The sequence below is a fragment of the Nesterenkonia sp. PF2B19 genome (assembly GCF_001758425.2).
In the GTDB taxonomy this organism is placed as follows: Bacteria; Actinomycetota; Actinomycetes; order Actinomycetales; family Micrococcaceae; genus Nesterenkonia; species Nesterenkonia aethiopica.
The window spans coordinates 1-113,305 of sequence record NZ_MDSS02000005.1 but is presented as its reverse complement, the minus strand read 5'-3'; the positions used below and the strand labels follow the sequence as shown (position 1 = coordinate 113,305).

The 113,305-nt window shown below is 69.3% G+C and carries 96 protein-coding genes, 1 tRNA gene, 1 other RNA gene and 7 pseudogenes; 75 read left to right on the top strand and 30 right to left on the bottom strand.

What is annotated here, in order from left to right:
* Positions 1–164 precede the first annotated feature (164 nt).
* From BCY76_RS02780 to BCY76_RS02760, 5 genes are all read right to left on the bottom strand, one after another.
* Positions 165–581 carry a hypothetical protein gene (locus BCY76_RS02780; protein WP_085437134.1) on the bottom strand — a complete coding sequence of 139 codons (417 nt, stop codon included), beginning with the start codon at positions 579–581 and terminating at the stop codon, positions 165–167.
* Positions 582–591: 10 nt separating this feature from the next.
* On the bottom strand, positions 592–1,041 hold the full coding sequence (locus BCY76_RS02775; RefSeq protein WP_070159482.1) for a hypothetical protein: 450 nt from the start codon (positions 1,039–1,041) through the stop codon (positions 592–594).
* Positions 1,042–1,047: 6 nt separating this feature from the next.
* Positions 1,048–1,809: a 4-hydroxy-tetrahydrodipicolinate reductase gene (dapB, locus tag BCY76_RS02770; protein WP_070159491.1), complete on the bottom strand. Its 762-nt coding sequence runs from the start codon at positions 1,807–1,809 to the stop codon at positions 1,048–1,050.
* A gap of 147 nt (positions 1,810–1,956) precedes the next feature.
* On the bottom strand, positions 1,957–2,502 hold the full coding sequence (locus BCY76_RS02765) for a hypothetical protein (protein WP_139827576.1): 546 nt from the start codon (positions 2,500–2,502) through the stop codon (positions 1,957–1,959).
* Positions 2,442–3,194, bottom strand: coding sequence for a heparan-alpha-glucosaminide N-acetyltransferase domain-containing protein (locus tag BCY76_RS02760; protein ID WP_083277425.1), 753 nt, complete (start codon positions 3,192–3,194; stop codon positions 2,442–2,444). The genes BCY76_RS02765 and BCY76_RS02760 overlap by 61 nt, the downstream gene beginning before the upstream one ends.
* A gap of 19 nt (positions 3,195–3,213) precedes the next feature.
* Between BCY76_RS02760 and dapA the strand changes: the two genes are divergently transcribed.
* The 15 genes and pseudogenes from dapA (at position 3,214) to dapF (ending at position 18,296) form a co-directional block, all read left to right on the top strand.
* Complete coding sequence (gene dapA, locus BCY76_RS02755) at positions 3,214–4,176, top strand: 4-hydroxy-tetrahydrodipicolinate synthase (RefSeq protein ID WP_083277424.1); 963 nt, start codon at positions 3,214–3,216, stop codon at positions 4,174–4,176.
* 166 nt (positions 4,177–4,342) lie between these two features.
* Positions 4,343–5,977 (top strand): ribonuclease J, encoded by a 1,635-nt coding sequence (locus BCY76_RS02750; protein WP_070159488.1) that lies wholly within the window; start codon positions 4,343–4,345, stop codon positions 5,975–5,977.
* A 125-nt stretch (positions 5,978–6,102) separates the two neighbouring features.
* Positions 6,103–9,141, top strand: coding sequence for an FtsK/SpoIIIE family DNA translocase (locus BCY76_RS02745; RefSeq protein ID WP_085437133.1), 3,039 nt, complete (start codon positions 6,103–6,105; stop codon positions 9,139–9,141).
* A 5-nt stretch (positions 9,142–9,146) separates the two neighbouring features.
* Positions 9,147–9,275 (top strand): hypothetical protein, encoded by a 129-nt coding sequence (locus BCY76_RS19790; protein ID WP_272896805.1) that lies wholly within the window; start codon positions 9,147–9,149, stop codon positions 9,273–9,275.
* Between the two features lie 54 nt (positions 9,276–9,329).
* A complete protein-coding gene (gene pgsA, locus BCY76_RS02740; protein ID WP_070159480.1) occupies positions 9,330–9,953 on the top strand; it encodes a CDP-diacylglycerol--glycerol-3-phosphate 3-phosphatidyltransferase in 624 nt (207 codons plus the stop codon).
* A 20-nt stretch (positions 9,954–9,973) separates the two neighbouring features.
* Positions 9,974–10,225, top strand: a complete 252-nt coding sequence (locus tag BCY76_RS20200) for a hypothetical protein (protein ID WP_336581782.1) — start codon at positions 9,974–9,976, stop codon at positions 10,223–10,225.
* Between the two features lie 32 nt (positions 10,226–10,257).
* Positions 10,258–10,746, top strand: coding sequence for a CinA family protein (locus BCY76_RS02735; RefSeq protein ID WP_336581781.1), 489 nt, complete (start codon positions 10,258–10,260; stop codon positions 10,744–10,746).
* Between the two features lie 136 nt (positions 10,747–10,882).
* Complete coding sequence (locus BCY76_RS02730; RefSeq protein ID WP_070159479.1) at positions 10,883–11,329, top strand: helix-turn-helix domain-containing protein; 447 nt, start codon at positions 10,883–10,885, stop codon at positions 11,327–11,329.
* A 107-nt stretch (positions 11,330–11,436) separates the two neighbouring features.
* A complete protein-coding gene (locus tag BCY76_RS02725) occupies positions 11,437–11,970 on the top strand; it encodes a MarR family winged helix-turn-helix transcriptional regulator (protein WP_070159477.1) in 534 nt (177 codons plus the stop codon).
* Positions 11,971–12,165: 195 nt separating this feature from the next.
* The gene (locus BCY76_RS02720) at positions 12,166–12,384 is read left to right on the top strand and encodes a DUF3046 domain-containing protein (protein ID WP_070159475.1); all 219 of its coding nucleotides are present in this window, start codon (positions 12,166–12,168) and stop codon (positions 12,382–12,384) included.
* A gap of 267 nt (positions 12,385–12,651) precedes the next feature.
* Positions 12,652–13,701: a recombinase RecA gene (recA, locus tag BCY76_RS02715; RefSeq protein WP_070159473.1), complete on the top strand. Its 1,050-nt coding sequence runs from the start codon at positions 12,652–12,654 to the stop codon at positions 13,699–13,701.
* Positions 13,702–14,091: 390 nt separating this feature from the next.
* A complete protein-coding gene (locus BCY76_RS18840) occupies positions 14,092–14,574 on the top strand; it encodes a regulatory protein RecX (RefSeq protein ID WP_237089923.1) in 483 nt (160 codons plus the stop codon).
* A 152-nt stretch (positions 14,575–14,726) separates the two neighbouring features.
* A pseudogene (miaB, locus tag BCY76_RS02705) lies at positions 14,727–16,306 on the top strand (tRNA (N6-isopentenyl adenosine(37)-C2)-methylthiotransferase MiaB).
* A gap of 28 nt (positions 16,307–16,334) precedes the next feature.
* Positions 16,335–17,261, top strand: a complete 927-nt coding sequence (gene miaA / locus BCY76_RS02700; protein ID WP_442935342.1) for a tRNA (adenosine(37)-N6)-dimethylallyltransferase MiaA — start codon at positions 16,335–16,337, stop codon at positions 17,259–17,261.
* Positions 17,262–17,427: 166 nt separating this feature from the next.
* Positions 17,428–18,296, top strand: a pseudogene (gene dapF, locus BCY76_RS02695) (diaminopimelate epimerase).
* Positions 18,297–18,350: 54 nt separating this feature from the next.
* Here the strand turns inward: dapF and BCY76_RS02690 are convergent.
* On the bottom strand, positions 18,351–18,974 hold the full coding sequence (locus BCY76_RS02690) for a class I SAM-dependent methyltransferase (protein ID WP_070159468.1): 624 nt from the start codon (positions 18,972–18,974) through the stop codon (positions 18,351–18,353).
* 528 nt (positions 18,975–19,502) lie between these two features.
* Here BCY76_RS02690 and hflX point away from each other — a divergent pair.
* A complete protein-coding gene (hflX, locus tag BCY76_RS02685; RefSeq protein ID WP_083277421.1) occupies positions 19,503–21,215 on the top strand; it encodes a GTPase HflX in 1,713 nt (570 codons plus the stop codon).
* Positions 21,212–23,260, top strand: a complete 2,049-nt coding sequence (locus tag BCY76_RS02680; RefSeq protein ID WP_070159466.1) for an ATP-dependent DNA helicase — start codon at positions 21,212–21,214, stop codon at positions 23,258–23,260. The genes hflX and BCY76_RS02680 overlap by 4 nt, the downstream gene beginning before the upstream one ends.
* A gap of 141 nt (positions 23,261–23,401) precedes the next feature.
* Here BCY76_RS02680 and lexA read toward each other — a convergent pair whose 3' ends face one another.
* The gene (lexA, locus tag BCY76_RS02675) at positions 23,402–24,184 is read right to left on the bottom strand and encodes a transcriptional repressor LexA (RefSeq protein WP_070159464.1); all 783 of its coding nucleotides are present in this window, start codon (positions 24,182–24,184) and stop codon (positions 23,402–23,404) included.
* Between the two features lie 265 nt (positions 24,185–24,449).
* On the opposite strand from lexA, the gene BCY76_RS17925 reads away from it, so the two are divergent.
* The 6 genes and pseudogenes from BCY76_RS17925 (at position 24,450) to BCY76_RS02645 (ending at position 29,278) form a co-directional block, all read left to right on the top strand.
* On the top strand, positions 24,450–24,845 hold the full coding sequence (locus tag BCY76_RS17925; protein WP_170922561.1) for a LysM peptidoglycan-binding domain-containing protein: 396 nt from the start codon (positions 24,450–24,452) through the stop codon (positions 24,843–24,845).
* A 189-nt stretch (positions 24,846–25,034) separates the two neighbouring features.
* Positions 25,035–26,180, top strand: a complete 1,146-nt coding sequence (locus BCY76_RS02665; RefSeq protein WP_396954318.1) for a histidinol-phosphate transaminase — start codon at positions 25,035–25,037, stop codon at positions 26,178–26,180.
* Positions 26,181–26,276: 96 nt separating this feature from the next.
* A complete protein-coding gene (hisB, locus tag BCY76_RS02660; RefSeq protein WP_070159463.1) occupies positions 26,277–26,894 on the top strand; it encodes an imidazoleglycerol-phosphate dehydratase HisB in 618 nt (205 codons plus the stop codon).
* Positions 26,894–27,531 (top strand): annotated as a pseudogene (hisH, locus tag BCY76_RS02655) (imidazole glycerol phosphate synthase subunit HisH). Before hisB ends, hisH begins: the two are co-directional and overlap by 1 nt.
* Positions 27,532–27,608: 77 nt before the next feature.
* The gene (priA, locus tag BCY76_RS02650; RefSeq protein WP_070159462.1) at positions 27,609–28,370 is read left to right on the top strand and encodes a bifunctional 1-(5-phosphoribosyl)-5-((5-phosphoribosylamino)methylideneamino)imidazole-4-carboxamide isomerase/phosphoribosylanthranilate isomerase PriA; all 762 of its coding nucleotides are present in this window, start codon (positions 27,609–27,611) and stop codon (positions 28,368–28,370) included.
* Positions 28,367–29,278 (top strand): SseB family protein, encoded by a 912-nt coding sequence (locus tag BCY76_RS02645; RefSeq protein WP_070159461.1) that lies wholly within the window; start codon positions 28,367–28,369, stop codon positions 29,276–29,278. The genes priA and BCY76_RS02645 overlap by 4 nt, the downstream gene beginning before the upstream one ends.
* A 66-nt stretch (positions 29,279–29,344) precedes the next feature.
* Here BCY76_RS02645 and BCY76_RS02640 read toward each other — a convergent pair whose 3' ends face one another.
* The 4 genes from BCY76_RS02640 to BCY76_RS02625 all read right to left on the bottom strand — a co-directional run bounded on the left by BCY76_RS02640 (position 29,345) and on the right by BCY76_RS02625 (position 34,500).
* Positions 29,345–29,863: a MarR family winged helix-turn-helix transcriptional regulator gene (locus BCY76_RS02640; protein ID WP_083277420.1), complete on the bottom strand. Its 519-nt coding sequence runs from the start codon at positions 29,861–29,863 to the stop codon at positions 29,345–29,347.
* Between the two features lie 84 nt (positions 29,864–29,947).
* Complete coding sequence (locus BCY76_RS02635; protein WP_070159459.1) at positions 29,948–30,730, bottom strand: PepSY domain-containing protein; 783 nt, start codon at positions 30,728–30,730, stop codon at positions 29,948–29,950.
* 139 nt (positions 30,731–30,869) lie between these two features.
* Positions 30,870–31,532, bottom strand: a complete 663-nt coding sequence (locus BCY76_RS02630; protein WP_070159457.1) for a PepSY domain-containing protein — start codon at positions 31,530–31,532, stop codon at positions 30,870–30,872.
* Positions 31,533–32,670: 1,138 nt separating this feature from the next.
* Positions 32,671–34,500 carry an FtsK/SpoIIIE domain-containing protein gene (locus BCY76_RS02625; protein WP_139827575.1) on the bottom strand — a complete coding sequence of 610 codons (1,830 nt, stop codon included), beginning with the start codon at positions 34,498–34,500 and terminating at the stop codon, positions 32,671–32,673.
* 1,389 nt (positions 34,501–35,889) lie between these two features.
* Between BCY76_RS02625 and BCY76_RS02610 the strand changes: the two genes are divergently transcribed.
* The 11 genes from BCY76_RS02610 to ssrA all read left to right on the top strand — a co-directional run bounded on the left by BCY76_RS02610 (position 35,890) and on the right by ssrA (position 45,620).
* The gene (locus BCY76_RS02610) at positions 35,890–37,116 is read left to right on the top strand and encodes a CpaF family protein (RefSeq protein WP_070158664.1); all 1,227 of its coding nucleotides are present in this window, start codon (positions 35,890–35,892) and stop codon (positions 37,114–37,116) included.
* Positions 37,082–37,972 (top strand): type II secretion system F family protein, encoded by an 891-nt coding sequence (locus BCY76_RS02605; RefSeq protein WP_336581769.1) that lies wholly within the window; start codon positions 37,082–37,084, stop codon positions 37,970–37,972. Before BCY76_RS02610 ends, BCY76_RS02605 begins: the two co-directional genes overlap by 35 nt.
* A gap of 2 nt (positions 37,973–37,974) precedes the next feature.
* On the top strand, positions 37,975–38,910 hold the full coding sequence (locus BCY76_RS02600; protein WP_237089922.1) for a type II secretion system F family protein: 936 nt from the start codon (positions 37,975–37,977) through the stop codon (positions 38,908–38,910).
* A gap of 135 nt (positions 38,911–39,045) precedes the next feature.
* The gene (locus BCY76_RS02595; protein ID WP_070158666.1) at positions 39,046–39,282 is read left to right on the top strand and encodes a hypothetical protein; all 237 of its coding nucleotides are present in this window, start codon (positions 39,046–39,048) and stop codon (positions 39,280–39,282) included.
* Positions 39,257–39,715 (top strand): TadE/TadG family type IV pilus assembly protein, encoded by a 459-nt coding sequence (locus BCY76_RS02590; protein WP_085437129.1) that lies wholly within the window; start codon positions 39,257–39,259, stop codon positions 39,713–39,715. The genes BCY76_RS02595 and BCY76_RS02590 overlap by 26 nt, the downstream gene beginning before the upstream one ends.
* Positions 39,716–39,788: 73 nt before the next feature.
* Positions 39,789–40,226, top strand: a complete 438-nt coding sequence (locus tag BCY76_RS02585) for a hypothetical protein (protein ID WP_070158668.1) — start codon at positions 39,789–39,791, stop codon at positions 40,224–40,226.
* 7 nt (positions 40,227–40,233) lie between these two features.
* Positions 40,234–40,716, top strand: coding sequence for a hypothetical protein (locus tag BCY76_RS02580; RefSeq protein ID WP_085437128.1), 483 nt, complete (start codon positions 40,234–40,236; stop codon positions 40,714–40,716).
* A gap of 93 nt (positions 40,717–40,809) precedes the next feature.
* On the top strand, positions 40,810–41,922 hold the full coding sequence (gene prfB, locus BCY76_RS02575) for a peptide chain release factor 2 (protein WP_070158670.1): 1,113 nt from the start codon (positions 40,810–40,812) through the stop codon (positions 41,920–41,922).
* A gap of 157 nt (positions 41,923–42,079) precedes the next feature.
* Entirely contained in the window at positions 42,080–44,152 is a 2,073-nt protein-coding gene (ftsE, locus tag BCY76_RS17365; protein ID WP_139827574.1) for a cell division ATP-binding protein FtsE, read from the top strand.
* The gene (gene ftsX / locus BCY76_RS02565) at positions 44,149–45,066 is read left to right on the top strand and encodes a permease-like cell division protein FtsX (protein WP_070161764.1); all 918 of its coding nucleotides are present in this window, start codon (positions 44,149–44,151) and stop codon (positions 45,064–45,066) included. The genes ftsE and ftsX overlap by 4 nt, the downstream gene beginning before the upstream one ends.
* Before the next feature lie 175 nt (positions 45,067–45,241).
* Positions 45,242–45,620, top strand: a transfer-messenger RNA (tmRNA) gene (gene ssrA, locus BCY76_RS02560).
* An 80-nt stretch (positions 45,621–45,700) separates the two neighbouring features.
* On the opposite strand, the gene smpB is transcribed toward ssrA, so the two are convergent.
* On the bottom strand, positions 45,701–46,204 hold the full coding sequence (gene smpB, locus BCY76_RS02555; RefSeq protein ID WP_070161762.1) for an SsrA-binding protein SmpB: 504 nt from the start codon (positions 46,202–46,204) through the stop codon (positions 45,701–45,703).
* A 150-nt stretch (positions 46,205–46,354) separates the two neighbouring features.
* Between smpB and BCY76_RS17360 the strand changes: the two genes are divergently transcribed.
* Both BCY76_RS17360 and BCY76_RS02545 read left to right on the top strand, forming a co-directional pair.
* Complete coding sequence (locus BCY76_RS17360) at positions 46,355–46,822, top strand: hypothetical protein (RefSeq protein WP_070161760.1); 468 nt, start codon at positions 46,355–46,357, stop codon at positions 46,820–46,822.
* On the top strand, positions 46,819–47,145 hold the full coding sequence (locus BCY76_RS02545; protein WP_070161758.1) for a hypothetical protein: 327 nt from the start codon (positions 46,819–46,821) through the stop codon (positions 47,143–47,145). Before BCY76_RS17360 ends, BCY76_RS02545 begins: the two co-directional genes overlap by 4 nt.
* 69 nt (positions 47,146–47,214) lie before the next feature.
* Here the strand turns inward: BCY76_RS02545 and BCY76_RS02540 are convergent, their stop codons facing one another.
* The 10 genes and pseudogenes from BCY76_RS02540 to BCY76_RS02495 form a co-directional block, all read right to left on the bottom strand.
* Positions 47,215–47,616, bottom strand: coding sequence for a fluoride efflux transporter FluC (locus BCY76_RS02540; RefSeq protein WP_070161756.1), 402 nt, complete (start codon positions 47,614–47,616; stop codon positions 47,215–47,217).
* Positions 47,613–48,179 (bottom strand): fluoride efflux transporter FluC, encoded by a 567-nt coding sequence (locus BCY76_RS02535; RefSeq protein ID WP_085437127.1) that lies wholly within the window; start codon positions 48,177–48,179, stop codon positions 47,613–47,615. Before BCY76_RS02535 ends, BCY76_RS02540 begins: the two co-directional genes overlap by 4 nt.
* A gap of 58 nt (positions 48,180–48,237) precedes the next feature.
* On the bottom strand, positions 48,238–48,984 hold the full coding sequence (locus BCY76_RS02530; RefSeq protein ID WP_070161753.1) for a metal-dependent transcriptional regulator: 747 nt from the start codon (positions 48,982–48,984) through the stop codon (positions 48,238–48,240).
* A pseudogene (locus BCY76_RS02525) lies at positions 48,981–49,885 on the bottom strand (metal ABC transporter permease). The gene BCY76_RS02530 and the pseudogene BCY76_RS02525 overlap by 4 nt, the downstream one beginning before the upstream one ends.
* Positions 49,885–50,655: a metal ABC transporter ATP-binding protein gene (locus tag BCY76_RS02520; protein WP_070161752.1), complete on the bottom strand. Its 771-nt coding sequence runs from the start codon at positions 50,653–50,655 to the stop codon at positions 49,885–49,887. The pseudogene BCY76_RS02525 and the gene BCY76_RS02520 overlap by 1 nt, the downstream one beginning before the upstream one ends.
* The gene (locus BCY76_RS02515) at positions 50,652–51,608 is read right to left on the bottom strand and encodes a metal ABC transporter solute-binding protein, Zn/Mn family (RefSeq protein WP_070161751.1); all 957 of its coding nucleotides are present in this window, start codon (positions 51,606–51,608) and stop codon (positions 50,652–50,654) included. Before BCY76_RS02515 ends, BCY76_RS02520 begins: the two co-directional genes overlap by 4 nt.
* Positions 51,609–51,733: 125 nt before the next feature.
* On the bottom strand, positions 51,734–52,621 hold the full coding sequence (gene hisN / locus BCY76_RS02510; RefSeq protein ID WP_085437126.1) for a histidinol-phosphatase: 888 nt from the start codon (positions 52,619–52,621) through the stop codon (positions 51,734–51,736).
* Complete coding sequence (gene rsgA, locus BCY76_RS02505) at positions 52,618–53,790, bottom strand: ribosome small subunit-dependent GTPase A (RefSeq protein WP_085437136.1); 1,173 nt, start codon at positions 53,788–53,790, stop codon at positions 52,618–52,620. Before rsgA ends, hisN begins: the two co-directional genes overlap by 4 nt.
* On the bottom strand, positions 53,787–55,139 hold the full coding sequence (gene aroA / locus BCY76_RS02500) for a 3-phosphoshikimate 1-carboxyvinyltransferase (RefSeq protein ID WP_237089921.1): 1,353 nt from the start codon (positions 55,137–55,139) through the stop codon (positions 53,787–53,789). The genes rsgA and aroA overlap by 4 nt, the downstream gene beginning before the upstream one ends.
* Before the next feature lie 29 nt (positions 55,140–55,168).
* On the bottom strand, positions 55,169–55,810 hold the full coding sequence (locus BCY76_RS02495; RefSeq protein ID WP_070161748.1) for a DoxX family protein: 642 nt from the start codon (positions 55,808–55,810) through the stop codon (positions 55,169–55,171).
* A 240-nt stretch (positions 55,811–56,050) separates the two neighbouring features.
* On the opposite strand from BCY76_RS02495, the gene BCY76_RS02490 reads away from it, so the two are divergent.
* A complete protein-coding gene (locus tag BCY76_RS02490) occupies positions 56,051–56,665 on the top strand; it encodes a sigma-70 family RNA polymerase sigma factor (protein WP_070161779.1) in 615 nt (204 codons plus the stop codon).
* Positions 56,662–56,955: a mycothiol system anti-sigma-R factor gene (rsrA, locus tag BCY76_RS02485; RefSeq protein ID WP_070161746.1), complete on the top strand. Its 294-nt coding sequence runs from the start codon at positions 56,662–56,664 to the stop codon at positions 56,953–56,955. Before BCY76_RS02490 ends, rsrA begins: the two co-directional genes overlap by 4 nt.
* Positions 56,956–57,212: 257 nt before the next feature.
* Here rsrA and BCY76_RS20625 read toward each other — a convergent pair whose 3' ends face one another.
* The 3 genes from BCY76_RS20625 to BCY76_RS02475 all read right to left on the bottom strand — a co-directional run bounded on the left by BCY76_RS20625 (position 57,213) and on the right by BCY76_RS02475 (position 62,076).
* Positions 57,213–57,287 (bottom strand): 50S ribosomal protein bL37, encoded by a 75-nt coding sequence (locus BCY76_RS20625; protein ID WP_014300525.1) that lies wholly within the window; start codon positions 57,285–57,287, stop codon positions 57,213–57,215.
* 99 nt (positions 57,288–57,386) lie between these two features.
* Positions 57,387–57,986, bottom strand: a complete 600-nt coding sequence (locus BCY76_RS02480; protein ID WP_070161743.1) for a GDSL-type esterase/lipase family protein — start codon at positions 57,984–57,986, stop codon at positions 57,387–57,389.
* Positions 57,987–58,197: 211 nt separating this feature from the next.
* Positions 58,198–62,076, bottom strand: coding sequence for a multifunctional oxoglutarate decarboxylase/oxoglutarate dehydrogenase thiamine pyrophosphate-binding subunit/dihydrolipoyllysine-residue succinyltransferase subunit (locus BCY76_RS02475; RefSeq protein WP_070161741.1), 3,879 nt, complete (start codon positions 62,074–62,076; stop codon positions 58,198–58,200).
* A 311-nt stretch (positions 62,077–62,387) separates the two neighbouring features.
* Here BCY76_RS02475 and BCY76_RS02470 point away from each other — a divergent pair, with 311 nt between their 5' ends.
* From BCY76_RS02470 to BCY76_RS02450, 5 genes are all read left to right on the top strand, one after another.
* The gene (locus BCY76_RS02470) at positions 62,388–63,893 is read left to right on the top strand and encodes a GuaB1 family IMP dehydrogenase-related protein (RefSeq protein ID WP_085437125.1); all 1,506 of its coding nucleotides are present in this window, start codon (positions 62,388–62,390) and stop codon (positions 63,891–63,893) included.
* Between the two features lie 250 nt (positions 63,894–64,143).
* Complete coding sequence (locus BCY76_RS02465; RefSeq protein ID WP_070161739.1) at positions 64,144–65,550, top strand: hemolysin family protein; 1,407 nt, start codon at positions 64,144–64,146, stop codon at positions 65,548–65,550.
* Positions 65,547–66,623 (top strand): hemolysin family protein, encoded by a 1,077-nt coding sequence (locus BCY76_RS02460; RefSeq protein WP_085437124.1) that lies wholly within the window; start codon positions 65,547–65,549, stop codon positions 66,621–66,623. The genes BCY76_RS02465 and BCY76_RS02460 overlap by 4 nt, the downstream gene beginning before the upstream one ends.
* 143 nt (positions 66,624–66,766) lie before the next feature.
* Complete coding sequence (locus BCY76_RS20620) at positions 66,767–68,746, top strand: metal ABC transporter solute-binding protein, Zn/Mn family (RefSeq protein ID WP_085437123.1); 1,980 nt, start codon at positions 66,767–66,769, stop codon at positions 68,744–68,746.
* Positions 68,743–69,687, top strand: a complete 945-nt coding sequence (locus BCY76_RS02450) for a metal ABC transporter permease (protein WP_139827572.1) — start codon at positions 68,743–68,745, stop codon at positions 69,685–69,687. The genes BCY76_RS20620 and BCY76_RS02450 overlap by 4 nt, the downstream gene beginning before the upstream one ends.
* A gap of 37 nt (positions 69,688–69,724) precedes the next feature.
* On the opposite strand, the gene BCY76_RS02445 is transcribed toward BCY76_RS02450, so the two are convergent.
* A complete protein-coding gene (locus BCY76_RS02445) occupies positions 69,725–70,168 on the bottom strand; it encodes a Fur family transcriptional regulator (protein WP_070161734.1) in 444 nt (147 codons plus the stop codon).
* A gap of 184 nt (positions 70,169–70,352) precedes the next feature.
* Here BCY76_RS02445 and BCY76_RS02440 point away from each other — a divergent pair, with 184 nt between their 5' ends.
* From BCY76_RS02440 to mmsB, 16 genes and pseudogenes are all read left to right on the top strand, one after another.
* Positions 70,353–71,594, top strand: coding sequence for an extracellular solute-binding protein (locus BCY76_RS02440; protein WP_070161732.1), 1,242 nt, complete (start codon positions 70,353–70,355; stop codon positions 71,592–71,594).
* A gap of 184 nt (positions 71,595–71,778) precedes the next feature.
* Positions 71,779–72,543 (top strand): carbohydrate ABC transporter permease, encoded by a 765-nt coding sequence (locus BCY76_RS20195; RefSeq protein ID WP_336581753.1) that lies wholly within the window; start codon positions 71,779–71,781, stop codon positions 72,541–72,543.
* Entirely contained in the window at positions 72,536–73,507 is a 972-nt protein-coding gene (locus tag BCY76_RS02430; protein ID WP_237089920.1) for a carbohydrate ABC transporter permease, read from the top strand. The genes BCY76_RS20195 and BCY76_RS02430 overlap by 8 nt, the downstream gene beginning before the upstream one ends.
* A 34-nt stretch (positions 73,508–73,541) precedes the next feature.
* Entirely contained in the window at positions 73,542–74,075 is a 534-nt protein-coding gene (locus tag BCY76_RS02425) for a hypothetical protein (protein WP_070161730.1), read from the top strand.
* On the top strand, positions 74,072–75,664 hold the full coding sequence (locus BCY76_RS02420; RefSeq protein WP_085437122.1) for an alpha-N-arabinofuranosidase: 1,593 nt from the start codon (positions 74,072–74,074) through the stop codon (positions 75,662–75,664). Before BCY76_RS02425 ends, BCY76_RS02420 begins: the two co-directional genes overlap by 4 nt.
* Before the next feature lie 255 nt (positions 75,665–75,919).
* Positions 75,920–77,224, top strand: a complete 1,305-nt coding sequence (locus BCY76_RS02415; RefSeq protein ID WP_085437121.1) for an ABC transporter substrate-binding protein — start codon at positions 75,920–75,922, stop codon at positions 77,222–77,224.
* A 109-nt stretch (positions 77,225–77,333) separates the two neighbouring features.
* Positions 77,334–78,434, top strand: coding sequence for a LacI family DNA-binding transcriptional regulator (locus tag BCY76_RS02410; RefSeq protein WP_083277706.1), 1,101 nt, complete (start codon positions 77,334–77,336; stop codon positions 78,432–78,434).
* Positions 78,431–78,859: an HIT family protein gene (locus BCY76_RS02405; RefSeq protein ID WP_070161728.1), complete on the top strand. Its 429-nt coding sequence runs from the start codon at positions 78,431–78,433 to the stop codon at positions 78,857–78,859. The genes BCY76_RS02410 and BCY76_RS02405 overlap by 4 nt, the downstream gene beginning before the upstream one ends.
* A gap of 11 nt (positions 78,860–78,870) precedes the next feature.
* Positions 78,871–79,065 (top strand): LacI family DNA-binding transcriptional regulator, encoded by a 195-nt coding sequence (locus BCY76_RS20615; protein ID WP_442935341.1) that lies wholly within the window; start codon positions 78,871–78,873, stop codon positions 79,063–79,065.
* Positions 79,020–79,961, top strand: a complete 942-nt coding sequence (locus BCY76_RS02400; RefSeq protein WP_237089918.1) for a LacI family DNA-binding transcriptional regulator — start codon at positions 79,020–79,022, stop codon at positions 79,959–79,961. Before BCY76_RS20615 ends, BCY76_RS02400 begins: the two co-directional genes overlap by 46 nt.
* Before the next feature lie 179 nt (positions 79,962–80,140).
* Positions 80,141–81,862 (top strand): annotated as a pseudogene (gene araB, locus BCY76_RS02395) (ribulokinase).
* A complete protein-coding gene (locus BCY76_RS02390; protein ID WP_070161726.1) occupies positions 81,859–82,596 on the top strand; it encodes an L-ribulose-5-phosphate 4-epimerase in 738 nt (245 codons plus the stop codon). The pseudogene araB and the gene BCY76_RS02390 overlap by 4 nt, the downstream one beginning before the upstream one ends.
* Positions 82,597–82,657: 61 nt before the next feature.
* Complete coding sequence (araA, locus tag BCY76_RS02385) at positions 82,658–84,166, top strand: L-arabinose isomerase (protein ID WP_070161724.1); 1,509 nt, start codon at positions 82,658–82,660, stop codon at positions 84,164–84,166.
* A 71-nt stretch (positions 84,167–84,237) separates the two neighbouring features.
* Positions 84,238–85,392 carry a multiple monosaccharide ABC transporter substrate-binding protein gene (chvE, locus tag BCY76_RS02380; protein WP_085437120.1) on the top strand — a complete coding sequence of 385 codons (1,155 nt, stop codon included), beginning with the start codon at positions 84,238–84,240 and terminating at the stop codon, positions 85,390–85,392.
* A gap of 165 nt (positions 85,393–85,557) precedes the next feature.
* Positions 85,558–87,078 (top strand): multiple monosaccharide ABC transporter ATP-binding protein, encoded by a 1,521-nt coding sequence (gene mmsA / locus BCY76_RS02375; RefSeq protein ID WP_272896804.1) that lies wholly within the window; start codon positions 85,558–85,560, stop codon positions 87,076–87,078.
* Positions 87,075–88,255: pseudogene (mmsB, locus tag BCY76_RS02370) on the top strand (multiple monosaccharide ABC transporter permease). The gene mmsA and the pseudogene mmsB overlap by 4 nt, the downstream one beginning before the upstream one ends.
* A gap of 43 nt (positions 88,256–88,298) precedes the next feature.
* On the opposite strand, the gene hrpA reads toward mmsB, so the two are convergent.
* Entirely contained in the window at positions 88,299–92,447 is a 4,149-nt protein-coding gene (gene hrpA / locus BCY76_RS02365) for an ATP-dependent RNA helicase HrpA (protein WP_085437119.1), read from the bottom strand.
* A 280-nt stretch (positions 92,448–92,727) separates the two neighbouring features.
* Here hrpA and BCY76_RS02360 point away from each other — a divergent pair, with 280 nt between their 5' ends.
* The 3 genes from BCY76_RS02360 (at position 92,728) to BCY76_RS02350 (ending at position 95,678) form a co-directional block, all read left to right on the top strand.
* Entirely contained in the window at positions 92,728–93,705 is a 978-nt protein-coding gene (locus BCY76_RS02360) for an ABC transporter substrate-binding protein (RefSeq protein ID WP_237089917.1), read from the top strand.
* Positions 93,706–93,930: 225 nt separating this feature from the next.
* A tRNA-Leu gene (locus BCY76_RS02355) sits at positions 93,931–94,014 on the top strand.
* 350 nt (positions 94,015–94,364) lie between these two features.
* A complete protein-coding gene (locus BCY76_RS02350; protein WP_272896803.1) occupies positions 94,365–95,678 on the top strand; it encodes an endo-1,4-beta-xylanase in 1,314 nt (437 codons plus the stop codon).
* A 158-nt stretch (positions 95,679–95,836) separates the two neighbouring features.
* Here BCY76_RS02350 and BCY76_RS02345 read toward each other — a convergent pair whose 3' ends face one another.
* Positions 95,837–96,526, bottom strand: a complete 690-nt coding sequence (locus BCY76_RS02345; protein WP_070161718.1) for a lysophospholipid acyltransferase family protein — start codon at positions 96,524–96,526, stop codon at positions 95,837–95,839.
* Between the two features lie 122 nt (positions 96,527–96,648).
* Between BCY76_RS02345 and BCY76_RS02340 the strand changes: the two genes are divergently transcribed.
* The 4 genes from BCY76_RS02340 (at position 96,649) to BCY76_RS02325 (ending at position 101,329) form a co-directional block, all read left to right on the top strand.
* Complete coding sequence (locus BCY76_RS02340) at positions 96,649–97,440, top strand: alpha/beta hydrolase (protein ID WP_085437117.1); 792 nt, start codon at positions 96,649–96,651, stop codon at positions 97,438–97,440.
* Positions 97,437–97,802: a hypothetical protein gene (locus BCY76_RS02335; RefSeq protein WP_070161713.1), complete on the top strand. Its 366-nt coding sequence runs from the start codon at positions 97,437–97,439 to the stop codon at positions 97,800–97,802. Before BCY76_RS02340 ends, BCY76_RS02335 begins: the two co-directional genes overlap by 4 nt.
* A 180-nt stretch (positions 97,803–97,982) precedes the next feature.
* Positions 97,983–99,806, top strand: a complete 1,824-nt coding sequence (locus BCY76_RS02330; protein WP_085437115.1) for an AMP-dependent synthetase/ligase — start codon at positions 97,983–97,985, stop codon at positions 99,804–99,806.
* A 152-nt stretch (positions 99,807–99,958) separates the two neighbouring features.
* Entirely contained in the window at positions 99,959–101,329 is a 1,371-nt protein-coding gene (locus tag BCY76_RS02325) for a class II 3-deoxy-7-phosphoheptulonate synthase (protein ID WP_070161711.1), read from the top strand.
* A gap of 57 nt (positions 101,330–101,386) precedes the next feature.
* Here the strand turns inward: BCY76_RS02325 and BCY76_RS18460 are convergent, their stop codons facing one another.
* Together BCY76_RS18460 and BCY76_RS02315 are read right to left on the bottom strand one after the other, a co-directional pair.
* Positions 101,387–103,099, bottom strand: coding sequence for a protein kinase domain-containing protein (locus BCY76_RS18460; protein ID WP_085437114.1), 1,713 nt, complete (start codon positions 103,097–103,099; stop codon positions 101,387–101,389).
* A gap of 31 nt (positions 103,100–103,130) precedes the next feature.
* Positions 103,131–104,234: a polyprenyl synthetase family protein gene (locus tag BCY76_RS02315; protein ID WP_139827571.1), complete on the bottom strand. Its 1,104-nt coding sequence runs from the start codon at positions 104,232–104,234 to the stop codon at positions 103,131–103,133.
* Positions 104,235–104,260: 26 nt separating this feature from the next.
* Here BCY76_RS02315 and BCY76_RS20190 point away from each other — a divergent pair.
* From BCY76_RS20190 to BCY76_RS02280, 9 genes and pseudogenes are all read left to right on the top strand, one after another.
* Positions 104,261–104,880: pseudogene (locus tag BCY76_RS20190) on the top strand (Y-family DNA polymerase); the annotation flags it as partial.
* Between the two features lie 81 nt (positions 104,881–104,961).
* Positions 104,962–105,705 carry a DNA polymerase Y family protein gene (locus tag BCY76_RS20185; protein WP_336581745.1) on the top strand — a complete coding sequence of 248 codons (744 nt, stop codon included), beginning with the start codon at positions 104,962–104,964 and terminating at the stop codon, positions 105,703–105,705.
* A 307-nt stretch (positions 105,706–106,012) separates the two neighbouring features.
* Positions 106,013–106,420 (top strand): DUF3040 domain-containing protein, encoded by a 408-nt coding sequence (locus BCY76_RS02305; RefSeq protein ID WP_085437113.1) that lies wholly within the window; start codon positions 106,013–106,015, stop codon positions 106,418–106,420.
* A gap of 792 nt (positions 106,421–107,212) precedes the next feature.
* On the top strand, positions 107,213–107,644 hold the full coding sequence (gene mraZ / locus BCY76_RS02300) for a division/cell wall cluster transcriptional repressor MraZ (RefSeq protein ID WP_070161768.1): 432 nt from the start codon (positions 107,213–107,215) through the stop codon (positions 107,642–107,644).
* Positions 107,645–107,844: 200 nt separating this feature from the next.
* Positions 107,845–108,849, top strand: a complete 1,005-nt coding sequence (gene rsmH, locus BCY76_RS02295; protein WP_070161707.1) for a 16S rRNA (cytosine(1402)-N(4))-methyltransferase RsmH — start codon at positions 107,845–107,847, stop codon at positions 108,847–108,849.
* Positions 108,846–109,511 carry a hypothetical protein gene (locus BCY76_RS02290; RefSeq protein ID WP_070161698.1) on the top strand — a complete coding sequence of 222 codons (666 nt, stop codon included), beginning with the start codon at positions 108,846–108,848 and terminating at the stop codon, positions 109,509–109,511. Before rsmH ends, BCY76_RS02290 begins: the two co-directional genes overlap by 4 nt.
* 131 nt (positions 109,512–109,642) lie before the next feature.
* Complete coding sequence (locus BCY76_RS02285) at positions 109,643–111,397, top strand: peptidoglycan D,D-transpeptidase FtsI family protein (protein ID WP_070161696.1); 1,755 nt, start codon at positions 109,643–109,645, stop codon at positions 111,395–111,397.
* Positions 111,398–111,585: 188 nt separating this feature from the next.
* Positions 111,586–112,167: a Mur ligase domain-containing protein gene (locus BCY76_RS18825; protein ID WP_070161694.1), complete on the top strand. Its 582-nt coding sequence runs from the start codon at positions 111,586–111,588 to the stop codon at positions 112,165–112,167.
* Positions 112,116–113,297, top strand: coding sequence for a Mur ligase family protein (locus tag BCY76_RS02280; RefSeq protein ID WP_336581790.1), 1,182 nt, complete (start codon positions 112,116–112,118; stop codon positions 113,295–113,297). The genes BCY76_RS18825 and BCY76_RS02280 overlap by 52 nt, the downstream gene beginning before the upstream one ends.
* The last annotated feature ends 8 nt before the right edge of the window (positions 113,298–113,305 follow it).

Here is a 113,305-nt window from a genome sequence, read left to right as displayed (position 1 = left end):
GGCCGAGCGGCACGGTCGCCGACCGGTACCAGCCAGGCGTCGCCGATGATCTCGACCATCAGCGGGCGGAGACGACGCCGCCACGCCGGGATGACGCCGGCCAGGGCAGCAGCACCAGCAGGACCAGCACGCCGGCGGAACTGCGGCCAGCATGGCCCCTGAGGTCACCAGGCGCCCACCCGGCGGCCCGCGGTGCGCAGCGGTCCCGCCACCGTCTGGGGCCGGGCGCCGTCGCCCGCCTCCCTCCAACGGTCGCCGCACCAGCCGCCGACGCCGCTGATCAGGGCGAAGGGTGCGACCTCCAGCAGCCACATCAGCACCGCCCAGAAATGTGGGGCTCGCGTCCCAGAGTCCCACCAGCCGTCGTGGAACTCGGCGATGAACGGCTCGCGTCCGGGAAGCTCCACGCGTGCCCGGTGGCTCAGCTCTGCTGGAGCGGCGGCGTCCACGGGCAGGTCGGTGAGGGTCCCACCGGCGGCCTCGACGCCGCGGCGCGCAGAGTCGTGGGTCTGGGCGGCCAGATGACCGGACTCGTGGACCCCGATGCCGTGGACGCAGACGTAGGCGGTGGTGCTGGTCACCGGGCGAGCCTCAGCTGCGGGACTCGGACCGCTGCATCCGGATGGCCCGTCGCATCATCTTTCGTGCCCGGCTGCGATCCGAGGCGACGTCATAGGCCACCGAGAGCCGGAACCAGCTGCGCCAGTCCTCGGGGTTCGCCTCAGCCTCGGCGGCATAGCGGCCGAACTGCTCGTCGGCCTGCTGGCGGTTCGGCCGGCCACCGGGCGAGCGCTCCACCCTGTCCTCCGGCAGGCCGCCCTCCGCGTCGAGGATGCGCCCCAGCCGCTCGGAGCCGAGGCCGAAGAGCAGCTCACGGACCAGCACCCAGGCGCCCAGGGCGATGACCAGCACCGCGCCGACGCCGATGAGCTGCGCGGCGGTCTCCTCCGCGGTGAGCAGCCGCCAGGCGTTGTACCCGGCCGCGCCGAGGAAGATGATCAGCAGCAGGATGACCAGCGAGGTCCAGATCTTCGCCTTCACCGCGACCTACAGCCCCAGGTCCAGGTAGCTGTCCAGGCCGTGGGTGAGCCCTGGTCGGGAGGCGACGGTGCGCAGCCCCAGCAGCACGCCCGGCATGAAGGACGCCCGGTCGAAGGAGTCGTGGCGGAATGTCAGCTGTTCCCCGGCGGAGCCGAGCAGCACCTCCTGGTGGGCCACCAGCCCGCGCAGCCGCACCGCATGGACATGGATGTCCTCCACCACGGCGCCGCGGGCGCCGTCGGGGTCCTTGACCGTGGCATCGGGGGAAGGTGCGACGCCGGCGTCGCGGCGGGCCTGCCCCATCAGTTCCGCGGTGCGCACCGCCGTGCCGGAGGGGGCGTCCACCTTGTCCGGGTGGTGCAGCTCGATGATCTCCGCCGACTCGAAGTACCGGGCCGCCTTGGCGGCGAATGCGGTGGCCAGCACCGAGCCCAGGGCGAAGTTCGGGGCGATGAGCACCCCGGTCTCCGGGCGCTGGGCGAGCAGCTCCTCCAGGCGGGACAGGCGCGGGGCGTCCCAGCCGGTGGCGCCCACCACGGCGTGGATGCCGTGCTCGACGGCGAAGCGGACGTTGTCCTCGGTGGCATCGGGGACGCTGAGGTCCACGACATGGGTCGCACCGGCCTCGCGGATCTCCTCCAGTGCGTCGCCCCGGCCCAGCTGGGCGACCAGCTCCATGTCATCGGCTCCGTCGACCGCCTTCACCGCTTCGGTGCCCATGCGCCCTCGGGCACCGAGCACGGCTACACGCATCTCAGTTCGGCTCATGGACACCAGCGTATCGTCCACCAGCGACGTCGACGGCATGCGATGACGAGCCGTCCGGCGGCGGGTCTCAGGACACCCGTGCGCCTCACGCGGGGCGGGGCCCTGCCGGCATCCCCACGGTGGCGGCAGTACCGGCCTCGGTGCGCCTCACGCGGGGCGGGGCCCTGCCGCCGCGGCTCCGGCCGCATGCGTGACCGCTTCCAAGGGGCCGCGCCGTCCCAGCGCGTGCTTCAGCAGCCCGCCGGCCAGGGCCAGGACCGTGAGCAGGACCATGATCACAGGCCCGCTGACCTCCGGGGAGTTCAGGGGGCCGTCGTCGTCCCGCCACAGGTGCAGCACCACCAGGTGCCCCACATACAGAGTCAGAGGCATCGCTCCGGCGCCCACCACGGGGGCGGCCAGAGCGCCGAGCCGATCCGTGACCAGCAGGCAGACGCCCAGCACCGCCAGGGAGGTGCCTACGGTGTGGAGCACGTCCAGGGAGCTGCCCGAATGCGGCGTGGCCAGCAGGTGCCAGCGGGGATCCTCGATGAGGGGCAGCAGCGTGCCGGTGAGCAGCTCGCCGCGCACCACCGGCTCCGGCATGCCGGTGGCCGCGGAGAGGTCCGGCACGATGGCGCTGACCGCCAGCGTCACCCGTCCCACCAGGTAGGTGCAGGCGGCCAGCAGCGCGCCGACGACGGCGAGCCGCACCGCCACCGCCGTCTCGGTGAGCCGCAGGCGGCCGATCGCCAGACCCGTGAACAGGTAGCCGGCCAGATGATGAGCGGATAGTAGCCCGACACCGCCAGATCCATCGCCAGCAGACCCGGCTGCGCCAGATCGCCGAACTCGGGGGAGTGCCACAGCCGCCAGGACTCCGCGAAATGGTCCAGCTCGGCGCTCAGCGCGAGGTAGACCAGCCGGTACGCCACCGGCGCCAGCACCACCCAAATGGCGGCCAGCATCAGCAGCGGACGGGCCCGCAGCGACAGGAACGGCAGCGCCAGGAGGAACAGCAGCCCGTAGTGGACCAGGATGATCGCCACCGAGGTCTCCAACATCGCCACAGCCAGACCGATCACCAGGATCAGCACGGCCCGGACCGCCACCGCTTTCCGGTTCCAGGTCATGCGTTCCCGCGTGCCCGGTCCCGCGGCTCCGCCGCAGAGCAGCGCCAGCCCGACCCCGGCCAGCAGGGCGAACAGGGCGGAGGGCCTGCCCGTGAACAGCCACCCCGCGACGGTCGGATCACCGGTGAACTCATCGGTGGTGGAGAGCACGTGGACGGCCATCATGCCCAGCAGGGCCAGACATCGGGCCGCGTCGACCCCGGAGATGCGAGCAGGGGAGCGGAGGGCGCGGCGGCGACGCGGGGCCGGGCCGGCGGTGCTGGGGCTGTCCACAGACGGTAGGCTACGTGCTATGGCGAGCGACAACGAGCTGACACACGAGTTCGACCTTCACCTCACCGAGGGCGAGGTCAAGCACCCGGATCAGACCGATCCGCACTTCGGGCATCTCATCACCGCGATGGTCACCCCGTTCACTTCGGATGACCGCGTCGACTACGAGGCCTTCGAGGCGCTCGCCGTCAAGCTGGTGGAGGAGGGCAACGACTCGCTCGTGGTCTCCGGGACCACTGGGGAGACCTCCACGCTGGAGGACCATGAGAAGGAAGGCCTGGTCCGGGCGGCGAAGTCCGCCGTCGGGGACCGTGCCAAGGTCATCGCCGGCACCAGCACCAACCACACCTCGCATGACCTGGAGATGGCCCGGCGTGCCGAGCGGGCCGGGGCCGACGGGCAGCTCGTGGTCACCCCGTACTACAACAAGCCCAGCCAGGACGGTGTGCTCGCCCACTACGAGGCCGTCGCCAATGCCGCCGACCTGCCGCTGATGATCTACGACATCCCGGGCCGCTCCGGCATCGCCATCGAGACCGAGACGATCCTCAAGCTCGCCGAGCACCCGCACATCATGTCGCTCAAGGACGCGAAGAACGACATCACCGCGACCACCGAGGTGCTCACCAAGACCGAGCTGGAGGTCTACTCGGGCGACGACCAGAACGTCCTGGCCTGGATGGCCATGGGAGCGGTCGGCGTCGTCTCGGTGACCTCGCACGTGGCCAGCCCGCACTTCCGCCGGATGATCGACGCGGTGCTGAACTACGACCTCAAGGAGGCCCGCATCGTCCACGGCGAGTTGGGCCCGGTCATCCGCGCCATGATGACTCGTGTCCAAGGTGCGGTCTCCTCGAAGCTGGTCCTGGACTGGCTCGGCTTCCCCATCGCCCCCGACGTGCGGCTTCCGCTCGTACAGGCCAATGAGACGGAGAAGGAGCTGGTCCTGGCCGACCTCCGTGAGGCCGGCTGGAACCTCTGACCCACTCTCGCCACCGGGACCGGTCTGAGGGCCTGCCTAGGTGAGGAGCCGGAGGAGCACGTAGGCTCGAAGGCACGCGTATCGCAGACCTGACACCCGACCCAGGAGGTCCATCACCTTGGCAGCACAGCGCCTGATCACCCCGCCGAAGCTCAAGAAGGGCACGATGCGCATCGTGCCTCTCGGTGGTCTTGGAGAGGTCGGGCGCAACATGGCGGTGTTCGAGCTCGACGGCAAGATCCTCATCGTCGACTGCGGCGTCCTCTTCCCGGAGGAGGAGCAGCCCGGCGTGGACCTCATCCTGCCGGACTTCAGCTACATCGAGGACCGCCTGGACGACGTCGTCGGGCTGGTGCTCACCCACGGGCACGAGGACCACATCGGTGCGGTGCCCTACCTGCTGCGCAGGAAGCCGGACATCCCGCTGATCGGCTCCACCCTCACGCTGGCGCTGATCGAGGCGAAGCTCGCCGAGCATCGCATCAAGCCCTACACCCTGGCGGTCAAGGAGGGCGACGTCGAAGAGCTGGCGCCCTTCGAATGTGAGTTCGTCGCGGTCAACCACTCGATCCCTGACGCGCTGGCGGTGCACATCCGCACCGAGGCCGGCTCCGTGCTGCACACCGGCGACTTCAAGATGGACCAGCTGCCCTTGGACGGACGGATCACCGACCTGCGGCACTTCGCCAAGCTCGGCGAAGAGGGCGTGGACCTGTTCATGACGGACTCCACCAACGCCGACGTCCCGGGCTTCACCACGCCGGAGAAGGAGATCGGCCCCACCCTGGACCAGCTCTTCGGCACCTCCAGCCGGCGCATCATCGTGGCCTCCTTCTCCTCCCATGTCCACCGCGTCCAGCAGGTGCTCGACGCCGCCCATGCGCACAACCGCAAGGTGGCCTTCGTGGGGCGTTCGATGGTGCGCAACATGGGCATCGCCGCCAAGCTGGGCTACCTGGACGTGCCGGAGGGCATCCTGGTGGATATGAAGAAGGTGGACAGCTACCCCGACTCCGAGGTGGTCCTGATGTCCACAGGCTCGCAGGGCGAACCGATGGCGGCGCTCTCGCGCATGGCCAACGGCGACCACCAGATCCAGGTGGGGGAGGGCGACACCGTCATCCTCGCCTCGTCGCTGATCCCCGGCAACGAGAACGCGGTCTTCCGGGTCATCAACGGGCTGCTCAAGCTCGGCGCCGAGGTGGTGCACAAGGGCACCGCCAAGGTGCACGTCTCCGGCCACGCGTCGGCCGGTGAGCTGCTCTACTGCTACAACATCGTCCGGCCGAAGAACGTCATGCCGGTGCACGGCGAGACCCGGCACCTGATCGCCAACGGTCGGCTCGCGGAGTCGACCGGGATCGACCCCGAGCGGATCCTGCAGTGCGAGGACGGCACCGTCGTGGATCTGCGCGACGGCGTCGCCCGCATCACCGGGCAGATCGAATGCGGCTACGTCTACGTGGACGGCTCCTCCATCGGGGAGATCACCGACGCCGACCTGAAGGACCGCCGAACCCTCGGTGAAGAGGGATTCATCTCGGTGATCACGGTGGTGAACCGTCAGACCGGTCAGATCGTCTCCGGCCCGGACATCCACGCCCGCGGCGTGGCCGAGGAGGAGAAGGTCTTCAAGGACATCAAGGAGAAGATCGCCCGGGCGCTGACCGAGGCCATCCAGGACAACAAGGAGCACACCACCCATCAGCTCCAGCAGATCGTCCGGCGCACCATCGGCTCCTGGGTCAACCGGAAGCTGCGTCGCAAGCCGATGATCGTCCCGGTGGTCGTGGAGACCTGATCCCGACAGCGGCCGGCCGCCGGGTCGACGTCGGGTCTCCCGCTGTGGTCCCGGGGCAGGCCGATCTGGGCCCAAAGGTGTGGCCATCACCGTGATCCCGGCGCTTCCGGGGTAAGTTGGCGGGTATGGCGACACGTACTTCCCCCTCGCGCGCCGCCAGCACGGACGGACGCAAGAAGACATCCGGCACCGGCGCTGGCAGCCGCGCGAAGACGTCGAAGAAGAGCACCACGGCCCAGGACCCGGAGCGGGGCAACCTCGTGGCCTCCGCGCTGCGCGGCCTCTGGATGGCGTTCGCCACCCCGGTCGGCTCGGCGATCCGCGGCATCGGGCGCCAGGTGAAGATCCATCCGGAGGACCGACGCGACGGCGCGGCGCTGGTGTTCATCCTGCTGGCCCTCGTGACGGCCGTCGTGGACTGGTGGGGCGTGCGGCAGCACGACCACTGGACCATCGACATCGTCCACAACGGCACCGCCGGCACCTTCGGCTGGGCCTCGGCTCTGCTGCCGGTGGTGCTGCTCATCACCGCGGTCCGCTACATCCGTCACCCCCAGGAGCATGAGGGCAACAGCCGCGTCGCCATCGGGCTGACCCTGATCCTGTGTTCCTCTGCCGGGCTGGCGCACCTGGCCCACGGCATGCCGGCCCTCAACGCCGCCTTCGAGAACATGCTCGCCTCGGGCGGCATCATCGGATACCTGGTGACCGTGCCCCTGGCCACCCTCATCACGTCCTACCCCGTGTGGGGGATCCTGTCTCTGACACTTCTGGCGGGCATCCTGGTGCTCACCGACACTCCGCTGCGACGCATCCCCCAGCGGGTCGCCGTCGCGAAGGCCTATGTGGTGGGGGAGAAGCCCGAGCCCCTGCCGGAGACCAAGCCGCTGGAGGAGGGCACCGCGGCCCCCGCGGCCGCGGAGAAGCCCGCTCGGAAGCCTCGGCGGTCCCGAGCTCAGCATGCCGCGCCTGCCGACGCCGGCGCTGAGGACGTCTTCGAGGACAGCCCGGAGCCCGGGAAGAAGGGCCTGCTCGCCAAGATCCTCGGGTCCAAGGCGGAACCGGAGGAACCGACGCAGGAGTTCGGCTCAGCGGACCACGACCAGGCCGCACTCGCCGGCGAGGGCGCCTATGACAGCCCCGTGCTTGAGGAGGGGACGGAGGCCTCCGCACCGACGGTCCCACCCGGAGTGCGCCGCCCCACAGCCCAGGAACTGGCCATCCAGCGCGCCCGGGAGAAGGCCGCCGAGTCCGGCCAAGTGCCGGGCGCGACCAGCGCCGCGGTCGTCGCCGGGAGCGCAGGAAGCGCTCACGCGGGCGCATTCGAAGGGATTCCTGCCCAGCCGGACCCCCAACCGTCGACACAGCCGGCCGCGACTGCCCGGCCCGCCGTCGTGCCCTCCGCCCCTGCGGAGACCCCCGCCCCGGTCAGTGACCTTCCGGTCCGCTCGGAGCAGCTGGAGCTCGCCGGTGATGTCACCTACACCCTGCCCGATCAGGGCATGCTGCCGTCCGGTCCGCCGCCGAAGGAGCACACCAGCGCCAATGACGAGATCGTCGACGCGCTGAACCAGACGTTCTCCCAGTTCAAGGTGGACGCCCAGGTCACCGGGTTCTCCCGGGGACCGACGGTGACCCGCTACGAGGTGGAGCTGACACCGGGCACCAAGGTGGAGAAGGTCACCTCCCTGGAGAAGAACATCTCCCTGGCGGTGGCCTCCAACGAGGTTCGCATCCTCAGCCCCATCCCGGGCAAGTCGGCGATCGGCATCGAGATCCCGAACAAGGACAAGGAGGTCGTCGCCCTCGGCGACGTCCTGCGCTCCAACGCCGCGCGCAAGACCGAGCACCCCATGATCATGGGCGTGGGCAAGGACATCGAGGGCGGCTATGTGGTGGCCAACCTCGCGAAGATGCCGCACCTGCTGGTCGCCGGTGCCACCGGGGCCGGAAAGTCGGCGTTCGTGAACTCCATGGTGACCTCCGTGCTCATGCGTGCCACTCCGGACGAGGTCCGGATGGTCATGGTGGACCCGAAGCGCGTGGAGCTCACCGCCTACGAGGGTGTGCCGCACCTGGTCACCCCCATCATCACGGATCCGAAGAAGGCCGCCGAGGCCCTGCAGTGGGTCGTCAAGGAGATGGACAACCGCTACGACGACCTCGCCCACTTCGGGTACAAGCACGTCGACGACTTCAACAAGGCGGTGCGCAACGGGAAGATCCAGCTGCCGCCGGACTCCAAGCGGGATCTGCGCCCCTACCCGTATCTGTTGGTGATCGTCGACGAGCTCGCCGACCTGATGATGGTCGCCCCGCGCGATGTCGAGGACTCGATCGTGCGCATCACCCAGCTGGCGCGTGCCGCCGGCATCCACCTGGTGCTGGCCACCCAGCGGCCTTCGGTCAACGTGGTGACCGGCCTCATCAAGGCCAATGTGCCGTCCCGCATGGCCTTCGCCACCTCCTCGGCCACGGACTCCCGCGTGGTGCTGGACTCGGTGGGAGCGGAGAAGCTGCTCGGCCAGGGTGACGCCCTGTTCCTGCCGATGGGCATGAACAAGCCGATGCGTGTGCAGGGTGCCTGGGTCAACGAGTCCGAGGTCCATGGGGTGGTCGAGCATGTGAAGTCGCAGCTGAAGGCGCAGTACCGCGAGGACGCGGTCGCCGCGATGGAGCCCAAGAAGCGGGAGATCGACGCCGACATCGGTGACGACCTCGACCTGCTGCTGCAGGCCACCGAGCTCGTGGTCACCACGCAGTTCGGCTCCACCTCGATGCTGCAGCGCAAGCTGCGCGTCGGATTCGCCAAGGCCGGACGCCTGATGGACCTCATGGAGTCCCGCGGGGTGGTCGGTCCCTCCGAAGGGTCGAAGGCTCGGGACGTGCTCGTCTCGCCGGAGGAGCTTCCCGGCGTACTGGCCACCATCCGCGGCGAGGACCCGCCCACGGCGGCACCCTCGGAGGATGCGCCGGGCGCCTATGAGGGTGCCCCGGTGGATCTGGATCCCGCCTCCGGTGTGCCGACGGGAGCTCCTGCCCCGACCGGGCCCACCGAGGCGCGCCGCAGGCGGAGCATCACGGCGGCGGGGGGCGCTCGGCGCGGTGCTGGCCCGCCAGCCACGGGGCCAGGGGGCGCCGCCGTCGGGCGGTGGCGACCATGACCGGCATGAGTTCCGCGGACCTGATCGCTCGCGACCTGGCCGAGCGCACTGCTGCTCTGCCGGAGGCGAGGGACTATCATGACGGACACGACTCCACCGCCTCGGAGGACGCCTGGCAGCTCACCGGTCGATGAGCTGCTCAGACCGAGCCCCGGGCCGCGCCCTGACCCGCCGAGAAGAGGAGCCTCGTGAGCCCGTCCACCCCTGAACCGGCGAACGCCGCACAGCCTCCGCTGCTGAACATCGCCAATGTGCTCACCATGCTGCGCATCGCGTTGGTGCCGCTGTTCGTCTGGTTCCTGCTGCTGGATGCCGACGGCGGTGCCGCCGGCGGGATCGAGGCCACCAACGGGGGGTGGCGATGGGCCGCCGCCGGAGTGTTCGCCGTCGCGATGATCACGGACAAGATCGACGGCGACCTCGCCCGGGCGCGCAACCTGGTCACCGACTTCGGCAAGATCGCCGACCCGATCGCGGACAAGCTGCTCATCGGCGCGGGGCTGGTGATGCTCTCGATCCTCAGTGAGCTGCCCTGGTGGGTGACGATCGTGATTCTGGCCCGGGAGCTGGGCGTCACCGTGCTGCGCATGGTGGTCATCCGCTACGGTGTGATGCCGGCGTCCCGGGGTGGGAAGCTCAAGACGGTCCTGCAGTCGGCCGGTCTGCAGCTGATGCTGCTGCCGCTGGTGGTGATCGCCGGCTGGCTCTCCGACGTCGCGTTCTGGATCATGATGGCCGCGCTGGTCGTCACCGTGGTGACCGGCATCGACTATGTGTTCTCGGCCATCAGGCTGCGCCGTGAAACCCGCTGATCCGCACAGGAGGCGTGACCATGGCAATAGGAGCTGAGCGCGGCCCCGGTGGCCCGGGGACTCGAGGCCCGGACCGCGCGCAGGAACCGGCACCGGTCCGAGAGCATCGGCCGGATCCCGCCGCGGCCCATGAACGGTGGGCCGATGACGGCCGGAGGGTCTCGGGTGGAGCGCGGCAGATCGCCGGAGAGGCGGAGCGGCGCACGGACCCGGTGGAGATCATCCAGCGCTGCGCGCATCGTGGTCTGACCGTGGCCACGCTGAGTCGCTGACCGCCGGGTCGCTCGCGGCGCGCCTGGCCGATGTGCCCGGCGCCTCCGCCGCGCTGGTCGGCGGAGTCGTCGCCTACTGCAATCCGGTGAAGCACCAGCTGCTCGGCGTCGACGAGGATGTGCTCGAAGAGCGCGGCGCGGTCGATCCTGCCGTGGCCGCTGCGATGGCCCGAGGTGCGGCCGGGGCCACAGGGGCCGCGCTGGGCGTCTCGACGACCGGCGTCGCCGGGCCCGAGCCTCATGAGGGCAAGGACGTCGGCACCGTGTATGTGGGGCTGGCCTGCAGGAAGGGCGACGCTGAGCGGCTCGGGCTCCGCCTTCCGGAGTCCTGTGAACCCGACGAGGGCGGCTCCTCGGCTGCCGACGCACCTGGTGTGGAGGAGTCCTGGATCGCCGGCTCCCTGCTGCTCGATCTCGACGGCGACCGGGCGGCCATCCGGGATGCGAGCGTCGAGGGGGCGCTGAAACTGGTGGAGGAGCTTCTGCTCTCCGAGCCGCCCGGATTCGGCGATCCCCGCTAGAGTGGGGAACAAAACCGGGCTCGGCCGAGTTGTCGTCCGGTGAAGCGTCTGCATCGCACCGTTCCTGGTGAGGTCCAGCACCTGACCGAGGAGCAGACGCAGTGAGGGCCATCGGAGTCCACGAAGGAGAAAGCCCATGGTGAGACAGCCAGTCACCGTCAACGGCGTCACCCGTTGGAAAGACCTGGACGTCGACGCCGCCCCGGCCGCTGAGTCCAAGGAGGCCAAGGCTGTGGTCCTGCGTCAGGAGATCGGCGATGTCCTGCGCAGCATCCGCCAGGCCGAAGGCCGCACGCTGCGCGATGTCTCGCACGGCGCGCGGGTCTCGCTGGGCTACCTGTCCGAGGTCGAGCGCGGCCAGAAGGAGGCGTCGTCTGAGCTGTTGGCGTCGATCTGCGCCGCCTTGGACGTGCCGCTGTCGGCGATGCTTGGTCAGGTGGCCGAGCGGGTCGCCGTCGCGGAAGGGCTGCACGTGCCGGACACCGTGCCCACCGAGTTCCAGCGGGAGTTCGGTCACGGGGTGGTGCCCGACGGCATCCCCGAGGAGTTCACCCACGAGGAGTTCGCCCGCACCTGCGGCTGAGCCTCCCCTGACAGCCGAGAGGGCCGCCCCGCTCCGGGGCGGCCCTCTCGTGTCTTCTCGCGCGCCCGGGTCCGTGATCCGGCTCTCCACCCCTTAGACTGAGGCGCATGGATACGCCCGACCGCCCTGCCCTGGTCCGAGAGCTGGAGCGGGAGTTTAACCGGCTCTTCGTACGACGCCGGTTCAACGCCCTGCAGCTGGCCCGACGGATCGACCCGGAGATCGAGCCCGCCTCCTACTCCGTGCTGGCCACTCTGCAGAACGAGGGCCCGGCCCGGATGACGTCGATCGCACGGTATCTGGGGATCGGCAAGCCGACGCTGTCCCGCCAGCTGACGACGCTGGTGTCCCGCGGATGGGTGAGCAAGGAGACGGATCCCGCCGACGGCCGAGCTCAGACCATCACGCTCACCTCCGAGGGCCGCCGCCGCCTCGAGGCCGCCCAGCAGGAGCGCGCCGAGCGTTATCTGACGATGCTCCAGTCCTGGAGCGAGGACGAGATCGAGACGCTGTATTCCCTGGTGGCCAAGCTCAACCGCACCTATGCGGAGCTGGATCCCACTGGTGCCGGTGCATCCGCCGCCGCCAGTGCTGAGGAGTCGGAGGGCGACGACGTCGCGTCTCCCGCCTCCCCGGACTGATCGGATCCGGACTGCACTGATCCCGACTGCACTGTTCCGGATCGCGCTGTTCCGGATTGCACTGTGCGGGGCTGTGCTGTGCGGGGCTGTGCTGTGCCGAGCCACGGCCCCGCGGCTGCCGGGCTGGAGACGGGTGACGCCCGTTCGACATGACATGACCTGGCCGGCCACTGTGCCGACGGAGAGGACGCGCCCATGCGGCTGAGCAGATTCTGGTTCCTCATGGAGGAGGAGTTCGGCTCCGGCTATGCCCATGTGCTGGCCGGTTCGCTGGTGCTCAGCGACTATCAGAAGACGGCGCTGCAGGCCCTCGACGCCGGCGTCAGCCCGCGTGACGTGTGGGAGGCGGTCTGCGATCAGCAGGACGTGCCCGCCTCACGGCGCCTGGGCCGGGACCTTCCGCCCAAGCGCTGAGCGTGGAGCGGTCCCGAGGGTGACCGCGCGGCGGCCTCCGGACGAGCTCACAGCGAGGACCGACACGCGCGCCGGGTTCGAAGCTGTGTTCGATGCAGTGCGGTAGTGTTCTCCACAGAAGGTGCTGCAGACGACGAGCGCCACGCCCGGCCGTCCACAGGATGGCTTGACCGTCTCGGATGTGTCAGAGGTGGTGCGTAGTGTCAGAGAAGTCAGCACCGCACAGGTGCGAGTCCATCAGCACAGACGACGTCACAGAGGTGAACCATGGCAGTCAGCCCCGACCGGGAGAAGGCTCTCGAAGCCGCCCTGGCCCAGATCGACAAGCAGTACGGCAAGGGCTCGGTGATGCGCCTGGGGGACGAGACCCGGGCGCCGATCGAGACCATCTCCACCTCCTCCATCTCGATGGATGCCGCGCTCGGCATCGGGGGCTTCCCTCGCGGTCGTGTCGTGGAGATCTACGGTCCGGAATCCTCCGGAAAGACCACGGTCGCACTCCACGCGGTGGCCAATGCGCAGAAGAACGGCGGCATCGCGGCGTTCATCGACGCGGAGCATGCGCTGGACCCGACCTACGCGGCCAAGCTCGGAGTGGACACGGACGCGCTGCTGGTCTCCCAGCCGGACACCGGCGAGCAGGCGCTGGAGATCATGGACATGCTGGTCTCCTCCGGGTCCCTGGACATCGTCGTCATCGACTCGGTGGCGGCGCTGGTGCCGCGCGCTGAGATCGAGGGTGAGATGGGGGACAGCCACGTCGGGCTCCAGGCCCGTCTGATGTCGCAGGCGCTGCGCAAGATCACCGGACGCCTGGCCCAGACGAAGACTACCGCGATCTTCATCAACCAGCTGCGTGAGAAGGTCGGAGTCTTCTTCGGCTCCCCGGAGACCACCTCAGGAGGCAAGGCGCTGAAGTTCTACGCCTCGGTCCGGGTGGACGTGCGCCGCATCGAGACCCTCAAGGAGGGCACCAATGCGGTGGGCAACCGGACGCGCGCCAAGATCGTGAAGAACAAGATGGCCCCGCCCTTCAAGCAGGCCGAGTTCGACATCCTCTACGGCGAGGGGATCTCTCGCGAAGGAGGCCTGATCGACGTCGGTGTGGAGAACGGACTGGTCAAGAAGTCCGGAGCCTGGTTCACCTACGACGGCGACCAGCTCGGTCAGGGCAAGGAGAAGGCGCGGCAGTTCCTCAAGGACAATCCGGATCTTGCCGATGAGATCGAGCGACGCATCAAGCAGAAGCTCGGCATCATCGCCCCGGACGCCGACGAGGACGGGCCGGCCCTGAAGGCCGTCGACGGTCCCGCCTGATCCTGGCCGATGAACGCCAGCCCGGACCCTGTCAGCCCACACCCTGCGAGCCCGGACCCGACCCGTGCCTCCCGTGAGGACACCATCGCGTCACTGCGGAAGGAGCTGACGCGCCTCGAGACGGGGGAGACGACCTCGACCCTCTTTCAGGAGGGGCCTGGCGACGCCCCCGTCTCGTCCGCGGACGTGTCCTCCGATGCTCCCGTCGCGCCGCGATGGCCCGATCAGGCGGGTTCGGCTCAGGCGGGTACGGCGGAGCCGACCCCGCCGGCAGCGTCATCCCCACCGGCGGAGACAACTCCGTCAGCAGAGACAACCCCGTCAGCAGAGCCCGTAGTCGCGATCGGCGGCGATGGTCCCAGAGACGATGACCACGAGCGGGCACGCGCTGTGGTGCTGCGCAAGCTCACCGGCTCGGCCAAGAGCCGCCACCAGCTCTCGGAGACTCTGCGAGAGAAGGGATTCTCCGAGAGCGTCATCGGGGCGGTCCTGGACCGTCTCGAGGAGGTCCAGCTCATCGACGACGCCGCATTCGCACGCATGTGGGTGCGGACCAGGCATGAGACGCGCGGCCTCGGGCGTGCCGCCCTGCGGCGTGAGCTGAAGGATCGCGGCATCGCGGAGGCACTCGCCGAGGAGGCCCTCGAGCAGCTCAGTGTCGCGGACGAGGATGCGATGGCCCGGGAGCTGATCGGCAAGAGGCTGCGCGGGGTCGCTCTGCCTGCCGGCCATGACGCCGCCGCCCGGAAGGAGCGGGACCGTCAGACTCGTCGCCTCGTCTCGATGCTGGCTCGCCGAGGACACAGCCCCGGGGCGGCCTTCCAGCTGGTGCGTGAGGCACTGGAGGAGCACACTGCCGAGGGGATGTCCTGAAGGCGGCGCTCGTGTCTCGAGGGGCAGTGGCTGAGCCGCAGCACCGACGTCTGGCCGCAGCAGATTGCCTGGACGCGTAGAATTGACCGGCACCGCGGCTCAAGACCGCGCCCGAGTCCGAGACCGCCCCCGTGAGATCTGCGAGCGTGACCATGACCGAGACGACGTTGGACCGCACCGACCCCGCCCACCCGGCACGAGGCTCCGCAACGGCTTCTGCTGTGGATGCGGGCCTGGACCTGGCATCCCAGAGCCGCACCTATGAGGTCCGCACGTTCGGCTGCCAGATGAACGTCCATGACTCTGAGCGCATCTCCGGGCTGCTGGAGGATGCCGGCTACGTGGCGGCGGAAGAGGACGCCACCCCGGATCTGGTGGTCTTCAACACCTGTGCCGTGCGGGAGAACGCGGACAACAAACTCTATGGACACCTCGGCATGCTGCGCGGCACCAAGCGGGAGCACGCGGGCATGCAGATCGCCGTCGGCGGCTGTCTGGCGCAGAAGGACCAGAACACGGTGTTGGAGAAGGCGCCCTGGGTGGACGTCGTCTTCGGCACCCACAACATCGGCTCGCTGCCCACTCTGCTGGAGCGTTCGCGCCACAATCAGGACGCCGAGATCGAGATCCTCGAGTCGTTGGAGACCTTCCCCTCCACGTTGCCCACCAAGAGGGACGCCGTCTACTCCGGCTGGGTGTCGATCTCCGTGGGATGCAACAACACGTGCACGTTCTGCATCGTTCCCTCGCTGCGGGGGAAGGAACGTGACCGGCGCCCGGGAGACATCCTCGCTGAAGTCCAGGCGCTCGTCGCCGACGGCGCTGTGGAGGTCACCCTGCTGGGGCAGAACGTCAACACCTACGGAGTCGAGTTCGGAGACCGTGGGGCCTTTGCGAAGCTTCTGCGTGCCTGCGGTGACATCGACGGCCTGGAGCGGGTCCGGTTCACCAGCCCGCACCCGGCCTCCTTCACCGACGACGTCATCGAGCCATGGCCGAGACTCCCAATGTGATGCCGCAGCTCCACATGCCCCTGCAGTCCGGTTCCGACACCGTGCTGAAGGCCATGCGACGGTCCTACCGCTCGACGAAGTTCCTGGGCATCCTCGACAAGGTGCGGGAGCGCATGCCCCATGCCTCGGTCACCACCGACATCATCGTGGGCTTCCCCGGGGAGACCGAGAAGGACTTCGAGGACACGCTGCGGGTGGTCGAGGCCTCTCGCTTCTCCTCGGCGTTCACCTTCCAGTACTCGCCGCGGCCGGGCACGCCGGCGGCGACCATGGAGGACCAGATCCCCAAGGCGGTCGTCCAGGAACGCTTCGAGCGACTCGTGGAGCTGCAGAATCGGATCACCGCGGAGGAGAACCAGCGCCAGATCGGCACCACGCAGGAGCTGCTGGTCACCGCCGACGCCGGGACCAAGGGGTCGGAGACCGGCCGCCTCTCGGGCCGCGCAGCGGACAACCGGCTGGTGCACTTCTCGGTCCCCGCAGGTGCCGAGTCGCCCCGCCCAGGGGACTTCGTCTCCGTGACGATCACCGACGCCGGATCCCACCACCTGCTCGCCGATCCCGCCTCCGCCCAGGAGTACCATCTGCGCCGGTCCCGGGCCGGCGACGCGTGGGATCGTGCGCAGGCAGAATCCTGCGGAGTCGGCACCACCCAGGTCGGAGGCGCCCAGCCCGGGGCTGTCTCCCTGGGCATGCCGACGCTGCGCTCGGACGGCTGAGCCGGTGGCGAGTTCCTCCCGTCCGCCGTTGATCGCTGTCGTTGGGGCGACCGCCACCGGGAAGTCCGCCCTCGGCGTGGAGCTCGCCCGTCGGCTCGACGGTGAGGTCATCAACGCCGACTCGATGCAGCTCTACCGCGGCATGGACATCGGCACCGCCAAGGTGACGGCGGACCAGCGGCGCGGAGTCCCCCACCACCTGCTCGACGTCCTCGACGTCACCGAGGAGGCCTCCGTGGCCGTCTATCGGGACCGGGCGCGGGAACTGGTCCGTGAGATCCGGTCGCACGGCCGCACACCCATCCTCGTCGGGGGCTCCGGGCTCTACGTGCGCGCCGTCGTCGACGCCATCGAGTTTCCGCCCACCGAGCCGGGAGTGCGCAGCCGGCTCACCCAATGGCTGGAGGACGAGGGTGCGGGCGCGCTGCGGGAGGAGCTGCGCCGGGCAGACCCGGAGTCGGCCGCCGTCATCAAGGACGACCGTCGGCTGGTGCGCGCGTTGGAGGTCGTCTCCATCACCGGGCGGACCTTCTCCTCCTTCATGCCGCGACGGATCCACGAGCCCACGGTGGAGCCGGTGGTCCAGCTGGGCCTCAGCCTTCCCCGGGAGACCTTGCAGTCCCGAATCGCCGCCCGCGTCGAGGAGATGGCCGCCCACGGTCTCCTCGAGGAGGTCCGGGCGCTGGAGGATCGAGGCCTCCGCGAGGGCCGCACCGCCTCGCGGGCCATCGGCTACCAGCAGTTCCTCGACGTGCTCGACGGCAGGATCAGCCAGGAGGAGGCGGTGGAGGACACCACCGTGGCCACCCGTCGTTTCGCCAAACGTCAGGACACCTGGTTCCGCGCCGATCCACGGATCCGCTGGCTTCCCGTGGACCTGGAGGCCGACGACGTCGCCGGATCCCTCGCCGACCAGGCTGAGCCCGCGCTGCGGGAAGGACCGGAGTCCTCCTGACGTTGTAGCCTGCAGCGCAGTTGCAGCCTGCAGCGCACCCGCCGCATCTCACCCCCCCCCCCACCCCTTCAGGAAGGCAGCCCCTGTGGCCCACCACCTCTCCGCCCTCGACGCGCTGCGTGGCGCCCCCTTCACCAAGGCCCACGCCACAGGCAACGACTTCGTGATGTTCGCGGACCCCGACGGCACGCGGCACATCACACCCGAGGTGGTGAAGGCCCTGTGCGACCGGCACCTGGGCGTCGGCGGCGACGGGCTCATCCGCGCCGTCCCGGTCCGGCACGTCGCGGAGGCGCGCGACATCGCTGCCGCTGATGAAGACCTCTCGGCGCATGGCGGCGAGGACCTGTGGTTCATGGACTACTGGAATGCCGACGGCACAGTGGCCGAGATGTGCGGCAACGGTGTGCGGGCGTTCGCTCATTTCCTGGTCTCCGAGGACCTCGTCCAGCTCGAGGAGGAGGAGCAGCTGCCGGTGGTGACGCGGGCCGGAGCGCGGACCGTACGACGTGTCCCGGAGGGCTATGCCATCGGATGGGCATCTGGTCTTTCCTGGATCCCGAACTCGCCAGCTCCAACGCCTCCGACTCGTTGGTCATCGCCCAGGGGCTCACCGACCCGCGGCCCGCGCTGAGCATCTCGATGGGCAACCCGCACACGGTCGTCGCACTGTCCGCGGAGCAGGCGCTCGAGGACCTGGACCTGAACCAGGCGCCCCAGGTGGACCCGGTGCCGCCGGACGGGACCAATGTGGAGTTCGTAGTGCCGGCCGATCCTCTCGTCGTCGACGGCGAGGGACAGGTCCGCCTGCGCGTCCACGAGCGCGGCGTGGGAGAGACGCTGTCCTGCGGCACCGGTGCATGTGCGGCGGCCGCCGCCGTGCGGGTCTGGGCGGCCGAGGACGGCGTCGACACCTGGACCGTCCAGGTCCCCGGAGGGCAGCTGCGTGTGCGCTTCCTCTCCCGTGCCGACGGGGCGGAGGACGTGGAGCTCTCGGGCCCGGCAGAGAACGTCTACCGCGGCACCATCATCTGATCGTGCGGACTCGGGACGCGGGGGAGCGAGAAGGATGAGCGCTCACGGGAAGGCTCAGCCGCCGGTTCGCGTCACCCGCAGGAGGCGGAACCCCTTGTCCGTCTCTGGCCGGTCCGCGTCGAAGTCGTCGCCCACGGCGGCCAGCATCGAACGGATCCAGGTCAGCAGCGAATCGGCGCCGAGGTTCTTCTGCACGACCAGCCAGGCTTCGGCATCATCGGCCAGCCGGGGAAGCCACAGCTCCAGCAGTTCGTGCAGCACGGCCTTGCCCACCCTGATCGGGGGATTGGACCAGATGGTGTCGAACCGGACGCCCGCGGGCACCTGGTCAGGGGAGAGGACCTCCACGTTGTCCAGCCCGAGCCGCCGCGCGTTCTCCGCGCACAGCTCACGGGCCCGCTCGTTGACGTCCACAGCCCAGACGGCCGCCTCCGGCGAGCGGAGCGCCATCGTCAGGGCGATCGGCCCCCACCCGCAGCCGATGTCCAGCAGATGCCCTGCGGGAGCAGGGTCCGGGACGTGCTTGAGCAGTACGGCGGTGCCCTTGTCGATGCCCTCGGGAGAGAAGATGCCGCCGGCGGTGACCACCGAGACGGCACGGCCTGCCAGATCGACGTCGATCTCGCGCCGCTTCAGGGGGCCCGAGGGTGTGGAGGAGAAGTAGTGCTGTGAGCTCACCCGTCGATGCTATCTCCTGCACGGTCCAGGATTCGCTGTCCACCGTCAGAACCCGTAGAATGGAGCACCATGTGGATTATCTACCTCTGATGCTCCCGTGAGAGGCGGCCTGGCCGCCCACGGTCGAGCACGCGGACGACCCGGCACTCTGCGCTGACGCGGACAGTCGGCCCAGCCCGCGACCATCCGCCAGCATGATCATCCGCCCGGCCCCTCGGCGAGCTCCGTCGCGACGGCCCGGGACCACCACCTCTCGAATCCGCGCCCCACCAGCCGTCCCCGTGGTCGGCCCGCCGCAGGCGAACCCGCCGGGCGGCCCGGTCCGGGCGACCCTTCCACTGAGACGCCTCCACGACGACGGCTGCCCTGCGAAGCGACCAGGGCCTCGTCGTCCACAGATGGCACTGGTCGCTAGTGCCCCTGCACGGCCGCGCCGTAGGATGGAAGGACCCTCTGACGAGGGTGCGCCGGAGCCGAGATCCGGCATCGCGGGATCCGCCGCTGACCGGCGATCCCCTTGAGGAGACTATGACGAACACGCACCATGACAGCATCACACCCAGCACGGGCGACGAGGACCTGCAGCCCCAGGACCAGGCGGGCTCCGGCTCGGCGGCCGAGAGCGGGGACCAGGCATCCGTGGACGCCACCATCGAACGGATCCTGGCCGCCGACCAGGCACGCGCCGAGACGGTCGCCCGCTCGGGGCGGACCCGCTTCGTCGCCGACCCTGGGCATCGACGCGAGGACCAGGATGCGGAGCGGCGCCGCCGCTCCGTGCTGGAGGAACAGGCCCGTGAGCTCTCCGATCTGAGGACCGAGCACACCGAGGCCGACGGCGACCAGTTCGACCTGCTCGAGCGCCGGTCGCTGCGCCGCGTCGAGGGTCTCTCGACGGAGCTCGAAGACGTCACTGAGGTCGAGTATCGCCAGCTGCGCCTCGAACGCGTCGTGCTGGCAGGACTGTGGACTGAGGGCCCCATCGCCGAGGCGGAACACTCGCTGCGGGAGCTCGCCGCACTGGCGGAGACCGCCGGTTCCACCGTCCTGGACGGCTTCGTCCAGCGCCGCTCCACCCCGGACCCGGGGACATTCTTCGGCTCCGGCAAGGCAGAGGAGATCCGTCAGGCCGTCGCCGAACTGGGCGCGGACACCGTCGTCGTCGACTCCGAGCTCGCCCCCTCGCAGCGTCGTGGCCTCGAGGACATCGTCAAGGTCAAGGTCATCGACCGCACCGGCCTGATCCTGGACATCTTCGCCCAGCATGCCGAGTCTCGGGAGGGCAAGGCGCAGGTGGAGCTCGCCCAGCTGGAATACCTCCTGCCGCGTCTCCGCGGCTGGGGCGAGTCGATGTCCCGGCAGGCCGGTGGTCAGGTCGGCGGCGCCGGGGCCGGCATGGGCTCTCGCGGACCCGGTGAGACCAAGATCGAGCTGGACCGGCGCCGCATCAACACGCGCATGGCCAAGCTGCGCAAACAGATCGCTGGCATGAAGCCGGCCCGTGAGGCGAAGCGCGCCAATCGGAAGCGGCATGCCGTGCCGTCGGTGGCGATCGCCGGCTACACCAACGCCGGCAAGTCGTCCCTGCTGAACCGGCTCACCGATGCCGGCGTGATGGTGGAGAACGCCCTGTTCGCCACCCTGGACCCCACCACCCGCAAGGCCGTGACGCCGGACGGCATCGGCTACACGCTCTCGGACACGGTCGGGTTCGTGCGTCAGCTGCCCACTCAGCTGGTGGAGGCGTTTCGCTCCACGCTGGAGGAGGTCGCCGACGCCGACCTGATCCTCCACGTGGTCGATGCCTCGCATCCTGAGCCGGAGAGCCAGATCAGCGCGGTGCGCACCGTGCTTGCCGAGGTGGACGCCCACGAGGTCCCCGAGATCATCGTGCTGAACAAGGCAGACATGGCTGACGACGTCGTCGTCGACCGCATCCGACGGCGCGAGCCGCGGACCGTGCTGGTCTCGGCCCACACGGGTCAGGGCATCGATGAGCTGCGGCAGCTGATCAGTGAGTCGATCCCGCGGCCGGACGTGTCCCTGGAGCTGCTGGTGCCGTATGCAGCAGGAGACGTGGTCTCTCGACTGCATGAGGCGGATGCGGAGATTCTGAGCACCGAGTACCTGGCTGAGGGCACGCGCATGAGCGTGAAGGTGCGCCCGAGCCTCGCCGCGGAGCTGCAGGAGCATGTCATCGGCGGTGCCTCCGCGGCGACCGACGAGCCGGGCGCCGCGTGAGTCCGGAGGCGCCGACGACACAGTCCACCGGGCACCTGCGCTCCACGGAGCTGCTGGATCATGTGGTCTCCGCGATGGGCGGCGTGCACCGCGAAGGGCAGATGGACATGGCGCGGCACGTGAGCCACGCCCTGCGCCGGCGTCGTCACCTGCTCGTGCAGGCGGGCACCGGGACCGGCAAGTCGCTGGCCTACCTGGTGCCCGCTGTGGTGCACGCGTTGGAGGCGGACCGTCCGGTGCTGATCTCCACCGCGACGTTGGCGCTGCAGGCACAGATCATGGGCCGTGATCTGCCCCGACTGTTGGACCATCTGGGGGAGGAGCTGGAGGAGGAGGTCTCCATCGCCCTGGTCAAGGGACGGGCGAACTACCTGTGCCGGCACAAGCTGGACGGCGGGTTCCCCGACCAGGACGACGAGCAGGCGCTCTTCTCCTTCGGCGACGAGCCTGCCGTGGACTCCGTGCCGGAACCGGGTTCACGGCTGGGGCGTGAGATCGTGCGGCTGCGCGAATGGGCCGAAGAGACCTCCACGGGAGACCGAGATGACCTGCCTGAGGGCGTCTCGGACAAGGCGTGGCGTCAGGTCTCCGTCAATGCCGTCGACTGCATCGGTCCGCGGAAGTGCCCCATGGCGGCTGAGTGCTTCTCCGAGCTTGCGCGGGAGCAGGCTCAGGAGGCCGACATCGTGGTCACCAACCACGCCATGCTGGCCATCGACGCCTTCGAGGGGCTGCAGGTGCTGCCCGAGCACGACGCGGTGATCATCGATGAGGCCCATGAGCTGGCTGATCGCGTCACCTCGGCGGTCACAGCACAGCTCTCCGTCCAGATGATCCAGACGGCCGCGGCCACGCTGCGGCGTCACACCGCGCTCAGCGGCGAGGACCTGCAGGCGGCGGCCATCGCCGTCGACGCTGCCTTCCACGGCAAGGAGTCGGGGCTGCTGGCACGCGGCCTGGACGCCCAGCAGAGCCAGGCGTTGGAGATCACCCGCAACGCCGCCCGCACCGCGCTGTCTGACAGCAAGCCGTCCGGCGAGGCCGAGGCCGACACCGGACGCTCCACCGCACGGGCACGGGTCCAGGCGGTGCAGGAGACCGCTGAGCGCATGCTGAACTCCCGGGAGACGCCGGACGTCATCTGGCTGACCCGCCCGGGCAGCTTCAGCCCGGGCGTGGGATACCGCGAGGCAGACATCACGGAGCCGCCGATCCTGAACGTCGCACCGACGTCGGTGGCGGGTCGCCTGCGGGAGGGCCTCTTCGGAGAGCGCACGGTGGTGCTCACCTCCGCCACGCTGACCATCGGCGACAGCTTCGACCCGGTGGCGGGGTCACTCGGGCTGGGCGGGGAGAATGCCCCCGCCTGGGACGCCATCGACGTCGGCAGCCCTTTCGACTACCCGAAGCAGGGCGTGCTCTATGTGGCCAAGGACCTCCCCGCGCCGTCCTTGAAGACCGCTGATCGGCAGCGGGACGAGCTCGCCGGGCTCATCGAGGCGTCACGGGGCGCGACGCTGGCCCTGTTCTCCTCGCGCCGCGCCGCTGAAGAGGCCGCCGAGGAGCTGCGGGAACGCCTGGAGGTGCCGATTCTGTGTCAGGGTGACGCCACCATGTCGGCCCTGGTCCGCCAGTTCGCCGAGGACGAAGAGTCCTGTCTGTTCGGGACGATGAGCCTCTGGCAGGGGGTGGACGTCCCGGGCCGATCGTGCCGACTGGTGGCGATCGACCGCATCCCGTTCCCCCGACCCGACGATCCGCTGATGAGCGCCCGCACCCAGGAAGTGGCGCGCAACGGTGGAAACGGCTTCATGCAGGTCGCGGCCACGCACGCCGCCACCCGGCTGGCTCAGGGGGCTGGGCGACTGATCCGCAGCGCCGAGGACCGGGGCGTGCTGGCGATCCTGGACTCTCGCCTGGCCACCGCACGGTACGGCGGCTTCCTGAAGAAGTCCATGCCGGAGTTCTGGCCCACTGTCGACGGAGACGTCGCGCGAGGGGCACTGCGGCGGCTCGCCGGCCAGGGGCTCGATCCGAGCGCCTGACTGGCGTCCTCGTGCGCAGAAGGGCACAGAAGGAGGGGCGCCGACCGTGCGGTCGGCGCCCCTCCTTCTGTGCGGGCCTGCCGGATGGTCTCCGGGCGGCGCTGGGGGCCGTGAGGGTGCCTGGTCTCGAGGCTGCGTGGCTCAGAGGCTCCGCAGTACGGTGACGACCTTGCCCATGATGGTGGCCTGATCCCCGAGGATCGGCTCATAGCTGCGGTTCTGCGGGAGCAGCCACTGATGCCCGTCGCGCCGCCGGAGAGTCTTCACGGTCGCCTCATCATCGAGCAGGGCGGCGACGATGTCTCCGTTCTCGGCCGTGTGCTGGCGACGCACCACCACCCAGTCGTCCTCGAAGATGCCGGCCTCGATCATCGAGTCGCCGCGTACCTGGAGCATGAACAGCTCACCTTCGCCGGTGAGCTGGCGAGGCAGCGGCATGACGTCCTCGACCTGCTGCTCGGCCAGGATGGGACCACCTGCAGCGATGCGACCGACCACCGGAATGTCGGTCGTCCGGCTGTCCGTCTGCTCGCGGTAGGCGTCGAGATCGACGACCGCACCGTCATCGGAGGCCTGACGTGCCGGGGAAGAGCTCGGGGGAGGGAACGCCGGCTCGTCCGGGACGTCCGCAGCGATGAGGCCGCCTGAGGAATCACGGATGACTTCCATGGCGCGCGGCTTGCCGGGCACCCGACGCAGGTAGCCCATCTGCTGCAGGCGGGCGAGCTGATGCGTCACAGAGGACAGCGAGGCGAGCCCGCAGGCGTCGCCGATCTCACGCATCGACGGGGGGTATCCACGCTCTGCGAGGGCCTCCTGGATGACGTCGACGATGCCGCGCTGCCGGTCGGTGAGCCGGGGCGCGGCGTCCCCCGGTGTCTCCGTCGGCTGGGAATCCTCGGCTGGTCGCTTGTCCACGGCCATCTCTCACGCCTCTCTCCGCAGGGTCTGGTCCCGTCGTCCGCTCGTCATGTCAGAGGGTCCTGGTGGAATCTCCTGCATGGACATCCGGTCGAACATCGCATCCGAAACTCGGTTCGAACATGTGTCTCAGGCTACGGGATCCGGACGGCCGAGACCAGCATATTCGAACGCATGTCTGGTGCCCGGTCGAACATCTGTGCTAGAAATAGAACACATCTTCGAATCCATGCCGAGACGAGATCCCGCACGAGAGAGGTCCTTCCCCATGCGTCACTCGCACACCTCCTTCACCACCTCCGCGGCCGGACAGGCCTACGTCGCCTCTTCCGCCGGTGCACCAGGACGTCTCAACCTCACCCGGCGGGGCCGCCTGGTGATCCTCGGGGTTCCCGCGCTGACGCTGCTCGTCGCCGCCTTGGTGGGCGTGGCGCTCTTGGTGGGCAGCTTCGTCAACATGGCGCAGGCCACCAGCCATGGGGCGCCGGGAGTCGCCGCTGTCGAAGTCACGGTGGCACCCGGGGACACCCTCTGGAGCGTGGCCTCGGGCCTGGGTACCGGGGAGGACACCCAGGTGCTGATCACGCAGATCGCTGAGCTCAATGATCTGACCAGCTCCGAGATCCATCCCGGGCAGACGCTGTACGTTCCGGTGGCGGACTGAGGTCGCGCCCGGTGGACGCGTTCTGCTCCGGCGGAGATCACTCGCGGCTCCGTGGGCGATCAGAGCCGAGCGGGACGGAGCAGGTCGGAGCAGGACAGTGCGGGTCGGAGCAGGACAGAGATGACGCGGTGGGACGGGAGCGCCGTGACGGCGCCGCAGCGCCACGGCTCCGATGAGTAGGATGGACGCGTGATTCCTCCCCAGAACGGCGTCGGCGGATCCACGTCGACGGCCGGCCTCAGCAGATCAGAGCGCCTGGCGCGCCTGCCGCTCCGCGAGGAGCTGCGCGGCCAGGAGCCCTACGGCGCGCCGCAGCTGCCGGTGTGGGCCATGCTCAACGTCAACGAGACCACCTATGACGTCCCCGCTGATGTCGTGGACGCCATCACCAAGGAAGTCAGGCATGCGGCTCAGACGCTGAATCGATACCCGGATCGGGAGTTCACCCGTCTGCGGGAGAAGCTCGCCGAGTACCTGGCCCATGGGCTGACCGCCGAGCACATCTGGGCGGCCAACGGCTCCAATGAGATCATGCAGCACATCCTGCAGGCCTTCGCCGGTCCGGGTCGCTCCGTGATGGCCTTCCCTCCCACCTATTCGATGTACCCCCTCTATGCGCGAGGCACCTATAGCCGGTACATCGCAGGGACCCGGGGCGAGGACTTCACCCAGGGCGCCGAGGACGTGGCCCGGCAGATCCGAGAGCACCGGCCTGACGTGGTCATCCTCTGCTCGCCGAACAATCCCACGGGCACGGCGCTGGGGCTCGACGTCGTCGAGGCGGCCTACGATGCCGCCGTCGAGGGTGGCACCATGGTGGTCGTCGACGAGGCCTACGGTGAGTTCCGGCAGAGCGGCACTCCGTCCGCGCTGGAGCTCCTGCCCGGGCGTGAACGGCTCATCGTCTCCCGCACCATGTCCAAGGCCTTCGCCCTGGCCGGCGGGAGGCTGGGTTACCTGGCCGCGGCCGAGGAGGTCACCGACGCGCTGCGGCTGGTGCGCCTGCCCTACCACCTGTCGGCGATCACCCAGGCCGCGGCCGAGGCGGCCCTGGATCACAGCGAGGCGCTGATGGCCAATGTGGAGCGGATCAAGACTCAGCGTGACCGCATCGTCGACACGTTGACGCGGTACGGGCTCAGCCCCGCCCCGTCAGACGCGAACTTCGTGTTCTTCGGCGGGCTCGAGGACGAGAAGGCCGCGTGGCAGCATCTGCTGGACGACGGCATCCTCATCCGCGATGTCGGCATCCCCGGCCACCTGCGGGTCACCGCGGGCACCGAGGAGGAGACCACCGCCTTCCTGGAGTCCCTGGCTCGGCATCTCGGCCGCTGAGACTCCGCCCGAGGCCGCTGAACGCCGTGAAGGCCGGTGCGTAGACTGGTCCACGGCGTCATCAGACCCTTCACCCCGTACCCACGAGCAGGAGCCATGGGAGCAGAACTGATCTCGGGCCGCGCGGCCCAGATGGAACGAGTCACTTCCGAGTCCAGCGTGCGCGTGCGCATGGACCTCGATGGAACAGGCACCTCGGAGATCTCCACCACGGTGCCGTTCTTCGACCACATGCTCACCGCTCTGGCGAAGCATTCGCTGATCGATCTGACGGTCGAGTCGACCGGGGACACCCACATCGATGTGCATCACACGGTGGAGGACACCTCGATCGTCCTCGGCGAGGTGCTGCGTACCGCGCTGGGTGACAAGGCCGGCATCCGCCGTTTCGGAGAGGCGACCGTCCCGCTCGACGAGGCCCTGGCGCACGCCGTCGTCGACGTCTCCGGACGTCCCTACCTCGTGCACTCCGGCGAGCCGGAGGGGCAGCAGTATCACCTGATCGGCGGTCACTTCACCGGCTCCATGACGCGCCACGCCTTCGAGGCCATCACCTATCACGCCGGCATCTGCCTGCACATGCGTGTGTTGGCGGGCCGCGACCCGCACCACATCGTCGAGGCCCAGTTCAAAGCCTTCGCCCGTGCGCTGCGCGCCGCCGTCGAATCGGACCCGCGGGTGGAGGGCATCCCCTCCACGAAGGGAGCGCTCTGATGGCCAAGCCCGACGTCGTCGTCCTTGACTACGGCTCCGGCAACGTCCACTCGGCCGTCCGTGCCCTGGAGCGTGCCGGTGCCAGGTGACTCTGACCCGCGAGACGGTCCGGATCCAGGAGGCCGCCGGCCTGGTGGTTCCCGGGGTCGGAGCCTTCGCCGCTGTGATGGACGCGCTGACGGCGATCGACGGGCCACGCTGGATCGGACGCCGCATCGCCGGAGGCCGACCCGTGCTGGGCATCTGCGTGGGGCACCAGATCCTCTTCGAACGTGGAGTGGAGCACGGCATCGCGGCCGACGGCATGGGGGAGTGGCCTGGTGAGGTGACCGCTCTGCCGGACGACGTCGTGGTGCCGCACATGGGGTGGAACACGGTCCGGGCCCCCGAGGGCACCGTGCTGTTCGACGGCATCGAGGATGAGCGGTTCTACTTCGTGCACTCCTACGCGGTGCAGTCCTGGGACTTCGACCAGACCGTCGAATCGATGGCTGCGCCGAAGGTGACCTGGTCCCACCACGGCGCGGACTTCATCGCCGCGGTGGAGAACGGCCCCCTGTCGGCCACGCAGTTCCACCCGGAGAAGTCCGGCGACGCCGGCATGCAGCTGCTGAAGAACTGGATCGACAGCCTCTGAGAGCCCGGGCCGGCCGCCATGGCCCCGATCCGCTGACCACCGACCCGACCCTGTCCCAGGAAGAGAGACCCGACCCCATGGCTGAGAACGCCCCCGAGAACGCCACCGTGCCCGCCCTGGAGCTGCTGCCCGCCGTCGACGTCGCCGACGGTCAGGCCGTTCGTCTGGTGCAGGGCGAGGCCGGCTCCGAGACCAGCTACGGCGACCCGCTGGACGCGGCGCTGACCTGGCAGCAGGACGGCGCCGAGTGGATCCACCTGGTGGACCTCGACGCCGCCTTCGGTCGCGGCCACAACCGCGAGGTCCTGGCCCGAGTGGTCCGCGAGCTGGACATCAAGATCGAGCTCTCCGGCGGTATTCGGGACGATGAGTCTCTCGACCGCGCTCTGGAGTTCGGGGCGACCCGCGTGAACCTGGGCACCGCCGCACTGGAGGATCCGGAGTGGACCGCCCGGGCGATCGAACGCCACGGAGAGGCCATCGCGGTGGGGCTCGACGTCCGGGGGGAGACGCTCGCGGCCCGCGGCTGGACCAAGGAGGGCGGCAACCTCTGGGAGGTCCTGGAACGACTGGAGGATGCCGGGTGTCCGCGCTACGTGGTCACCGACGTGACCAAGGACGGGACCCTCCGTGGACCGAACACCGCGCTGCTGGCCGAGGTCTGCCGCCGCACCGCCAAGCCCGTGGTGGCCTCCGGCGGGATCTCGTCGCTGGAGGACGTCTCCGCCCTGGCGCAGATGGTCTCCCACGGCGTGGAGGGTGCCATCATGGGCAAGGCCCTCTATGCCGGAAAGTTCACCTTCCCGGAGGCACTGAAGGCGGCCGCCGCGTCGGCATGAGTCACCACGGCGACCACCACGGCGCAGATGCCGCCGACCGTCGGGAGCTTCCGGCCCACATCGCGAACCTGCTGCAGCGGCAGGCCCGCTCGGCGGACGGACGAGCCGCGGACTCGGCGGGCGTCCCCTGGGAGGGGCGGGACCTCTCCGGCGGGGGAAACCCGCTGCACACCTTCGACGGAGACGACGGGCTGATCGCCCCGCAGATCCAGGAGGCCCAGGACCGTCTGCTGGCCGGAGACCTCGATGAGGCAGGCTTCGTCGAGTCCCTGCAGGGTCAGCGCCTCTTCGTACCGGTGATCGCCACCGTGGCCGAGCACGGTCATGCCCCCTCGGGCGGACCGGCCGGGGACAAGGAGGCGGACATCGCCCTGGTCACGATCACCTCGGCGTCGGGGCGTCCCACCATGCCGGTGTTCAGCTCAGTGGAGTCGATGACCGCCTGGCACGCCGAAGCGCGCCCGGTGGCCGCCGAAGCGGAGCGCGTCATGCTGGCCGCGCTGGCTGAGGGAGCCGAGCTCGTCGTTCTGGATCCAGGGGCGGAGCTCACCTTCGTGGTGCGCAGCCCGGCCGTGGCGGCCTTGGCTCAGGGCCGGCTGTGGACGCCGTCCTACCGCGACCCGCAGGTGGCTGATGCCTTGCAGGACGTGGTGGACCAGTGCCTGGGCGTGGTGCGGCTGGTCGTGGCGCCGGGGAAAGGTGTGGCCACCGCGACGGCCTCCGGAGCGCCCGTGGCCGGCGGCGGCAGCGGACCCGAGCTGAGCATCGGTGTGGTGCTGGAGCCGGGTGTGGACGCCGTTGATGCCCGCCTGGCGCTGGCCAGCGTGCAGGCCTGCCTGCAGGATGTTCCGGCGCTGCAGGAGAAGGCCGATTCGGTCGAGGTGGTCCTGGCGCGCGACGTCGGGTGATTCACAGGCGTCGGCGCTGGGGCGACGGGACGTCTGGCGTCCGGCGCAGGGTGCTGCCGCAGGAGTTCAGGTCAGCTCGGTGTCCTGGGCGGTCTGCAGCAGTTTCATGCAGGTGCGCTGCAGGGCGAGGGCCTCGTCGTCGTCGAGCGTCTCATGGAAGATCTGCCGGATGTGCCGGGCGTGGACCTGTGAAGCGTCCCGGAAGACCCGCCGTCCCTCGTCGGTGAGCTGGGCCGTCATGCCGCGCCGATCGCTGGGGTCGGCGCATCGAGTGATGAGCCCCCGGGTCTGCAGCGACTTCGCCTGGTAGGACAGGCGTGACGGCGAGAAGATCATCCGCTCGGCGAGTTCCCCCATGCGCAGCTGGTTGCCCTCCGCCTCGGCGAGGACCAGCAGCAGGTTGTAGTCCGAGAGCCGAAGACCGGTGGCGGCGTGGAGGCCCTTCTCCATCGTCTTGCTGACGATGGCGGAGGTCTCCAGGAACGTGCGCCACGCCTTCGCCTTGGGCGACGTGCCGGTGAGGTCCCGTGCCGGAGGGGCGGCGTCCTGAGGTTCCTGGGCGTCTTCGCCAGCGACGGCGTCCACGCGGCCACCTCCTGCGTCCCCTGATCGTGCGACTGATTCGAGCTCGTCCAGTCTACGGCACCGGGGACTCAGGCGGGTCGGTGTTCAGTCGTCCACCTGGACCAGGTCGCCGGTGACGACGTCCACAGCGATCTCCTGGCCGTTGTCGAGTTCGATCTCCCAGACGACGGTGCCCGACTCGGAGTCGAGCTGCGCCTCGTCGACGAAGGCGCCGGAGGGGTCGCCGACCCGGTCTTCGACGATCCGGAAAGCCTCGGCGATATCGATCTCGGTCGAGTCGATCTCTCGCAGGTCGTCGCTGTCCGGGGCGTCGTCGTCCTCGGTGTAGACGATCTCCAGACTGGACTTGTCGGTGTGCACCTCTCGCTCGATGCCGTCCACGAGCACGTGCCACTCATAGCGGCCGTCATCGGACTCCACCTCGAAGACCACACCCTCCGGGTACTCGGCCTGGACCGTCTCCAGACCCCCGTACAGCGGGTGGTCGTCGGAGTCCGCGGGCGAGGTCTCCGCGGCGGCGTCCGTAGCGGTGTCGTCGCTCGGGTCCGTGCCTTCACCCTCGGCTGAGGCGTCGTCCTCTGGGCGTGAAGTCTCGGAGCCGCCTGCATCGGCCGAGCCGTCCTCCGAAGCGGCCGCGTCGTCGTGAGCCGCGTCGTCGGCGCTGATCGTCACCGCGGTGCTGGGCTCCCCGTCAGCGGAGGTGTCGAGCGTGTCATCAAGGCCGCAGGAGGTCAGTGCCAGGGAAGCCAGAGCTGTGACCGACAGGGCGGTGGCGGTGGGGCGGGACAGGGTTCGGGTCATGGTGTTCTCCTTCAAGGAGCCGGCCCGCGCGGTGCTCGGGGCCGACAGGATGTTGTCGTGCTGCATGACCATCATTCTCAGAACCCCAGATGAGAAGGCCATGAGAGATCGGTGAGATCTCGATGAGAACCGACTCGTGGAGAGCCGAGCCGGCGGCGCGGCAGCCGGCGACGCGGCAGCCGGCGACGCCGTAGCCGGAGGATCCTCAGTCGGACTCGTCATCGTCGAGCGTGTCAGGATCTCCGCCGATGTTGTTGTCCTCCACCGGGTTGTCCCCGACCGGCACGATGGCGCTGTTGCGGGCGTCGATGATCACCGTGTTCTCCGAGGCGGCGCCCTCGATGGTGACGTTCCACACCAGCAGGTCATCGTCGCGGGTCTCCAGTTCGGCGGCAAGGATCACCCCGGTGGACTCCGTCTGGGCGATCTGCAGGGCGCGCAGCAGCGGGACCTGGACCTCTTCCGCCGCCTCCTGCATCCAGTCCTCGGCATCACCGGAGTCCCGGCTGTCCACCTCGGAGGCGCCCTCCTGGTCGACCACGACGGTCTGCAGGTCCTGGCCGTCCACCAGCAGCTGCACCTCCATCCCGGCTTCCTCGTCGGTCTCCTTGTCGAAACCGACGGCCATGCCGCCGTCTTCGCCGAGCGCCGTATTGACCGCCCGCAGCGCGACATCGGTGGACAGGTCGACGTCGTCGGCGTCGTAAGGGTTCTCCGCCGACGGTTCGTTCGACGGTGTGGGCGCCTCGCCCTCGGTGTCCTCGGGTGCGGCGGCGTCCTCGTCGATGGGGGAGCCGCACCCGGCCAGAAGACTCGCCGAGACGGCGATCGCGACCAGTGCTGCAGAGCTGCGGGAAGAACTGAACATGACTCCATCCTTATCGTGGAGACCTCCATGGTCCCTGGATGTTCCCTCCAGGAGCAGAGCTGCGCCGACGATCATCCGGGGAGGGCCCACTGGATCATGCGGGGCCCCTCCGCTCGCAGCTGCACCGCCCGTCCGGGGATGGGCCGATCCAGTACCGGCACGCTCGTGGCGAAGAAGTCTCCCTGCGACCGATGCGTCGGGCTGAGCAGGATGTTCCCGGGGGCCGACCGGGCATGATGCGACCACGGTATCTGCGAGTACAGAGACCCGCTCGGCTGTGCGGCGCCGACCACCTGGATCCCGGACTGGATCCAGCGATCGACGCTGCGATGCCGCTGAGCATCGAGCTGGTCTGCATCGTCCAGCAGCACGGTCGTGGTCTCCGGCTCCTCAGTCCAGGTTCCTTGCGGAGAGAACAGCGTCGCGTCCGGCAGCACCTGGCGCAGGACCTCCAGGCACGTCGACCGACCGGTGCCCGGGGCTCCGAGGACCAGCGTGGCGGGACCCCGCCTCCAGAGGACCGGGGCCTGGGTGAACTGAGCGACGCCGATCACCGGATCCCCGGGTGCGTCGGGAGACCGGTGCTCCTGAGCTGAGGACAGCAGATCGTGGAGGCGGACCTTCTGGGGCAGCGGCCGGACCGAGACGCTCGGCGTGTCGACGGCGCCAGGGGCCCCCTCATCGGCGGGATCCGTCTCCGCAGAGGTGGGTGAGGACGCCAACTGGACCTCCACGCCGGGGGAAGGGTGCCCGGGACTGATCAGCACCCCGCGGCCGGGGAGAGGGTCCACCGGACGCAGACGGGGCCAGAGCATCTGGGTGTCCTGCGAGACGCCGTGCGGCAGGTAGATCCGGCGGGGCAGCCGTGAGCCCACCCGTCCGCTCGCCAGCTCGCGCCCCCCGGAGAGCAGCACGGAGATCCCGACGTCGGCACCGTCGCTGATCAGCGTCCCCAGCAGGTGTTCCAGCATGCCCCCGCTGGGGCCCTGAAGGGACTGATGCCACTGAGGGTAGCCGCTGACCAGCACGACGATCTCGGGGACCTCGGTGGTGCGGAGGGACGGGTCGGTGCGCCGGGAGGTGAGCTCGTCGACCAGCAGTTGCAGCAGGTGGACGACCTCCGGCATGTCCTCGTCCGTCAGCAGGCTCGCCACGCGGGCGTCCGCGGCGAAGGTCTGCAGCGAGCGGTCGCCGTCGAGGAGGTGGACCTGCCACGCCGGGGCGTCGGCCGTCGACGGTGGCCGCAGCAGCTGCGCGGCCAGGGCCGCCACGGCCTCCCGCCCACCGGAGCCGCCTTCGCCGATGAGGCCCAGACTGCCGTCCTGCCGGGGGGACCACAGCAGCGGGACCTGATCCTGCTCGGCCGGAAGGTCCAGTCTCCCCAGGGCAGGCGGCCCCGAACGCCGCCACGGGCGGCGTCGGCGTCGATGGTCTCCGGCAGAGACGGCAGCAGGGGAGTGTGCCGGCGGGTCAGCCCTCCGGCGTCGACGGCCCGGCCCAGGGCGGCGACGACGTCGAGGGCGGAGGCCCCTGTGGCCGACACCGTCCGGGACAGCGGCCGGTGGTCTGCCGGTCGGAGGGCCACTGGGGCTTCGGCGGTGGAGAGCAGCCCGGTCTGGAAGACCACGGGCTCGTCTCCGGGGCGGCGCAGGATCCCCCGGCCGGGGAGGTTCCGGGGGATCCTGCCTGCCTCCACCGTCCCGACGAGGTCCCGTGATTCGTCCTCGCTGCGCAGCCTCAGGGTGACGATGCTGCCGATGTTTGCCCGGATGTCTGCGGTGACGACTCCCTGAGGGCGTTGGGTGGACAGCACCAGGTGCAGGCCCAGGGAGCGGCCGAGCGTGGCCAGGCGCATGAGCTCGTCCATCGTCTCGGGCAGTTCGTGGGAGAAGATCCGGAACTCGTCGATGACCACCAGGATCCTCGCCAACGGGTCATCCGGCCGCAGCCGCCGGTACTCGGGATAGTCTCCGGCCCCGGCGTCGAGGAAGAGCCTCTCCCGACGCACCAGCTCGGAACGGATGCCTTCCAACGTGCGCTCCGCCTGCGCCTGCGAGAGATCGGTGATCAGGGCCAGCGAGTGCTCCAGCTCGGTCAGATGCTGGAAGGTCGCGCCACCTTTGAAGTCGAAGAGCACCAAGGACAGCTCTGTGGGACTGTACCGGGCGGCCCAGCCGAGCAGCAGAGCCTTGAGCAGCTCGGACTTCCCCGACCCCGAGGTCCCTGCCAGCAGGATGTGGGGACCGTCCTCCACCAGATCCAGGTGCTCCTCACCAGTGGCGCTGCGTCCCAGGACCGACGTCAGGGAGGTCGAGGCGCTGCGGGACATCAGGTCGGCGGGAAGCGGCATCTCGAGCCGCTCCGGGACCTGCCCGGTGCCCTCGATGGGGCCGCCTCGAGGCAGCGCCAGACGCAGCAGCTGGTCCAGGGTCTGGCGGGAGACCCCGTCGGCCACCAGGTCGTGGGCTCCGGCGGTCAGCGTCGGGTCAGCGTCATCCGTGGACCGGTCTGAGGGTTCGTCGGCGGCGGAGGCCGGCGCGGCGCCGGCGACTCGACGCAGGTTCCGGGTGGTCAGGTCGATCTCCCAGCCGGGGACCTCCCCGGCCGGGTACGGTCCCGGAGGCTCGTCGACGTGGACCACGCACCAGCCGTCGAGGAGAGCCGCGTCGATGAGCTCCGTGGGCACGGGAACGTCCACGAGCAGCACTGCAGGGCCACCGACTGTGGGCAGGTCCGCGACGTCGGCCTGCTCGCCGGGAGTCAGACCCACTCCGTGGTCGTCGAGGAGGACACGAGGCCACTGCGACGGCTCCGCGAGAAGGTGGATCTCGGGTCTGTGCGGACGAGGGCGGATGACCAGCTGGGCCAGGAACCAGCGCAGGAGACGACGAGTCAGTCGCCTCGGACCGGCCAGGTGGACCACCTCTCCAGGGCGCAGTGGGGCTCCCACCCCGCTGTGCACCGACACGGCGTCGACCCGTCGTGTCGAGGCTGGGGTGTCGACGGCGGGGCGCGTGATGCCGTGCCCCAGACGGACCACCGGGACACGACGGGCCGCTGCCGAGTCCTGGGCCCGGGCCGCAGCCGACGGGTTCGCCGCGTCGCGTGGTGCTCGCTCGCCGGGCCGGGGCTGAGCCCCGGAGGCTCACGCAGGCGCCTGATGAGGTCGCCCGGGGTGTCCAGGAGCGCGTCACTGCGATCGGCCCAACGGCCGGCGGCGGCGTCGACGGCGCCCGGAACTTCCGACGACGGCGGGCAGCGTCGACGACTGTCGCCGCGGCCACCAGCGCGGAGACCGCGGAGAACAGGAGGAAGAACCACATGCCGGTGACCAGGACCAGGACGATCCCGACGAGCAGGGGGACGCAGGCCATCACGAGCATCATCCGGTGTTTGCCTTCGGGAGGGTCCTCGTCGACCGCCACCGGCGGGGGCGGCCAGCTGCCCTGAGACGCCGGAGGCGGACCGTCGGTGAGCAGGCGCAACGTCGAGTCCCCCACCTGCAGCGGCTCAGAGTCGCTCCAACGGACAGCGCCTCTCCCGCCTTGTGGCTGATCGGGCGAGGACACAGTGACGGCGCGCTCGCCGACATCGATCACACAGTGTTCCCGCGCGATGTCCGGATCCGCCACGGCGATGTCGACCGAGCCTCGCCCGACGGTGTACCGGCCCCGCAGCAGGGGCACCAGCCGCCCAGCGTCGGGCCCTTCGTCGAGACACAGCTGCAGCGCGGGTGCGGCTCCGCCGGGCTGTGCAGCGAGGGACCCATGTCCCGGGCCCGCGGGAGGCGTGTCGCCAGGATGGAGCACCACGACCATTCCCGGATGGATCTGGCGGGCCCCTCGAGGCAGAGACGCCAACGGGATGCCGTCGACGACACCGGTCACCGGAGCGTCGCAGCGACCCATCCAGGTGGCCAGTGCTTCGGCGAGCTGCGCACCGGAGGGCTGAGAGGTGCCGTCGACACGCAGGCGGATGTCATGTACGCCGTGTCCGGGGGACTGATCGCGCAACTCGCGCCATCGCGCCTCTGACAGTGCACCGGGAGCGCGCACCACGGTCAGCGACATCGACATCGGTCCTCCTCAGCGGCGTCCGGATCATGGTTGAAAGCTTCAGCCTAGGCATCAGGAGCATCACAGAACAGCGACCTGCGGCAGGCTGTGGAGAACCGCTGTGCCGTCCCCAGGGATGGTTGGGTTTCTCCACAACCTGCGTCATCTGCGTCGCCGACGTCGCCCCTGCTGGCTAGGGTGTTGCACTGTGACACCGACCGGAGCCGGTCGGCGCACATCCTCGTCGACCGGAGAGTCGCTGGGGGATGGCACGAGGAACATGTCATGGAGGGGGAAGGCCCGTGGAGGCCCTGACGATTGTCGAGGACGAGGTTCGGGAACAGATCCGGCGACGGGGACTGGATCCGGCCGAGGATCTGGCGGAGCTGCGGGACATGGTCGAGGCGGCGGTCTCCGAGTATGACCGACGGTCTCTGGTGAGCTCCCTCCCACTCGTCGGCGAGCTCGACGCCGCCGTCAAGCATGTGCTCGATGCGGTGGCCGGCTTCGGGGAGCTCCAACCGCTGCTCGACGACGGCTCTGTCGAGGAGATCTGGATCAATGGGCCGCAGGAGGTCTTCCTTGCCCGCGGCGGACGATCGGAGCTGACGTCGATCACGCTCACCGAGGACCGGATCCGGGACCTCGTCGAGCGGATGCTGAAGACCTCCGGCCGCCGCCTCGACCTGTCCTCGCCGTTCGTCGACGCCGCGCTGCCGGACGGCTCGCGGCTCCACGTCGCCATCCCCGACATCACCCGGCGCCACTGGGCTGTGAACATCCGCAAGTTCATCGCCCGGGCCGCGAGCCTCGACGATCTGGTGAGACTGGGCTCCCTCTCGACGTCGGGTGCGCGGTTCCTCGAGACCTGCGTGGCCGCGGGCATGAACGTCCTGGTCTCCGGAGCCACGCAGGCGGGGAAGACCACCATGCTGAACTGCCTCGCCTCGGCCATCGGAGCCAGAGAACGCGTCATCACGGTTGAGGAGATCTTCGAGCTGAGGCTGCCTCTGCGCGACGTGGTCGGCTTGCAATGTCGACAGCCGAACCTCGAGAACGAGGGCGAGATCCCGTTGCGGCGACTCGTGAAGGAGGCGCTGCGTATGAGGCCCGACCGACTGATCGTCGGAGAGGTGCGTGAGGCCGAGAGCCTCGACATGCTCATCGCCCTGAACAGCGGTCTTCCGGGGATGGCGACCGTCGATGCCAACGGCGCCCACGAGGCGCTCACCAAGATCTGCACGCTTCCGCTGTTGGCGGGGGAGAACATCGGCCGAGGGTTCATCGTGCCCACGGTGGCCTCCTGCGTGGACCTCGTCGTCCACTGCGGACGGGATCGCTCGGGTCACCGCCACGTGGAGGAGATCCTGGCCGTGGGCTCCCGCGTCGAGGAGGACCGGATTGAGACCTCTACTCTGTTCCACCGGGTCGATGGTGAGCTGCAGGTCAGTCCCAGCGCGGTGTTCGACCTTCCGAAGCTCTCCGAGGAGGAGCGTGGACAGCTCACCCGGGCAGGTGTGCTCCGATGAGTCTGCTGCTGGGGACGGCCCTGGGGATGGGGCTGATGCTGGTCTGGTGGTCCTTCTTCCCACGAACGGCGACGACGCGGAGCGCCGGGGTCGCCGCCCGGGACGGATCCACCGGCTGCTCGCGGAGGCGGGGCACCAGAAGGTCGGAGCCTCAGGCGTCGTCGCGGCGATCGCGGCCTGCGCCGTCACGGCGTTCCTGCTGGTGATGCTGCTGACGACGGCGGTGCCGGTGGCCCTGTGCTTCGCCCTGTTCGCCGCCACGCTGCCGGTGGTGGTCCTGCGCTGGCAGGCGGCGCGACGGCGGGCAGTGCTCCGCGAGATCTGGCCGGATGTGGTCGACCACCTGCGGTCCGCCGTGCGGGCCGGGATGTCGCTTCCTGAGGCCATCATGCAGTTGGGCACATCCGGTCCGTCGCAGCTGCGTGAGCCCTTCGTGGAGTTCACCCGCGACTACCGGGCCGGCCAGAACATGGAGACGTCCCTGCGCCGGCTGAAGGAGAGACTGGCCGATCCGGTCGGGGACCGCATCATCGTCGCTCTGACCATCACCCGCGAGGTCGGCGGATCGGACTTGGGCCGCCTGCTGGGGACCCTGGCGGAGTTCCTCCGGGACAACGCCCGGACTCGCAGCGAACTGGAAGCTCGGCAGTCCTGGACCGTCAATGCCGCCAAACTGGCGGTCTCGGCCCCCTGGATCGTCGTCCTGCTGCTCTCCACGCAGCCGGAGGCGGCTGAGGCCTACCGCGGCATGACAGGGCTGGCGGTCCTGGCGGTCGGCCTGGTCGTCTCTCTGGTGTGCTACCGGCTCATGCTGCGGATCGGGGCGCTCCCGGAGGAAGAGCGGGTGCTGCTGTGACGGTGACGACCACCTGGGCGGTCATCGCAGGTCTCGGACTCGGACTGGGCCTGGTGACCGTAATCTTCTCCCTGCCGGCGATGAACAGGACCCGATTCGTGGACAGAGTCGCTCCGGCCCTGCGTTCCACCGGGATGGACTCGGGACTCTTCACCACGGACCGGCACCCGGTGATGCCCCTGGGGGCAGTGGGGAGACTCTTCGCACCGTTGCTGAAGGCCGCCGTGGCCCACCTCGACCGGTTCAGCTTCGACACGGCGGCTCTGCAGCGTCGCCTCGAGCAGGCAGACTCCTCGATCTCGCCCACCGAATATCGCCTGCAGCAGGTCGCCATGGCGGCCGCGGGCGCCCTGCTCGGTGCAGGACTGAATCTGGTGGCCTTCGTCTCGGGGCAGTTCCATGGACTGTTGGCCGCCCTCAGCGTCCTGGTGCTGGCGGTCCTGGGGTTCGCCCTGCGGGACAATCTGCTCTCCGCCCAGATCCGCAGACGTCAGCGTCGCATGCTCTCGGAGTTTCCGACCGTGGCGGAGATGATCGCGCTCGCCGTGAGCGCAGGGGAGAGCGCCCCCGGGGCGTTCGAACGGGTCAGCCGAGTGTCCCGAGGTGAGCTCAATGTCGAGCTCACGCGTGTGCTGCACGATACCCAGGCGGGGCACGGCTTCTCCCAAGCGTTGAAGGCGATGTCACGGCGGGTCCAGTCGCCGCCCATCTCTCGTTTCCTGGAGGGCATCATCGTGGCCATGGAACGCGGCACCCCGCTCGCCGACGTGATGCGGGCCCAGGCCCAAGACGTCCGGGACCTCTCGAAGCGGGACCTGATGGAGACCGCCGGCAAGAAGGAGATCTCGATGCTGGTGCCGCTCGTCTTCGGGGTGCTGCCCCTGACCGTGATCTTCGCCGTGTACCCGGGCCTCGAGCTGCTCTCGATCGGCATATGACTGGCATCAGCCGAGACCGCCGGCCGCGCCGGGCGCCGCCGCTCCTCGTCTCGACCTCCCACCACAGGACGACCTCGCACCACGTGTCGAGCCTCCCATTCCTGAACGACCCATCCACCACAGAGAGGAACCCCCATGAAGAATCAGCACCCTGCCTCAGTCCGTGCCGGCCGCCCCGGCCGCGCCGCCCTCACCGCTGGAGAGGGCCTGACGTCGCTGCTTCGACGCCTGCACACCGAAGAACGCGGAGACGTCCCGGGCTGGGTCATGATCACCTTGATGAGCGCGGTGCTGGTCGCAGGTCTGCTGGCCGTGGCCCAGCCTGCCCTGCAGGGCCTGTTCAGCGATGCGATCGACCAGGTCTCCCGCTGACCCAGGCGTGGCCACGGCGAACACGGAGGACGGGGGCTGTCGGTCCTGGGTCCGCGCGCGGCTCCGGGAAGAAGAGGGTGCGGCAACGGCCGAGTTCACGATGGTCGCGACGCTCCTGGTCCTGCTGACGCTGGCAGTCATGCAGCTGACCACGTACGTCCATGTGCGCAACACTCTGATCGACGCCGCCTCTGCCGGTGCGCGATTCGGCGCCCTCCACGACCGCACCGCTGAGGATGGTGTGGAACGCACGCGGTCTCTGATCGCGTCATCCGCCGCGGCGGACCACGCCCAGGACGTGAGCTATGCCTATGTCGACACCGCGGAGGGGCGCACGCTGCGGATCACGGTCCGCTCCGGAGTCCCGCTGGTCGGGCTCGGTCCGGGCGTCGGGACGCTGGAGGTGCAGGGGCGGGCCTATGACTTCGAGTGACCGGAGAACCCCGGAAGGTCGGAGCGGTCCGTCTCCGCGCCTTCGCGTTGGTCCGTCTGCGCGCCTTCGCGCGATGCTGTCCCAACGACTCGGCTCCGCCGATGACGAGGGAGGCTCGTCGATCGTGGAGTTCATCATGCTGGCGACCCTGCTGCTGATCCCGATCGTGTACTTCGTGCTGGGACTCTCGGCGGTGCAGGGCGCGGCCTATGCGACGACGGGAGCCGCCGACCAGGCCGCGAAGATGTACGTGTCCGCCGAAGCCGGCGACCCCGAGGCGGACGCGCGCAGCGAGGCCGCCGTGCTCGCCGCCCTGCAGGACTTCTCCATCGACCCGGATCGTGCCGACGTCTCTCGGACCTGCCCGCAGGGCACCTGCACCACCGACGGTGACCTCGTGGCTTTCACCGTGGAGGTCCGGGTGCCGGTGCCGCTGCTCCCGGGATTCGGCGACTGGCAGCCCACGCTGGTCACGGTCTCGTCCACGTCCGTCCAGGTCCAAGGAGGCTGATGGCGTCATGATCGGGCTGAGCTGTTCCCCCCTGCGCGCGGCGTGGCGCCGTCTCCGTGCCCGCATCGAGGCCTCCCATCGTGAGGACGCCGGACAGTCGACGGTGCTGATCCTGGGCATGGTCCTGGTGGTGCTCATGCTCGTCTCCGTGGTGGCCGGAGCCACGGCCGTCAACCTGGAAGCCCGTCGGCTGCTCTCGGTGGCCGACGGTGCGGCCTCGGCAGCCACGCAGGGTGCCGCGGCAGGTGGGACCGCGCCGTCGTTGACGGTCTCCCAGGTCCGGGCCAGGGCGCAGGGCTACCTGGATGACTCCGGCGCGCACGGGAGGCTCGGCGGCGTGGAGGTTGTCGACGCCTGGGTGGCTGACGGCGGCGAGACCGCACACGTGCGGCTCGGCGCCTCTGCCGAGCTTCCGCTGCTCAGCTGGTTCCTCCCCGCGGAGGTGCCCATCAGCGCGGAGTCCCATGCGAGAGTGAGCCTCAACCGGTGACCGACCGGACGCGGAGTCTGCCGAGGATCCGACGCCGAGACGGGCGGCGCCGGAGCGGCGAATCGTCGCGCCAGCCGGTAGGGTGGTGTCGTTATGGCAGAGACTGATTTCCCCACTGAGCTGCGCTCCCTGCGCTCCACCCTGACCCGCATCACCGACGTCACCGACGTGGACAAGCTCCGGGCCGAGGTGGCCGAGCTCAGCGAGAAGGCCGCGGCTCCGGACCTGTGGGACGACCAGGCCAACGCCCAGAAGGTCACCTCCCAGCTGAGCCACAAGCAGTCCGAGCTGGAGCGGCTCACCAAGCTCTCCGGGCGCATCGACGACGTCGAGCTCATGGTGGAGATGGCCCAGGACGAGGGCGATGACGATGTCCTCACCGAGGCCGTCCAGGAGATCGACTCCATCCGCAAGGCCCTGGAGTCGCTGGAGATCGTCACCCTGCTCGCCGGGGAGTACGACGAGCGTGACGCCGTGGTGACCATCCGGTCGGGAGCCGGCGGTGTGGACGCGGCTGACTTCGCGGAGATGCTGCTGCGCATGTACACCCGCTGGGCGGAGCGCCGCGACTGGACGGTGAAGGTCCTGGACACCTCCTACGCGGAGGAGGCCGGACTGAAGTCCGCCACCTTTGAGGTCAAGGCTCCCTACGCCTTCGGCACGCTCTCCGTGGAGGCGGGCACGCACCGTCTGGTGCGCATCAGTCCGTTCGACAACCAGGGCCGACGCCAGACCTCCTTCGCCGCCGTCGAGGTCATCCCGCTCATCGAGGGCACGGACAGCGTGGAGATCGACGAGAACGACCTGAAGATCGACGTCTACCGCTCGTCGGGGCCGGGAGGGCAGTCGGTCAACACCACTGACTCGGCGGTGCGCATCACCCACCTGCCCACCGGCACGGTGGTCTCCATGCAGAACGAGAAGTCGCAGATCCAGAACCGTGCGGCCGCCATGCGGGTCCTGGAGTCCCGTCTGCTGCTGCTCAAGCAGCAGGAGGAGGCCGCCGAGAAGAAGGAGCTCGCCGGTGACATCAAGGCCTCCTGGGGCGATCAGATCCGGTCGTACGTGCTGCACCCGTACCAGATGGTCAAGGACCTGCGCACTGAGCATGAGGTCGGCAACACCTCGGCTGTGCTCGACGGTGACCTGGACGGCTTCATCGACGCGGGCATCCGGTGGCGCGCGCAGTCTCTGCTGGAGAACTGATCGCCCGTGCCGGGGGACCACGCGCACAGAAGTCTCCGGCACGCCGCCCCTGATCGTCCCGAAGACCTCGCGGCTGAACTAGGCTCAGAGCGTACCGGCCCGTCTTCCCCGACCTGTGCCCCGAACGGCCGGTGCGTGTCGGGGCAGCTGGTGAGAGATGATCCGCTTCGAACACGTCACACGGCGCTATGAGCCCGACGGCCGACCGGCCCTCGACGACGTCACGGTGGAGTTCAACCGTGGGGACTTCGTCTTCCTGATCGGGGCGTCCGGCTCCGGCAAGTCCACGCTGCTGCGGATGATCCTGCGCGAGGGTCTGCCCCAGCGCGGCAAGGTCACCGTGGCCGGGCAGAACCTGGGCCTCATGCTCGAACGCCGCGTGCCGGACTATCGGCGCAGCATCGGCATGGTCTTCCAGGACTTCCGCCTGCTGCCGGACAAGACCGTGTTCGACAACGTCGCCTTCGCCATGCGTGTGATCGGGGCCAGGCGCACCCAGATCCGCGAGCGTGTCACCGAGGTCCTGGAGAGAGTCGGACTGGAGGACCTCGCCCGCCGGTACCCGCACGAGATCTCCGGCGGCGAGCAGCAGCGCGCCGCCATCGCCCGCGCCATCGTCAACGAGCCAGCCATCGTGCTGGCCGACGAACCGACCGGCAACCTGGACCCTCGTGCCTCGGACGAGGTCATGAAGATCCTGCGCTGGATCAACGCCTCCGGCACCACGGTCATCATGGCAACCCACGACCGGGTGATCGTCGACCGGATGCGCCGGCGGGTGGTCCAGCTCCACGACGGCGCACTGGTCCGCGACGACGAGCGCGGCACCTACGATCCGCCGCGGGGCTCGCAGGCCTGGACCGTTCTGCGTGAGCGGGAGTCCAGCGGGGCGCTCCGTGTCCAGGACCCCCGCGCCCATGATCTCGGCGAGCAGGGCGACGGCGGCGCCACCGCGCCGGGACCGGAAGCCCTCACCGCCGACGCCGCCCGAGCGGCCGGGCGAGACGTACCGGTCGCCGCCGAGGCTGTGGAGCACGCTGCCCGAGCCCAGGGGAGTGCCTCCGCCGAGGAGGGACCGACGGCCGAGCATTCCGCGCCGGACGGCACCGCGGCCGACACCGCCTCACCACAGTCCCTCGCCGAGCCGGTGCGCGTACGCTGGCCGGAGCATCTGCGACCCCAGCAGCACGGCCCCGACGTTCCGGAGCCTGTCGGCGGATTCGACGGGTCGGAGATGCCGAACCTCGCGCGTGACGGCTACACGGAGCCCGAGGGAGAGGGCGCCGATCCCGAACGGCTGCGCGATGCCCTGCGTCAGGCAGTGTCCTCGCACGTCCAGATGTCTGCGGGCCCGGACGGCGTGGCGGAGCATCCTCACGAGTCATGGTTCACCCACGCGGCCCCGGGCCTGGTGGATCGGCCCGGCAGCGCGGCCACTCCGGCTGCACCGGGCTCGGCCAAGGCCCGGGGGGACGAGATCGAAGACGAGCGGCTGCGCACACAGAGCGGCGACGACGAGCCCCCGGTGCACGATCCTGACCTGCCTCTGACCCGAGGGCAGGGTCCGCGGCGTCGCGCACCGGTTCCGGCCTCGCCCGCCGAGGCTGAGGCGCCGGCGGACCGGGACGACGGCGGCCTGGCGAGGCCCTTGCCCGCCGTCACGGCGGCCACCCCGGCCGAGCCCGGTGCGGCAGACGTTCCGGAAGTGCTGGAGGACCTGGCCGAACCTGATCGAGAGTCTGAGAGCTCCGACGCACCGCAGCCGGAACCGCAGCCGGAACCGCCGTCGGAGCAGGTCCGGGAGTTGGACTCCGAGGCGGAGTCCGAGCACTCTTCTGCGCGGTCCGCCCCGCTCGAGGCGGAGGAGGGTGAGCCGCCGATCCTCGACGACCGTCCGCCGCGGCCGGTGGACGTCGACGGTGAGGAGGTGGAGGATCTCACGGAGGGGGTACCGACGCAGGTTCACCCCGGCGCCCCGGACAGCGTAGACCCGGACAGCCCAGACCAGGACTCCGCAGGCGAATCAGCAGCATCCGGCAGGTCGGCGTCGTCCAGCGTCGAGACCGTCGATGCCGACTCTGTTGAGGCCGGCGAGGCATCGCCCCAGGTGCCGCGGCCCCGGTCCTCGGCGTCCCAGTCCACCTACGCCGACACCCGTCGCACCGCCGAACAGCTCGGCGTCACCGGAGAGCGCCGCTCGTTCTGGCGGCGGCTGAGGAGGAGACGATGAATCGCCTGCTGCACATGCTGCGCGAGACGTTCACCTCGCTGCGTCGCAACGTCGCCATGGTGGCTTCGGTCGTGCTGGTCACCTTCATCTCCCTGACCTTCGTGGGGGCGGCCGCCCTCATGCAGACCCAGGTCGACCGGATGACCGATGACTTCTATGACCGGCTGGAGGTCTCGGTCTTCCTCTGCACGGACAACTCCACCCAGACCGCCTGCCCGACCGGTGCGATCAGTGCTGACCAGCGCGACGCACTGGAGCACTCACTCGAGGAGGGGGCGGCCAGCCAGTACGTGTCCAGCTTCCGGCACGAATCACAGGAGCAGGCGCTGGAGAACTTCCTGGAGTCCCGTGGCGAGACCGCGCGGACCGCCTCTCTGGAGGCCGAGGACATGCCGGAGTCCTTCCGTGTGCTGCTCCACGAGCCGGAGCAGTACCCGATCGTCACGGAGCTGTTCTCGTCCGCTCCAGGCGTGGAGACGGTCGCCGATCAGCAGGAGGTCATGGATCAGGTCTTCGCCATTCTCAACGGCCTGACCATTGTGGCGCTGATCATCGCGGCGGTGATGATCGTCTGCGCGGTGCTGCTGGTCTCCACCACGATCCGCCTGTCCGCCTTCAGCAGACGCCGAGAGACCGGCATCATGCGACTGGTGGGCGCCTCGAAGTCGATGATCCGATTGCCGTTCGTCTTCGAGGGCGTGATCGCCGCCCTCGTCGGCTCGCTGCTGGCCTGCGCGGCCACCTGGGTCATGGCTGAGTTCCTACTGGGTCAATGGCTGACCCGTCAGGTGCCGGGGATCCCCTTCATCGACTCCTCCGCGTCCTGGATCATCATGCCGGGCCTGGTGCTGGTCGGCGTGCTGCTGGCGGTCCTGTCCTCGTGGCTGACGGTGCGTCGCTACCTGCGTGTCTGAGCCAGCACGACGGCGACTGGCCACACCCGAGCCAGTGGGCTGCCACATCGGCTGCGGACCAGGCGGCAGGACGGAGCCCGACAGGAATATTGTGACCGGGACGCCGGTTGTCCTATACTGAAAGGCCTGCTGACGGCCTGTGGGCCAGCAGGTACGGTTCTTGACAACCGCATACGGGGACGATCGGTTTCGACGATCTGAGTTGAGCATGGGGAAGCGGGCCGAGGATGTAGAGTGCCCTCGCTAAAACCCCTCTGCACACCAATAAGTGCCGATTCTAAGCGCACTGACTTCGCCCTCGCTGCCTGATAGCAGCGACCGCGAGTCTGTCAGCCTGAGCTTGCTATCGGCTCAGCAGCTGGCATCAGCTAGATAGCCACTGGAGCGCCGCCTTCGTCGTGGGGGCGTCGCTCGACGATCACACGACTGGGCCCGGGTCAGCCACTTGTCTGCAAGATGGCTGGGGCCGAGCAACGCCCGATGCGCAGACTGCGCCCGGAGAAGTCCATGTGATGCCAGATCGGACGCGGGTTCGATTCCCGCCGTCTCCACCACACCAGACGGGCCGTCGGCCGATGAGGATCTCCTCATGGCCGGCGGCCCTTCGTCGTGTCTGGGGGAGCTCCCGGGCTGCTCAGGCGGCGCCGCGGTTGCGGTAGCGCATGGCTCGCTGGGCGTCCCGCTCGTCCTGCTTGCGTCGCAGGGTCTCCCGCTTGTCGAACTCGCGCTTGCCCTGGGCGATGCCGATCTCGACCTTGACCCGGCCGTCCTTGAAATAGAGCTGCAGCGGCACGATCGTGTGCCCCGGAGACTCGATCTGCCGGGTGATCTTCACCAGTTCCTTGTGGTTCAGCAGCAGTTTCCGCTTCCTGCGGGCGCTGTGATTGGTCCAGGTGCCGTTGAGGTACTCCGGGATGTGCACCTGCTCCAGCCACAGCTCGCCGGCGTCGGAGAAGGCGGCGAACCCGTCGGTGAGGGACGCCTGGCCCTCCCGCAGAGACTTGACCTCGGTGCCGGTGAGCACCATCCCGGCCTCGTAGCGGTCCAGGATCGTGTAGTCGTGCCGAGCCCGCCGGTTGGTGGCGACCACGTGGTTGTTCGGGTCCTTCTGACCTTTCCGGGCGTTCTTCTTCGCCATGGTGCCACCTCCTCGCAGCAGGGTCGGTCTGTGCTCACGGCCGCATGGCCGGCCGGAGAGCCGACTGTCCATCATACACCCCGAGGGTCGGACGTGGCGGGCGTCACGTCCTTTCGTGGTCGATGGTCAACCCCATGATGTGATGGATGGATGCGCCTCTCCGTCCCGGACCACGTGTTGCGAGCCTTCGGGCAGCACGGATCCGCGGTGCCGCTGAGCGGGGGACAGGGCACCTCATGGCGGGCCGGAGACATCGTGCTGAAGCCGGTGCCCGTCCAGGGCCAGGAGACCTGGTCGTGGCTGCACCACCGGCTGGCTCCGTCACTGCCGCGTGAGACGGCACTGAGGATCGCGCTGCCCGTGGCGGGATCCGACGGGTCCCTGCTGGTGGACGGCTGGGGCGCGAACCGCTGGATGCCCGGCTCCGGGGCCGGGCTGAGTCTGCGGCGTCGCGCGGAGGCCGCCCGGGCCTTTCACCGGGCGACGGGGGCCGCACCGGCGGACCTGCCGACTCGACAGGACCCCTGGGCCCGGGCCGACCGGCAGGCCTGGGGTCAGGAGGATCTGCACCGGAGGCACCGGGGGCGCTGGCTGAGCTGCTGGACCAGCTGCCCGTGACTGAGCAGCCCCTCCAGATCGTGCACGGGGACCTGGCGGGCAACATCATCGACCATCCGGTCCACGGGCTCGGCGTGCTCGACCTCAGCCTCTATCGGCGTCCGGTCGCCTGGGCGGAGGCGGTCCTCGCCCTCGACGTCATGGGCTGGGAAACCGGACACGGAGGCGCGGCGGTGCAGGTCGGCGCCTCCGCCGAGATGCTGGGTCGGGCGCTTGCGTTCCGGTTGTGTGCGGAGCTGAACCTCGGGGCTCGGCGGCTGTCATCGCCGCTGATGGACCTCATCCCGGTGGTGCGTCGACTCGCGGATCTCCGGGGTCGGTGAACGATCCCCGAGATTGGTGACCCTGATGGTCAGGGGAGGCACAGGGGTCGCTGCTCGCGCAGGTGCCGCTCAGAGCTCCACGAGTCCGGAGAGCCCCATGCCGATCCCCGCGGCGACGAATCCGCACACCACGTTGACCAGCCAGATCCAGGCGGCCTGCATCCGATGGCCGTCCACCCAGCGCTGAGCCGCGCGCAGCGAGACGGTGGCGAAGGTGCTCAGCGCACCGATGAGCCCATAGCTGATCACGGTGACCACGCCGGGGGAGAAGAGGCCGTTGTCCGGCACGGCGTCCGCCGAGGTCAGCGCGGAGAACTCGCCGTAGAGGAAGCCCAGCAGCAGGCAGCCCAGCGTGTTGGCCACGAGGATGCCGAAGCGTGCGTACCGGTCCAGCAGGAGTCGCAGCACGGCACCGGCGGCGCCGCCGAGGGCCACACCGAGCACCACGGTCAGAGAGAGCGTGGTGGTCATCGGGCCCCGCCTCCGGCGTCGGCGGATCCGTCCCCGGCCTCGCGGGCGGGCGGGGCAGCCACCGCGCCGAGGCCGTAGGGGTCCTCCACGCAGCCGAACAGCGCACGGCCGATAGTGACGCCCGCCGCGGCCGCCCCGGTGGAGGCGATGACGCTGATCAGCAGGTAGAACAGCATCTCCAGGGTGCCGGGGCTGACATAGGTGACGGCGCTCAGGCCCTCGAACGTGCCTCCGGGCAGAGACGGCATGGTCGCCACGATCACCAGGGAGAAGGTCGTGTAAGAGCCCAGGAGGCCGGTACCCAGCACCGGCACCACCCAGCGCCGCAGCCACGGCCTGGCCGCGGCGACGCCGGTGAGCAGGCCCAGCATGCCGGATCCGGAGATGTTGATGGCCAGCGTGGTCCAGGGGAACTTCATCCCGTGCTCCGGGATGATCTGCCCGATCGTCAGCCGCAGCAGTGCACCTGCCGCACCCGCGCAGGCGACCAGCAGGATCAGCGCCGGCAGCGGGGGAGCCGTCGGCGCCGCAGAGGCGGGGGCGGGATTGACTCGCGTAGGCACCGTCCAAGCCTAATACGCCGGTCGCGCCCGGCAGGTCAGGGCACCCCGGGGGAGGCCGTCAGTTCTCGAGGTCCCCCGGACCGGAGGCCCCGGAGCCGTCAGAGCGCACTACGGAGACCCGCATCGCATGGGCCAGCTCGTGAGCCAGGCGGATTCCCTCTCCGGCGTCGGTGCGAGCCACCACGACGTCGCCGGACTCCGAGGCGGTGACATGCACCTGGGCACCGATCTCCACCTGCTGCTCGGCCAGCACCCGCAGCGCGTCCGGCACCGAGTCGTCCACCTGCTCGAGACGCACCGCGGAAGAGGTCGGCACCCGGCACAGCAGCTCCGTGTCCGGGTGGTCCATGGACAGGTCCGGCCCGGGGATCGGGTCGCCGTGAGGGTCCACCCGTGGGTGGCCGAGCCGGGCGTCCAAGCGATCCACGAACGTCTCTGAGACCGCATGCTCCAGGCGCTCGGCCTCGTCATGCACTTCGTCCCAGCCGTACCCGAGCTCCCGGACGAGCCACGTCTCGAGGAGCCGATGCCGCCGCACCATCGCCAGTGCGAGCTGCCGCCCCTGTTCGGTGAGCCGGATCGGCGCATACGGCTGGTGGTCCACGAGGCCGAGATCCGCCATCTTGCGCACCATGAGGGTCACCGACGGGTTGGAGACCCCCAGCGTCTTGGCCAGCGCCGAGGCGGAGACCGCCGTGTCATCCCATTCCGCCAGGCCGTAGATGGTCTTGGCGTAGTCCTCCACCGACGTCGTCGCGGAGTCCGTGCGGGTGGACTGGCCCTGGGCGGAGGTGCGCGGGGTCATGGGATCCTCTCGATGGTCGCGGCTGACTGATCCAGTCTATGGGCCACCGGTCGACGACGACGGTGCGCCAGTCGCCCCAAGACGCCCTTGCGTGGGGCGAACAGGTAGGCCATGGCGAACTGCGCGGACTGGACCAGGACGATGGTGCCGCCCGTGGCGACGTCACCCCAGTAGCTGAGGTAGACGCCGACCAGAGCGGAGAGCACGGCCGAGGCCGAGGCCACGATGAGCATCCGACCGAAGGTCCGGGTGAGCAGCATCGCGGTGGCTCCCGGGATGACCAGCATGGCCACCACCAGGATGATCCCCAGGGTCTGCAGGGCCGTGACCGTGGTCAGCGCCAGCAGCATCAGCAGCACGGCGGACAGACCCGTGGCAGAGAGTCCGATGGTGTGGGCGAAGGTGCGGTCGAACGCCAGCAGCGTGAAGTCCCGCCGCTTGATCAGCAGAACTGCGGCCGTCAGGGCACCCAGGCACAGCACCTGGATCAGATCCGTCCGGGAGGTGCCCAGCACGTTGCCGAAAAGGATGTGCTGCAGATGCGTCTCGCTGGGCGTCCGGGAGATCAGCACCAGGCCCAGAGCGAACAGCGAGGTGAACACCACGCCGATCGCCGTGTCATGCTTCACCGTGGAGGAGGTGCTGATGCCGCCGATCAGGCGACCGCCAGCATGCCGAACACGAAGGCTCCCACCGCCATCGGGACGCCGAAGAGGTAGGCCAGCACGATCCCCGGCAGGATCGAATGGGCCACCGCCTCGCCCATCAGCGACCAGCCCATCAGCACCAGCCAGCAGGACAGCAGACCGCATACCGCGGCGGCCACCACGGAGACCAGCAGCGCATTCTGCATGAAGCCGAACTCGAGGGGGGCCAGAAGAAGCTCACGCAGCATGTCCATCATGGCTGCCTCCGCTCGGCCGATGCCGCACCGAGTCCCAGTACGGCGCCGAAGGCGTCCGCCATCCGCTCCTCGGTGAGGACCTCCCCTGGAGGACCGGCGGCCAGCACCGTGCGGTGCAGCAGCACGACCTCCTCGGCGAGGTCGGGGATCCCCTCCAGGTGGTGGGTGGAGACCAGCAGCGTGGTGCCGGCATCACGCAGCTGATGCAGCACTTGGACGATCAGCTCCTCGGAGACGCGGTCCACTCCGGCGAACGGCTCATCCAGCAGCATCAGCGGCGCCCGCTGCGCGATCGACCGCGCCAGAAAGGTTCGCCGTCGCTGCCCGCCCGAGAGCTCCCCGATGGTCCGCGAGCGGAGGCCCGCCAGGCCGACCTGTTCCAGGGCGGACTCGACGTGTTCCCGGTCCGCCGCCCGCGGGCGACGGGTGAACCCCAGATGCCCGTACCGTCCCATCATCACGGTCTGCTCCACCGTCACCGGGAAGCTCGGATCCACCTGGTCATGCTGCGGGACGTAGCTGACCAGGTTCCTCCGTCGCGCCGCATGGGGGCTGCGGCCGAAGAGTCGGACTCGACCCTGGGCCGGGGAGCGCAGCCCCAGCAGGGCCGCGAACAGCGTCGACTTCCCGGAGCCGTTGGCCCCGACCAGGGCGCAGATGCGCCCCGACCGGACGGTCAGGTTGACCTCCTGCAGGGCCAGGACCCCGGGATATCCGGCGCTGAGCCCTTCCACCGAGATGGCAGTGGTGGTCTCGGTGGGGATCATCGGCCGTCGTCCTCAGCGCCGGCGAGGATCAGCTCCAGATCGTGGCGCAGCAGGTCCACGTAGGTGGGCACCGGGCCGTCCGCCTCGGTCAGAGAGTCCACGTAGAGCGGCTCGCCCAGCTCCGCACCGGTCTCCTGGACGACCTGCTGCTGGGCCGCATCGTTGACGGTGGATTCGCAGAACACGGTGGGGACCTCATGGTCGCGGACGTAGCGGATCTGCGCCTCGACCTGCTGGGGCGAGCCCTCGTCATCGGCGTTGACGGGCCACAGGTAATGCTCGCCCAGGTCCAGATCGTCGGCCAGATAGCTGAAAGCGCCTTCGCAGGTCACCAGATGCACCTCCTCCAGCTCCTCGGCGCGCTCGCGGGCCTCAACGTCGAGGGCCGCCAGCTCGTCGCGCAGCGCCGCGGCGTTCTCGGCGAAGACGTCGGCATCCTCGGGAGAGAGTTCGGACAGGGCGTCCTCGACGCCGTCCACGTAGCTCATGCCCTGACGGGGAGACATCCAGGCGTGCGGGTTGACGGGCATCTCCGCGGCATCATCGGGGTGGCCGGGCAGCCGGGTCACCGGCAACGGCTCGATGTCCCCGGTCACCGTGACGGTCGGAGCATCGGACTGGTCGAGGAACTGCTCCAGCCAGGCCTCCAGACCCAGGCCGTTGGCCAGGATGAGGTCGGCCTCGGCCGCGTCGCGCACGTCTCCGGGAGTGGGATCGTACTCGTGGATCTCCGCACCGTGCGGCGTGATGGAGCGGACGTCTGCGCGGTCCCCGGCCACCTCGGACGCGATGTCCTGGAGCACGGTGAAGGTGGTCAGCACCACAGGTCGCTCCTCGACGCCTCCCTGGCGTTCGGAAGGGTCGCCGGAGCCGTCGGCGCTCGCACACGAGGTCACGAGCAGGGTGCTGAGAGCCAGGAGAGCGGCGGACGTCGTCGTCGTGGTGTGCGGCATGCCCCCAGTATGGTTTAGGCATACCTAAAACTGCAACCGGCGCGCCGCCTGGACGCAGCAGGGGCCGGGTCCGGGCCTCCCGATTGGAGGACCGGACCCGGCCCCTGGGCGCGGCGGAGAGAGCGTCAGAGTGCGGGCGAGCCCGCCGTGTCGGGTGAGGACTCTGGATCAGCCGACTCCTCGGACCGCGAACCGGCGTCGGACCAGGGGGTGGGGCTGTCCGGGGCCAGGGCACCGAGCGCGGCCTCGTGGAGCAGTCCGTTGGTGGCCAGGGCATTCCCGCCGGAGCAGCCCGGCTCGCCGTCCAGCGAGGTGAACCTGCCACCGGCCTCGGTGACGATCGGGACCAGGGCCGCCATGTCATAGAGCTCCAGCTCGGGCTCAGCGGCCACGTCCACAGATCCCTCGGCCACCATGCAGTAGGACCAGAAGTCGCCGTAGGCCCGGGTGCGCCAGACCGAATCCGTCATCTCGAGGAAGTTGTGGATCCGGCCGATCTCCCGCCAGCCGGTCAGCGACGAATAGGAGAAGGAGGCGTCCTGCAAGGTGGAGACCTTGGAGACACCCAGCTGACGGGCCGAGGCCAGCGACTTGCCCGTGTAGGCCCCGCCGCCGGCGGCGGCCCACCACCGGCGGTTCAGGGCGGGGGCGCTCACGACGCCGACCACCGGCTCGCCGTGGTCCACGAGTGCGATGAGGGTGGCCCACACAGGGACCCCGCGCACGAAGTTCTTGGTCCCGTCGATCGGGTCGATGACCCAGCGCCGAGGTCCGGATCCCGAGGAGCCGAACTCCTCGCCGTAGACGGCATCCCGCCCCCGGACCCGGCTCAGCTGGGCACGGATGGTCTCCTCGGCCTTCCGGTCGGCCTCGGTGACGGGGGTGAGGTCGGGTTTGGTCTCCACCTCGAAGTCCATCGACTGGAAGAAGGACATCGTCTGGGCGTCCACCGAGTCGGCGATCATGTGGGCCAGGCGGAGGTCCTCGGTATAGGCGCTCGTGCGATGGTTCATGGGCTCAACCCTAGTCGCTTCTCCTCCTGTTCCTCCGCAGACCCGGCCAGCGAGGCGAGCAGCCCGCGCAGTGAGGCCAGGCGTGCCGGTCCGTGGGCGCCGGCATGTCCTGCCTGCACCCAGGCGTCCAATGCGCAGCCGCCCTCGGGCGATGCGTGGGCGCATCCCGGCTCGCAGTCGACCGAGCCCTCCACCAGATCCTCGAAGGCGGCGAGCACGTCATCGGGGTCGACATGGGCCAGGCCGAAGGACCGGATCCCCGGGGTGTCGACGATCCAGGACTCTTGGGCGTCCTGGTCACCCAGCGGAGATGTCGGATCCTCCGACGGCTCGAGGGTCAGCGCGACGGCGGAGGACGAGGTGTGGCGGCCGCGGCCGGTCACGGCGTTGACGCCTCCGGTGGCGCGATCCGCCCCGGTCAGAGCGTTGACCATGGTGGACTTGCCCACGCCGGAGTGGCCGATCATCGCGGTCACGTGCCCGGCCAGCAGGGACCGCAGACGGGCCACGGCCGCCGGGTCCAGAACCGGATCCCGTGTGGAGCCCGGGGCGGAGCCCGGCGTGCGCTCTGCGTCGGCGCCTCCGCCGACCTCGGTACCGGCATGGCCGGAGATCACCGTGGTCAGGCTCAGCTCTGCATAGTGGCTCACCAGCCCTGCAGGATCCTCAGGATCCTCGGCCAGGTCCGCCTTGGTGATCAGGAGGATGGGAACGATGTCGGCGTCGTAGGCGGCGACCAGGGCCCGATCGATGAAGCCGGTGCGCGGGGCCGGATCCGCCGCGGCGACCACGATGAGCAGCTGATCCGTGTTCGCGACCACCACGCGCTCAGCGTCGTCGGAGTCGTCGGCGCTGCGACGCAGCAGGGTGGAGCGTTCCTCGATGCGCACCAGCCGGGCCAGCGTCCCCGCCTCGCCCGAGGTGTCGCCCACGAGTGCGACGACGTCGCCGGGAACCACCGGGGTGCGCCGCAGGGCTTTGGCCCGCACGGCGGTGACCACCTGCCCCGAGTCCACCAGGGCAGCGGTGTAGCGCCCGCGGTCGACCTGAACGATCCGGCCCAGCTCCGCGTCGGCGTGCTCGGGCTTCTCCTTCGTCCGGGGGCGCGAACCCTTCTTGTTCGGCCGGACCCGGGCACGTGACTCGTCCCAGCTGTCCCAGCGGCTCACGGGACCAGCCGCTCCCACAGCTGAGGGAAGGTGGGCATCGTCTTGGCGGTGCAGCCGATGTCCTCGACCTCCACGCCGTCCACGGCCAGTCCGAGGACGGCGCCGAAGGTCGCCATGCGGTGGTCGGCGTAGCTGTGCACCAGGCCGCCGTGGGAGATGGGGGACAGGACGCGGAAGCCGTCATCGGTCTCCTCCGCCGCTCCGCCCAGACGGCGGATCTCCGCCACCAGTGCGGCGATGCGGTCGGTCTCGTGGCCGCGCAGATGGGCCACCGAGGTGAACGTCGTCTCACCGTCGCACAGTGCGGCCAGCGCTGCCACGGTGGGGGTGAGCTCCGCAGTGCCGTCCACGGTGCCCGGGGTCACCAGGCGTTCGGGGCCGCGCACGGTGAGCGTGACGGTCTCCCCGCCGGGCTCTTCGACGGAGTCCACTTCGGCCCCGAAGTCGGTCAGCAGCTGCGTCCAGCGCCGCCCGATCTGTGTGGAGTCCTTCGGCCAGCCTCGCATGACCACCTCTCCGCCGGTCACTGCGGCCGCGCAGAGGAACGGTCCCGCATTCGACAGGTCCGGCTCCACCCGCGCGGTGAACGCCGGAATGGCGCCTGGTTCCACCCGCCAGGTGTAGGGGGCCGGAGAGCTGACGGAGACGCCGAGCTGCTCGAGCACCGTCAACGTCATCTCCACGTGCTCCAGAGACGGCACCGAGGTGCCGCTGTGGCGCAGCGTGAGGCCCTCCGTCATCCGGGGGGCCGCCAGCAGGAGCCCGGAGACGAACTGGGAGGAGCCGGAGGCGTCGATGGAGATCTCGCCGCCGGTCAGCCCAGCAGGGCTGCTGACGGTGAAGGGCAGGGTGGTCGGTGCGGCGCCCTCCGGGGCCGAGGGGTCGCGGACGTCCACACCGAGCTCGGCCAGCCCGTCGAGCACGGCGCCCATGGGCCGGACCCGCGCTTCGGGATCGCCGTCGAAGTGCACGGCGTGTCCCGTCAGGGCGGCGACCGCCGGCAGAAAACGCATGACAGTGCCGGCGAGCCCGCAGTCCACCTGCACGTCTGAGGCGTCGTGTGCCTGTGCGGCGGGGGGTGCGGCCAGCGGCAGCGGAGTGATCCGCACGGCCGGTTCACCGGTGCCCCCGCCGTCTGCGAGGTGCTCGACGCGCGCCCCGAGCCGCTGCAGTCCGGCGAGCATGAGGGAGGAGTCGCGGGACTCCAGCGCGTTGACGACCACGGAGGGGCCGTCGGCCAGAGCTGCGAGCAGCAGCAGCCGGTTGGTCAGGGACTTCGAAGCGGGGACGACGACCTCTCCACGCACCGGTGCCCCCGCTCGCGGCGCAGGCCACGGTGTCGGGGGCACCCGGAGAGCGTCAGATGACATGGCGGTGCTCAGAGCGCGTCCTCAGCCTTCTTCTTCCCCTCCTTGGCGGCTGCGGAGATGGCCTTGACGGCCTCCTTCTCCGCACGCTTGAAGCTCTTCGCCGCGTCCCGTTCGAAGGCCTTGGCGGTCTTGACCGCGTCGTCGCCGAACTCCTCGGCCCACTTGTAGGTCTTGTCCCGGAACTGGGCGCCCTTCTTCTTCGACTGCTTCGCCAGGTGCTCAGCACGCCAGCTCAGCGAGGGCTTGCCGGCGAGATCGGCGACGGCAAGCCCGAGGCCGCCGAGGATGGCGAGGTTCTTCAGCAGAGTGTCCCGCTGGGCGGTCAGGTCCTCCACCGAATCGAGGCCTGCGGCGCGCATCTCCACATAGGAGTTGACCTTGTGCACCCCCATCAGGGTGAATGCGGCGATGCGGGGGCACTTGCCGATCGCCAGTGCGACCCCGGCGACGACTTCGATGCCGCCGAGCACCTGGACGGTGCGGCGGGGGTCCGAGGTGATGACCTCCGCCTGGGGGACCAGGGAGCCGAGCTCCTCCAGGGTGGGCTCCAGCCTGTCGGCGGCCTCCTCCGTGTTGCGGAGGCGGTCGATGCCGTCGGCGATGAAGCCGGCACCGAGCAGCGGGCGGGCGACTTTGCGGATCAGGGACATGGAATCCTCCTGTGGCGGCGCGGCGTCGGGGTCGTCCCCGGCTCCACGTGCGGTGAACTCGGTTGAGCTGTGCGTGCCGGAACATGCGGCGTTCGGCATCGTCCAGAAGACAATCTACCCAATCAGCCCCTGTCGGGGAATTGCAGAGCACGCGTGGTCGTTGTCCTGTCCATGACCACAGCCACGCTTCAGCCGCGCACGCAGGCCCCGATCCGCCGGGTGCGCGTAGACTCGTCTGTGATGGAAGACCGTGACGAGAACGTGAATGTGGCCGAGGAGACCGACGCACAGCGTCGCGCCCGCTTCGAGTCCGATGCGCTGCAGTACGTCGACCAGCTCTATTCCGCGGCGATGCGGATGACGCGCAACCCGCAGGACGCCGAGGACCTGGTGCAGGAGGCCTACACGAAGGCCTACTCCGCGTTCCACCAGTACAAGCCGGGGACCAACCTGAAGGCCTGGCTGTACCGCATCCTGACCAACACGTACATCAACATCTACCGGAAGAAGCAGCGGCAGCCGCAGCAGGCCAACACGGACACCGTGGAGGACTGGCAGATGGCCCAGGCGGCGGAGCACACCTCCACCGGACTGCGCTCGGCCGAGGCGGAGGCCCTGGACCATCTGCCGGACTCGGACGTCAAAGACGCCCTGCAGCAGATCCCGGAGGAGTTCCGCCTGGCGGTCTACTTCTCCGACGTCGAGGGATTCGCCTACAAGGAGATCGCCGAGATCCTCAACATTCCCATCGGCACGGTGATGTCGCGGCTGCACCGCGGCCGCAAGCTGCTGCGTGAACTGTTGACCGACTACGCCCGCGAGCGAGGCTTCAAGAAGCAGGAGGCTCGAAAATGAGCGAAGACCGCACCACGGATGAGTGCCCCGGCGGTGACTGCCGGGAGGCCGAGGAGCGGATGGAGCGCATCTACGAGTACCTCGACGGTGCGCTGAGCCGGGACGACCTCGCGGAGGTCCGGGGCCATCTCCACGACTGCCCGGACTGCGCCTCCGAGTACGACCTCGAGTGCATCATCCGTTCCGTGGTCCGGCGGTCCTGCGTGGAACGTGCCCCCGACACTCTGAAGGTCACCATCATGGAGCGCATCAGCGAGATCCGCGTGGAAGCTGGCCACGAGAGCCGCTGAGCCGGGGCGCACCGGGAGTCCGACCCGGAGCGCGCACCAGGGGTCTGCCGGTCCGGAGCGCGCACGTCCCTCTCGCCTCCGGCATGACAGGTCCGACATGACAGAGCCCCCGACGGATGATCCCGCGGGGGCTCTGCCTTTCTGTGTGCGCTTGCTGTCCGTGGCGCTCCGTCGCCGGAGCACGCACGGCGCGCGCCGCGGCCGCTCGACGGCGGCCCGCTGCTGAGCGTCAGGGGCCCGTGAGGGACCTGAACGGGTCAGGAGTTGGGGCGCTTGCCGTGGTTGGCCTTGTTCTTGCGGCGGTCCTTGCGCTTGCGTCCACGCTTGCTCATGGTGAACTCCTTTCGTCGGCTTCGCCCCATCCTACCGGACGGTGGTGCTGGGGCCATCGGTGCGGTGCCCGGGGAGGTGGTGCTCCGCGCCGGCAGGTCTCACGCAGAGGGCTCGCGCAGGCCCAGCCACTGGAACCACCCCCGGTGGAGGACCAGCCAGGCGATCAGCCCGTAGCCGGCCTGGCCGGGGGCGCCGTCGTTGGCTGCGAGATCATGGCGCCACTGGTCATGCTGGACCAGCGGCGAGAACGTGTCGACGTAGACGTGGGAGCGGCGCGACGCCACGTCCTGGTACGCGACGTTGAGCTCCGCCAGTCGCTGGTTCCGTTCGGGGTCCAGCCCCGGGACGGGTCCCACGACCAGGCACCGGATCCCCTCCTGACTGGCCCGGTCCAGGATGTTGGCCAGGTTGAGTCGGGAACGGGCCGACGAGGAGGTGCTGTCCAGGTCGATGTCGTTGAGTGCGACGATCAGATGGTTCTCCGTGCCCTCCGAGAAGCGTGGTGCGGCCTCGGCCTGCCAGCGGTGGGACAGCGCCTCCGTCCCCTCGCCGGGCATGGCGAGGACATAGTGTTCCAGGTGCACCGCCTCGGTGGGCGTCTTCGCCAGCACCCGTCCCAGCCATCCCAGTGCGCGGGGATCACCAGTTCCGGTGAGCAGCTCATTGCCGACGGCGACGATTCTGATGCTGCGTTCCACGTCGTCCCTTCCTCTGTGTGGCCATCCGATCCCGGGAACCCGGGGGAGGGCCGGCGGACACCGACTTTTCCTCCCCTGACGTTACCGCGTCCGAGCCGCCGGGCCGGCCTCGGACGCGCCACGGGGACAGATCGTCGCGGCCCCGGAACGACGGAGGCCGCCGACCCGGTCTCCGGGTCGGCGGCCTCACTCGCTCAGCGGCGATCGTCGTTCACAGGTCCAGGTGCGGGAAGGCCTGGGCGAGCAGCGTCTCCAGCTCCTTGGCGTGACGCCGGGCCTGACCGACGGACGTGGCCGCGGACTCCCCGCGGGAGACCAGCTGAAGCTCCTGGTCGAGCAGCGGCACCAGGCTGAGCCCCAGGAAGGGCCAGGGACCCTGGTTGACGGGCTCGTCCTGCGCGTAGATGAACTCGGCGTCGGCGGGGTAGGAGTCCAGCTCCTCGCGCAGCTGGTCCACCGGCAGGGGGTAGAGCTGCTCGAGCCGCACGATCGCCGTCGTCTGGTCGTCGTGCTTGGCCCGCGTGGCCACGAGGTCGTAGTACAGCCTCCCCGAGGTGATCAGCACGCGCTTGACCTGGGACTTGTCGACGCCGTCGTCTCCGATGACCTCACGGAAGGTGCCGGTGGTGAAGTCCTCGACGGAGTTCGCGGCGGCCTTGAGACGCAGCAGCTGCTTGGGGGAGAACACCACCAGCGGCCGGCGGGGCCGTGCCACCGCCTGACGGCGCAGCAGGTGGAAGTAGTTCGCACCGGTGGAGGGCATGACCACGGTCATGTTGTCCTCCGCGCACAGCTGCAGGAAGCGCTCCGGCCGACCGGAGGAGTGGTCCGGGCCCTGGCCCTCATAGCCGTGCGGCAGCAGCATCACGACCGAGGAGCGCTGGCCCCACTTCTGCTCGGCGGTGGCGATGAACTCGTCGATCACCGTCTGCGCGCCGTTGACGAAGTCGCCGAACTGGGCCTCCCACAGCACCAGGGCCTGGGGGTTCTCCACCGAGTAGCCGTACTCGAAGCCCAGGGCCGCATACTCGGAGAGCAGCGAGTCGTAGATGAAGAACCGCGCCTGGTCCTCGGTCAGGTTCTTCAGCGGGTACCACTCGTCGCCGTTGACCCGGTCGTGGAACACCGCGTGCCGCTGGACGAAGGTCCCGCGCCGTGAGTCCTGACCGGCCATGCGGACCTCGATGCCCTCCATCAGCAGCGAGCCGAAGGCCGCGATCTCGGCGAAGCCCCAGTCGATGCCGCCTTCGCGGGCCATCTTCGCCCGCTTCTCCAGCAGGGACGTCAGCTTCGGGTGGGCGGTGAAGCCGTCCGGGATGTTGGTGTGCACCTCGCCGATGTGTGCCAGCGACTCCTCGGAGACCGCGGTGTCGTCCGCAGCCCGGATCGGGGTGTCCTCCTCCAGCTCCGAGGCCGTCGGGGCGACGATGTCGCCGCCGCCGCTGGGCACGCTGACGGTCGAGACCGGCTGGGTCTGGGCCGCGTGGGTCTCGGTGAAGACACGCTCCAGGCGCTGGCGGAAGTCCTGCAGAGCCTGGTCCGCCTCGTCCTGGGTGATGTCGCCACGACCGACCAGATTCTCCGTGTAGAGCCGACGGGTCGACCGCTTGGCCTCGATGAGGTTGTACATCTTCGGCTGGGTCATCGCGGGGTCGTCGCCCTCGTTGTGGCCACGGCGGCGGTAGCAGACGAGGTCGATCACGACGTCCTTGTTGAACCGCTGCCGGTACTGGAAGGCCAGCGAGGCCACACGCGCGACCGACTCCGGGTCATCCCCGTTGACATGGAAGATCGGGGCCTGGATGGCCTTGGCCATGTCCGTGCAGTAGGTCATCGAACGGCCCGACTGCGGCGCGGTGGTGAAGCCGACCTGGTTGTTGACCACCACGTGGACGGTGCCGCCGGTGCGGTAGCCGCGCAGCTGGGACAGGTTCAGCGTCTCGGCGACCACGCCCTGCCCGGCGAACGCGGCGTCGCCGTGCACCAGCAGCGGCAGCACCGAGAAGGAGCTCAGGCCATCGGGCCCTCTGTCCAGGCGGTCCTGCTGGGCACGCACGATGCCTTCGAGCACCGGGTTGACCGCCTCCAGGTGGGAGGGGTTCGCAGCCAGGTAGACGCTGGTCGAATTGCCACGGTCAGAGGTGAACGAGCCGCGCGTGCCGAGGTGGTACTTCACGTCGCCCGAACCGATGCCCGCCTCGCGGCCCTCGAACTCGCGGAAGATCTGCGCGTACGTCTTGCCCGCGATGTTGGCGAGGACGTTGAGACGACCTCGGTGCGCCATGCCGATGGCCACCTCGTCGAGTCCCTCGTCGGCGGCTTCGGAGAGGATCACGTCCATCAGCGGGATCAGCGACTCGCCGCCCTCCAGGGAGAAACGCTTCTGCCCGACGAACTTCGTCTGCAGGAAGGTCTCGAAGGCCTCGGCGGCGTTGAGGCGTCCCAGGATGCGGAACTGCTCGTCACGCGACGGCTTCGAGTAGGGGTGCTCGATCTCGTCCTGGAACCACTGGCGTTCCTCCGGAGACTGGATGTGCATGTACTCGATGCCCGTGTTGCGGCAGTAGGTGTCCCGCAGCACGCCGAGGATGTTGCGCAGCGGCAGCATCTGCTTGCCGCCGAACCCTCCTGTGGGCCAGTCGCGGTCCAGGTCCCACAGGGTCAGGCCGTGAGACTCGATCTCGAGGTCCGGGTGCTCCCGCATCCGGTACTCCAGCGGGTCCACCGAGGCCATGAGGTGGCCGCGCACCCGGTAGGCGTGGATCAGCTGCTGGATCCGGGCGACCTTGTTGATCTGGTCCTCAGGGTTGACCTGGATGTCAGCCGACCAGCGGACGGGACGGTACGGGATGCGCAGCGCCTCGAAGATCTCGTCGTAGAAGCCGTCCTCGCCGAGGAGCAGCTGGTGGATGGTCTTCAGGAACTCGCCGGAGCCGGCGCCCTGGATCACCCGGTGGTCATACGTGGAGGTCAGCGTGATGACCTTGGAGACGGCGAGCTTGTTCAGCGTCTTCTCAGAGGCGCCCTGAAACTCGGCCGGGTACTCGAGGGCACCGACGCCGACGATGCAGGCCTGCCCCTGGGAGAGCCGGGGCACGGAGTGCACGGTGCCGATGCCGCCGGGGTTGGTCAGGGAGACCGTGGTGCCGGCGTAGTCGTCGGGCGTGAGCTTGTTGTCCCGGGCGCGCTTGACGACGTCGTCGTAGGCCGCCCAGAAGTCGGTGAAGCTCATGTCCTCGGCGCCCTTGATGTTGGGCACCACCAGGGCGCGCGTGCCGTCGGGCCGGGGCATGTCGATCGCGAGCCCGAAGTTCACATGCGCGGGCTGCACGGCGGCGGGCTTGCCGTCCTTGACGGTGTAGGTGACGTTCATCGACGGGTGGGCGCGCAGCGCCTTGACCATGGCGTAGCCGATGATGTGGGTGAAGGAGACCTTGCCGCCCCGGGTGCGCTTGAGGTGGTTGTTGATGACCACGCGGTTGTCGATCAGCAACTTCGCGGGCACGGCCCGCACCGTGGTCGCCGTCGGCACGGACAGGGAGGCGTCCATGTTGGCGGCGATGGCCTTGGACATCCCCTTCAGGACGGTGACCTCGTCCTGCTTCGTCTCCTTCGGCGCCTCGTCGCCCCGCGAGTCGGAGGGCTCGGAGGGGATGGGAGTGGTGCCGGAGTCCTTGGACTTCTTGGTGGTGGGCTGCTTGGGCGCCACGGGGCGGGTGCCGGTGGGGGACTTCTCCGTGGCGGGCTTCTGCTGGTGCTCCGGCTCGGCGGGCGTGGCCGTCATCGGGGTGCTCTCCTGCCGGGAGTCCTGCTGGTTCGTCGCAGCGGCCCGACGTTCGGCTGCGGTGCCGTTGCCGGAGCCGCCGGCCGGGGTCGACGAGGCGGAGGAGGCGGGGGCGGAGCTTCCGGAGGCGCCGTTGCCTGCCTGAGCGTCTTCGGCGGGGGACTCGCCCTCGAGTCGACGGAAGATGTCAGCCCACTTGCGGTCCACGGAGTCCGGGTCCGCCTTGTACTTGTCGTATATGTCGGCGACCAACCATTCGTTTCCGGGGAACTCCTCCGCGAGACGGCTGGACGTTAGCTCTGGCACTGTGGATACGCCTCTTCCATATGTGTTGTGTCGGTTCGCCGCACCGTGCGCGTGCATGTCCGGCCGAGATGCTCGGCCGGCGGTGCGATATTCCCACCAGGAGGGTCACGACGACGGCGTCCTCGCCGTCCGCCGGGCTCTCGCCCCGGCTGGCCGGAGACCCTCTCGGTCACCTCGTCCCAGCATAGTGACTTTCCTGACGGAGCCGCCACCGTGCGCGGTATCGTGTCTGATGCCGTGCGACACGTCCTCAGAGGGGCGGTGTCCCCGCGGCGCGAGCGCGAGACCCCGAAGGGCGGACGACCACCCCCATGAAGTTCCTCAACGAGCCCACCACCGACCTGACGTACGCCGACGTCTTCCTCGTCCCCTCCCGGTCCGAGGCGATGTCGCGGATGGAGGTGGACATCTCTGCCGACGACGGCACCGGATCGACCATTCCGCTGGTCGCGGCGAACATGACGGCGGTGACCGGCCGGCGCATGGTCGAGACGATGGCGCGCCGCGGCGGACTCGGAGTGCTGCCTCAGGACATCCCGCTGGAGGTGATCCGGCAGGTCACCGAATGGGTGAAGTCCTGCCACCCGGTCTTCGAGACGCCGCTGAAGGTCGGCCCCCAGGACACGATCCTCGACGTGCTGCACCTGTTGGACAAGCGGAACCATCGTTCGGTCTGCGTGGTGGACGAGGACCTGCGCCTGGCGGGGATCGTCACCGCCGAGGACGGCGAGGGACGTGACCGCTTCTCCTCCGTCGGTTCGGTGATGCGCATGCCGCAGGTGCGGTTCACCACGGCCGAGCTGGGGCTTCAGGATCAGGCCGGCGCCCAGGACGCCGAGGCTCTGGACGCCGGGCTCCGGCAGGCCTTCCTGGCCATGGACGAGCTCGGCTGCGACTACGCGCCGGTGACCACCTCCGACGGCACCCTGGCCGGCGTGCTGACGCCGCGCGGTGCGCTGCGCTCCACCCTCTTCGCCCCCAACCTGGACTCGGCGGGACGGCTGAAGGTCGCCGCCGCCGTCGGGATCAACGGGGATGTCGCGGGGCGGGCGGAGTCGCTGCTCGACGCCGGTGTGGACGTGCTGGTGGTCGACACCGCCCACGGCCACCAGCGCAAGATGTTCGAGGCGCTGCGGGCCGTCCGCGCCGTGGTGGACTCCCACGCCGAGGGCGGTCTTACGGTCCCCGTGGTCGCGGGCAATGTGGTGACCCCTGAGGGGGTGCGCGACCTGGTCGCCGCCGGCGCGGACATCGTCAAGGTCGGGGTGGGGCCCGGGGCGATGTGCACCACCCGCATGATGACGGCCGTGGGGCGGCCGCAGTTCTCCGCGGTGCTCGAATGTGCGGCCGCGGCCCGCGAGCTGGGACGGCACATCTGGGCGGACGGCGGTGTGCGGCACCCGCGGGACATCGCACTGGCGCTGGCCGCCGGTGCCTCGCAGGTCATGGTCGGCTCCTGGTTCGCCGGGACGTTCGAGAGCCCCGGTGATCTCATCGCCGAAGCCGACGGGCGCCGGTACAAGGAGAGCTACGGCATGGCCTCCGCCCGGGCCGTCCAGCATCGCACCGCCGGTGAGGACGCCTTCTCCCGTGCTCGGAAGAGTCTCTTCGAGGAGGGGATCTCCACCTCGAAGATGTACCTGGACCCGCAGCGGCCGGGTGTGGAGGACCTGCTGGACTCGATCACCGCCGGGGTGCGTTCGTCGATGACCTATGCGGGCGCCCGGGATCTGCCGCGCTTCCGCGAGCAGGCGGTCGCAGGTGTGCAGTCGGCGGCAGGCTACGAGGAGGGCAAGCCGGTCCCCACGACGTGGTGATCCGGGCGGCGGAGGCGCAGCGCCGGGGGACGCAGTGGTGCGGCCCCGGCGTCCCGCGCTACACTGCGAAGTCTTATGGAGTGTCGACAACCGGGCTCGCGCCTGATTCTCACTGTTCCTGCTCGCCTTCCGGTCCCGTCCACCGGTTGCAGGGCCTCGGCCCGCAGCCGTTCCGGACCACCCCGCTTCCCCGACCGTGCTCCGGCGTCCGTATGCCGGTCCGCGGAGTCGCGGAGGTGCAGCTGACCCCGTGGAATGGATTCTCCTGGGCGTCGGACTCCTGCTCATCCTGGGCACCGGATTCTTCGTCGCCGTCGAATTCTCCCTCGTAGCCCTCGACCAGCCGACGGTCCAGCGCGCCATCGACGACGGCGATCGCCGGGCGGTGCCGCTGATGCGCTGCCTGAAGTCGCTGTCCACCCAGCTGTCGAGCTGTCAGCTGGGCATCACGCTCACCACGCTGCTGACCGGGTATGTGGCCGAACCTGCCCTCGGGGTGCTCCTCGCCGGTCCGTTGGACATGCTGGGCGTGCCCGACCAGGCGGTCGGCGCCGTCTCGCTGACGATCGCCATGGCGATCGCGACGCTGGTGACCATGCTCCTGGGCGAGCTGGTCCCGAAGAACCTCGCCATCGCCGAGGCCTTCGCGATCGGGCGTGCGCTGGCCCGCCCGCAGCTGGTCTTCACCGCGATCTTCCGCCCGCTGATCGTGGTGCTCAACGGATTCTCCAACCAGGTCCTCCACCGCTTCGGCCTGGAGGTCAAGGAGGAGCTCTCGGGCGCCCGCACCCCGGAGGAGCTGTCCTCGATGGTGCGCCGCTCCGCCATGCTGGGCACCCTCGACGAGGGCACCGCGGCCTATCTGGACCGGACCCTGCGGTTCTCGGAGCGCACAGCCGCGGACGTGATGTCGCCGCGGCCGCGTATGGTGACCGTGGACGCAGAGGCCCCGCTGACCGAGCTCATCGATGTCGCCCGGCGCACCGGCTACTCCCGGTTCCCCGTGCTGGGGGAGTCCGTGGACGACGTCCGTGGCATCGCCCATCTGAAGAAGGCCGTGGCCGTGCCGCGTGACAAGCGCGCCGGGTTGGTGGCCGCGACCGTGATGACCGAGATCACGCGGATCCCTGAGACCATCCATCTGGACTCGCTGCTCTCGGTGCTCCGGGAGGCTCCGCTGCAGGTCGCCGTCGTCGTCGACGAGTACGGGGGCACGGCAGGCGTCGTCACCCTGGAGGACCTGATCGAGGAGATCGTCGGTGAGGTCGCCGACGAGCATGACCGGCTCACGCCCGGAGTGCTCCAGGCCGCTGACGGAGACTGGTACTTCCCGGGGCTGCTCCGCCCCGATGAGATCAACCCCCAGATCCTCGAGCTGGACATCCCTGAGGACCCGGCCTACGAGACCGCTGCGGGTTTCATGCTCGACCGCCTGGGCCGCGTGGCGGGCGTGGGTGACGAGACCGAGGTCGAAGGCGGCAGGCTCGTCGTCGCGGGGGTCGACGGGCGCCGGATCGACAGGATCCGTTTCGTCCCCGATCCCGAGGCCCGTCGGATAGCCGCCGAGGCCGCCGCTGAGCGTGCCCGGCGGGCAGCGGCGGAGCGTGCGGAGCACATGCGCGCCGCCGCCGACCGGAACGGAGGTGACCCGCGATGATCTCCGACGTGATGGGGATCGTCTGGCTGGTCCTCCTGCTTGCGGGCAATGCCTTCTTCGTCGCCGGCGAGTTTGCGGTGATGAGCGCTCGACGCAGCCAGATCGAACCGAAGGCGGAGGGCGGTTCCACGGCCGCGCGGACCGCTCTCTATGCCATGGAGCACGTCTCGCAGATGTTGGCGATCGCTCAGCTGGGCATCACGGTCTGCTCGCTGCTGATCCTGCAGGTCTCCGAGCCCGCCATCCATCATCTGCTGACCGAGCCGCTGATGTGGCTGGGCCTGAACCCGACGGCGGCCTCCGTGGCGGCCTTCCTGGTGGCGCTGGTGATCGTCTCCTTCCTCCATGTGACGCTGGGGGAGATGGTGCCGAAGAACTTCGCCGTCTCCGTGGCGGACCGCGCGGTGCTCATGCTGGCGCCTCCGATGGTCGTCCTCTATCGGATGCTCAAGCCGGTGATCGTCCTGCTCAACGTCTCGGCGAATCTCGTGCTGCGTCTGTTCGGTGTAACCCCCCGTGACGAGGTCGTCTCGACGTTCACGCTGGAGGAGATGCAGTCGATCGTGGCCGAGTCGACCCGCGGGGGGACGGTCCATGACGACGCCGGCGTCATCGCCGGTGCCCTGGTCTTCGGCGACTACACGGCGGAGTCTGTGATGGTTCCTGTCGAGGATGTGGTCACCGTGCCGGCCGACGTCACACCGAAGCAGGTGGAGAAGGCGGTGGGACGCACGGGCTTCTCGCGCTTCGTCGTCGTCGACGGGGGCGGTGAGATGACCGGGTACGTCCACCTCAAGGACGTGATGAGCCTGCCCGAGTCCCAGGTGGGGGAGCCCATGCCGGTGACGGCGGTCCGATCGCTGGGCAACATGGCCCCGGCGGACGAGATCGAGGACTGTCTGGCCCAGATGCAGCGCACGGGCTCACACCTGGCCCGTGTCATCGACGCCGGCGGCGAGACGCGGGGTGTGCTCTTCCTGGAGGACGTCCTGGAGGTGCTGGTGGGGGAGATCCACGACGCCACCCAGTCTCGGGATTCACGCCGCCGGCACCGGGTCGGCGAGGACGGCTGAGGGCGTGCGGGCGGACCACAGAGGACGGCACTCACTGCGCAGATGAGATTTGTTCTCAACATCGAGCAGGCGTACGCTGTAGTGCGCCGCGGGCATGCAGCTGTCCGCCGGTCGACCCACCCTCCGAGATAGAGAGTCCGACCATGACCCTGAGCCGTTCTGCAGACTCCGCGCCCGCCGTGACCGTCGCTGGCCGAGCGTCCGGACTGACGCGCGTCGGCACCCTGCGTGCCGCCGGGCTGCTGACGGCGGTGACCCTGACCCTGACTGCTTGTGGGGGCGGCGGCGAGACTGCCGACGACGTCAGCTCCAGCGACGGTGAGGACACGGGCCTGGTCATCATCGCCTCCACCGACGTCTACTCGTTTCTGGCGGAGAAGGTCGTCGGCGACACGGCCGAGGTGGACGCCATGGTGGACAACCCGGCGATGGATCCGCACTCCTATGAGGCCACTCCGCAGGACCGCCTGAGCATCGAGAAGGCCGATGTGATCATCGCCAACGGCGGAGGCTACGACCCCTTCATCACCCGGCTGGCCTCCTCAGCGGGCAAGGACGACCTCGTCTACCAGGTCATCGACGGGGAGAACCATCACGCCCACGAGTGGACGGGCAGCTATGAGAACGAGCACGTCTGGTACGACCTGTCCCTGATGGCCGAGGTCGTCCGCGACTTCGGCGAACACATGAGCGACCTCGCCCCGGAGAACGCCGACCTCTACGGGGAGAATGCTGAGTCGACCGCGCAGCAGCTCGAGGAGCTGGATGAGCGCAACCGCGCCCTCGGCGCCGACGGGCTCGGCTTTCTGGCCACAGAGCCCGTCTCGCAGTTCCTGCTGCTCGACGCCGGCTTCGACGATCTCACCGAGGAGCAGTTCCTGGCGGCGGTGGAGCACGGCGACGACGTCGCACCGCGCATCTATCAGGACGCGCTCGACACGGCCACCGGTGATGACATCGACATGCTCGCCTACAACGAGCAGACGGAGACCAACCAGTCTCTGCAGATCCGCCAGGCCGCTGAGGATGCCGGGGTCCCGGTGTCGAGTTCTCCGAGACCCTCCCTGACGACATCGACGACTACCTCGAGTGGATGGAGCACAACATCGACCAGGTCGAGGAGATCGTGGAGGCAGCCGGTGAGTGATCGCGCCGGTGCCTCGGCGGCGCTGTCCCTCGACGGCGCCGGCATCGCCTTCCATGGCCGCACGCTGTGGGAGGGGCTCGACCTGGACCTGTCCCCGGGGGAGTTCCTCGCCGTGCTCGGTCCCAACGGGGCCGGCAAGTCCACGCTGTTGAAGGTCCTCCTGGGCCTCCAGCGGCTCAGCGCCGGCGACGTCCGTGTGGCCGGCCGTGCCGTGCGCCGCGGCAGCAGCGACGTCGGCTACATCCCTCAGCAGCACGCTCTGCCGGCGGAGACGCCGTTGCGCGCTCGCGACCTCGTCGCACTCGGGCTGGACGGGCACCGTTTCGGCTTCCGGATGCGCCCCCGCGCCCAACGCCGCCGGGTCGACGGGCTTCTCGAGGAGGTCGGCGCCACCGAGTATGCCGACATGCCGGTCGGGCTCCTCTCCGGGGGCGAGCAGCAGCGCCTGCGCGCCGCCCAGGCCCTGGCCTCCGATCCCGCTGTGCTGCTGTGCGACGAGCCCCTGCACTCCCTGGACCTCCATCATCAGCAGGCCATCACCGACCTCATCCAACGTCAGGCCACGGAGCGTGGCGCCGCCGTCGTCTTCGTCACCCATGAGATCAATCCGGTCGTCGAGCATGTGGACCGGGTGCTCTACATCGCTCGCGGCAGACATCGGATCGGCCCGACCCGTGACGTGATGCGCTCCGAGGTGCTCAGCGAGCTCTACGACGCACCCATCGACGTGATCGAGCATCGAGGGCGTCTGGTGGTGATGTCCCATCATCTCGAAGGCCACCACTGCGCGCCCGGTCACAGTGCCGACCCGAGCGCCGCTCACGGCGGAGAGCCCGGCGGCCTGGCGCCGGAGGACCCGCGGGTCGGCGTCGGGCCCCACATCCACGACGACGACCACGAGACCCATCAGCATGCCGCCCCGCATGACGTCGCCGAGCGTGCGACGCCCGGCCGCAGGACAGGAGCCGCCCGATGATCGAGCAGATCTCCTCCTCGTTCAGCACCGACGGCTATTGGGAGCTGTTCGGCCTGGTCCGCAACTCCGTCATCACCGCTGCGGTCCTCGGCCTGATGGGCGGGGTCATCGGCGTGCTGATCATGCTGCGTCGCACAGCCCTGGTGGTGCATGGGATCGCGGAGATCTCCTTCGCGGGCGCGGCGCTGTTCCTGCTCATGGGCCTGGACGTCGTGCTCGGCTCGGCCATCGGCGCGGTGGGCGTTGCGCTGCTGATCGGCGTGCTGAGCCTCAAGGACAAGGACACCAGTGCGGTGACCGGTGTGCTGATGCCCTTCGGCCTGGGGCTGGGCATCCTGTTCCTGTCGCTGTATCAGGGTCGTTCCGCCAACCGCTTCGGCCTGCTCACGGGGCAGATCGTCGGCGTGGACGATATGCAGACCCGCACGCTGGTGATCGGTGCCCTGGTGATCACCGCGGTGGTCGCCCTCCTCTGGCGGCCTCTGCTCTTCTCCTCGATCGACCCTCAGCTCGCCCAGGCGCGGGGGGTGCCCGTCAATGCCCTGTCGCTCGTGTTCATGGTGCTGCTGGGCGGGGCAGTGGCGATGTCCGTCCAGGTCGTGGGCGCCCTGCTGGTGCTCTCCCTGCTCGTGGTCCCTGCCGCGGCGGCCCTGAAGGTCACCGCACGCCCGGGGATGGCGGTGGCGCTGTCGATGGTCTTCGCCCTGATCTCCGCCGTCGGAGGCATCATGCTGGCCCTGACCGGCCAGATTCCGATCAGCCCCTACATCACCACGATCTCATTCATGATCTACCTGGTGTGTCTGTTCATCGGTCGGGGGCGACGTCTGCGCCGGCAGGAGCAGGCGGCCCGGGTCATGGCTGGCCCTGGGGGTGGCGGACCGGCCGGAGTCGGTGTCGCAGGCGAGGAGCCTTCGCCGACGGTTCCCGCACGCGCCTGACGGAGACCGGGCCGGCGCAGCCCCGGCCGGGGCCGCCTCAGGCGTTCTCGCCCTGCTCTGCCTGCCTGGCCGCGCAGGCCTCACAGAGGCCGAAGATCTCCAGGGTGTGCCGCACGTCGGTGAACCGGTGCTGCCTCGCCAGCGTCTCCGTCCATTCCTCGATGTCGGGCGCCTCGAACTCCACTGCCAGCCCGCAGCCGCGGCAGACCAGATGATGGTGGTGCTCGTCGCGGGCGCAGAGCCGATACACCGCTTCGGTGTCGTCCGGGCGCAGGACGTCCACCAGGCCCTCCTCCTGATGGGCCTGCAGGATCCGATAGACGGTGGCCAGAGAGACCTTCTCGCCGCGGTCCTCGAGGATGCGGTGCAGGTCCTGCGCGCTGACGAAGTCCTCGAGCGAGTTCAGTGCGGCCCAGACGGCCCGCTTCTGGCGGGTGGAGCGCCCCCGCACAGGGGGCGTCGTCGCGTTCTCAGCAGTCACAGGTCTCGTCCTCGCTCGGGTGAGGTGGGCTCCGGCATCCCTCCAGCCTAACAGCGGCTCACGGGGCGTCCGGGTGGCGCCGGGCCGACGAGCTGACTCCCTCGCACCCTTGACTCCGGCATGTGACCTCCACTACTTTATCGATAAATCATTGTGGTCTGCACAACACGTCGGAGGGAAGCTCATGAGACGACGATCCCGCCTGGCCGGACTCGCCGCCGCAGCCCTGGTGCTGCCGCTGGCGGCCTGCGGCGAGGGAGAAGGCGAGGAGCCGCTCCAGTTCTGGAACCTGCTCAGCGGGGACGACGGTCGCTTCATGCAGCAGATCGTCGCCGACTACAACGCCACGGACCCGGAGATTCCGGTCTCCTTCCAACCCGCGCCGCGGGACGACATGTACATGCGGATGTACTCGGTGGCCCGGGCTGGTGCTGACATCCCCGATGTCGTGCTCGTCCACAATCTGGCCATTGCGGAGCTGGCGAGCAACGAGATCCTCACGCCGATCGAGCCGCTCCTGGAGATGGAGTCCGGGCTCACCGCGGAGAACTACCTGGAGCCGGCCTGGCAGGCGGGGGAGTATGACGGGGCGCAATGGGCGGTGCCGTTGGACCTCCATGGCCTGGTCACGTATTACAACGATGAACTCCTGGAGGACCTGGATCTCGAGCACATCCTCGATGACGATCTCGTCACGGTCGAGGAGATCATGGATCTCGAGGGCCAGCTCCCTGAAGGGGTGTACGCGACGACGACCTTCTTCGCCCCCCTGCTGGTCTACAACTGGCAGTACAACATCGGCGAGGGCGTCGGGGACGGCGCCGAGGACATCGACTTCTCTGCGGAGCCCTATGTGCAGGCCCTCGAAGCCATCCAGGGCATGCAGGAGGCCGGGCTGATGGCCCCGGAGGACGCCGACTCCGCCCAGGTATTCCGCAGCGGACGTGCGCTCTTCCACCCCTCCGGGACCTGGGAGATCAGCGGCCACGACGACGTCGAGGGCTTCAGCTGGGACCTGACGCACAGCATGCAGATCGATCCGGAGAACGCCGTGAACCACTTCGAGTCCCATGCCTTCGTCCAGATGGCCGACGACGACCGCGATCCCGAGCGGGATCGAGCAGTCGCGGACTTCCTGGAGTTCGTCCGCACCCATTCGCTGGGCTGGGCCGAGGCGGGGCAGATCGTGGCCAGTCGGGACACGTTCGACAGCGAGGCCTACCAGGATCACCCCCAGTCCTTCTTCACCCGTCCGGAGAACGAGGAGCTGCTGGTCACGGACAACTTCGAGTACGCCCCCTACGTCGGGGAGGCGATCTGGGACGAGACGCCGAACGTGGCCTTCGGACGGCACAGCATCGAGCAGGCCGTCGAGCGGATGAACGAGACCACCCGGGCCCGCATCGAGATGGTGGAGGCACCATGACCACGACCACGACTGCACGAGCGCAGCGCGGCGGCGACCGCCGCGCGACCCGGCCGCCGAGCCGTCTCCCGCAGGGCCTGCGGGCCTGGTTCCGCGCGATTCCCTTCATGGGGCCTCACCTGGTCCTCTTCGCCGTCTTCGGGCTGTTCCCGGCCTGCTTCGGCATCTACGTGGCCTTCACGCAGTGGAACCTCATCGGGGATCCGCAGTGGGTCGGCCTGGACAACTTCCGGGTGCTCTTCGACACCGACCACGCCTTCCACCGCATCTTCATGAACGGCCTGTGGAACACGATCCTCTTCGTGGTCGTGGGCGTTCCGCTGCTGATCGCTGTGCCCCTGGTGCTGGCTGTCATGCTGTCCCGCAAGGACCTGCGGGGAGCCAATGTCTTCCAGGGCATCTTCTTCGTGCCCGGCCTGATCGCGGTCTCCGCCGCGGCGATCGCCTGGAACCTGGTGTTCAACCGCGAGTTCGGGCCGATCAACCACTATCTGGGCACGGACATCAGCTTCACGACGACTCAGCCTGGGCCTGGACGACGATCTTCGTGCTCACCGTCTGGGCCGGCATCGGGGGCAACCTCATCATCTATCGCTCGGCGATCTCCGCCGTGCCCCAGGAGCTCTATGAAGTGGCCTCCATCGACGGCGCCGGGGCGGTGCGCTCCTTCTTCAACGTCACGCTGCCCTCGATCCGGCTGCCGCTGCTCTACACCACGGTGATGACCACCACCGTCTCCTTCAACGTCTTCGCCCAGCCGCTGATGCTCACAAACGGCGGTCCCGCCGACAGCACCACGGTGCTGATGATGGAGGTCCGCGACCTGGCCTTCGGCGGCGGTCCCTCGATCGCGGGCGTCGCCTCCGCCATGGCCGTGCTCCTGGGGCTGGTGCTCATGGCGATCTCCGCGATCCAGTTCTTCATCATGTACAGGAGGACCGATGTCTGACACGGCCGTCATCCAGACCGACCAGCGGGCGCCCGGACGTGGCGGCGCCGATGGCGTCCCCGGGCAGCCGCACCCGGTGACGGGGCGTCCTCGGCCGGGGAAGGGCTCGACCCTCGGCAGCCCCATGCGCTCCAAGCTGGCCCTGACCATCACCTACGTGGTGCTGCTGGCGCTGGCCCTCATCTGGCTCCTGCCGGTGGTCTTCGCCCTGTCCACCTCCTTCAAATCGCCCACCGAGTTCGCCTTCGAGTCCTTCCGGCTGCTGCCGGCCCAATGGGTGGCCGACAACTACGTCTCGCTGCTCAACGATGTGGCCGGGTACCCGGTGCTGCGGTGGTTCTGGAACTCCATGTTCATCTCCACCATGCATGCGCTGCTGACCGTCGTGGTGGTGTCCATCGCCGGCTACGGATACTCCCGTCTGGACTTCCCGGGCAAGGACGTCCTGTTCTTCACGCTGCTGGCCATCTCGCTGTTCCCGGTCATCGCGAACCTCATTCCCCTCTACGAGATCGTGTCCCGACTGGGATGGGTGAACTCTCCGTGGGCGATGATCGTCCCCGGCCTGGCGGGAGTGGCGAACATCTTCCTGGTGCGGGCCTTCCTCGCCGGGATCCCCAAGGAGATGGACGACGCCGCGCGCATCGACGGTGCCGGCGACTTCCAGATCTTCTTCCGGATCGTGCTGCCCATGATCCGGCCGATCCTCATCGTCATCTTCCTGTTCGCCTTCACCGGCTCCTGGAACGACTTCCTCTGGCCGTTGATCGTGTTCAACGACGTGGACCAGATGCCCATCACGGCCGGGCTCCAGCTGCTGCAGAACATGCTGGCCGAGTACGACCGAACAGGGCAGCTCATGGCCTCGGCGGTGATGGCGATGATTCCGACCCTGATCCTCTTCCTGGTGGCCCAGAAGTACTTCGTCAGCTCGCTGAGCATGTCCTCCGGGATCAAGGGGTGAGCGCCATGGGCCTGCTCCGCCGCTCTAGGCTCCGGTGACGGACGCAGCGGGTGCGCCGTGCGATCCCTCGGACGGGCCCGCGGCGCATGAGGCACCTGTCCGTGGTGAACGTCCGCCGCGTCGCCGCGCAGAGCGGGCGCTGCTGGCCGTCGCCGCCGGATGGAACGGGCTGTTGGCCGTGCTGACCCTGTTTCCGTATCAGTATTGGTTCGCCTCCAGCGGCTACCAGGGGCTGGAGGACGCCGAGGCCCTCGGCTCGGCCTCCATGGTCACCGAGGTGGCCGCCGTCGTGCGCACCTACGGCATCGCCGTGCTCCTCGGGGCGCTGCTGACCGCCGTCGTCGCCTGGCGGTTGAAGCTCCAGCACAGCCGCGCGGTCACCTGGTGGCTGATCGCCTGTGTGGTCGGGACATTCCTGACCCGGGATGTGGTCAGCGTGCTGCTGTTCAGCGTCTGCCTGGCCGTCTACCTCTCGAGGTCCCGGGCGCTGCGACTCCACGCCCAGGCTCAGCGGCAGGCGGACGTGACCGCCTCCCACCCACTCACCCCCGACCAAGGAGACCGATGACCTCCCCCGTGACCTCTCCCGCGACCACTGCGGCGGGACCTGCCGACGTATCCGCACCCGACCCTGTGCCGGCCCCCGCCCTGACGGCTGTTGTCGACGTCGACGTCCCAGGCCCCACCATCAGCCGCCATGTCTACGGGCACTTCGCCGAACATCTGGGCAGGTGCATCTACGACGGGTTCTGGGTGGGGGAGGACTCGGAGATCGAGAACATCGGCGGCATCCGCGCCGATGTGGTGGAGGCGCTGCGCGCCATCGCGATCCCGAATCTGCGGTGGCCCGGTGGATGCTTCGCCGACGAATACCACTGGACCGATGGGATCGGCCCCCGTCGTGAGCGCCCGCGGATGGTCAACACTCACTGGGGTGACGTGGAGGAGAACAACCACTTCGGCACTCATGAGTTCATGGCGCTGTGTGAACTCCTCGGCACCGAGCCCTACATCTCCGGCAACGTCGGCTCGGGGACCGTGAAGGAGACCAGCGACTGGGTCGAGTACCTGACCCGCGCCGGGGACTCGCCGATGGCCCGACTCCGGGGTGAGAACGGGCGTCAGGAGCCCTGGAACGTGACCTTCTTCGGCATCGGCAACGAGCCCTGGGGCTGCGGAGGAAACCTCACCGCGGACCAGTTCAGCACCCTGGCCCGGCAGCATGCCACCTATGCCCGGGACCACGGGAAGGACCGTCTGTATCGGGTGGCCGCCGGGGGCAACGAGGCTGACTATGCCTGGACCGAGGTGCTCATGAAGCAGCTCGCGAGCGGGCTGGGAGACCCCGCACCGCGGGACCTGTACCAAGCGATCTCCTTCCACTACTACACGATGTCCGGCTCCTGGATGGACAAGGGCTCGGCCACGGAGTTCACAGACCGGGAGTATTGGGCGACGATGGCCCGCGCCCACCGGGTGGGGGAGCTGATCGCCGGCCATGCCGCTGTGATGGACGCCTATGACCCGACGAAGAAGGTCGGGCTCGCCCTGGACGAGTGGGGGACGTGGTGGAACGTCGAGCCCGGCACGAATCCCGGCTTCCTGCACCAGCAGAACACGCTGCGCGACGCGCTCGTGGCGGCAGTCCACTTCGAGGCCTTCCACTCTCACGCCGATCGTCTGCGGTTGGCCAACATCGCCCAGACGGTCAACGTGCTGCAGTCGATGGTGCTCACCGACGGGCACCGGCTGGTGCTCACCCCGACCTATCACGCCTTCGCGATGGACGTGGGTCATCATGACGCCGCCCATCTGCCCGTGCGTCCGGTCGGGGACGTCGCGCAGCGAGAAGCGGACGGGCGGGTCGTGCCCACGGTCACCGCCACGGCTTCCACGAAGGCAGGAGCCGTGACGGTGACCGCTGCGAACCTTGATCCTGATGCCGGTGCGACGGTGGAGCTGCGGCTCCGGGGCCATGGGCCGCTGGAGCTCGGCCAGGTGTCGGTCCTGACCGCAGGAGACCCTCGGGAGCACAACACGGCCGAGGAGCCGGAGCGGGTGGCGCCCGTGCCCTTCGAGGGGGCGACCTGGTCGGGAAGCACGCTGCGTCTGGAGCTTCCTCCCACCTCCTATGTGAGTCTTCGTCTGGTCGGCTGAGGCCCGGGTCCGATGAGCCGAGGCGGCGGATCTCTGGATCGAGGGATCCGCGTCGACCCCTTGACGCGGTGAAACGATTCAAATACTGTCACGATAAACCTGTGATGCACACCACAGGAGCTCGGGCCCTCCTGGCGGGGAAGGCCGCTGCAGGAGGCCCGGGCCGAGACCAGACGCACCGCATGAGCGGTCCGCGCCGTCCGCACGGTCGGCGTCGGGACATCGAAGGGGAGAAGCACATGACCACCAGGAACTCTGCCATCGACACCGGCCCATCGGCGCCTCGGCCCCGCTGGACGCGCCTCGCCGCCGTCGCTGCGCGGCGTCATCGCCCTCACCGCCTGCGGGGGCGACGGTGGGGCAGCCTCGGGGGAGGGCGGCGACGTCACGCTGCGGTTCGCCTGGTGGGGCGCAGAGCACCGCAACGCCCTCACCGAGGAGATCGTCGCACTCTACGAGGAGCAGAACCCGCATGTGACGATCTCCACCGAGTACTCGGACTGGGAGGGGTACTGGGATCAGCTGGCCACGCAGACTGCCGGAGGAGGCGCGCCCGACGTCATCCAGATGGACGACACCTACCTGCGTGAATATGCCGACCGCGGTGCGCTGCTGCCGATGGACGACCTCGACACCTCCGGGTTCGAGCAGGACGTGGTCGACAACGGCACCACCGAGGACGGCCTGATGGGCATCACCACCGGGATCAACACGATGGCAGTCCTGGCCAACCCGGACCTCTTCGAGGATGCGGGGCTGGAGATCCCCGACGACACGACGTGGACCTGGGAGGACTACGCCGACCTCACCTCCGAGCTCAATGAGACGCTCGGTGACGGCTACTGGGGTGATGGTGGCGTCCCGCAGACGGTGGACCTGCAGATCTGGCTGAGGCAGCAGGGCAAGAACCTGACCACCGACGACGGAGAGCTCGGCTTCACCGTCGAAGACGCCGAGGAGTACCTCGAGTTCCAGCAGGAGCTCGTGGAACGGGGATCTTACCCGCCGGCCTCGATCATGCAGGAGGAGTCCAATGCTGCCCCGGGGGAGTCGATCTTCGAGCAGAGCGAGCAGGCCGTCGGTCGGTGGTGGAGCAACATGGTCCCGGGACTCTCGGATCTCGCCGGCGTCGACTTCGAGCTGCTGCGCTACCCCTCGGCCACCGGAAGCAGTGAGGACAACGGCCTGTGGTTCAAGGCCACGATGATGTTCTCGGTGACGTCCCAGACGGAGCACCCGGAGGAGGCGCAGGCCTTCGTGGACTTCCTGGTGAACTCCGAGGAGGCCGCGGAGATCACGGGCATGGATCGTGGTCTGCCGGCCAATGAGGTCAGTCGGGAGGTGGTGCTCGACCAGCTGGAGGGCCAGGAGCTGGCCGTGGCAGAGTTCATCGAGGAGGTCGAGGATGAGATCGGCGAGGCTGAGCCCGTGCCGGCCCTGGGCTTCTCGGGTCTGCAGGACATCGCCTACCGCTACTGCGACGAGGTCTTCTTCGACCGGCTGAGCCCGGCGGAGGCGGCGGAGCGGATGCACGCAGAGATGCAGGACGCGATCAGCTGACCGCAGGGCCTCGGCGGGGGCGGCGCGGGAGATTGCTAGCATGCCAAGTGCGCGCGGCTCCGGCCCAGGAGCGTGATCGGCGGCAGGACGGCGAACAGGAGGCACTGCGGTGGCCACGGTGAGGATGAGCGACGTCGCGCGGGCCGCCGGGGTCTCCACCATGACGGTGTCCAACGTCGTCAACGGCCGGCCCGGGGTCAGCGAGGAGGTTCGGCGGCGGGTGCTGCGGCAGCTCGCCGAGACCGGCTATCGGATGAACGTCTCGGCACGGAATCTGCGGTCCGGGCACAGCGGCGTCATCGGGCTGGCCGTCCCCGGCCATGATGTGCCCTACTTCGCCGCGCTGGCGACCCACGTCGCCCAGGAGGCCGAGCGGCGCGGATATCGGGTGGCCGTCGAACAGACCGGGGCCAAGGAGGCGGGCGAGGTCGCCGCCATCCGCTTCTCGCAGGCGATGGACTATGACGGACTCATCCTCAGCACCGTCGGCATGGACCTGGAGAAGCTCGACGTCGGCCAGGCGTTCCCGATCGTCCTGCTGGGGGAGCGGGAGAATCCCACCGCGGCAGACCATGTCAGCATGGCCAACCATGCCGGCTCACGGGCGGCGGTCGAGCATCTGGCAGCTCAGGGTGCGGGCCGCATCGCCTTCATCGGAGGGCCGGAGACGGCCGAGCAGACGATCCACAGCCTGCGTCTGGGAGGCTGGAGGGAAGGGCTTCAGGATGCGGGCCTCGCCTGCAGTCCTGAGCTGATCTTCGAGGCCCCCGAGGTCACGATGGAGGCCGGACGACGCGCAGGCCGGAGGGTCGCCGAGAGGATCCTCGCCGATCGTGCCGCGGGCCGGGACCCGATCGAGGCGGCGTTCGCGATCACCGACTCGGTGGCTCTCGGTGCGGTCCGTGGCCTGGCCGACGGAGGGCTCCGCGTGCCGGAGGATCTGCTGCTGGTCGGCTTCGACGACATCCCTGAGGCCGCGATGGCGGTGCCGTCGCTGAGCTCCGTGGCCCCTGACATGTCGTGGACTGCGCGGCGCGCTGTGGAGCTGCTGCTGGAGCGCCTCGGAGGTCAGGACGGTCCGACGGCAGGCTCCCCGCCGGCCGGGCGGGAGGAGACCATCCCGTGGATCCTCCAGGTGCGAGAGTCCTCCTCGCCGGTACGATCGAAGCAGGAGCGTCAGCTGACCGACCCGACAGGAGCCGCATCATGAGCACCGTGTTCACCAAGATCATCCAGGGAGAGCTGCCCGGTCGCTTCGTCTGGCAGGACGAGGTCTGCGTGGCGTTCCTGAGCATCGCTCCACTGGCCTACGGGCATACGTTGGTGGTCCCGCGTCAGGAGATCGACCGGTGGACCGATGCCGACGCCTCGTTGGTGGCCCATCTGATGCATGTCGCCCACCGCATCGGCAAGGCCCAGGTGGAGACCTTCGGCTCGCAGAGGGCCGGTCTGACGATCGCCGGATTCGAGGTCGATCACCTTCACGTGCATGTCTGGCCCTCGAACTCGATGGCGGACCATGACTTCGACCGGGCGATCAGTGCACCCGACTCCGAGGCCATGGATGAGGCCGCAGAGAAGCTGCGTGTGGCCCTGCGCCTGATGGGCGATGCCGACTCCGTGCCCTCCGACTGAGCGCCACGCCCATGGCGAGCAGCTCCCGGCGCCCCTCCGGGCGGGCGCCGTCGATGATCGACGTGGCCCGGGCGGCCGGGGTCTCGCATCAGACGGTCTCTCGGGTGCTCAACACCCCGGACGCGTCCGCGAGGACACCCGACGTCGGGTCGAGCAGGCGATGCGCGGCCTGGGGTATCGGCGCAACAGCACGGCACGGGCCCTGAAGACCCGCCGGACCGGACTCATCGGCGTCGTGAGTCCCGGCGACTCGACCTTCGGTCCCAGCCGTATGACGCTCGCGATCGAGGAGGCCGCCCGCGAGGCCGGCTATGCGACAGCGCTGAGCGTGGTCCGGGACCCGGATCCGACCTCCGTGGACGAGGCGCTCGAATTCTTCCTCGACCGCGGCATCGACGGAATCGTCGTCATCGCCCCGGTGGTGGCGATGGCCGAGGCGGCACGGCAGATCTCCCGGACCGTCCCGGTGGTCGTGCTGGCCTCCGCCGCCGAGCAGACCCCCGACATGCAGGTGCTCGGGATCGACCAGGTCGCCGGGGCGCGGATGGCCGTGCGGCACCTCCGGCAGGGCGGACGGGAGCGCATCGCCCATGTCTGCGGCCCGGAGGAGTACCACGACGCCCAGGGACGGATCATCGGATGGCGCGAGGAGCTGCGTGACGCCGGGCTGCCGCTGCTGCCGCTGGCTCGGGCCGGGGGATGGTCGGCCGCCGACGGTCATGCCGCCGCCCGCAGGGTGCTCGCCCGCAAGGGCGGCGATCAGGGGGGAGGCGAGGCCCCTGATGCGATCTTCGCGGCCAATGACCACCTCGCGCTCGGCGTCGTGCAGGCCGTGCGGGAGGCTGGGCTGAGCGTGCCCGAGGATGTCGCGGTCGTCGGCTTCGACGTCGTCGACGGCGCCGACTTCTTCTCCCCTCCGCTGACCACGGTCCGCCAGCCCTTCGAAGAGGCCGGGGCCGCGGCCCTCGGGGCGCTCTTCGGAGCAGGCGCGGGGGGCCCCGACGGCGCCACCGTGCCCCGGGTGCGTCGAGGGGCGTCCTCCGGATCGAGCCGCGGGCCGTCTCTGATCCAGCCGCGCCTGGTGGTCCGCGCCTCGGGTTGAGGTCGACCGCCGGAGCAGGGCGGGGGTGGCGCAGGCCACATCACAATGTTAACGTTAACATCGTCGTGTCCGGCGTCACCCGCCTCGAGACGCCGTCTCGGGTGGCCGATGCGCCCTCCGCGGAGGGCCGGACGTCCTGACCTCACCCGCCCACCTGATCCTGAAGGAGCGCACACTCGATGACCTCTCCCGACTCCGTGGTGATCGGCGTCGACTTCGGCACCCTCTCCGGCCGCGCCCTCGTGGTGCGCGTCGCCGATGGCGCTGAGCTCGGCACCGCCGTCCATGAGTACCGTCATGCGGTGATGGACTCCGCCCTGACCGCCCACCAGGCGAGCCGCTGCCTCCGGACTGGGCGCTGCAGAACCCTGCCGACTACGTCGACGTGCTCAAGGACGCGGTGCCGGCCGCACTGCGCGCCGCCGGCGTGTCCGCTGAGCAGGTGATCGGGATCGGCACCGACTTCACGGCCTGCACCATGGTGCCCACCACGGCTGACGGTACGCCGCTGAATGAGGTCCCCGAGTTCGCGGGACGGCCCCACGCCTACGCGAAGCTGTGGAAGCACCACGCCGCACAGGGTCAGGCCGACCGCATCAACGACCTCGCCCATTCCCGTGGCGAATCGTGGATCAGCCGCTACGGAGGCTTCATCTCCTCCGAGTGGGAGTTCGCCAAGGGCCTGCAGATCCTCGAGGAGGATCCGGAGGTCTACGCCGCCGTCGACCGCTGGGTGGAGGCCGCCGACTGGATCGTCTGGCAGCTGACCGGACGCTACGTGCGCAACGCCTGCACCGCCGGCTACAAGGGCATCCGCCAGGACGGGCAGTATCCGTCGAAGGACTTCCTCGCCGCGCTCAATCCGGAGTTCGCCGACTTCGTGGAGACCAAGCTGGACCACCAGATCGGCCAGCTGGGTGACCGGGCGGGAGGCCTCAGCGCGCAGGCCGCCGCCTGGACCGGACTGCCGGAGGGCATCGCGGTGGCCGTGGGCAATGTGGACGCCCATGTCACGGCTCCTGCCGCCGACGCGGTCGAGTCCGGTCAGATGGTGGCCATCATGGGTACCTCCACCTGTCATGTGATGAACGCGGACGTCCTGGCTGAGGTGCCGGGCATGTGTGGAGTCGTCGACGGCGGCATCCTCGCCGGCGCCTGGGGATACGAGGCCGGCCAATCCGGCGTGGGAGACATCTTCGCCTGGTACGTGGCCAACCAGGTGCCCGGTGAGTACGCAGAGGAGGCCGAGTCCCGCGGACTGAGCCTGCACGAGCTGCTCACAGAGAAGGCCGAGGTCCAGCCCGTGGGGGCCCACGGGCTGGTGGCGCTGGACTGGCACTCCGGCAACCGATCGGTCCTGGTCGACCATGAGCTCTCCGGGATGGTGGTCGGTCTGACCCTGACTAGTCGGCCTGAGGACGTCTACCGCGCGCTGCTGGAGTCGACGGCCTTCGGCACCCGCACCATCATCGAAGCCTTCGACGCCTCCGGGGTGCCGGTGCGGGAGCTCGTCGTCGCCGGAGGGCTGCTGAAGAACCGCTTCCTCATGCAGCTCTACTCGGACATCACCCGTCTGCCGATCTCCACGATCACCTCGGAGCAGGGGCCGGCCCTCGGATCGGCCATCCATGCCGCGGTGGCGGCGGGCGCCTATGCGGACGTGCGGGCGGCGGCTCCCATCATGGGAGGGCGCATCAAGGAGGCCTACACACCGGACCCGGCGGCCGCGGCGCTACGACGCCCTGTTCGCGGAGTACAAGGCCCTGCATGACCACTTCGGACGCGGCGGCGATGACATCATGCGACGCCTGAAGCGCATCCGCCGTGAGGCCCATGCGGGGGTCCGTGCCGAGCCCGCGCCGGGGGACCAGCAGACGACGACCCAGGAGGTGTCGGCATGATCCGGCTCGCCGAGCAGAGCGTCCGAGTCCAGGAGGCCGTGGCGCGTGCGCGGGAGCGGGTCGCCGCGCTGCACGCGGAGCTGCCCCGCAACGAGCTGGTGGTCTGGACCGCCGGCAATGTCTCAGAGCGCGTCGTGCTGCCTGACGCGGCGGAAGGCGCGCCCGAACTGTTCGTCATCAAGCCCTCGGGGGTCTCCTACGATGACCTCTCCGCCGACACCATGGTCGTCTGCACCCTGGACGGGGAGAAGATCGACGACGGCACCGCCGACGCGCTGCGCCCCTCGTCCGACACGGCCGCCCACGCCTACGTGTACCGGCACATGCCGGAGGTCGGAGGGGTCGTCCACACGCACTCCACCTTCGCCACCGCCTGGGCGGCGCGCTCCGAACCGATCCCGTGCGTGCTCACCATGATGGCGGACGAGTTCGGCGGGGACATCCCGGTGGGTCCGTTCGCGCTCATCGGCGACGACTCTATCGGCCGGGGCATCGTCGAGACGCTGCGCGAGTCCCGCTCGCCGGCGGTGCTGATGGCCCAGCACGGACCCTTCACGGTGGGGCGGAACGCCCGCGCCGCGGTGAAGGCCGCCGTGATGTGCGAGGAGGTGGCCCGCACGGTCCACTTCGCCCGGGCCCACGGGGAGCCGCCCCGCATCGACCAGGCGCAGATCGACTCCCTCTACGACCGCTACCAGAACGTCTACGGGCAGGCCTCAGGGTCCTCCCGCTGAGTCGGCAGGACCCGTACCCGCCGCCTGACCACGCCTTCACACCATCAGGAGAACCCCACCCATGACCTCACCCTTCACCGGCAAGACGATCTGGTTCCTCACCGGATCCCAGGACCTCTATGGGGACGAGACGCTGCGCCAGGTCGCTGAGCAGTCCCAGCGCGTGGCCTCCACCCTCGACGCCGCCGACGACATCCCCGTCACCATCGAGTGGAAGCCGGTCCTCAAGGAACGCGACGCCATCCGCCGGGCGGCACTGGAGGCGAACTCTGACCCGGACTGTCTGGGGGTGATCGTCTGGATGCACACCTTCTCGCCCGCGAAGATGTGGATCCAGGGCCTCGACGCTCTGGACGTGCCGCTGCTGCACCTCCACACGCAGGCCGACGCCGCGCTGCCCTGGTCCGAGATCGACATGGACTTCATGAACCTCAACCAGGCGGCCCACGGGGACCGCGAGTTCGCCTACATCGCCAGCCGCATGGGCACGGCGCGCAAGACGGTGGTCGGCCACGCCTCGGGCACCCGCGTGGCCCGGCGCATCGGCACCTGGGCACGCGCCGCCGCCGGATGGGACGCCCTGCGGAATCTGCGACTGGCCCGCTTCGGGGACAACATGCGCAACGTCGCCGTGACTGAGGGGGACAAGACGGAGGCCGAGATCAGGCTGGGCGTCTCGGTGAACACCTGGGCCGTCAACGACCTCGTCGAGAGGGTGGAGTCGGTCTCCCCGGCTGAGGTGGACGCGCTGCTGGCGGAGTACGACGAGCGCTACGACGTCGCTGCGGAGCTCCGTGCCTCCGGTGAGCGCCGCGAGTCGCTGGCCTACGCCGCGCGACAGGAGATCGGTATGCGCTCCTTCCTCGAGGAAGGCGGCTTCGGCGCCTTCACCACGAACTTCGAGGACCTCGGGGGTCTGCGACAGCTGCCGGGCCTGGCCGTCCAGCGGCTGATGGCCTCCGGCTACGGATTCGGCGCCGAAGGCGACTGGAAGACAGCGCTGCTGGTGCGCGCCGCCAAGGTCATGGGCCACGGCCTGCCCGGAGGAGCCTCCCTCATGGAGGACTACACCTATGAGATGACGCCGGGGAAGGAGAAGATCCTCGGGGCCCACATGCTGGAGATCTGCCCGAGCCTGACCTCCGCGACACCTCGGGTGGAGGTCCATCCGCTGGGCATCGGTGACCGCGAGGATCCGGTGCGGATGGTCTTCGACACCGACCCTGGACAGGGCGTGGTGGTGGCCATGGCGGATCTGCGCGAACGATTCCGGCTCACCGCCAACGTGGTGGACGTCGTCGAGCCGGACGAGGAGCTGCCGAACCTGCCGGTGGCGCGCGCGGTCTGGGAGCCCCGCCCGGACTTCGCCACCTCGGCGGAGTGCTGGCTCACCGCCGGTGCGGCCCACCATACGGTGCTCTCCACGGCTCTGGGTCTGGAGGCCTTCGAGGACCTGGCGGAGATCGCGCAGATGGAGCTGGCCGTCATCGATGAGAGCGTGACCACCCGCGGATTCGCGCAGGAGCTGCGGTGGAACGCGGCATACCACCGGCTGGCTCAGGGACTGTGATAGACAACACCTAGGACGATCCAGGTCCGACACTCACACCGGCTCCCATCAGGGCCACGAATGGAGGAGACATGCGTTCCACTGCGACGACCATCCTGGGGGCGGGAGCTGCACTCGCCCTGCTGCTCACCGCCTGTGAGGGCGAGGGCGCCGGAGGCGGCGGAGGCGGGGGAGATGCCGACGCCGCACCGGAGGACATGACGGTGGGTGTGGCGATGCCCACCCAGACCTATGAGCGGTGGCTGCAGGACGGGGGCAACATCGAAGAGGGGCTGGAGGACCTCGGCTACACCGTCGACCTCCAGTACGCCGACGACGACATCCCCACGCAGTCCCAGCAGATCGATCAGATGATCACCCAGGAGGTCGACGCCCTGATCGTCGCCTCGATCGACGGCTCCGCACTGACCAGTCAGCTCGACGCCGCCGCGGCGGCAGGAATCCCCGTGATCGCCTATGACCGGCTGCTGACCAACTCCGAGGACGTGGACTTCTACGTCACGTTCGACAACTACGAGGTCGGCGTCAACCAGGCCCGGTCCCTTCTCTACGGGCTCGGCATCCTGGATGAGAACTTCGACGAGGCCGATGATGCGCCCGAGGGCCCGTTGAACATCGAGCTGTTCGCCGGCTCGCTGGACGACAGCAACTCCCACCACTTCTGGCAGGGCGCGATCGACACGCTCGAGCCCTATCTGGAGGACGGCACGCTGGAGATCCCCTCCGGTCAGGACACGATCCAGCAGGCCGCCACGCAGCGGTGGGAGCAGGAGACGGCCCAGGAGCGCATGGAGAACCTGCTGACCACCCACTACAGCGGAGACACCGAGCTGGACGGCGTGCTCGCCCCGGCCGACCCGCTCTCCCGGGGGATCATCACGGCGCTGCGCAATGACGGCCAGGGTCCCACCATCGAGGAGGGCATGCCCATCGTGACGGGCCAGGACGCCGAGATCGCCTCGATCTCCCTGATCGAACAGGGCATCCAGCACTCCACGATCTTCAAGGACACCCGCCTGCTGGCCGAGGAGGCCGTCCGAGCCGCCGAGGCCTACCTCCAGGGGGAGGAGCCGGAGCCCAACGACACCGAGACCTACGACAACGGCGAGATCGTCGTGCCCTCGTACCTCCTCGACGTCGAGATGGTGCTCCAGGACAACTACGAGGAGATCCTGGTGGACTCCGGCTACTACACCGAGGAGCAGGTCGAGTCCGGCCAGCTCTGATCCGGTGAGGTCCCGGCCAGGAGTCTGGGTCCTGGTCGGGACGTCGTCGTCGCAGGGCACCGTCCGGGGCTGCGTCCCCGGACGGACCTGCCGGGGACGATTCCGATGGGGCAGAGAGGGAGACCAATGACAGTACGGACCCATGTGGAGGATCCCATCCTCCAGATGCGCTCGATCACGAAGCGATTCCCCGGAGTCGTGGCGCTCTCGGATGTGTCGCTGACCGTCCAGCGCGGGGAGATCCACGCCATCTGCGGGGAGAACGGCGCGGGGAAGTCCACCCTCATGAAGGTGCTCTCCGGGGTGTACCCGGCGGGGAGCTATGACGGCGAGATCCTCCTGGAGGGGGAGCCGGTCTCCTTCAGCGGGATCAATGATTCTGAGGCTCGGGGCATCGTGATCATCCACCAGGAGCTGGCCCTCGTGCCGCATCTCTCGGTGGCGGAGAACATCTTCCTCGGCAATGAGCAGTCCACCGCCGGGGTGATCAACTGGCACGAGACCAACGTGAAGGCTGTGGAGCTCATGGAGCGGGTCGGCCTCAGGGAGAACCCGGTGACACCGGTGGGAACCCTCGGGGTCGGCAAGCAGCAGCTCATCGAGATCGCCAAGGCGTTGTCGAAGAACGTGCGACTGCTGATCCTCGACGAGCCGACCGCCGCGCTGAACGATGACGACTCCGAGCACCTGCTGGGGCTCATCCGGGACCTCCGCGAGGAAGGGGTCACCTGCATCATCATCTCTCACAAGCTCGGCGAGATCGCCGCCGTCGCGGACTCCACCACGGTGATCCGGGACGGCAGCACCATCGAGACCCTCGACATGCACGACGGCTCCACTCCTGAGCAGACCACCGCGCGGATCATCCGCGGCATGGTCGGCCGGGACATGGAACACATGTACCCGGAGCGGGAGGTGGAGATCGGCGAGGAGATCTTCCGGATCGAGGACTGGCACGTCACCCACCCCACCCAGCCGGATCGCGTCGTCGTCGACGGCGCGTCCCTCTATGTCCGGGCCGGAGAGGTCGTGGGCATCGCCGGGCTGATGGGAGCCGGGCGGACGGAGCTCGCGATGAGCGTCTTCGGACGGTCCTGGGGCCGGGAGATCACCGGCACCGTGTCCATGCACGGGAAGCCGGTGCAGATCCGTGACGTCTCCGACGCGATCGAGCACGGCATCGCCTACGTCAGCGAGGACCGCAAACAGTATGGTCTCAACCTGATCGAGGACGTCCGGCGCAATGTCACCGCCGCGGGCCTGAAGAAGCTGGCTCCGGCCGGCTGGGTGAACGCCAACGAGGAGATCGCCGTCGCCGAGCGGTATCGCAGCTCGTTGAACATCAAGTCCCCCTCCGTGCTCTCCGTCGTGGAGAAGCTCTCCGGGGGCAATCAGCAGAAGGTGGTGCTCAGCAAATGGCTCTACACCGAGCCGGAGCTGCTCATCCTCGATGAGCCCACCCGAGGCATCGACGTCGGCGCGAAGTTCGAGATCTACTCGATCATCAACGAGCTCGCCGCGGCGGGCAAGGCGATCCTGGTGATCTCCTCCGAGCTGCCCGAGGTCCTCGGACTCTGCGACCGCATCTACACGCTCTCCGTGGGACGCATCACCGGCGAGGTGGATGCCGCGGAGGCCACCCAGGAGGGGCTGATGGAACTCATGACCAAGGAGACCGACCGATGACGGGCACGTCGAACCTGCGGGAGCTGCTGACCCGCAACATGCGCCAGAGCGGCATCTACATCGCCTTCGTGTTCATCGTGCTGCTGTTCACGGTCCTCACCGGAGGCACTCTGCTGAGCCCAGGCAATCTGACCAACCTGGTGCTGCAGTACTCCTACATCCTGATCCTGGCGATCGGCATGGTGATGATCATCGTCGCCGGCCACATCGACCTCTCCGTAGGTCGGTGGTCGCGTTCACCGGCGCGGTCTCGGCGGTGGTCGTGATCCGAGAAGGCATGCCCTGGTGGGTGGGCGTCCTCGCCGCCCTGATCACCGGGGCGCTCGTGGGCGTCTGGCAGGGCTTCTGGGTGGCGGTGGTCGGGATTCCGGCGTTCATCGTCACGCTGGCCGGCATGCTGATCTTCCGCGGCCTGACCATGCAGACGCTGGACAACGTCTCGCTGTCCCCGTTCCCCTCGGAGTATCAGTACATCGCCGGCGGGTTCCTCAACGGGCTGCTCGGCGGCCCCGGCTATGACGTCTTCACCCTGGTCATCGGTGCTCTGGCGGCGGTGGGCTTCGCCTGGTCCCAGTGGCGGAATCGGATGCGCAAGCTGGAGTACCGGCAGCCCGTGGAGGCCCTGTGGCTCTTCGCTGTGCGGGTGCTGCTGGTGGCGGCCATCATCATGGCCTTCGCTTGGCGCCTTGCGAACGCCCGGGGGACGCCGGTCGTGCTGATCCTGCTCGCCGCGCTGGTGCTGCTCTACGGGTTCGTCACCCAGCGCACCGTCTTCGGCCGGCACATCTATGCGATGGGCGGCAACCTGCAGGCCGCCAAGCTCTCCGGTGTGAAGACCCGCCGGGTGAACTTCCTGCTGTTCATCAACATGGGCCTGCTGGCTGCGGTGGCCGGGATCGTCTACTCCGCTCGCTCCAACAGCGCCCAACCCGGTGCCGGCTTCATGTTCGAGCTCGACGCGATCGCTGCAGCCTTCATCGGCGGCGCCGCCGTCACAGGAGGCGTCGGCAAGGTGCAGGGCGCCATCATCGGTGGTCTGATCATGGCGGTGATGTCCAACGGCATGCAGATCATGGGCATCGATCAGTCCACGCAGAACGTGGTGCGTGGTGTGGTGCTGGTGCTCGCGGTGGCCTTCGACGTCTGGAACAAGAAGCGGGCCACTGCCGACCGCTGAGCACCGCCGTCGCGCTGAGGAATGCCGCGCAGGGCGGCATTCCTCAGCGCGCCCCCCGAGCGATGGCCCGGCGGATGCGTTTGGCGGAGACGGTCTGGGCCGTGCCCAGCTGCTGGGCGAAGAGGTTCACACGCAGCTCTTCCAGCATCCACTTCACCGCGGCCAGGTCGGCGGGCACCGGAAGCTGCGAGGGCACGGCCTCCACGGCGGCGTCGTATTCGTCCTCCAGCTGCTGGACTGTGGCCATGTCCTGGGCGTCCCGGGTGATCGCCTGACCGGCTTCGAGCCGATCCAAGCGCAGTGCCATGGCACGCAGGTAGCGGGGCAGGTGCCGCAGCTGGGCGGCCCCGGTGCCGGTGACGAATCCGGGGTGCACCAGCACCTCCACCTGTGCCTGCATGTCGCTCACAGCGGGCTTCAGGGCCGGAGAGGTCGCTGCGTCCAGGCGGGCCTGCAGCTCGGCGGCGGCACCGAGCACCTGGGCGATGACGTCGGTGAGCTCCAGCACCGTCTCGATCAGCTCGGCCCGGGCGTGACGAGAGATCCGGTCGAAGGCCTCTGCGGTGAACGGCAGCTCCTCGGGGACCAGATGGTCCAGGGCCGCCGTCGTGCAGTCGGCCACCAGGGACTCCACGGTCCCGTGGGGCGAGCGGCCGAAGGCCAGCCGTTCCCGATTGCTCAGGTGCTCGACGACGTAGCGCTGGGGAGAGGGCAGCACCTCCTGCAGCAGGGCGACCACGCCGTGTCGGTGGATGCGCAGCTGATCGGCGGCAGAGTCCTGAATCGTGCAGCGGACCCCCCGGCGACCGGGCTCCTCAGCGGTCAGGGCGGGATAGCCGGTGACCTCGCGCCCTGCCACCTGTCGGGTGATCTCACGCGGGAGGTCGCCGAAGGTCCAGGTGGTCTGCTCGCGCTGCGTGGGCACCGGGGAGGCAGACTGCCTCGTGTCGGCCCGCCCACGGGGTCGAGGGCCTCCCGAGGGCGTGTTCTTCGGCCCGTGGCCTCTGTGGCCTCCGTGTCCAGCGGGGGAGCCGTCGGACGGGTGGGGAGCTTGAGCCCCTGCCGCCGTCGACGCCGTGGCGTCACCTGCTGCCAATGAACGAGCGATGGCCTCGCGGTTCTGCTCGGCGAAGCGCAGCTGCAGCTCTCCCAGGTCCTGCGAGGTGTCCAGCACTCGGCCGCGCTCGCTGACCACGGCGTAGGTGAAGCGAAGATGGGCGGGAAGCTGGTCGAGCCCGAGGTCCGAGGCCTCGACCCGGACCCCGCGGAGGCGCTGGAGCACTGCGGCCAGCGACGGCGCCAGCGGATCCTCGCCGGCGCTGAACTCCTCCTCGAGCCGCTGCCGGGCCTGGGCGGCGACGTCGGGTGCGGGTACGAAGTTCTTCCGCAGCTGTTTGGGCATGGAGCGGATCAGCTGGGTGATCAGCTCCGTCCGGAGGCCCGGGATCAGCCAGTCGAACTGCTCGGGCCGCAGCTGGTTGAGGAAGAGGACCGGCACCTTCACGGTGATGCCGTCGGCCGTGGTGCCGCGTGCGTCGTCGGTGAAGGTGGCGGGGTTGAACTCGTAGCGCAGCTCGAGGGGAAGGCCGTCGAGCTCCAGGTGCTCCGGGAACTCGTCGACGTCGACCTGCTCCGCGGTCTCGGCCAGGAGCCGGTCCTGGGGGAGGTCGAGGAGCTCGGGCGTCTCGTGGCGCTGGGTCTTCCACCAGGAGTCGAAGTGCCTCTGCGAGACCACGTCCTGCGGCAGGCGTTCGTCGAAGAAGGCGAAGAGCTCGTCGTCGGAGGCTCTGAGATCGCGCCGCCGGGTGCGGTTCTCCAGCTCCTCGATCTCCTGGCACCGCTGACGATTCCGCCGGTCGAAGTGGTGGCGGGTGGTCCAGTCGCCCTCGATGAGCGCATGCCGGATGAAGAGCTCGCGGCTGAGCTCCCGGTCGATGCGGCCGTAGAGCACCTGCCGGTCCGCGACCACGGGCACCCCGAACAGCGTGACCTTCTCGGTGGCGACGGCGGCGCCCTTCCTCGCCGACCAGCGCGGCTCTGAATGGCTGCGCGTGACCAGGTGCGGAGCCTGCTGCTCGATCCAGGCAGGATCGATGCGTGCGACCGTGCGGGCCCACAGCCGGGAGGTCTCCACCAGTTCGGCGGCCATCACCCAGTCGTGGTTCTTCTTGAACAGTCCCGACCCGGGGAAGACGGCGAAGCGGGTGCCCCGGGCGCCCTGGTAGTCACGGGTGCGCGGGTTGTACAGTCCGATGTGGCTCAGCAGACCGGACAGCAGGCTGCGGTGGACGATGTCGTGTCGGGCGGCGGGATCCACGGGCATCTGGCTGCGTCGACGGGGTCGGGCGATCGGGCCCAGGTCGGCCTGTCGGGCGAGATCGGCGAGCTGGACCACCAGGTCCTGCCATTCGCGCACGCGCAGGTAGTTGAGGTGCTCGCGGCGGCACATCTTCCGGAACTGATTGCCGGAGAGCTCCTGCTGCTGCTCGAGGAGGTGCCGCCACAGGTTCAGCAGGGCGGAGAAGTCCGAGGTGTCGTCCGCGAAGCGGCGATGCATCTCGTCGGCCTGCTGGCGGGTCTCCGCGGGCCGTTCGCGAGGGTCCTGGATCGACAGGGCGGCCACGAGCACAGTGACCTCCTCGAGGCAGCCGTGGCGCCCCGCCTCGACCATCATGCGTCCGAGCCGAGGGTCCACCGGCAGCTGGGCCAGGGCGCGTCCGACGTCGGTGATCGTGCCGCGGCGCGGCCCTCGCGAGGACCCGCCCGTGCCGGCGGCGTGGAGTGCTCCCAGCTCGGTCAGGAGGCGGACGGCGTCGTTGACGGCCTTCGCGTCGGGCTGCTCGACGAACGGGAAGTCCAGCAGCTCGTCCGGGGTGCGCGTGATCCCCATGGCGGACATCTGCAGCAGCACCGATGCGAGCGAGGTGCGCAGGATCTCGGGGTCGGTGAACTCCGGGCGGGATTCGAAGTCGTGCTGCGAATAGAGGCGGATGCAGATGCCGTCGCTGGTGCGGCCGCAGCGTCCTGCGCGCTGGTTCGCGCTGGCCTGCGAGATGGCTTCAATGGGCAGACGCTGCACCTTGGTGCGCGTGGAGTACCGGGAGATCCGCGCCGTGCCCGTGTCGACGACGTACTTGATGCCCGGCACCGTGAGCGAGGTCTCGGCGACGTTGGTGGCCAGGACGATGCGTCGTCGGCCTCCGGGGGTGAACACGCGTTTCTGCTCTGCCAGGGAGAGCCTGCCGAACAGCGGGAGGATCTCGGCGCCCGCCAGGCGACGGTCGCGGCGGACGACGTCGGCCAGCGCGTCGGCGGCGTCGCGGATCTCCCGTTCGCCGGGGAAGAAGATCAGGATGTCGCCGTCCGGCTCCTCGGCGAGCTCCTGCACGGCGTCCCCGACGGCGTCGATCATGTCGCGTTCCTCGGAGGAGCCTGCTCCGGCGGACGCATCGTCGAACTCGTCCTCGGACTCCGGGTCCTCGGCGTCGCGCAGGGGCCGGTATCGGACCTCCACCGGATAGGTGCGTCCGGAGACCTCGATCATGGGGACTGTCGGATGCTCCGGATCCGAGCTGAAGTGCGTGGCGAACCGTTCCGGGTCGATCGTCGCGGAGGTGATGATCACCTTCAGGTCCGGCCGCTTCGGCAGGATGGACTTCAGGTAGCCGAGGATGACGTCGATGGTGAGGCTGCGCTCGTGGGCCTCGTCGATGATGAGCGCAGAGTAGCGGCGCAGCAGCGGGTCGCGACGCAGCTCGGCGAGCAGGATGCCGTCCGTCATGAGCTTCACCGCGCTGGTCTCGGAGACCTCTGAGGTGAAGCGCACCTGGTAGCCGATGTCGGCGCCGATGCTGGTGTCCAGCTCGTCAGCGAGCCGTTCCGCCACGGTGCGAGCCGCGAGTCGGCGGGGCTGGGTGTGCCCGATGACTCCGCGGTGCTGCAGCCCCAGCTCCAGGCACATCTTGGGCAGCTGGGTGGTCTTCCCGGATCCGGTCTCACCGGCGACGACGATCACCTGATGTTCTCGCAACGCCTCCAGAAGCGTCTCCCGTTCCCCGGTGACGGGCAGGGCGGCGGGATAGTTGAGCTCCTCGACCGAGAACTGTCGGCGCTCGACGGCGGGACGGGGGCCCCTGCCCCGTGCGGAGGATCGCGAGGGGCGTCGTGAGGAGGTGCGCGTGGATTCAGGCATGACGACTCGAGTCTATCGAGTCTGATCGACCCGGACCGTCAGCGGTCGGCGCCTGCACAGGTCGGCGATCCTGCCATCCGTGGGAGCATATGTGCTGATCACTGGGTCGGTCTCGTGAGGGTCAGGGAGCGCAGGCTCGTTCCAGACTCTGGACGATCGACCTCCGTCGGAGCAGAGGAGGACCAGGATGCGCGGAACCGGGCGCAGAAACCGAGCACGCAGGAACGGCAGGGTCGGCGGATCGACGGGCCCTCGGGCGGCGGGATCGACGGGCCTGACTGTGCTCGCCCTGCTGATGGGCGCCTGCGGGGCGACCAACGCCGGTGACGCAGGAAGCGCCGGTGACGCAGACGGCTCGGCGGAGGAGAGCTTCTCGATCGGTATCGCCCAGCCGGTCGCGCATCCCTCCCTGGACGCCACACGCGAGGGCTTCAAGGAGGCGTTCGAGGAGGCTGGAGTGGAGGTGGACTGGGAGGAGCAGAATGCTCAGGGGGACGCATCCACCGAGGCGACGATCGCCGCGCAGCTGGCGGGCGGGGGCCATGACCTCATCGCCACCATCGCCACCTCGCAGTCGCAGCAGGTGGCGACAGCCACTCAGGGCGGCGACACCCCGGTCCTGTTCATGGTGATCACGGATCCCGAGGCGGCGGGTCTGGTCGACTCCTGGGAGGAGCCTGGGGGACACATGACAGGGACCTCTGACCTGAACCCCGTGGATGATCAGCTCGAGCTGATCACCCGGGTCGACCCATCGGTGGAGACCGTGGGAATCCTCTACGCCTCGGGCGAGACGAATTCGCAGGTGCAGGTCGACCTGGCCGAGGAGGCCGCAGAGGAGCAGGGGCTCGACCTCCGGACGGCCACGGTGACGAATTCGGCGGAGGTCCAGCAGGGTGTCGAGTCGCTCGACGGGGTCGACGCGCTGTGGATCCCCACGGACAACGTGGTGGTCTCCGCCCTGGAGTCGGTGGTCCAGTTCAGCCAGCAGCGGCAGATCCCGCTGTTCTCCGCCGACGCCGATTCGGTGGAGCGGGGAGCGGTGGCCACCTATGGGGTCGATCACCACGCGATCGGACGGCAGTCCGGCCAGATGGCGCTGCGCATCCTGCTCGACGGCGAGGACCCGGCTGTGATGCCGGTGGAGACCGCAGAGGACCACGAGCTCCACGTCAATCCGGAGGCTGCTGAGTCGATGGGGCTGGAGATCCCGGCCGAGATCCTGGAGTCCGCGGACGTCGTCGTGGGGGAGGGCTGACGCCCTGGTCAGCGCGATGAGGCCCCTTCGTCCTCAGCTGCTGAGGAGGTCTCGGCAGGCCCGCTGACAGGTGGGTCGACGGCGTGTCAGGCGTCACATCATCTCGATTAGGCGATGGGCCACGCTTGTGGTTAGGATGGATATCGCTGTTCGACGGAGTGAACGGAACGAGGCCCGCCGGTGACGGTGGGATAACGGGCCGAGAAGCTTCCTGGATGGCAGCTCGCGCGAGTGGCGGAATTGGTAGACGCGCTGGCTTCAGGTGCCAGTGCCTTCACGGGCGTGGGGGTTCAAGTCCCCCCTCGCGCACGAGCCGAGAGAAGGGCCCCGGAGGAATCTCCTCCGGGGCCCTTCTGCGTCTGCGAGGCAGAGGGACGGAACTCTGTGATGGTTGACACAGGGGCTTGCCATAAATAGTCTCTTGGGAAGACAAAACATGGGGTGGATCACATCGCGCCGACGAGGCGGGCCCGGCTCAGGTCGCCGCTCAGTGAGAGCGCTCCACTCCTGGATGTCTGACCGAGCACTCGATCTCAGGAGGAAACTCATGCCATCGCAGACCACCACGCGGCGACTCGCCGCCGCCCTGTGCACCGGGCTGTTGACGGTGTCACTGGGCGCGGCTGCCGCGCAGCCGGCTGCGGCCTACAGTCCGGACGGTGCCGCAGGAGCAGTGCGCCCCGGGCAACTCCGGCAACGCCGGGCGCCCCGACAGCCCGGGCAACTCCGGCAACGCCGGGCGCCCCGACAGCCCGGGCAACTCCGGCAATGCCGGGCGCCCCGAGAATCCCGGCAAGCCGGACAATCCTGGGCGGCCTGGCGGTGACGACGCCGGGGCCGCGGAGTGCGCCTTCGCTCCGGAGGGCGGACGCACCGACTACGACGGCGGCCGGGACTCGCTGCGCGCCCACAGCGACGACGGCATCCGCATCGGCAATGTGGCGGCCGGCGGTGGCCACTTCGACGATGAGGGGAGCACCGACCCGTTCTTCGGGGAGGACGGCTACCAGGAGCATCTGGCTGCGGAGTACTCCTCGATCACTCATGAGAACTACCTCAAGTGGGAGTTCGTCCACCCCGAGGAGGGGGTCTACGACTTCGAGGCCGCCGACGCCGTCGTGGAGTTCGCCCAGGCTCATGACATGGACGTCCGAGGTCATGCGCTGTCCTGGCATTCGCAGAACCCCGACTGGCTGGAGGAGGGAGACCACAGCCCCGAAGAGCTCCGCGGGATCCTGGAGGACCACGTGCGGACTGTGGTCTCCCGCTATGCCGGCTGCATCCAGCAGTGGGATGTCGCCAACGAGATCTTCGGAGACGACGCCGACGCCACGATCCGTGACGAGGAGAACATCTGGATCCGCGAGCTCGGCGTCGAGGTCCTCGACGACGTCTTCCGCTGGGCCCACGAGGAGGATCCTGACGCGCTGCTGTTCTACAACGACTACAACGTCGACGGCGTCAACGCGAAGTCTGACGCCTACTACGACCTCGTCCAAGGTCAGCTGGAGCGCGGCGTCCCGGTCCACGGCTTCGGTGCCCAGACTCACCTGAGCATGAACTATGGCTTCGACGAGACCTACCAGGAGAACCTCGAGCGTTTCGACGCCCTGGGACTGCATACGGCCGTCACCGAGATCGACGTCCGCGGAGACGTCGGCGAGGACGACAGGATGAACGATGAGGACCGCGCCGGCGCTGCCGAACGGTTCGAGACCGTCCTGCAGGCCTGCCTGGAGGTGGATAACTGCAACTCGTTCACCATCTGGGGCACCTTGGACGCCCACAGCTGGGTGCCGGGGACCTTCCCGGGTGAGGGCGACGCGACCCTGCACGAGGGGGACTACGAGCGCAAGCCGACCTACTGCGTCATCCAGCGCACGCTGGTGGAGCATCAGGAGGGTGGAGACTCCTGGGCCGAGGACGCGGCCTTCGAGGAGTGCCGCGGCATCCTCGAGGAGGCCGGCGTCTGACGGACGCCGTGATCATCGGCCGACCCGAGGGCGTCTGGCCCGAGGATGACCGGCCGCCGAGCGCCGCTCGTGCGACGACGCCGGGGAGCCCCAACGGGGCTCCCCGGCGTCGTCGTGTCGGCGTCGTCCAGACCGCGGACCGGTGCGGGGCCCTGGTGTCAGCCTTCCCCAGACTCCATGCGCCGCTTCACATCGGCCGCATACTTGTCCACGTACTCCTGCCCGGAGAGGCGCATGATCTGATACATGATCTCGTCGGTCACCGCCCGTTGGGCGAAGCGGTCCTCGGCGTTGTCGTGATAGGCCTCGAAGGTCAGCGGCTCCCCGATGATCACGCCCACCCGGCGGATCGACGGGAGCTTCTTGCCGATGGGCTGGACCTTGTCCGTCCCGATCATCGCCACCGGGATGACCGGGACCTGGGTCCGCAGGGCGAGACGGGCGACGCCGAGCTTGCCCCGGTACAGGCGTCCGTCCGGGCTGCGCGTACCTTCCGGATAGATGCCCAGCAGGGCGCCCTCGCGCAGGGCGCGCTCTCCGGCGTTGAGCGAGTCCTGGCTGGCTCGCCCTCCGGAGCGGTCCATGGGAATCTGCCCCGTGATGTCGAAGAACTTCCTGGTCACCCAGCCGGTGGGCCCCTGCTTGACGAAGTAGTCCTTCTTGGCGAGGAAGCGCACCGGTCGGGGGACCTTCACCGGCAGGAAGACGGAGTCCGAGAAGGACAGGTGGTTCGAGGCGAGGATCGCCGCACCCTCCTCCGGAATGTTGTCCAGCCCCTTGACCCAGGGGCGGAAGACGGCGTTGACCGCCGGGCCGACGGCGAAGGTCTTCGCGACGTAGTAGAACACGGGCCGAGGAGTCCTTCCTGGGCGGACAGGGGCAGTGACGACCGGAGAGGGCGGACCGCGCAGGGGCCACGTCCTCATCCGAGCTCCACTGTAGTGCGTGGACCAGCGGCTACTGTGGTGCCATGCCTCACACGCGTGATGATCCCGAGCGGCCCGAGCCGGGCGCACCCGGAGTCCTCCTGCTCCACGGCTTCACCTCCACGCCCGCCTCGATGGAGCCGGTGGCCCAGGTGCTCCGAGAGGCGGGATACGCCGTCGAGGTGCCCCTTCTGCCGGGGCACGGCACGCGATGGGAGGACCTGAATGCTACGTCTGCGGGGGAGATTCTGCGCGCTGCCCTCGCGGGCTGGGACCGCCTGGCGGCGCGACGGTCGCACGTCGCCGTCGTCGGACTCTCCATGGGTGGTGCGCTGGCGATGCATGTGGCCGCCCGGCGCGCGCCCTTCGCGGCCGTCACCATCAATCCCTGCCTGCGGCTCAAGCCCCTGCAGCTCGGGTTCGCTCGACTGGCCGGGGGAGTCCTGCCCTCAGTGGCGCCCGTGGCGGGCGACATCGCCAAACCTGGGGTGGTGGAGGAGGCCTATGACCGCACCCCCGTACGCGGCGTCGCCGTTCTCGGGCGGATCGTCGCCCACGTTCGTCGGGAGCTCGACCTCGTCCGCGCACCGGTGCTGCTGCTGAGATCGGCGACGGACAATGTCCTTCCTCGGGCCTCAGCCGATACTCTGGTGCACAGGATGGATCCGGGGAACCTGACCCAGGTGGTGCTGGAGCGCTCGCTCCACGTCGCCACCCTGGACCATGACGCCGACGCCGTCGGTCGGCTGACGCTCGAGTTCCTCGCCGCCGCGCGACGGGGCGAGGCGGAGGCGGGCCAGCCTATGACGCCGACACTCTCAGGGGAGGACGCATGACCCGACACCGTGATGACGAGCCCAGTGCCATCTTCAGCCGTGGAGGAGGTTCTCGGCCCGTGGGCCGAGCAGGCCAGGGGCCGCGCGACTGGTCCGTGGACCACGAAGCGCTCGAGGAGATCGACGACTTCCGGCCGCCCAATCCACGCAATCCGCTGGCCGGCGCCAAACCGGGGGTCGTACTCGGCGCCGTGCTGGCCGTCGGAGGACTCGTGGCTCTCCTGGTGCTGACCTGGCTGCCGGCGACGATGCCGTCCTGGACGGCCCCCGTGCTGATCGGTGTCATTCTGGCCGGCCTGGTCACCCTGTTCCTGCAGATGCCGCGCCACCGCAGCGGATCCGGCGACGGCGCGCAGGTGTAGTCGGACGCCTGAGGCCCGGACGCGCAGCGGGTCCGGAGCCCACGTGGACAGGACCCCGGTCGACTCATTAGTGTGAGTCGCACCACAAGGTCGTTACTACCTAGTAGAAATACCGGTCGGGGGCAGGCAACGAGCTCCCGGCCCGCCCCGGTCCGTCGACAGAGACAGAGGAGTCCCGTCGTGAAGGAAAACGTCGTTCCCCCGGCCATCGAGGTCCCTGCGGAGCTGAACACCACTGACCTGCTGGAGCGCCAGGTCGAGCAGGACCCGACCAACGTGCTCTTCGGGCGACAGCTGTCCCCGGGGGAATGGACCGACGTGACGGCCCGGGAGTTCCGCGACGACGTCGTGGCCCTGGCCAAGGGTCTTGTCGCTCGGGGCATCGATGAGGGCGGGCGGGTCGCGATCATGGCCCCGACCCGCTACGAGTGGACTCTGCTCGACTTCGCGATCTGGTACGCCGGCTGCATCACTGTGCCGATCTACGAGACGTCCTCGCCGGCGCAGGTGGCCTGGATCGTCGAGGACTCCGAGGTCAGCCTCGTCGTCGTGGATTCGGCCTCCCATGAGAAGGTCGTCGATCGCGCGGTCTCGCAGGAGAAGCTGCAGATCCCGGCCGGCGTGCTCCGTCTGGACAACGACGACCTGGATCAGCTGCGGGCGGCCGGGGCCGAGGTGGAGGACGCGGCGATCGAGCGACGGCGCTCGCGGGCGGGCCTGTCCGATCTCGCCACGATCATCTACACCTCCGGGACCACCGGCCGTCCGAAGGGCTGCGAACTCACCCACGGGAACTTCACCGAGCTGTCTCTGCAGACCACGCACTCGTTGGGGCACGTGGTCAACAAGGACTCCTCCACGGTGCTGTTCATCCCGCTGGCCCACGTCTTCGCCCGGTTCATCTCGGTGCTGTCCGTGGCGGCAGGCACCAGAGTCGGCCATACGGCCGACATCAAGGAGCTGGTGGACGACCTCGGCACCTTCCGGCCCACGTTCCTGCTGGCCGTGCCGCGCGTGTTCGAGAAGATCTACAACGCCGCGATGATGAAGGCCGAGTCCGAGGGCAAGGGCGGAATCTTCACCAAGGCGGCGCAGACGGCGATCGACTGGTCGAAGGCTCAGCAGGCCGGCAAGGTCCCCTTCGGGCTGAACTTGAAGCACAAGCTGTTCTCCAAGCTGGTCTACTCCAAGCTGCATGCCCGGATGGGAGGGCGGGTGACGCATGCCGTCTCGGGCGGCAGTCCGCTCGGGGCGCGGCTGGGGCACTTCTTCCACGGCATCGGGGTGATGATCATGGAAGGCTACGGTCTCACCGAGACCACCGCCCCGATCACGGTCAACACGCCGGAGAACTACAGGATCGGCACCGTCGGAGTTCCCCTGCCGGGCTGTGCCGTCCGGATCGCCGACGACGGCGAGGTGCTGGGCAAGGGCGTCTGCGTCTTCAGCGGCTACCGCAATCGCCCTGAGCTCAAGGACGAGGCCTTCACCGAGGACGGCTGGTTCCGCACCGGCGACCTGGGGTCGCTGGACGATGACGGCTTCCTGACCATCACCGGGCGGAAGAAGGAGATCCTGGTGACGGCGGCGGGCAAGAACGTCGCCCCGGCCCAGCTGGAGGACCAGATCCGTGCGGACGCGATCGTCTCCCAGGTGGTCGTCGTCGGCGACGGGCGACCGTTCGTCGCCGCTCTGGTGACCTTGGACGGAGAGACGCTGCCGCAGTGGCTCGAGCGGCACGGGATCGACCCGGAGACGCCCATGGGAGAGCTCATCCGGCGGGAGGAGATCGTTGCGCACGTCCAGTCGGTGGTGGATCGGGCCAACGAGTCGGTCTCCCGCGCGGAGTCGATCCGCACGTTCCGGCTCCTGGAGGAGGACTTCACGATCGAGTCCGGCCATCTGACGCCGTCGATGAAGATCAAGCGTCCGAGCGTCATGAAGGACTACGCGGAGGTCGTCGACGACCTGTATGCCCAGGCGGCCGCCGACCGGAAGGACTGACCCGGGGATCGGCGGGCGCGGCGGCCGGCCCAGGGCTGTGGCGCGTCAGTCCAGAATCTGGACTGCCCATGGTCGCATTGGGCCGGCCGCCGACGCCGGGCTAGGCTGGTGACGTGACTACTACGCCAGAGAAGACCCCCGTCCAGACCCCGTTGACCGCGCCCGGAGAGATCCTCCACACCGGTGCCGCCGACTATCCGGGTCTCGACGAGTGGCGCCGACTGCCGATCAGACAGCAGCCGGACTGGCGTGACCACCCGGACTTCGACGCCGCCGTCGGTGAACTCTCCTCGAACCCTCCGCTGGTCTTCGCCGGTGAGGTGGACAAGCTGAAGCGACGGCTGGCCAAGGTGGCTCAGGGCGAGGCCTTCCTCCTGCAGGGCGGTGACTGCGCCGAGACCTTCGCGGGTGCGACCGCCGACAAGATCAGCGCTCGGGTGAAGACTCTGCTGCAGATGGCCGTGGTGCTGACGTACGGCGCTTCATTGCCCGTGGTGAAGATGGGCCGCATGGCCGGCCAGTTCGCCAAGCCCCGTTCCTCGGACATGGAGACCCGGGGGGAGGTGACCCTGCCGAGCTTCCGTGGGGAGATCATCAACGGGTTCGACTTCACCGAGGAGAGCAGGCACCCGGACCCCAAGCGGATGGTGCAGGCCTACCACACCTCTGCGGCCACGCTGAACCTGGTGCGGGCCTTCACCGAGGGCGGATTCGCCGACCTGCGGGCCGTCCAGCAGTGGAACAAAGGCTTCATGGAGAACCCTGCCCACGCGCGCTATGAGTCCATCGCCGGCGAGATCGACCGCGCCGTGAGGTTCATGGAGGCCTGCGGGGCCGACTTCGACGGTCTGAAGCGCACCGAGTTCTACGCCGCCCATGAGGCGCTGCTGCTCGACTATGAGCGCGCACTGACCCGTATCGACTCCCGCACCGGCGAGCCGTATGTGACCTCCGGGCACTTCGTGTGGATCGGAGAGCGCACCCGCGAGCTTGACGGCGCACACGTGGACTACCTCTCCCGAGTGCACAACCCTCTGGGCGTGAAGCTGGGCCCGGGCACCACCCCGGAGGACGCCCTCGCACTGATCGACAAGCTCGACCCGCAGCGCGAGCCGGGTCGACTGACCTTCATCACGCGGATGGGGGCCAAGAACATCCGGGAGAAGCTTCCGCCGCTGGTCGAGGCCGTCCGGGACTCGGGGGCGAAGGTCGTCTGGGTCACCGACCCGATGCACGGCAACACCATCACCGCCAAGAACGGCTACAAGACGCGGCAGTTCGACGATGTCATGGACGAGGTCCGCGGCTTCTTCGAGGTGCATCGCTCCCTGGGCACCTACCCCGGTGGCCTGCACGTGGAGATGACCGGTGACGACGTCGCCGAGTGTCTCGGCGGTTCGGACATCATCGACGAGTCGGCCTTCGACTCTCGCTACGAGTCGCTGTGCGACCCCCGACTGAACCACAAGCAGTCCCTTGAGATGGCCTTCCTGGTGGCGGAGGCGCTCACCCAGGTGAAGTGATCTGATCCCTGCCGTCGCCACCTCGCCCGGCCTGCCCGTGTGGGCGGGCCGGGCGTCTCAGTCGCCCCGGAGCAGCTCGGCCAGCAGCGCCGAGGGCTCGGGGGCGTCGCCGTCTCCGAGGCTGGGGATCAGGTCCGGACTGAGCCCCAGATACCAGGCGAAGAGCACCAGCAGAGCACCGCAGATCATGATCACGGCGATCGTCAGCCAGGTGCGTGTGGGCGTCGGCCGGTCCAGGTCCACCAGCGGTCGCTGGCGTCTGCGCCGATCATCGCCGGACGATCCCGTGCGTCGACGCAGCCAGGTGGCCGGTCCACGCGCGAAGGTCCCGTCCTCGTGATCGGCGTCCCCCGCCTCCGGGTCTCGAACGGGCCGTGGAGCGCCGACCGCGGAGAACTCCGACGTCGGCTCGGCCGGCCCGTGGCCGGAGGAGGTGGGCCGTACCGGCGACATCACCGACGTCGCCTCGTCCTGCGGGCCGGAGGCGAGGGCCTGCTCACCGTCCTGGCCGGCGCCCGAGAGGTCCTCAGTGCCTACGTCGCCCTCGCCGGTGGCCTCCGGCAGGCGGAAGGCCTCGGTGGGAACCTCGGCCACGGTCTGTCGTTCGTCCTCATCGAGGGTGGCACCGGAGCGGGCATGCAGCAGGGCTGCGGCCACGTCGTCGTCCCAAGCGTCCGATTCCACGCGGGTGGGGAACTCCTCCTGGGCGCTGAGCGCGACGGTGGCGTCAGGATCCTGGGGAGTGGGGCCTGCGCCGGCGTCCGTCGGTGAAGCGTCCGATCCCGTCCGAGTCTCGGCCCCCTCGCCCGGTGCGGAGGGGAGCGCAGATCCCTCGGCCCCGGGGATGACCGCCGTGCCGGCGGGATCGGCCCCCGGGCGCAGCTCTTCGGCGGGGTGGTCTGCGCCGACCGGCTGATGGTCCAGCTCCTCGTTGGTCAGTCCTTCGCGGCACCTGACCACCAGTGCGAGCAGCTCGTCGGCATGCTTGGGCCGTTCCTCGACGGCGGGGCGTGTGGCCGCCCGGACGATCTCGTCCAGCGCGGAGGAGAGCCCGGGCACCGTGGATGAGGGCGCAGGGACGGTGGAGTTCACGTGCTGGAAGGCCACCCGGACCGGGGAGTCCCCGGTGTAGGGCTGCACGCCGGTGAGCATCTCATAGAGCAGGATCCCCACGGCGTAGATGTCCGCCCGTTCGTCGGCGCCCTCCCCGGAGAGGAGCTCGGGGGAGATGTAGGCGACTGTGCCCATGAGCGTGCTGGTGCCCGAGTGGTGGGTGGCGGCCCGGGCGAGCCCGAAGTCGGCGAGTTTGATCCGTCCGTCGCGGGAGACGAGCACGTTCTCCGGTTTGATGTCGCGGTGCACCAGCCCCGCCCGGTGGGCGGCGCCGAGGCCCTGCAGGATGGCTTCCGCGTAGGTCAGTGCCAGCCGAGGAGTCATGGGGCCGCGTTTGAGCAGCGTCCGCAGCGTCGCTCCGGGGACGTGCTCCATGACCAGGTAGGCGGTCTCTCGGGTCTGGCCCTGGTCCAGGACCTGGACGACGTTCGGATGCGAGATCAGGGCAGCGTTGCGAGCCTCCTGTTCGAAGCGCTCGACGACCTTGCGGTCCTCCGCCATGTGCGGGAAGAGCACCTTGAGGGCGACGTGACGGCCCAGGCGGGCGTCGCGCGCCAGATAGACCGTGGACATGCCGCCGCGGGCCACCCGGTCTTCGATCTCGTAACGTCCGTCGACGGTGGTGCCGATCCACGGATCCGACTGTTCGGTGCTCACTGGGTCCAGCCTAGCGAAGTCCCGGCGGTGCTCATCGGTTGCGCCGCACCAGTCGGTCGCTGACCTCCTGGAAGTCGTCGAGCACGTCCTCGGCGACGCCGGCACCTCGCAGCCTGGCGACCTCTGCGGCGCTGGTCTCCAGCAGGCCGTCGATGGTGCGCTCCACCTCGGCGACGGCGCCCGAGGCGGTGAGGATCTCCCGTGCCCTGGCCACGGCGTCCGCGGAGAGCTCAGGGTCACCGAGCATGGTCTCCAGCTCGGCCGCGTCGTCCGCGGAGGAGCGGAAGAGGCCGTAGGCGATGAGCTCGGTCCGTTTGCCCTCACGGAGATCGTCTCCCACGGGCTTTCCGGTGGTCTCGGGATCGCCGAAGACGCCGAGCAGGTCGTCGCGCAGCTGGAACGCCTCGCCCACGGGCAGCGCGGCGGCGGCCAGACCGCTGCGCAGGGCCTCAGGCGCACCAGCCAGCGCCGAGCCCAGGACGACGGGGTGCTCGGTCGAGTACCGGGCCGCCTTGTAACGCACGACCCGGCGAGCTCGGTCGATCGCCTGGGCCTCATCGGGGGCGGGCCCGGCCACTTCGGCCAGGACATCGAGGTACTGGCCGGAGATCACCTGTGTGTGCATCTGCTGGAAGCTCCGGCGCGCCGCGTGCAGAGGTTCCTCGGCGCCGTGGAGCGTCGTGGCCTCGACGAGTGCCCCGGCGAAGGACTCACCTGCCCAGGACAGCGCCAGATCGCCGGTGAGGATGGCGGCCGCGGTGCCGAAGTGCCCCTCGTCCCCGGCCAGACGCTCGTCGCGGTGCAGGGTCTCGAACCGGCGATGCGTGCTGGGCAGTCCCCGGCGCGTGTCGGAGCGGTCGATGACGTCGTCATGGACGAGGGCGGCCGCCTGGAAGAGCTCCAAGGACACACAGAGGCTGTCCAGCGCCGGGTGGGAGGCCGCGTCACCGCCGGCGGCCCGCCATCCCAACCACGCCAGCACGGGGCGGAGTCGTTTGCCGCCGCGTGCCATCGCCTCCAGGGAGTCGGCCAGCGGGGCGGCCTCCGGAGCGATGGCGGCCACCTCGGACCTGTGGGAGCTCAGCTGGGCGGCGACGCAGGCGGTGACGTGGGCGATGAAGTCCGAAGTCCGCACGCGGGAGACCTCCTGGTGGTGGGGCGATGGGGCCGGGGACGCCGGGTGGCCGGCGCGGCGGATGCCAGCCTATCCGGTCCGCCGAGTTCTGCCAGGGTCTGTCGGGAGGCGGCCGGTGCGCTGTCGGGGACTCGGCTGGGGGCGGGAGCTGTGGGGCGGCGGAGCGGGTGAGGCGACGGGCGTCACGTGTCGGAGGACCTGAGTACTCTGGGAGCATGCAGGCACAGCGCACCCGGCAGCCGGAGCGGACGCCCCGGGTCCTGGCCCATGTCGACATGGACGCCTACTTCGTCGAGGTGGAGCTGCTGGATCGCCCTGAGCTGCGCGGCCGCAAGCTCATCGTGGCCCAGGACTCTGGACGCTCGGTCGTGCTCTCGGCCTCCTACGAGGCCCGCGCCGACGGTGTCCGCTCCGCAATGCCGCTGGCCCGAGCAAGGCAGCTCAGCCCGCAGGCGCTGGTGCTGGCCCCGCATCAGTCCCGTTACCGTGAGATCTCCCAGGAGATCATGACGTACTTCTCTACGGTGACGGACACGGTGGAGCAGCTCAGCGTCGACGAAGCCTTCCTGGACCTCACCGGCGCCCGACGGCGACTGGGGTCTCCGGCGGAGATCGGAGCCGGATTCGTCGAGAGATCCGGGAGATCTTCGGGCTCCCTTGCACGGTCGGCATCGCGGACCGCAAGTTCATCGCCAAGATCGCCTCCACCAGGGCCAAGCCGGACGGAATGCTTGTGGTGCCGCCGGCGCGGCGCCTGGAGTTCCTGCACAGCCTGCCGGTGAGGGCGCTGTGGGGAGTGGGCGGACGCACGGCAGAAGTGTTGGAAGGCCTGGGGGTCACCACCGTACGACAGCTGGCGGAGACGCCTGAGGACCTGCTTCGTCGGCGGTTGGGCGTCGCCGGCGCACAGCTGAGACGCCTGGCCTGGGGAGACGACGAACGGGAGGTGGAGACTCAGCGCGAGGAGAAGAGCATCGGTGCGGAGGAGACGTTCGCTGAGGACGTGTCGTCGACGGAGACGCTGCACGAGGAGATTCTGCGGCTCAGCCATCGCATCGCGGCCCGGCTCCGCGCGGCAGGGCTGTCGGCGCAGGGCGTCAGCCTGAAGCTGCGGTATCGCGACTTCGAGACTCTGACTCGCAGCACCACACTGACCCACCCGACGCAGTCGGCGCTGACCATCCGTACCCGGGCTGCGGGCCTTCTGGATCGTCTGGGAGCCCGCCCCCAGCCGGTCCGGCTCATCGGTGTGCGGGCTGAGCGGCTCAGCCGCGAAGGGGGTGCGCTGCAGCTCAGCTTCGACCGCGCGGAGACCAACTGGATCGATGCGGAGAACGTCTTGGATGCGGTGGCGCGCCGGTTTCCGGGAGCCGCCGTGGGTCCTGCCTCGCTGCTGCGTCCCGAGGGGCACGGCAGCGAGGAGGGGACCAGCCAGGGCAGACCGAGCGGCCGTGACGCGGGCACGGAGTGATCCCTGCTGAGCCGGCCCGGCGGCAGTGTGACAGCCTCTCAGCGGAACCTCTGGGCCGTGTGCGACGCGAAGGCCCTCGGCGCCGCGGTGCAGCAGCCGCTCAGGTTCGCACCCGCTACGACCTGGGAGGGGAGCGAGTCTGAACGCCCGCTGGACGGACGGTCACAGCACGGTCACGGGGCGGATCACAGCTAGGTCTCGGGCGTGGCGAGACGGTAGAATGAGATTCCAGGCGAACCAGCTTGGACGCTGGGCGAAGAAGGACGTCCAGGGACAGCGACCGCCGGCGACTGCAAGGAGCCTCACGATGCCACTCTCGGAGCGAGAACAGCGCATGCTGAAGGAACTGGAGGAGCAGCTCCAGTCTGAGGATCCCAGCTTCGCGACCTCGATGCAGGAAGTCCCCACCGGGAAGGTGAACATCCGGAACCTGGTGCTGGGCCTTCTCGTGGCCGTGCTGGGTCTCGTCGTCCTGCTCTTCAGCATCTACAGCCAGTGGATTCCGGTCGGCGTCGTCGGATTCCTCGTCATGGGTGCGGGTGTCTACTTCGCGACCACCGGTGGGGCCAACAGTGGCGGGTCATCCCGCGGCGGCTCCGGCGGCGACGGCGGCGGGGGAGGCGGAGGCGGCCCCCGCGGCACGACTCCGAGCCCGTCGGGCTCGTTCATGAGCGGCCTCGAGCAGCGCTGGGAAGAGCGGCGTCGTCAGGAATGACGCCGCGTCACCGGTCGCGTGCCGTCGCCACGGCGTCGGCCGTGAGTGAGGCGTGAGCGACCGTCCCGCGGGACAGCGGCTGATCCGAGCGACTCCGCGACCTCCGCAGCTCACCGTGTGAAGGCACATGGCGCGCGGGACGGTGCCCCGTTCGGCGGCGTCGCGTGAGATGGCTGTGATATCGCAAGCCCTCCTGGGAACTCTCCCGGGAGGGCTTTCCTGTGCCTGCGGGCCACGCGGCGGGGTGGAAGACGCGCGAGGTGATCGGGGCCCTGGGTGAACGAGGCCCTGGGTGAACGAGGCCCTGGGTGAACGAGTCCGTGGGTGAACGAGGTGCTGGGTGGCACTGGATCATGCCCTGGGTGACCTGCGCTGCTCGTGCATGGTCGCGATCCGCCGTGTCCCGTCCCGGTGACCGGCGCTCTTCGCCGTCCTCCTCCACTTTCCTCCACCTTTCCTCCACTGTCGCGGTCTCAGGACCCCCGCGCCGTGGTCTCCGGGGCGTCAGATGCCGGCTCGAGCCCGTGTCCGGGCTGCTGCGTCCCGTCCGCGGAGGTGCGGGGAGCACAGGGTCCTCCACCTCCCTCCACTGCGCCCCACGGCTCAGATCCTCACGAAACTGCAGGTCAGAAGGATTCATGGGCTGCTCGGCGCCGTCGGTGGGGGTTGTCGAGGCGACGCGTGGGGGCGATTGGGTTGAAAGTGGGGGAAAGTGGGGTAAAGTGGAGGGCGTCAGAGGGAAGAGGGTTCCTGGAGGGCGAGACTGCACGGACATGTGAGGCGGTGGGCGCTGTGTTCCTCGGCACCTACACCCCGCGCATGGACGAGAAGGGTCGTCTGATCCTGCCCGCGAAATACCGTGACGAGCTGGCCGACGGCCTGGTCCTCACCCGCGGGCAGGAGCGGTGCATCTACGTGTTCAGCACGGACGAGTTCCAGAACGTGCACCGGCAGATGCGACAGGCCCCACTGACCTCTCGGCAGGCACGTGACTACATCCGCGTGTTCCTCTCCGGAGCTTCGGACGAGGCTCCGGACAAGCAGGGCCGCATCACGATTCCGGCGGCGCTGCGGGAGTACGCGGGACTCGATCGTGATGTCACGGTGATCGGTGCGGGGGACCGTGCCGAGATCTGGGACAGCGCGGCATGGAACTCCTACCTGGAGGAGAAGGAGTCCGAGTTCTCGTCGACCGACGAGGAGGCGATCCCCGGAATCTTCTAGGAGCACGGTCCAGGTGCACGGCGTCCCGAAGGCGCCGCAGCGGACCGAACACCGTGCGAAACGACGAACAGGCGAGAGGGTCCTTGGGCGAGTTCTCCAGCCGCTCCGAAGGCATCCTGACATCTCTTCCCCGGTGTCAGGCGGCCTCGGCGCGGAGGGGGAGCTGGATCAAGGATCCTCTCCGGCATCTGGAGGCGAACATGGCTGAGCGGGCCACCGGCGACCGGCACGTCCCGGTCCTGCGCGACCGCTGCATCGAGCTGCTGCTCGGCGGCGTGGCTGCGGTCCGTGCCGCCGGCCGTCGGCCCGTGGTCATCGACGCGACGCTGGGCATGGGCGGGCACACCGAGGCGCTCCTGGCGGCCGACGAGGACGTCCGGGTCATCGGTCTCGATCGCGACACCGAGGCGCTTGCGCTGGCCGGTGACCGCCTGGCTGTCCACGGCGACCGGTTCCGCGGCGTTCGTACCGTCTACGACCGTGCGGACGAGGTCGCCCGTGAGCAGCTGAGCTCCGACGAGGGTCTCGCCGGGGTCCTGTTCGACCTCGGCGTCTCCTCCCTGCAGCTGGACGAGGCCGATCGTGGGTTCGCCTATTCCTACGATGCCCCGCTGGACATGCGCATGGACGCCGCCGAGGACTCCGCGGATGAGACCGCCGCCGAGCTCCTGGCGCGGATCCCCGAGCCGGAGCTGCGCCGGATTCTCAAGGAGTACGGCGAGGAGCGCTTCTCCGGGCGCATCGCCGGGCGCATCGTCGCGCGCCGCGCCGAGCGCCCCTTCCTGACCACCGGTGACCTGGCCGCCGTCGTCGATGCCGCGGTGCCCGCCGCGAGCAAGCGGACCGGCGGACACCCCGCCAAGCGGACGTTCCAGGCTCTGCGCATCGCCGTCAACCGGGAGCTCGACGTCCTCGAGGACGCGGTCCCGCGAGCCATGGACGCGCTCGACCTCGGTGGTCGCCTCGTGGTGCTCAGCTACCACTCTCTGGAGGATCGGCTGGTCAAGCAGGCCGTCGCCGCACGGACGAAGTCCTCCGCGCCGCCCGGCCTCCCGGTGGAGCTGGAGGAACACCGACCGACGTTTCGGGCGGTCACCCGGGGCGCGGAGGTCCCGGATGCCACAGAGATGGCGGAGAACCCGCGAGCCGCCTCCGCGAAACTGCGATCAGCTGAGAAGATCAGGGCGAGGAGGACCACGCGATGAGCACACAGGCTGTTCCCGAGTGGGAACTGTCAGCGACGCCCTCACCGGACGAGAAGCCGTCGTCTCTGGGCACCGCAGCACCGACGCTGCGGGCCCTGCCCAAGGTGCGTCGGCGCCACCGCGGTCTCACGGCGGGCATCATCGCTCTGATGGTGGCTGCCCTCGCCGTCGTCCTCGCGATCAACATCCACGTCTCCAACACCCAGTACCGCGTGGTGGAACTCACGCAGCAGCACCAGCTCCTCACCCAGCAGAACCAGGCTCTCGAGCAGCAGGTCCTGCACCTGCAGTCACCCCAGGTGCTCTCTGACAACGCCGTCTCTCTGGGCATGGTCATGCCTGCGGCAGCGGGCGCCTTCGAACTGGACGGCGGGACCGTCACTGGTCCCGCAGAGGCCGCCGACTCGTCCGACCGGCCCTCGAGCTTCGTCTCCACCCCGGTCCAGCCGGGAGATGAGGCCGCGCCCTCCCTGGACGTCGCAGAGGAGGCCGGCGGGGCGCCTGCCGGCTTGCTCGGCTCCGGCGCGTTGAACACCCTGACCCAGCCGACCCCGGGGCACAATGGTCAGCAGGCGGACAGCGAGTCCGCCGCCGACGACGGACGCGGGTTCAGCCCCGACCGGCTCAATGGCGGGACGATCCCCGCGCCCGGCCTCGACTGACCAGCCGGCCGGCCGTCTGTCCCGCCGGCGTCCTCACCGGACGCCGACCGACGAGCAGATCCCGGAGGTCCGCAGCAGCGATGGTGACGACTCAGAGCGTGGACGATCGTCGCACGCGTGATGGACGACTCATGTCCCAGCGCATGCGCATCGGACTCGCCGCCCTCGTCGCTCTGCTGCTCGTCCTCGGGGTGCGCCTCTTCCACGTCCAGGGGCTCGATCCCTCGGGCCATGCGCAGGCCGCCGTGTCCGAACGCCTCCGCAGCGTGCCCCTTCCCGCCGAGCGCGGTGAGATCCTCGACGTCGACGGGCGCACGCTGGCGACCAGCGTCCAGCGCTACGACCTGGTCGTCGATCAGCGGCTCATCGATGACTTCCGGGTCCGGGACGAGGTCACTGGGCTGTGGACGACGATGCCGTTGGAGACTGCGATCTCCGACCTGGCCTCGATCCTGGATGCGGAGCCGGAAGACCTGGCCGAGCGCATGGAGGGAGATCGGGCCTACTCCGTGGTCGCCCGGTCCGTGACCCCCGACGAACGCAGCAGGGCCTTGGATCTGGACATCCCTGGCCTGTACGCGGAGCCGGTCTCCCAACGGACCTATCCTGCGGGTGCCGTCGCCGGATCGATCCTCGGGTTCGTGGGCTCCGACGGCACTCCGCTGGACGGCATCGAGCTCGCCCAGGACTCGGCGCTGTCCGGCACGGACGGTGAGCGCACGTTCGAGATCGCCGGCGACGGGGTGAGGATCCCCACGGCCACGTTCGAGGAGATTCCGGCCGAGGACGGGCAGGACGTGCGCCTGACCATCGACCAGGACCTGCAGTGGTTCGCCCAGGAGGCCATCGCTCAGAAGGCCAACGAGTACAGCGCCCTGTGGGGCAATGTGACCGTGATGGACGTGCGGACCGGAGAGATCATGGCCATGGCCGACTCCGAGACGGTGGACCCGGCCGATCCCGGGGCCACGGACGAGCTGTTCCGCCGACCGCTGGCCCTGACCCAGGACTTCGAGCCCGGCTCCACAGGCAAGGGGATCACCTTCGCTGCGGCGCTCGAAGAGGGAGCGGTGGCGCCCACCGACGCGTTCACGGTGCCGAACCGGCAGGAGTTCGACGGCCAGGTGATCAATGACTCGATGCGGCACGAGACCTTCGACATGACGGCGGCCGGCATCTTCGCCCGTTCCTACAACACCGGCACGGTCATGATCGGCAACGAGCTCACGGAGCAGGAACGCTATGACTGGATGCGGCGGGTCGGCATCGGCGAGGACATCGACGTCGGCCTGACCTCGTCCGCGACGTCGGTTCTGCGCTCCCCGGAGGAGTGGGACGCCAGGCAGCCCTTCACGACCCAGTTCGGCCAGGGGTACACGACGACGGTCCTGCACAACATCAGTCAGTTCCAGACCTTCGCCAACGACGGCGTCCGCGTGGACCCCCAGCTCATCGACGCCTACATCGATCCGGACGGATCCGAGCACCCCGTCGAGAGCGGTTCGGAGAGGATCTTCTCCTCGGAGACCTCGCAGGAGATGCTCAAGCTGATGGAGGGCGTGGTGGACCACGGGACCGCCACGGGCGCCCAGATCCCGGGCTATCGTGTGGGCGGGAAGACCGGTACCGGGCAGGCGGCCGGAGAGGGCGGCGGCTTCGACGGGCATACGACGTCCTTCATCGGGGTCGCCCCGTTGGACGACCCGCAGTATCTGGTGGCCGTCACAGTGCATCGGCCCCAGGGCGAATGGCGGGATTGGACCGTGGTGGACACGTTCTCCGAGGTGATGTCCCACGTCCTGAGCACGCGGAACGTCCCGCCGTCGGGCGAGGAGTCGGAGTCCTACGACGCCTTCACCGGTGACGACCAGGACCGGCCATGGTGACTCGGTCCGACGGCGCCTGCGTCCCCCTGCAGGGCGCTGACGGGGCATCACGGCGGGTGTCATGCATATCGCATCGTGCCGGCGAGGCCGTCGGCGCCGAGCCGTGATACAACTTTCAACGGTCCGGCCCACAGGCGGAACCACCCCTCATCCCCCATGATCATCGACCGACCGGAACGAGAGGCCCGATGCCCAGCTCACACACCCCGCTCTCCGTCGCGGAGCAGGACAGCGTGTTCAGGCCCCGCCACGTGGCGGGAACCACGGTGGGTCGACTGGCCGAGGAACTTCAGGCGACGGGCCATGAGCCGCTGCTGACTCCGGTGGGTCGGCGCGAGCACGAGACGCTGCTCACGGGTGCGGCGATGAATCCCCACGCCGTGGGGGAAGGTGACCTCTTCGTCGCCGTCAGCGGCGCCCGCGCCCACGGCGCGGACTTCATCCGTCAGGCGGTGGAGGCCGGGGCGACGGCCGTGCTGACCGACGCCGCCGGCGCGGACAAGGTGCGTGAGCAGGTCGGGTATCGGCTCCCGGTGCTGCAGGTGGAGGACGTCCGCCAGGCCGCGGGCCCCGCCGCCGCGGTGATCTACGGAAACACGCAGGACTCGGGGCCGTCCCTGTTCGGTGTGACCGGAACGAACGGGAAGACCACCACCACGTACTTCCTGCGCTCCCTGCTCGATACGCTGCACGGGAGGCGAGGACGGCGCACCGGCTCATCGGCACCATCGAGATCAGTGCTGGCCAGGAGACGATCCCCTCGCAGCTGACCACGCCGGAGGCGGTGCAGCTGCACAGCCTCATGGCGCTCTTCCGGGAGCGTGACGTCGCCGCGGCCGCCATGGAGGTCTCCTCCCATGCGATCAGCTATCGGCGCACGGCGGGGCTCCACTACGACGTCGCCGGCTTCACGAACCTCACCCAGGACCACCTGGACCTGCACGGGTCCATGGAGGAGTATTTCGCCACCAAGGCCGAGCTGTTCACCCGCCGCAGGACGAGGACGTCCGTGATCACGGTGGACGACCCGTGGGGCCATCAGATGGCCTCGGTGGCCACCGGCCGGGTCGTCACCCTGGCCACGGCGGGCCAGGCCGCGGAGGTGGACTGGGAGGTGGTCGACGTCGCGCCCGACGGCATGGGGCATCGCTTCACCCTCCATCACGCCCGCAGCGGGGCACGCATCAGAACCCGTACCGGCCTGCCGGGACTCTTCAACGTCTCCAACGCCGCACTGGCGGCTGTCATGGTCCTTGAGGCTCCGGATGTGCCCTTCACCCGCGAGGAGGTCGTCGACGCCCTTGAATCGGACCCGTTCACCATCTCCGTGCCGGGCCGGATGCAGGTCATCTGCGAGTCGCCGGCGGCGATCGTGGACTTCGCCCACAACCCGGATGCGATGATCCGCACCCTTGACGCAGTGGCCGCCACGAAGGGGGAGGGCCGGATCATTCTGGTCATCGGCGCCGCGGGCGATCGGGACCGTTCGAAGCGTCCCACCATGGGTGCGATCGCCGTCCGCATGGCCGATCATGTCATCGTCAGCGACGACGACCCCCACGGCGAGGACCCGGCACAGATCCGGGACGACGTCATGGCGGGGGCCCGTGAGGCCGTGGAGTCCGGTGGGCTGACCACTGTTCTGGAGGAGATCTGGCCGCGGGCCGAGGCGATCGAACGGGCCGTGGCCTCGGCGTCGCCGCGGGACACGGTGATCCTGGCCGGGCGCGGCCATGAGATCCACCAGGACTTCGACGGCGACCACCGACCGATCGACGATCGCGTCGAGCTCCGCGAGGCGCTGCTGCGCCATGGTCACCGGCCTCTGGAGATCCAGGACTGCACGGCCCAGGACAGCACGCCGTCCGGCCGTGCCCACGCGCCGGACGACGCCGGCTGAGCCCGCCC

Bases quoted from the DNA above. Each gene is read 5' to 3' on its own strand.
- dapB (WP_070159491.1), bottom strand. From the start codon at position 1,809: ATGAGCCGAACTGAGATGCGTGTAGCCGTGCTCGGTGCCCGAGGGCGC.
- dapA (WP_083277424.1), top strand. From the start codon at position 3,214: ATGGCGAGCGACAACGAGCTGACACACGAGTTCGACCTTCACCTCACC.
- BCY76_RS02750 (WP_070159488.1), top strand. From the start codon at position 4,343: ATGCGCATCGTGCCTCTCGGTGGTCTTGGAGAGGTCGGGCGCAACATG.
- BCY76_RS02745 (WP_085437133.1), top strand. From the start codon at position 6,103: ATGGCGACACGTACTTCCCCCTCGCGCGCCGCCAGCACGGACGGACGC.
- BCY76_RS19790 (WP_272896805.1), top strand. From the start codon at position 9,147: ATGAGTTCCGCGGACCTGATCGCTCGCGACCTGGCCGAGCGCACTGCT.
- BCY76_RS20200 (WP_336581782.1), top strand. From the start codon at position 9,974: ATGGCAATAGGAGCTGAGCGCGGCCCCGGTGGCCCGGGGACTCGAGGC.
- BCY76_RS02730 (WP_070159479.1), top strand. From the start codon at position 10,883: ATGGTGAGACAGCCAGTCACCGTCAACGGCGTCACCCGTTGGAAAGAC.
- BCY76_RS02725 (WP_070159477.1), top strand. From the start codon at position 11,437: ATGGATACGCCCGACCGCCCTGCCCTGGTCCGAGAGCTGGAGCGGGAG.
- BCY76_RS02720 (WP_070159475.1), top strand. From the start codon at position 12,166: ATGCGGCTGAGCAGATTCTGGTTCCTCATGGAGGAGGAGTTCGGCTCC.
- recA (WP_070159473.1), top strand. From the start codon at position 12,652: ATGGCAGTCAGCCCCGACCGGGAGAAGGCTCTCGAAGCCGCCCTGGCC.
- hflX (WP_083277421.1), top strand. From the start codon at position 19,503: ATGACGAACACGCACCATGACAGCATCACACCCAGCACGGGCGACGAG.
- lexA (WP_070159464.1), bottom strand. From the start codon at position 24,184: ATGGCCGTGGACAAGCGACCAGCCGAGGATTCCCAGCCGACGGAGACA.
- BCY76_RS17925 (WP_170922561.1), top strand. From the start codon at position 24,450: ATGCGTCACTCGCACACCTCCTTCACCACCTCCGCGGCCGGACAGGCC.
- hisB (WP_070159463.1), top strand. From the start codon at position 26,277: ATGGGAGCAGAACTGATCTCGGGCCGCGCGGCCCAGATGGAACGAGTC.
- priA (WP_070159462.1), top strand. From the start codon at position 27,609: ATGGCTGAGAACGCCCCCGAGAACGCCACCGTGCCCGCCCTGGAGCTG.
- BCY76_RS02645 (WP_070159461.1), top strand. From the start codon at position 28,367: ATGAGTCACCACGGCGACCACCACGGCGCAGATGCCGCCGACCGTCGG.
- BCY76_RS02635 (WP_070159459.1), bottom strand. From the start codon at position 30,730: ATGCAGCACGACAACATCCTGTCGGCCCCGAGCACCGCGCGGGCCGGC.
- BCY76_RS02630 (WP_070159457.1), bottom strand. From the start codon at position 31,532: ATGTTCAGTTCTTCCCGCAGCTCTGCAGCACTGGTCGCGATCGCCGTC.
- BCY76_RS02595 (WP_070158666.1), top strand. From the start codon at position 39,046: ATGAAGAATCAGCACCCTGCCTCAGTCCGTGCCGGCCGCCCCGGCCGC.
- BCY76_RS02590 (WP_085437129.1), top strand. From the start codon at position 39,257: ATGCGATCGACCAGGTCTCCCGCTGACCCAGGCGTGGCCACGGCGAAC.
- BCY76_RS02585 (WP_070158668.1), top strand. From the start codon at position 39,789: ATGCTGTCCCAACGACTCGGCTCCGCCGATGACGAGGGAGGCTCGTCG.
- BCY76_RS02580 (WP_085437128.1), top strand. From the start codon at position 40,234: ATGATCGGGCTGAGCTGTTCCCCCCTGCGCGCGGCGTGGCGCCGTCTC.
- prfB (WP_070158670.1), top strand. From the start codon at position 40,810: ATGGCAGAGACTGATTTCCCCACTGAGCTGCGCTCCCTGCGCTCCACC.
- ftsE (WP_139827574.1), top strand. From the start codon at position 42,080: ATGATCCGCTTCGAACACGTCACACGGCGCTATGAGCCCGACGGCCGA.
- ftsX (WP_070161764.1), top strand. From the start codon at position 44,149: ATGAATCGCCTGCTGCACATGCTGCGCGAGACGTTCACCTCGCTGCGT.
- smpB (WP_070161762.1), bottom strand. From the start codon at position 46,204: ATGGCGAAGAAGAACGCCCGGAAAGGTCAGAAGGACCCGAACAACCAC.
- BCY76_RS17360 (WP_070161760.1), top strand. From the start codon at position 46,355: ATGCGCCTCTCCGTCCCGGACCACGTGTTGCGAGCCTTCGGGCAGCAC.
- BCY76_RS02540 (WP_070161756.1), bottom strand. From the start codon at position 47,616: ATGACCACCACGCTCTCTCTGACCGTGGTGCTCGGTGTGGCCCTCGGC.
- BCY76_RS02530 (WP_070161753.1), bottom strand. From the start codon at position 48,984: ATGACCCCGCGCACCTCCGCCCAGGGCCAGTCCACCCGCACGGACTCC.
- BCY76_RS02520 (WP_070161752.1), bottom strand. From the start codon at position 50,655: ATGATCCCCACCGAGACCACCACTGCCATCTCGGTGGAAGGGCTCAGC.
- BCY76_RS02515 (WP_070161751.1), bottom strand. From the start codon at position 51,608: ATGCCGCACACCACGACGACGACGTCCGCCGCTCTCCTGGCTCTCAGC.
- hisN (WP_085437126.1), bottom strand. From the start codon at position 52,621: ATGAACCATCGCACGAGCGCCTATACCGAGGACCTCCGCCTGGCCCAC.
- BCY76_RS02495 (WP_070161748.1), bottom strand. From the start codon at position 55,810: ATGTCCCTGATCCGCAAAGTCGCCCGCCCGCTGCTCGGTGCCGGCTTC.
- BCY76_RS02490 (WP_070161779.1), top strand. From the start codon at position 56,051: ATGGAAGACCGTGACGAGAACGTGAATGTGGCCGAGGAGACCGACGCA.
- rsrA (WP_070161746.1), top strand. From the start codon at position 56,662: ATGAGCGAAGACCGCACCACGGATGAGTGCCCCGGCGGTGACTGCCGG.
- BCY76_RS02470 (WP_085437125.1), top strand. From the start codon at position 62,388: ATGAAGTTCCTCAACGAGCCCACCACCGACCTGACGTACGCCGACGTC.
- BCY76_RS02460 (WP_085437124.1), top strand. From the start codon at position 65,547: ATGATCTCCGACGTGATGGGGATCGTCTGGCTGGTCCTCCTGCTTGCG.
- BCY76_RS20620 (WP_085437123.1), top strand. From the start codon at position 66,767: ATGACCCTGAGCCGTTCTGCAGACTCCGCGCCCGCCGTGACCGTCGCT.
- BCY76_RS02450 (WP_139827572.1), top strand. From the start codon at position 68,743: ATGATCGAGCAGATCTCCTCCTCGTTCAGCACCGACGGCTATTGGGAG.
- BCY76_RS02440 (WP_070161732.1), top strand. From the start codon at position 70,353: ATGAGACGACGATCCCGCCTGGCCGGACTCGCCGCCGCAGCCCTGGTG.
- BCY76_RS02430 (WP_237089920.1), top strand. From the start codon at position 72,536: ATGTCTGACACGGCCGTCATCCAGACCGACCAGCGGGCGCCCGGACGT.
- BCY76_RS02420 (WP_085437122.1), top strand. From the start codon at position 74,072: ATGACCTCCCCCGTGACCTCTCCCGCGACCACTGCGGCGGGACCTGCC.
- BCY76_RS02405 (WP_070161728.1), top strand. From the start codon at position 78,431: ATGAGCACCGTGTTCACCAAGATCATCCAGGGAGAGCTGCCCGGTCGC.
- BCY76_RS20615 (WP_442935341.1), top strand. From the start codon at position 78,871: ATGGCGAGCAGCTCCCGGCGCCCCTCCGGGCGGGCGCCGTCGATGATC.
- BCY76_RS02400 (WP_237089918.1), top strand. From the start codon at position 79,020: ATGCGCGGCCTGGGGTATCGGCGCAACAGCACGGCACGGGCCCTGAAG.
- BCY76_RS02390 (WP_070161726.1), top strand. From the start codon at position 81,859: ATGATCCGGCTCGCCGAGCAGAGCGTCCGAGTCCAGGAGGCCGTGGCG.
- araA (WP_070161724.1), top strand. From the start codon at position 82,658: ATGACCTCACCCTTCACCGGCAAGACGATCTGGTTCCTCACCGGATCC.
- chvE (WP_085437120.1), top strand. From the start codon at position 84,238: ATGCGTTCCACTGCGACGACCATCCTGGGGGCGGGAGCTGCACTCGCC.
- mmsA (WP_272896804.1), top strand. From the start codon at position 85,558: ATGCGCTCGATCACGAAGCGATTCCCCGGAGTCGTGGCGCTCTCGGAT.
- hrpA (WP_085437119.1), bottom strand. From the start codon at position 92,447: ATGCCTGAATCCACGCGCACCTCCTCACGACGCCCCTCGCGATCCTCC.
- BCY76_RS02340 (WP_085437117.1), top strand. From the start codon at position 96,649: ATGCCTCACACGCGTGATGATCCCGAGCGGCCCGAGCCGGGCGCACCC.
- BCY76_RS02335 (WP_070161713.1), top strand. From the start codon at position 97,437: ATGACCCGACACCGTGATGACGAGCCCAGTGCCATCTTCAGCCGTGGA.
- BCY76_RS20185 (WP_336581745.1), top strand. From the start codon at position 104,962: ATGCTTGTGGTGCCGCCGGCGCGGCGCCTGGAGTTCCTGCACAGCCTG.
- BCY76_RS02305 (WP_085437113.1), top strand. From the start codon at position 106,013: ATGCCACTCTCGGAGCGAGAACAGCGCATGCTGAAGGAACTGGAGGAG.
- rsmH (WP_070161707.1), top strand. From the start codon at position 107,845: ATGGCTGAGCGGGCCACCGGCGACCGGCACGTCCCGGTCCTGCGCGAC.
- BCY76_RS02290 (WP_070161698.1), top strand. From the start codon at position 108,846: ATGAGCACACAGGCTGTTCCCGAGTGGGAACTGTCAGCGACGCCCTCA.
- BCY76_RS02285 (WP_070161696.1), top strand. From the start codon at position 109,643: ATGTCCCAGCGCATGCGCATCGGACTCGCCGCCCTCGTCGCTCTGCTG.
- BCY76_RS18825 (WP_070161694.1), top strand. From the start codon at position 111,586: ATGCCCAGCTCACACACCCCGCTCTCCGTCGCGGAGCAGGACAGCGTG.